This is a genomic window from Arthrobacter sp. KUASC02, assembly GCF_059739395.1.
In genome coordinates this window covers 2,270,905-2,386,247 of sequence record NZ_AP046053.1, presented here as the reverse complement: position 1 = coordinate 2,386,247, position 115,343 = coordinate 2,270,905, and the positions used below count along the sequence as shown (strand labels likewise).

The following is a 115,343-nucleotide window of genomic DNA, read 5'->3' as shown; positions in this document are numbered from 1 at the left end:
GGTGGTCCGGCTGGAAACAGCCCTTGCCTCGCATCACTGGGACAACGTGACCCTGCGCGATCCGCAAAAAACGTACAACCTGAAATCCGCCGAAGAGGCCGGTGAGCTGTTCCCGCTCTTGGACGCGTGGTTCGAAGCCGCCGGAATCGCTGCCGAAAAGCGCGCGGAGATCGTGGTCAGCACCCCTGACTTCTTCGCCGGGGCGGCCGGCCTGCTCGAAACCGAACCCCTGGAGGCGTGGCAGGATTGGCTGGCCATGCGCGTTGTCAGTTCTGCCGCACCGTATCTCGCGGCCGAATTCGTGGACGCGAACTTCGCGTTCTATGGCACCACCATCAGCGGCACGCCGCGTAACAAGGACCGCTGGAAGCGCGGCGTCGCCGTCGTCGAAGCCTCCCTGGGCGAGGCGGTCGGCCAGATCTACGTTGCCCGGCACTTTCCCGAGACCCACAAAGCCCGCATGCAGACCCTCGTGGGCAATCTCATCGAGGCCTACCGCGAGAGCATCACCGGGCTCGCCTGGATGGGTGAGGACACCAAACTCGAAGCCCTCAAAAAGCTCGAGGCGTTCCGTGCCAAGATCGGCTACCCCGATGAGTGGATTGACTACTCCGCCGTGGAGATTGACCCCAGCGACCTTCTGGGCAACGTTGAGCGCGCACACAACGCCGACGTCGACAGGCACCTGGACGAGGTGGGCAAGCCCGTTGACAAGAACAAATGGCTGATGACGCCGCAGACAGTCAATGCGTACTACCACCCGCTCCTGAACGAGATCGTGTTCCCGGCAGCGATCCTGCAGGCCCCGTTCTTCACGGCCGACGCCGACGACGCCGTCAACTACGGCGGCATCGGTGCTGTGATCGGACACGAGATCGGACACGGCTTCGACGACCAGGGCTCGCAGTTCGACGGCGGCGGCGCCCTCCGCAACTGGTGGACCGAGGATGACCGCACGGCGTTCGAGGCCCTGACGTCCAAGCTGGTGGCCCAGTTCGACGCGTTGTCGCCCACCGCAGCCCCTGGCCACCACGTCAACGGCAAGCTCACCCTCGGGGAAAACATCGGCGACCTGGGCGGGCTCACCATCGCCTACAAGGCCTACCTGATCAGCCTCGACGGCGCCGAGCCTCCGGTGCTGGACGGCCTGACCGGACAGCAGCGGTTCTTCGCCTCGTGGGCTGCCGGCTGGCGGCAGGTCATCCGGAATGAGGAAGCCATCCGCAGGCTCGCCACGGACCCGCACTCCCCCAACGAGTTCCGCACCAATGCCATCGCCAAGAACCTTGACGCCTTCCATGAAGCCTTCGGTGTATCGGAGCAGGACGGCATGTGGTTGCCCGTGGAGGACCGGGTCAGCATTTGGTGACCGGGCAATAACGACGAGACCTGCGGGGCCGGCCACTGTTTGTGGCCGGCCCCGCAGGTCTTTGCATGGGGCACGTCGGCAAACCGACGCCGTCCCCTGTGCCGCTGTGCCTCTGTGCCGCGGTGCCTCTACCGAGTGATCAATTCCGGGTTGGCCTGCTGGCAGACCGTGTCCCCGGCAGTCTGATTGACGATGTCGTTGGGGAGCGCCACGGCGCCCAGCTTTGTTCCGGACATGAAGTCGGTGCCAAGGTAGACCTGCACGCCGCTGACCCCGGTGGCGGGGAGGACCTGCGTGGCGGGAATCTCAAGCAGTGCCGCGACGTCAGCGGCCACGTCCTCGAAGCCGGGTCCGTAATACACCGCCGTCTTCTCGACGGACTGCGCCACCAGCGGAGCCACCTGGGTGAAGCCACCGGCGATAATTGCCTGGGTGATCTCCTGGGTCCGCGCCGGAACTCCTGTACCGTTCGCGACGGTCACCGGCTGCAGCGCCTTGTCGTAGGGCGGCAGCGGGGTTGCAGTTGGCGTCGACGGGGACGGTGCGGGTGCTGACTCGGTGGGTGCCGCGGTGGGGCTCGGCGACGCCGTCGGGTCCGTCAGGTCAACGTCCTTGCGCAATGCGGCGAAAAGCTGCGAGGCGGCCGGCTCGGCAACCGTGAGCCGGTTGGGATCGCTGGGCGCCGCCGTGGTGGGAACGGCCACGAACGCCACCTTGCTGATGTCAATGTTTTTGAGGCGGTTGCCGATGGTGAGCAGTGACGGGACGGACGCCAAACCATCGTCCACTGTGAGGTTCTGGGTGACGACGTCTGCGATCTTGAGCATCTTCTGGGGGTCGGACAGCGTGCCGTCATCCTTGATCTTGCGGGTGAGGGAGGACAGGAAGCCCTGCTGTGCCTTGATGCGGCCAAGGTCGCCGCCGTCCGCGAACGCATGCCTGGTCCGCAGGTAGGCCAGTGCCTGCTCGCCCTGCACCTGCGAGGTTCCGGCGGGGAGCCGCAGGCGGGAGTCGGGGTCATACACGGCGTCGCTGATGCAGACTTCCACGCCGCCCACGGCGTTGGAAAGTTCCTTCACGGCGTTGAAATCCGCCATCATGAAGTGGTCGATTTCCAGGCCGGTGATCTTGTTCACCGTATCCACCGCACAGCCGATTCCGGCCTGCTTCATGGCTTCGTTGATCATCACTCCGCTCTGGGCGGGGTACGACTGCTTGGTCTTCTGGTCCGTGCACTCCGGGATGTCCACCAGCAGGTCGCGGGGGAAGCTGATGACGCTGACCCGCTTGTTGTCCGCAGAGATGTCCATCATCATCATGACGTCCGACTGGCCGTAGCCGGTTGAATCCTCGGCGGTGCCGTATTCCGAGTTCTTGCCGTCCCGGGTGTCTGAGCCCAGGATCAGGATCTGCATCCGGTCCTTGGAGTCGTTGACGGGATCCTCGGTGCGGCTGCTGCCGGCACCCAGGGGCGCTTTGTTGATGTTCAGCTGCAGCCTGATGACCCAGAAGGCGGCGAATGCCAGTCCTCCAACGAGGAGCAGGGCCACAATGGCGCTGGCCACTTTGAACCAGGCGGGTTTGCCCCGCATGGCGCCGAGGTGCCGGGCCGGGCCCATGGCCTTGTTGTCAGAGTGCCGGGCGGCGGCGTCGGACGCTGGCGAACCAATGCCTTGTCCGGGAGTGTCTCGGCGTCGCACCACGTGGTGTTACCTTCCTCTATAAAACGGGTTCGGTCCATTTTAGTGGCCGAGACTGGGAAAATGCCCGATGCCCGGAGGCCGCCGTCGTGCGGGCCCGGCCGGGCATGCCTGGCAGCAGCCGGGTAGTGCCCGGGCAGCAGCCGGGTAGCAGCCACTCTCCGGTGGACCCGGTGGCTGCCGCAAACCGTGATGCGGGTTAGAAACCGAGCTTGACCAGCTGCTTCGGATCCCGTTGCCAGTCCTTGGCCACCTTGACGTGCAGGTCAAGGTAGATGCGCGTTCCGAGCAGCGCTTCGATGCCCTTGCGTGCAGTGGTGCCGACTTCCCGCAGCCGGGCGCCGCCCTTGCCGATAATGATGGCTTTCTGGGACGGCCGCTCCACGTAAAGGTTGACCCGGACGTCGAGGAAGGGGCTGTCCTCGGGCCGGCCCTCGCGGGGAACAATCTCCTCGACCACGACGGCGAGGGAGTGCGGAAGTTCGTCGCGGACGCCCTCCAGGGCGGCTTCACGGATCAGTTCGGCCACCATGACGGCTTCGGGCTCGTCAGTAAGGTGGCCGTCCGGATACAGCGGCTGGGACGGCGGCATGTGGCTGATCAGGACGTCCGCCACCGTGCTCACCTGGAAGCCGTCGGTGGCCGACACCGGAACGATGTCCTTCCAGCCGTCCTCGCCGAGGACCTCGCGTCCCAGTGCGGCGACGGCAAGCAGCTGTTCGGTCAGCGCCTGCCGGTCCACGAGGTCGGCCTTGGTCACAATTGCGATGATGGGCTTCTTGCCTACCGCGGCCAGCTGCGCGGCGATGAAGCGGTCGCCGGGGCCGATCTTCTCGTTGGCCGGAAGGCAGAAGCCGATGGCGTCCACTTCGGAAAGGGTGTCCGCCACGAGGTCGTTGAGGCGCTTGCCAAGCAGCGTCCGCGGCCGGTGCAGGCCGGGAGTGTCGACGAGGATCAGCTGGGCGTCGTCCCGGTGCACGATTCCACGGATGGTGTGGCGCGTGGTCTGCGGCTTGGCCGAGGTGATGGCCACCTTCTTGCCCACCAGGGCGTTCGTCAGTGTGGACTTACCGGCGTTCGGCCTGCCCACAAGGATCGAAAATCCGGCACGGAAGCCGCCAAAGGCCTCGCCGTCCGCTTTATTCTGCTTGCTCACGTGGAACTCCCTGTTGCGTTGTTTCGGCCTCGTCGAGTAGGTCTTCAAGGTCAGTTTGTTCTGGAACAGCGCCCTTTGCAACGGGCGCCGCGATGATGTGGCTGACCCGGTTGCGGCGGCCTTCCAGCCGGTCGGCCCGCAGCGAGATCCCGTCCACTTCGACGGTGCTTCCGACGATGGGAACCCTGCCGAGGGCCTTGGCCAGCAGGCCGCCGACGGTGTCCACTTCGTCGTCGTCGAGCTCCACATCAAAAAGCTCACCGAGGTCGTCGATGCCCATCCGGGCACTCACCCGGTAGCTGCCGTCACCCAGCGCGACGGCCTCGGCGCTCTCGGTGTCGTACTCGTCCACGATCTCGCCGACGATCTCCTCAATCAGGTCCTCGAGGGTGACCAGGCCGGCCGTTCCGCCGTACTCGTCGATCACGATCGCGACATGCGTGGATTCCTTCTGCAGTTCGCGGAGCAGGTCGCTGACCTGTTTGGACTCCGGTACGTAGCGGACTTCGCGGGCAAGTTCATCCACGATGGGGGGTTCCTCCCCCGGGCGGAGGCTGTGCAGCGCCGCGGCGACATCCTTGAGGTAGACGATGCCCAGGATCTGGTCGGTGTTGTCCCGGATGACGGGGATCCGCGAGTAGCCCGACCGCAGGAACAGGGACATGGCCCGGTGCAGGCTCGAGCCGGCGTCGATGCTCAGGATGTCCGTCCGGGGCACCATCACGGCACGCACCAGGGTGTCACCGAAGTCGAAGACGGACTGGATCAGTTCGGCCTCGTTGTCCTCGATCATGTCCGATTCGGTGGCCCGGTCCACGAGCTCGCGGAATTCCTCTTCACTGAACGAAGCCTCATCAACGCCGCGCCCGCCCGGTGCCACGGCGCTGCCCAGGGCGACCAGCCAGCCGGGGATGGGACCCAGGACCCAGCACAGGAAACGGATGACCGGCGCAGTTGTCCGTGCGACAGCGGCAGCGTGCGCGCGGCCCAGTTGTCGAGGCGAAACGCCCACAATCACGAAGCCCACGACGGCCATGATGCCGGTGGCAGCCAGTCCGGCGAGCCACACGCTGTCCCACAGGCTGTGCAGGAGGACCGCGACTGCCACGGCCGAGGCCATTTCGAACCAGATGCGCCAGAACCTCAGGGAGCGCATGTGCGCCATCGGCTGGTCCAGGATGCGTTTGAGGGCCTGCCCGTCGCTGCGGAGAACAGCTTCTTCGGCGTCGTGGCGGGGCAGGAAGTTAAAGGCGGACTCCGCCGCTGTCAGCAGGGCGGCGAAACTGAGGAAGACCACCGCCATGCCAACGAGGATCAGTGGGGTCACTGCATCGTCTCTGACGGGGCTTCTTTGCCGGTGAAGCCCTCAAGCAGTTCCCGCTGCAGGCCGAACATCTCTTCTTTTTCTTCCGGGTCGGCGTGGTCGTAGCCCAGGAGGTGCAGGATCCCGTGGGTGGTCAGCAGCAGCATCTCGTCCTGGGTGGAATGTCCGGCGTTGCGTGCCTGGACTTCCGCCACTTGCGGGCACACGGCAATATCGCCGAGCATGCCCTGCGGCGTCGGCTTGTCCGGCGTACCCGGAGTCAGTTCGTCCATGGGAACGGACAGGACGTCGGTGGCGCCGGGCTCATCCATCAGCTCGATATGGAGTTTTTCCATGGCGGGTTCGTCCACGAGGAGGATGGAAAGCTCGGCCTGGGGGTGGATGTACAGGCGTTCGAACACATACCGGGCCAGGGCAACCAGCTGGGCTTCGTCCACCCGGACGCCCGATTCGTTGTTTACTTCGATGCTCATGCGTGTTCTCCCCGCTTCTCCCGGGGCACGGAATGCTTCACCCGGTTCCTTTGTGCCTCATCCCAAATGCCGTAGGCGTTGACAATGTCGCCGACGAGGCGGTGGCGCACTACGTCTGAGGCGTCCAGCACGCTGAAGTTGACGTCGTCAATGCCCTGGAGGATCTCCTCCACGATCCGGAGGCCGGAACGGGTGCCGAACGGCAGGTCCACCTGCGTGACGTCCCCGGTGACCACCATTTTGGAGCCGAACCCGAGGCGGGTCAGGAACATCTTCATCTGCTCCGGCGTGGTGTTCTGGGCTTCGTCGAGGATGATGAACGCGTCGTTGAGCGTTCGGCCGCGCATGTAGGCCAGCGGGGCCACTTCAATGGTGCCCGCCGCCATCAGCCGCGGGATGGACTCCGGGTCCATCATGTCGTGGAGCGCATCGTAGAGCGGCCGCAGGTACGGATCGATCTTGTCGCTGAGCGTCCCGGGCAGGAAGCCCAGCCGTTCGCCGGCCTCCACCGCCGGCCTGGTGAGGATGATGCGGCTGACTTCCTTCTGCTGCAGGGCCTGGACGGCCTTTGCCATGGCGAGGAAGGTCTTGCCGGTGCCGGCCGGTCCGATTCCAAAGATCACCGTGTTCGCGTCGATGGCGTCCACATAATTCTTCTGGTTCAGGGTCTTCGGCCGGATCGTCTTGCCACGGCTCGAGAGGATGTTGTAGGTCAGCACCTCAACGGGGTTCTGGAGCGACTGGCTCCGGAGCAGGGCAGCGAGCTGTTGCAGCACCGCCGGTGTGATGACTGTGCCCCGGTCAACGAGGCCCCTTACTTCATGGAGCAGGCGCATGATCCTGGGAACGTCGGCCGCGGGACCGCTGATGGCCAGTTCATTGCCGCGGACATGGAAATCCACGGCAGGAAACTGTTCCTCGATAAAACGGAGGGCCTCATCGTGACTGCCGAGGGACTGAACCATCTGTTCGGAGTTGTCGAAGATGACCACCTCCGTCCGGACACCGGGAAGACTGTGGGGAAATTCACCTGTGGTGCGCTCACCGGCGCTGAACCGGGGCCTTCCGTTTGTTGCTTCAGTCATGGTGCCGGCCTGCGGGCCTCTGGTCCCCTCCAGTTAGGAAAATTGTTTCTCTGGCCGATCACTTCGCCCCCGCTGCTTCAGCGTCGGACTCCGTGCGCGGCCGAGTCCTTATATCTTACGCCAGTAAGCCGTCCGGGGGCCGCGGGGCGTGCCCGCCAGGCGTTGGGCCGCAACCGCTTCGTTGCAGATTCCCGTCATTAGGTATCAACTTCGTATCGGCCTCGTATCGTTCCCGTTGCAGTTCGGCAATCCGTCCGCAAACGCCGCAGGGCGCCTGGAACTCTATGTAATGCTGGAATCCATCGCGGGCTTTCGCCCGCCACGGACCACTTCATCGGCAACGTTTATAGGACAGGGCAGGTACCGGGATCACCATGGAGAGCAGGAACCCACGACGCCGGCAGGCAGCAGGAGGCAGGCGGAAACGTTCCGCCGTGCTCCTGTTTGTGCTGCCCGCCGCCATGGTGCTGTCCTCCTGCGTCGCCACTCCCCAGCCGTCCACAAACACCGCTGCCAGCACGCCCCAGACCGTCACCGGGTCCGCCACCGCGGGCGTTCCCAGCACGAGTGCTCCACTGGAAACCACGCAGGCTTCCAACAAGGCACCGGTGTACTGGATCGGGCGCAGCAACGAGAACGTCTTCCTGTACCGCGAATTCCGCGATGTCCCGGAGCAGGAAAACCCGGTGACCAGGGCCCTGCGCTCCATGATGTCGGATAAGCCGCTGGATCCCGACTACTTCACGCCGTGGCAGAACCCGAAGAAGCTGGCAACGTCGATTTCCGGCAAGAACGTCATCACGGTGGACGTCTCACCGGATGCCTTCAACAGCAACCTCGACGAGGACATGGCCAAGCGCGCCATCCAGCAGCTGGTCTACACGGCAACGGCCGCGGGAGCGAGCTCAGGGCTGGTGGACTCGGGCCAGCAGATCCAGGTGGTCATCCTGGTTGACGGGCACACGGATTACCTGGCCTTCAACCACGTTCGGCTCGGCAGTCCCACTCCCCGCGGGGCGGGCATGGTGGCTCCGGTATGGATCATCGATCCCCAGGAGGGTGTGGGCGTCCCCGACGGCAGTGTCAAGATCAGCGGACGAAGCACGCTGCCCGGGGGCAAACTCAAGTGGAAAATCCTGAAAGTCGACGGCAGCAGCGATAAGACGGCCTATTTGGGCGGCGATGTCACCGCCTCGGCAGACCAGGCACAGTCCGGACTCTTCTCGCTGAATGTCAACCTGGCACCTGGAAACTATGAGATCCGGGTATTCCAGGCCGACCCCGGGAAACCCGACCGGGAACTGAATGTGGACTCCCGCGGTTTCAAGGTTGCCTAGCGCCTGAGCGCTTCCCCCTGGAGGGGCAACGCCACGTGCCGCCCGTGGACAACCGCTGCCGGCGTGCGGTGGCTACCAGCGGCCCAGGATGTCGCTGGCGAGGACGGTGGCGGCCGGTCCTGCCGTGGACGACCTCAGCACGTGGTGGCCCAGAAGCGCCGTCACGGCGCCGGCCCCGCACAGCCGGGTGACCTCCCGCGGACTGATGCCGCCTTCGGGCCCCACAATCAGCAGGATTTCGCGCGGCCCCGGCACCGGTGCACCGGCGTTGTCTCCGCACCACGCCTCGAGCACGCTCCGTAGCGGACGCACGGCATCCTCATGGAGGATGATGGCCAGGTCCGCGGCGGAGACTGCCGCCTGAAGTCCGGCACCGTCGACGGCGGCCCGGACTTCGGGAATCCAGGCCCGCCGCGCCTGTTTGGCAGCTGCAGTCACCACGGACTGCCATTTGGCATGGGCCTTCGCGGCCCGTTCGCCTTTCCACCGGACGATGGACCGTTCGGACTGCCACGGGATGATGGCGTCGATCCCCAGTTCGGTGGCGGTTTCTGCGGCGAGTTCGTCCCGGTCGCCTTTGGCCAATGCCTGGACCAGGACCAGGCGGAGGTCCGGGCGCTCCTCGGTGTCGAGGACGGAACACTCCACTGTCAGTTCACCCTGGCCAACTGCGGCGACCGTGCCGGTCAGCCTTTTGCCGGCGCCGTCGGCGATGTCAACGGACTCCCCCACGGCAATCCGCTTGACGGTGACCGCATGCCTCGCCTCTGCGCCTTCGAGGACAAAGTGCGAACCGGGAACCTGGTGGTCCAGGGCTCCGGGGGTTGCGAAAAAGACCGGGTTGCTCACCGCTACAGGTTACCGAGCCGGTCCCGCAGCTTGGCGAAGACACCGCCGCTGGCGGAGAGTTTCCCTTCGGTGTACTGCTCGCCACGGAGTTTCGCGAGCTGCCGCAGCAGGTCTTCCTGCGCGGCATCAAGCTTGGCCGGAGTCTCGACCTGGAGGTGGACTTTCAGGTCGCCGCGGCCGTAGCCCCGGAGGTGGGTCACACCGAGGCCGCGAAGGGTGATGACCTCGCCGGACTGGGTGCCCGCCTTGACGTCGATCTCCTGCTGGCCGTCGAAGGTGTCCAGGCTCAGTTCGGTGCCAAGGGCTGCTGCAGTCATCGGGATGTGCAGGGTCGCGTGGAGGTCATCGCCGTCGCGTACGTAGGTGGCGTCATTGTTGACCCGGATCTCCACGTAGAGGTCGCCGGAAGGTCCGCCGGCGGGTCCGGCTTCGCCCTGGCCGCCCAGCTGGATCCGGGTTCCGGTGGCCACGCCGGCAGGGACCTTGACGGTCAGCGAACGCCGGCTGCGGATGCGGCCCTGCCCGTTGCACTCGTTGCAGGGATCCTTGATGACGGTTCCGAAGCCCTCGCAGGAGCCGCAGGGCGCCGCGGTCATGACCTGGCCCAGGATGGAACGGACGGCCCGCTGGACCTGGCCGCTGCCGCCGCAGATGTCACAGCGGACGGGGTGGGTCCCGGGCTGGCAGCAGGAGCCTTCGCAGGTGGGGCACGTTACGGCCGTGTCCACTTCGAGCTTCTTGTTCACGCCGAAGACGGCGTCGCGGAGGTCGATGCGGACGCTGATGAGGGCATCCTGCCCCCGGCGGACGCGCGAGGCAGGTCCGGACGAGCCGCCCGCACCGAAGAAGGTGTCGAAGATGTCCTGGAAGGCGAAACCCTGCCCCGAGTAGCCGGCGCCGCCGAAACCGTTGTCGGTGCCGTTCTCGTTGCCGGTGGTGTCGTAGACGCGGCGCTTCTGCGGATCGGACAGCACTTCATAGGCGTGCGTGACAGCCTTGAAGCGGTCCGAGGCATCCTCACCGGGGTTCACGTCCGGGTGCAACGTCCGCGCAAGCTTTCGGTAGGCCTTCTTGATCTCTTCGCCCGTCGCTTCGGGTGAGACTCCAAGAACGTCGTAGTGGCTGCTCAAAGTTCGTATCTCTTCCTGGTTGTACTGCCTGTAATGCCTTGGGTGGTGCCTATAATGCTGCTGCCGCCCCCGGAAGCCGGGACACGGAGGCCTGGTTGGCTGATGAAGGGCTGGTCAAGGCCCGAGGATCCTGGAAAGGTAGCGTGCCACGGCACGGACCGCGGCCATGGTGGTGGGATAGTCCATCCGGGTGGGCCCAAGTACGCCCACCTTGGCACTGGAACCGGGCCCGTAGCCCGTGGCCACCACCGAGGCTTCCGCGAGGCCGTCGTAGGGATTCTCCCGGCCGATGCTGACGGTCACGCCGCGGGGGTCCTGCGCCATCTCGCTGAGCAGGCGGAGCATGACCACCTGTTCCTCAAGCGCCTCGAGGACCGGGCCGATGCTCAGCGGGAAGTCAACGTTGGACCGCGCGAGGTTGGCGGTGCCGGCCATGACCATCCGCTCTTCGCGGGTACTGCTGGCCAGGGCATCCAGGCCGCGGGCCAGCGCCTGGGCGGCGTGCCGGCGTGCCGGTTCACAGCTTGCGACGACGGCGGGCAGCGCTTGCGGGAGCAGGCTCAGCGGTGTCCCCGCCAGGCTCTTCAGGAACCGTGTGCGGAGGCCGGCGACGGCCTCGTCGCTGAGCTCCTGGCCGACGTCGATGACCCGTTGTTCGACCTTACCGGTGTCCGCAATCAGGACAGCGAGGACCTGGCGCGGCGCCAGCAGCACAAACTCGATGTGCCGCACCATGGCACGGCTGAGGTGCGGATACTGCACCACGGCCACCTGGTTGGTCAGCTGCGACAGCAGCCGCACGGTACGCTCCAGGACGTCGTCCAGGTCGTCCGAACCTTCGAGCAGCGTCTGGATGGCCCGGCGTTCGGCCTGCGACAGCGGCTTGACGGCGGAAATCTGGTCGACAAAGAGCCGGTAGCCCTTGTCGGTGGGGATCCTCCCCGCGCTGGTGTGCGGCGCCGTGATCAGGCCCTCATCTTCCAGGGCCGCCATGTCATTGCGGATGGTGGCGCTGGAGACTCCCAGATGGTGTCTCTCCACCAGGGCCTTGGAGCCCACAGGTTCGCGGGAATGGACGTAGTCCTCCACGATGGCGCGCAGTACTTCAAGCTTGCGTGGTTCGCTCATTCTCCACCTCCGATCGGCTTAACCCGGGCCGCGGACCGGCTTTTTCGCCTGCCAGATCCCGTCTACCGTTAGCACTCGTCATGTCTAAGTGCTAACCAGTCTAATATGAGTCGCCGCGTTGTTAGCATTGGTACCGCTCCGGGCGAAACTCCAGAGCGGGACAGGACAGGCACGTCCGTGAAGCCACGGCGCCCCTGTTTCACTTCTCCTGTTTCACATTTTCTAGCGCAAGGTTGTGTCTACCCGATGTCGTACCAGAACTGGGGCCCGCAGGACATCACGGCTCCCCGGAAAGCCGAGCTTCCCGAAGTGCCGGTTGAACGCGGCATGGTGCTGGAAGACGTGCAGTCCGGCTGGGTGGGCGCTGTCACCAGGGTGGAAAAGTCCGGCGGAATGCACGTTGTGGCATTGGAGGACCGGCGCGGCAAGTCCCGCACGTTCCGCCTCGGCTACGGATTCCTCCTGGAGGGCCTGCCGATCCGGCTGATGCCCCCGGCCCCGCGCGCCCAGGCCGCCTCCGCCGCATCCGGCAGGACCGCCTCCGGATCCGTGCGGGTGGCGGGCCAGCGCGCCCAGGTGGCCAAGGCCAGCCGCATCTGGGTGGAAGGCAAGCACGACGCCGAACTTGTGGAAAAAGTCTGGGGTGACGACCTCAGGGTGGAGGGCATCGTCGTCGAGCCCTTGCACGGCATTGACGATCTCACGGCGGCGGTTGCAGCATTCCGTCCGGGTCCGGGCCGCCGGCTGGGAGTGCTGGTGGACCACCTGGTTGCCAACTCGAAGGAATCACGGATCGCCGATGCCGTGATGGCGTCGCCCGGCGCCGCGGGCAACGTCCTGATCGTGGGCCATCCCTACGTGGACGTGTGGCAGGCAATCCGGCCGGCAGTGCTCGGCATTGACGCCTGGCCGGTCATTCCGCGGGGCGTGGACTGGAAGACCGGGATCCTGGCTGCCTTCGGCTGGCCGCACGAGACCAAGGAAGACATCGGCCTGGGCTGGCAGAAGCTGCTGGGGGCGGTACGCACTTACGCCGACCTGGAACCGTCCCTGCTGGGCCGTGTGGAAGAGGTCATCGACTTCCTCACCGTGCCCTAGGCAGAAGTTAGCAGCGCCCCGGGCGGAAGTCGAACTCTCCGAATGCACCCGTGAACCAGTATTCTTGATACGGCGGTTGTTGCTCCTGTGGCAGCGTCCGCTTTTCCGGGAACCACCGCACCACTGCAATCCGAAGGACGACACCTTGGCAGAAGACGCACGTGAACAACGGGACAACCAGGCCGGCCATGGCCAGCCCCAGTATCATGGTGTCCCCGCCAACGCCCTGCCGCTGACGGCCAACGAGGACCGGCAGTGGGCTACCCTCGCGCACTTCGGCGGCATCCTGGGGTGCGTCCCGTCGCTGTTGATCTACCTGATCTTCAAGGACCGCGGACCGTTCACGGCGCAGGAATCGAAGGAAGCGCTGAACTTCACCCTGCCTCCCACAATCGCTGCAGTCATCTGCAACATCCTGGTGCTGCTGCCGGTGGTGGGCAACATCTTCGCGGTGCTGGCCACACTGATTTGGATCGCCGTGACGTGCTTCTCCGTTGCTGCCGGAATCCACGTGAACCGGGGCCAGCCGCACCGCTACGACTTCAACCTGCGCTGGATCAAGTAGCGGGCGCAACGCGATTAGCGGCGCCGAGCACCGGCGTCGCATCCGGCCGGGACAAACCCGGCCGGTAACTTAGTCGGGCAGGATCCTTCGCACCACGGCGTCGGCAAGCAGCCGGCCTTTCAAGGTGAGCACCAGCCGGCCGCGGAAGGCCGACGCGGGATCCACCAGGCCATCCGCGATCAGCCCGGCCACCGCGTGCTGTCCGGACTTTGCCAGCCAGGACACATCGAGTCCGGAGCTGAGCCTGGCTTCGAGCATGACCCGCTCGACGTTCCGGGTTTCGGCGTCGAGCGTTTCGCGGCCCGCCGCCGGCGATACACCGCCGGAAAGCCGACCCGCATAGGCCGTAGGGTGCTTGACGTTCCACCAGCGGACTCCGCCGACGTGTGAATGCGCACCGGGGCCGATCCCCCACCAGTCGTCACCACGCCAGTACGCCAGGTTGTGCCTGCACGCCTGCTCCGGCGTGCGCGCCCAGTTGCTGACCTCGTACCAGCCAAGGCCGGCGGCACTGATGAGTTCCTCGGCGATTTCGTACTTGTCGGCATGGTCGTCGTCGTCGATTCCTGGGACTTCGCCGCGGCGGATCTGGGCGGCCAATTTAGTGCCGTCCTCCACGATCAGCGCGTAGGCGCTGATATGGTCCGGTTCGTAGGACAGGGCGGTCTCAAGGGAATAGCGCCAGTCCGCCAGCGACTCCCCCGGAGTGCCGTAGATCAGGTCAAGGCTGACGGACAGTCCGGCGTCGCGGGCCCACTGCACCACCTGCGGCACCCTGCTGGGCGTGTGGGTGCGGTCCAGGACCTTCAGGACATGCGGCACGGCCGACTGCATCCCGAAGGACACGCGGGTGAAACCGGCATCAGCCAGCAACGTGAGGGACTCCGGGGTGACGGAATCCGGGTTGGCTTCGGTGGTGACTTCAGCGCCGGGCTCCAGCCCCCATTCGTTGACTGCTGCGGTTAGGATGCGGGCCAGGTCCTCGGCGGGCAGCAGAGTGGGCGTGCCGCCGCCGAAAAAGACGGTGCCCATCCGGCGGTCCGGCAGTCCGCTCGCCTTCAGGGCATGGGCGGCAAATTCAACCTCGGCAATGGCCGTGGACGCATAGGCGTCCTGGGACGCCCCGCCGCCGAGTTCGGTGGCCGTATAGGTGTTGAAGTCGCAGTACCCGCAACGCACGGCACAGAAGGGGATGTGGACGTATAGTCCAAATCCCCGCTGTGCAGCGCCGTCGGCGGCCTGCGCTGGCAGCAGGCCGTCCGACGGCGCGGGGTCACCCAGGGGTAGGACGCTGGGCATCAGCGGGTCCCCCGCTGCGCGTGGCTCACTTCTTCTTGGCCTTGTCCTTAGATTCGTCGGTGGTGAGGGCGGCGATGAACGCTTCCTGCGGCACCTCCACCGTGCCCACCATCTTCATGCGCTTCTTGCCCTCTTTTTGCTTCTCCAACAGCTTGCGCTTACGGGAAATATCGCCGCCGTAGCACTTGGCCAGGACGTCCTTGCGGATGGCACGGATGCTTTCACGGGCGATGATCCGGGAACCAATGGCAGCCTGGATCGGCACCTCGAACTGCTGGCGGGGAATGAGCTCACGCAGCTTGCCGGTCATCATCACACCGTAGGCGTAGGCCTTCTCCCGGTGGGTGATCGCACTGAAGGCGTCCACCTGTTCGCCCTGGAGCATGATGTCGACCTTCACAAGGTCGGCCACCTGGTCGCCGTCGGCCTTCCAGTCCAGCGAGCCGTAGCCGCGGGTCTTGGACTTGAGGATGTCGAAGAAATCGAAGACGATTTCGGCCAGCGGCAGTCGGTAGCGGATTTCCACCCGGTCCTCGGAGAGGTAGTCCATGCCGCCCATCACGCCGCGCCGGCTCTGGCACAGCTCCATGATGGCCCCGACGAACTCGTTCGGCGCCAGGATGGTGGCGGACACCATCGGCTCACGGACCTCCGCAACCTTGCCGGTGGGGTATTCGCTGGGGTTGGTCACGTGGACAACCTTCTTGTCCTCCAGCGTCACCTCGTACTCCACGTTGGGAGCAGTGGAAATCAGATCCAGCTTGTACTCGCGTTCGAGGCGTTCACGGGTAATTTCCAGGTGCAGTAGGCCCAGGAAGCCGACGCGGAAGCCGAAGCCCAGCGCAGCCGACGTTTCCGGCTGGTACACCAGAGCGGCGTCGTTGAGCATGAGCTTCTCCAACGCGTCGCGGAGCACCGGGTAGTCGGTGCCGTCCAGCGGGTACAGGCCGGAGAAAACCATGGGCTTGGCGTCTGCATAGCCCGGGAGGGACTGGGAAGCAGGCTTGGCCAGGTTGGTGACGGTGTCGCCCACCTTGGACAGGCGGACGTCCTTCACGCCGGTGATGAGGTACCCCACTTCGCCGACGCCGAGGCCCTTGGACGGCGTGGGCTCCGGAGAGCTGACACCGATCTCAAGGAGTTCATGGGTGGCGCGGGTGGACATCATCTGGATGCGTTCGCGCGGGTGCAGCATGCCGTCGACCACCCGGACGTAGGTGACAACACCGCGGTAGGTGTCATAGACCGAGTCGAAGATCATGGCGCGGGCAGGGGCGTTCGGGTCACCCACGGGGGCCGGCAGGTCACGGACGATCTTGTCGAGCAGCACTTCGACGCCCATGCCGGTCTTGCCCGAGACACGCAGCACGTCGTCGGGGTCGCCGCCGATCAGGTTGGCGAGTTCCTCCGCGTACTTCTCCGGCTGGGCCGCGGGAAGGTCGATCTTGTTGAGGACCGGAATGATGGTGAGGTTGTTCTCCATCGCCAGGTACAGATTGGCGAGGGTCTGGGCCTCGATGCCCTGGGCCGCGTCCACGAGCAGAACTGCACCTTCACAGGCAGCCAGGGAGCGGGACACCTCGTAGGTGAAGTCGACGTGGCCGGGGGTGTCGATCATGTTCAGGGCATAGCTGGTGCCCTCAACTTCCCACGGCATGCGGACTGCCTGGGACTTGATGGTGATGCCACGTTCACGTTCGATATCCATGCGGTCCAGATACTGGGCCTTCATGTCGCGGGACTGAACGACGCCGGTGTACTGCAACATGCGGTCAGCCAAAGTGGATTTACCGTGGTCAATGTGCGCAATGATGCAGAAGTTCCGGATGATGGCCGGATCTGTTGCGGCGGGCACCGGGGCGGTGCGGGCCATGGGAGACACGCAGGGTCCTTACTGTTGGCATTTCCGCGGCTGTGCTCAGGACAGCCGAAGCCGTCGCAGGACCTGCCGCACGTGAACTTATAGTCTCCCACGTCCTGCCGCCGCTCGGTGCATTGTTTGCGTGATCGGGGCGCGGAACGACGAAAAGTGCCATTCCGGGGCACAGTATCGTTGCAGGATGGCATTCAACCTCCGCTCCCTTGGCAACGCCGTCCGCACCGTGTTCCGCCTCCTGGAGGGGCGGCCGGCCGACGACGGCACGGATCGCCGGCGCAAGCGTCCTGCCGGACCGGTCCGCCCGGCGCCGGCCCGCACCACGAAGCCGCCAGCGCAGCGCGGGACCGCCCCCGGCCTCACAGGAACCTACCCGGGTGATTTCACGGGCACCGCCACTGTCAGGTACGCCCCCTCCCCCAACGGCAAGCCGGAACCGGGTGAAGTGGTGTGGACGTGGGTCCCCTACGAAGAGGACCATTCCCAGGGCAAGGACCGGCCGGTGCTCCTGATCGGAAGCCGAGGACGCTACCTGCTGGGGCTCATGCTCACCAGCAAGGACCACGACCAGGACCGCATTAACGACGAAAGCTACGTGGACATCGGCACAGGCAGCTGGGACCGGCAGCGCCGGCCCAGTGAAGCCAAACTGGACCGCATCATCCAGATCAGCGCAGCGGACATCCGCAGGGAGGGCGCGGTCCTGGACAGGAAGCGTTTCGACGGCGTCGCGTCTGCACTCCGCGAGTTTCACGGCTGGAGCTGATGAAAGCCCCAAGGGGTCGCCGGGTCAGCCGCAGCGGCGCAGGCATCAGCAGGGGGCAGCAGCATTGCAGGGCATCTGCTACTATTGACAGCTGTGTGTCCGTGCAGGTCGACGGCCACTGATGGTTGGCCGCCATAGGTATCCCCACGCCGCTCAGTCAATGGCCAATCTGAAAGCCCTCTAGACCATTTCCGCATTAAAAAGAGAGTTCACACGTGGCTAATATCAAGTCCCAGAAGAAGCGCATCCTCACCAACGAGAAGGCTCGCCTGCGCAACAACGCAGTCAAGTCCGAGCTGAAGACGGCCATCCGCGCCGTCAACACCGCCGTTGAGTCCACCGACAAGGATGCCGCTGCTGCTGCGCTGGTTGCTGCAAGCCGAAAGCTGGATAAGGCTGTCAGCAAGGGCGTTCTTCACAAGAACAACGCTGCAAACCGCAAGTCGGCGATCTCCAAGAAGGTCAACGCACTCTAGGGTTTTCCAGTTCAACTGAACTGATGATCGTGGCCGGCACCCCTCGCGGGTGCCGGCCACATCCATTTAACCTTCCGTAGCTCGCGAACCCGCTCCAGCTCACGCCCATGCACCTCGGCGGCGAGGGGTCCCCCAGGCCTAGCGGCGCACCGACGTCGCAATGACGGTGACCGCGTGTTCCACTGCGTACACCGGGTCCCGGGAAAGGCCTTTGACCTGCGCATCCGCTTCGGCTGTCACCTGGATGGAGCGGACCAGGCCCTCCGGCGTCCAGCGCCGGACGTCCCGCTGCGCCTGCTCCACCAGCCACGGCTGCATGCCGAGCTGCCGCGCAATCTGGGCCGAGGAACCGTGTGCGCCCGCAACCTTGGCTACCGTGCGGAGTTTGGCCGCCAGCGCAGCCACCAGTGGAACAGGGTCCGCACCTGTTGCCAGGGCGTGGCGAAGCGTGGAGAGGGCCAGCGGAGCGTTGCCGGCCAGCGCGGCGTCAGCAACTTTGAAGGCCGTCGCCTCGATCCGGCCGCCGTAGTAACGGTCCACCATGTCTGTATCAACAGCCGTGGCCGCGTCCGCGATGAGCTGGCTGCAGGCGGCGGCGAGTTCCGACAGGTTGGCGCCCACCGCGTTGACGAGGGCGTGAACGGCTTCCGGCTCAATACGGCGCCCGGCCGCCTTGAATTCGGACTGCACGAACGCCGACTTGTCCGCGTCCTTTTTCAGGGGCTGGCAATCGACCACGGGCCAGCCGGCAGACTTGATGGCGTCCAGGAGCTTCTTGCCCCTGACTCCACCGCCGTGGCGGACTACCAGTACAGCGTCAGGTTCCGGGTCCGCCAGGTACTTGAGGGCATCCGCGAGGAAGGCGTCATTCATGGCTTCAGCGGACTCCACCTCAATGAGCTTGGATTCCCCGAACAGCGAAGGGCTGACGTTCATGGCGAGGGCCCCGGGTTCGTAGCTGCCTGCGTTGAGCCTGGTGATTTCGACATCCGGCTGGGCTGCGCGGACCTGCGACCTGACCCGGTCCATGGCACGGATGCCGAGGTATTCCTCGGGTCCGCCGATCAGCACGACACTTGCCGGAGTTACATCGCGCCAGGTGGCCGTCGCTGACGTCGCCGGTTTGGATCGTGCTTTTTGCGCAGCGGCCACTCTTGGTTCCTCCCGGAATTCCGATTAATACCTCTAAGGCTCCCACGGCTGCGTCGCTCATCCAAGCCGGTGAACGCCGGCACCAGCTCCAGCAGGTCGATGGTCCTTCGGTGCGCCGCCAGGACCAGTGTGCCCACGGCCTGCGGGTGCAGAATGAGCCAGAGGAACAGCACGGTGCAGGCGGACAGGGACACCATGGTGGCCGCGCCGAACGGCCCCTCCGGCCATGGCAGGGCAGCGCCGGGCAGGGCAGCGAAGAACCGGGCGACGGCGGCGACTCCGGCCGCACAGCCGCCCGCAACCCCCATGGGAACATTGGCCGCCCATGGCGCGAGGGGCACCAGCGGGACGGCCGCGGTACCGAGGATGGTGACCGGAGCCACGAGCGGCGCGGCCACCATGTTTGCCACTAGGGCGTACGAGGAAAACTGGGGCTGCAGCAGGACGATGACCGGCCCGCAGAAGAGCTGGGCGGAAAGCGGTACCGCCAGGCCGGCGGCGAGCCAGCGCGGGACAGCCGGCGGCAGCCATTCCATGATCCGCGGCCCGGCAAGCACGATGCCGAGCGTGGCCAGCACCGATAGCAGGAAGCTGAAACTGGTCCCGAGTGCCGGATCTGCCATGAGGAGTCCGATCACCGCCAGGCAAAGGAAGCTGAGCCCGCGGCCGGCCCGGCCTCCGGACAGGGAGACGATCCCGATCGCCCCCATCAGTGCGGCCCGGAGGACACTGGCATCCGGACCCACCATCAGGACGAACAAAGCCAGTCCGGTGAGCGCGGCCCCCGCAGCGGGAGCCCGGGGCAGTCGAACACTCCGCGCGGCCAGCAACAGCGCCCCCAGGATGAGGCTGCAGTTGGCCCCGGTGAATGTTAAAACAGGAGGTGGGTCGCCTTAGAACAGCGTTTTCACTGGTCAACGGCGGTTTCGTGCTCTCCAATGAGAGTACTGGCGTAAGGATCAAGCCCATCGTTCGGTCGCCAGTGGACAGCTATCAGGTCTTTGCGGGAGTCCATCTGATGGAAGATCGGCCGACGAAAGTTGAAAAAGGAGATGGGTGGCATTCGCCCCAACACGGACGCCAGGGCCTCTTGTCATGAAGCCGTCTTGAAACATCGCGCGACACCACACCGCGGGCGCGAACCAGGGCTGATCAAGGGGTAGTGCCTCACGGAACACGACTGCAGTCATCGTGAATCACCTAACCGGGCCGTATATGTGTCGAGATCTTATATTGCGATTAGGACGGTGTACATTGCGAAGGCATAAGCAAAGAATTGGTAATGCCGAATAGCGACTGGAGTTTTGGGGGCTTCATGATGCGGGTAATGATTGCAAGCGAGCCGGTACCGATTGACCGATCGGTGTTCGTTGATCTCCTGGAGAACTCTGTGGTGAACGGTCGAGCACCGTACATCAATGCCCTTGAGAAGTCGACGATCCAATATTCCGACCTCTTGGACCTTGCCCGGAAGGCCGAGGTCCCGCACCCGCTCTTCTTCGCTCCCCCGGCTGTAGCCCAAGCACAATTGCGCACCAAGACCGCGAAGCTGCTGCAAGGCGTTGCGCCCGATACGTTCACGGTCAACACCCGGACCACAGTGAAACTGCGAGACGTCGAGCTGATCGTCAAGGACCTCCTCCGTAAGCAGGAACTGGCCCGGAAGCACGACCACACACTCGTGAAAAACAAAATTGTTGGGCTGCTCCGAAAACCCCGCCCGACCATACGAGAAGACGCCGAAGACCTTATCAATGCGATCGGGCTCGACCGTGATGCGATCCGTCTAGCACGCAACAAGGGAATCGCACTGGAACTGATCATAGAAAGCCTCGAAGCCAATCAGGTGCTTGTTTCTCGTAGCGTACGGGGCTTCATGCCCCAGCTCATCGAGGTGCGCTTCAGCGGGATGACCGTGCGCGACTCGAAGGTGCCGTACATCTTCCTGGCTGGCGGCGACCACGGCGACTTTCAGGAGCCGACCGGGCGGCAGATCTTCACCCTCGTACTGATGGCTGTGCTGGTGGCTCGGGGGATCTTCGCGCCGGTCAGCTACGACGCGAACAGCGCCGCGCCTGACGCGGGACGCGAATACGACATCGTAGGCGAGATCCTCATGCCCGCGGTCGAGCTGCAAGGAATCACGCTCGAAGAACTGGACGACGTGAAAGCCGCGGCAGACCTGTTCAAGGTAACCCCTAGCGCCGTGGCGGTCAGGGCACTGCGCCTCGGCAGACTCACCCCCCTGACCGCGAACGGTTACCTGCACGAACTCAAGGAAGAGTTCCTCACCAGGCAAAAGCCGAAACCGCGCCAGCCGAAGCCCGTCAACGCGATAAAGAAGTACAGCGGCCGCGACCTGACCACCCGGATGCTCCGCGCGGTCGACGAGCGCCGGCTCTCCCAGCGCGAATTCTGCAGGGTCGTCTGCCTGAACCGCATCGGTCCTAGTGACCTCGGGGAACTGAAGGCGGCGCTCCGATGAACGAGGAGATGTACCTCATCGATAACAACGTGCTCTCCCACTTGTCGCCGGCACAGCGAGCGAGCGAGTTCTTCCGTACACAGTGCCGGATCCCGGCTGAGGTGCTCCATGAAGCCGTGGGGTACGCCGACGCGGATGCACTCAAGGCTGTTGAGTATCCGACCACGGCGAGTGTTCTGAAATTCCTCCAGACAGTCATGGCCACCGTGCCCGAAGACGACACCGCGCTCGTGAACCTCTACGCAAACAAAGGAGCAGCGGACCCATTGCTCGTCGCCTGTGCGCTGGACGGAATTCAAGAATCCGAGACGTGGCTGTTCGGCCCGGCATGGATCATCGTGTCCAACGACAAGGCTGTCCGCGCGAAGGGCGCAGAATTCGGCGTCGAATCGTGCACCCGGGAGGAGTTCGCCACCCGGACGCAGGGCAAATGGCGCGATTGATTCTGTGTCCGGCCGGGAGTTCCTCCTCTAGGCAACGCGAAGCACGCTGGAGCAGCTTCCCGGACGTCCAAGCGTAAACTCAAGGGATGCCATGGACGTCAAGCTGGGGGAAAAACGCCACATGGGCTTCTCCTGTCTTCGAAGCAACCGGTAGGGCACTGTTCGCAGCACAAGAGTTTGAGCACAGATGCAGAGATCTGCTCCGATTTCTCAATCTTGTCGAGATCTACGACAGCGCGACAGACGACCCGCTTGATTCACTGATTGCCCGGGTGCCAAAAGACAAGCTGCTCGGTCAGACCATTGTTGATCTCAAGAGACACCGGGCGTTCAACGACGAAGACACCACCGAAATCCTTAAGGCCGCGAAGGACGCCAGGAACTTCATCGCGCATGAAAGTGCTCGATTCAACCCGGTCGGCCGCCGCCGGGATGTTGTAGAGAGGATCGAACATGAACTCCGCCCCAAGTTGCGGGACCTCGCAGTCGGCGACCACATAGTCTCAGAAGTACTACTTGCGATCGAAGACAGGGAGTCAGCCTTCGGCATTTCATGGATCAGGGAAAGATACCCTGACATTCTTGAGTCCTGGGTACTTTTTCCGATGAAAGGGCTTCTTAGGTCCGAAGGAATGCCGTCCCTTCCTTACCCGGTCGACGATCCCTGGTTCGCCGCGCGTAGGGCAGCCGACATTGCTTTGGCCGCGAAGTATCGGGCCGAACGCCATCAAGGGTGACGTCCTATATCTTTGCGTTTGTCTCACCAGGGCGGGGCACTCCGCGCCGGCCGGCACGGTCTGCCATGGAGTCTTCTTAACGGCTGAGGTCAAGGCCCCGCACGTTCAAAGCAACAGTGCACGTCATGACAAAGTCGGACACGACATCTCCGGTATGCTGCCGCACGAAAGCTTACGCAGGTTGTATCCCGAGAGGCCTGTTGGCAAATGAACCTCAACCTGCGCAATGGCTTACCAGTAGTCATCCAAACCGTATTGCCTGCTGAGGTAACGGTCTTGGCGCTCCTTCAGAGTCTCCATGGAAACAGGTTCTTCCTTCAGATCGAGAGATAGAAGCGGGAACGTCCACTTCTCGAGAATCAGACGAACGTCACTGGGCAGACTCTCGGACGGAACTGTGTCGGACGGCAGGGCCGCTGCGAGTACATCACGGGCCTTGTCCCGGCAGAACTCCCAACGAGTACCCGAATCGAACACGGCTCCCTTCCACACCGCCGCAGTGGCCCGCGCCCCTTTCTCAGTGAGAAGGCCTGCATGCTTCATGGCGAGAACGAGCAGGGCCGCTGCGGTGTCGACGTAAAACTGGTCCGGGTCACCTCCCGTCCACATGTAGCCGTCATCCGTCTCCTCGTAGTCCACGTAAAGGGCGTTCTCCCGAGTTCTGAGCAGGTTATTGCGCCAGATCCAGTCAACGTCATTGGGTCCATCGAGGTAATGGCTCGGACGAAGCCATGTTAGGTAGCGTTCGATCTCACCGAAGTCTGCAGGGTTGCTCGCGTGGACGTTCGCATAGATCAAGCGCGGCAGGTGCGAGTAGAAATAGTCGCACCCCTTGCGGGCTGTCCGCTGGTCATGCGTGCGTGCGATGTCAAGAAGAATGAGCACCTTGGCACTTTCCTCAAGGCAGATCGCCTGGAGTGTTCCCGCCGCTGACTTCTGACCTCCCTTCAAGAGGTGTTCTATCGACCACATCAGTTGTTCAATATGGGCTCCCAGGTGCTCCAGCCCGTCACCGATGACGGTAAGCCGCTCCTGGCGCTTCAGATCGAATATGTGGTGAAGCCTGCGTGCCTGCTTCACAATGCAAGCCCTTCGGAAGGGACTGAGATATTCGGCACCATGGCAAGTCATGTTATCCGAATCAGCTGGGCCAACTGAGCCTCGCAAAGCAGAAGGAACCTCTTAGCGGGTTTCATCAAAGGAATCGGTTTTCCACATACGCCAGGACTCCCCTACCGATAGTCGGCCGCTGACGGTGCACTGGACCCATGCTTAGCTACGAAGACATCATCCTGCTTGGAGAAGAACGGGTTCTGGTCATCCAGGAGCACGAGGATGGCCGCTGCTGGTGTGGAGAGATCTGGTGCTGACAAGACTATTGCCCCGGGAGTCCGAGTCGTCAGACTCGAATGGTCACCGAGGCGTTACACGAGGACGCAAGGCGAATAGTGGTGCTCAAGTAAGCGGTGCGCATATTTGCTACTGTCCGCCGCTGTGCATGTCTTCTATGGATCAACCATCCATGCAGTTCTATGTGGCTTCGGCTCCTACAGGTCGCGGAGTTCCCGCCAGGTTACGCCATCCCAAAGCCACCCGAATCGTGATTCTTGATGGACCACCCACAGATGTGTGATCGCGGCATCCAACACTGGTGCCTTCGACGGCGTACCGAATCCTTCGCCGCCCCACGCCGGCGCTTCGCGGCTAAGCGGACGTGCGATGTCGAATCGAGTATCGCCATCGAGCCAGACGAACAAATGTCGCTGTTCGGCTCCGGAGGCTTTCAACTTCTTGGGGTTGTCGTTCTTTTGCCGAGTGCATCGGTGAGCAGGCCCAGTGCCTCGTCGCTGCCGCTGGATGACCCGCCGCCATCGGGCACCGGGATCACCCGATGGGCGTGTGGTCGATGTGCGTGGTTCGGCACCGCTGATGCCCTTTCGACACCGGCGGCGAGCAACGGCCGATAAATGGGAGACAACGGTCCCTGCTGGATGACATGCACCGCGGCGGTCTGGCGCTCGAGGAAACATTCACCGTTCAGTTCCAGCTCAACCAAAGACAATGCGTACGAGCTATACCGACACTGCATGAGCGTTGTCCAGCATCACTATTCGTCCACGTCTTGGGTGTCGAGCTCGGATCCGCGCCGTGAATCCGCCGCGCCCGCGAGCACTCGGAGGCCTCAAACGCGTGCTGGGTCCGCCGTGAGGGGCTTAGAGGTACCGGCAGACCTGGTCCGGATCACATCGGTCAGGCTCTGGGTGCGCTGCGTCGTCGCGTAGCGCAATGACCGTGTCGCGCAGCGCGGAGAGCTGCGCGATCTGCCGCTCGATGTCGGTCAGGCGTGCGTCGAGCAGGTCGCGGACGTGCTCGCACGGCGCATGGCCGTGGTCGCGGATCTCCACGATCTGGCGGATCTGGGCGAGGGTGAGGCCCGCCGCCTGGCCTCGGTGGACGAAGCCGATCCGGGAGACGGCGTCGGGCCCGTAGTCGCGGTAGCCGGTCGGCGTGCGGTCGGCCGGAGGCAGCAGGCCCTGCTCCTCGTAGAACCGGAGTGTCTTCGCCGTCGTGCCCGCCGCCTCGGCGAGTTCCCCGATCCGCATCGCGGCCTCCGATCTTCTGGGTGGGTCCTCTTGACCTTCCCCTGCACTGGAAGGTCCAGTATGGCCGAGACAGACGAGAAGACCAAACGTTCAGAGGAGCAGGAATGCAGACGAAGTACGACCTCGCCATCATAGGGTCCGGCGGCGGCGCGTTCGCCGCGGCCATCCGCGCCAATACGCTCGGCAAGTCGGTGGTGATGATCGAGCGGAGCACCTTCGGCGGGACGTGTGTGAACACCGGGTGCGTGCCGTCCAAGGCGCTCATTGCCGCCGCGGAGGCACGCCACGTCGCCGCGGACGCCTCGGCGCGATTCTCGGGAATCGCCACCGCCGCGGACCCGGTGGACATGCCCGCTCTCGTCGGCGGCAAACAGGCCTTGGTCGACTCGCTGCGGGGCGAGAAGTACGTCGACGTTGCCGACTCCTACGGCTGGCAGGTTCGGCGGGGCTGCGCCGCCTTCACGGGAACGCCCGACGCCCCGATCCTCGAGGTCACCGGGGCCGACGGGACGGTCGAAACCATCGAGGCCGATCAGTACCTGGTCGCGACCGGGTCCCGGCCCTGGACACCACCGATCGACGGGTTGGAAGAGACCGGATACCTGACCTCGACCACGGCGATGGAGCTGACCGAGGTCCCCGAGTCTCTGTTGGTCCTCGGCGGCGGCTACGTCGCGCTGGAGCAAGCGCAGCTATTCGCCCGCCTCGGGTCAACGGTGACCGTGCTGGTGCGCTCCCGACTGGCCTCGAAGGAGGAGCCGGAGGTCTCCAAGGCCCTGCAAGAGGTGTTCGCCGACGAGGGCATCCGGGTTGTCCGCCGCGCGGTCCCCGCCCGAGTCGCCCGTGACGCGACGACGGGCCAGACGGTGGTCACGGCGGACGTGTCCGTCGGGGAGCAGGAGTTCCGCGCTGACCAGGTCCTGGTGGCGCTCGGACGGCGTCCGGTCGCCGACGGGCTGAACCTCGACGCGGTAGGAGTGAAGACCGGGGAGTTCGGCGAGGTCGTGGTCACCGATCAGCTGCAGTCGTCCAACCCGCGGATCTGGGCCGCGGGCGACGTAACCGGTCACCCGGAGTTCGTCTACGTCGCGGCCCACCACGGGACTCTGGTCGTCGAGAACGCGTTCGTCGACGCCCAGAAGCCGGTGGACTACACGCGGCTGCCGCGGGTGACGTTCACCGGTCCGGCGATCGGCGCGGTCGGGATGACGGAGAAGGAGGTCATCGCCGCGGGGATCCGCTGCGACTGCCGGGTCCTGCCGCTGCACCACGTGCCCCGTGCGCTGGTCAACCGGGACACCCGCGGCTTCATCAAGATGGTCGCGAACGCCGATACCGGCGAGATCCTCGGCCTGACCGCGGTCGCCAAGGACGCAGGCGAGCTCGCGGCCGCCGGCGTCCACGTGCTCGGCAAGACCATCGCAGAGGTCGCCGATGCCTGGGCCCCCTACCTGACCATGGCCGAGGGCATCCGGATCGTCGCCAAGGCCTTCACCACCGACGTCTCGACGCTGTCCTGCTGCGCGTGAGCACGCACGGGACTCCGCGTCTTCGCATCCATCCGAGACCCGAGGAGTTCGCATGATGAATCGCACCACCAACCCGACCGCTGGTGTGTCCGACCGGATCATCCGGACCGAGGAGACGGGCCTCGAAGCCGTCCGGCTCCTCGACGTGCTCGACCTCCCGCTCTATGGAAAATCTGAACTGACGTCCTCGGGGCATCCCTGCGCCGTCTTCGTAAGCGCTGTGGATCGAGACGCTGTTGAATGCCTTGAGCCAGAGCAAACGTCGGACGCTACGGCAACCGATCCCCGCCTTGTAGTCGCTGTCCAGGGTCTCGAATGAGGCCATGTTCTCAGGAGTGAAGCCGACACCGTTGTCCTCGACACTGAAACCGACGATCGGATTCAGCGCCGCACGGCCGGGGCTGGCGGGGCCGAGGCCAGCCCGTCCTGCGGACTGCGCCGGACCTTGACGGTCAGACGCTCCCGCTCGATGTCGTCGCCGAAGCGCGCATCAAGGGCCTGGACGCCGTTGACGACCGCCTCCAGGAGAGGCACGAGGGCATGGCTCTTCGGCAGGCTCGTATTCCGGGCGCGACCCGCCAGAGACGTAGTCAGCGCCGTGCTGCTCCTCGTGACTCAGATGTGGTCGCTCTATCTGCCAGCTCGGACATTGGTTGGGCACGACGCAGTCCCGAGCTGTGGCCTCCGGAGACCGCGGTGAGGTGGTTGAGCATGCTGGCCATCATCGCAGCGTCTAGGTCCGCGCTCACCGCTCGCACGTCGCCCACGGCGAGTCCGGGCAGCAGCTCTGCCGGGCGCGGGCAGCCGCTGCTTCCGCCCGATGAATGTCGCGCGCATGTTCGACGGCAAGTCGGCCACCGCTCGTATGCCTTCCCCGGCGCATGCACCAGTACGGACAGCGCGGCGTCCATGTTCTTGATGAGGTCGTCGGCGCGCTCCGGCATAGGAGAGAGTATTGGGATGATGGCGTCGATGAGCCGTTGGTTTCCCACGTGTTCCTGGGCCGGGCTTCGAGGCCCGGCCCAGGAACACACCGATGGTGCTAGTTGAGTGCGGTGGTGACTTTCACGGGGTTGGCAAGCGTGTCGCGGATTGGCGAAGTCGCCTCCAGGGCCTTTACGAGGTCTTGAAGATCTTCTCGTGGAGTGCCCGGGCTTTCGAGTTCGACGTTGACCGTGATGTGTTCTGCGCCCTTTCGGACGGATTCGTCGATGCCGAGGAATCCACTCAGATCGATATCGAATCCGAGAGTGAGCCGGATCTGTTCGAGCGTGATGTTGCGAGCTGCGGCGAGTGAGGCGAGGGTAACAATGTAGCAGCCGGCGAGCCCTTTGAGAATGTACTCAGCCGGGCTGACGGCGGTGTCTGTGCCTAGCAGCGAGATGGGCTCGTCACTGTGCAGCGTGTACTTTCCACGTCGTGAGTCATCCGGTACGCCTGCCTGCAGCAGCGGTCCTGTTTCGGTCTTCGCTGTTAGACCGCCTGCGGACTCGCTGTTCAAGGTAAAAGTGACGCGGCCGAGTTCACGCTGGGCGCTGACGGCTTCGACGGTTGCCTCGATAGCAGCGAGGTCGGCGAACGGCTTCGTGGTGGTGGCGGTGTTCATTTTTTCTCCTTTGATTTTTTTGACGATTGTCTGGTTCAGGGAACGTGATTGATCCATGCCCCGACGGTTGCCAGCATGACTTGCTGGGGCTGTGTGACGCTCCAGTGCCTCATTTCGGGCATGACGGGGTAGGGAATTGTTCATGCTGGTGATCCGGCGATGATGAAGGCTTGAGCTCCAGGAACCGGGTAACGCTGGCTTCTGTCGGGGTTTAGGCTGTCTCTTCGACCTCTCCGCCGAGCTCGTTGAGGTAGTTGTAAATGGTGAACCGGGTGACCCCGAGCGCGGTGGCCGCAGTCTCGGCAGCCTGCTTTACGAGGAAGAATCCACGACGTTCGAGCTCCGCCACGACCTGAACTTTGTGTTCCTTGCGCATTTGCTCAACGGGGACCCCAATGGCGGCGATCGCCGCCTCGACGAGCTTGGAGCTGAGTTCCTCCACGCTGTGCGGGAAGTACTCACTCCCCTGGGGGCCGACCGACATCGCTCGGTGCACGGTAGGCGTCGCCAGCATGGAGCTCCCGTCGTGGCCGAGAACGAAGCGGTCCAAGGCTGAGCGGAGCGTGACCCAGGCCGACACGTCAGCGTTCAGACACAGGGCTGCGGCGGCTCGGCCTTCCTTGTCGATGTAAATGATCGTCGTGCTCTGGAGGATTCTCCCGTCAGGCAGTTGCGAGCGGTAGCCGATCTCATGGGAGAAGTCTCCGGCTGCCACGCGTTCGAGCAATTTGTCGGTAGGCGGGTCACCGATCTGACGGCGAGTAACGTCTCCGGCGATAGCACGGACTGTGTTAGGGATTCGCTGCAGGTCGTGCAGGACGACCTCGGTGGGCTGAGGCACCGCGGCCTGAAGGGGTGCCACCAGGAGCTCGAGGACTAGGTTGATGGACTCGGCGTCCATGCCGTGCAGCGCGTCCGGGGACGGAGCTGTTGAGCCGACTGAACCAATCTGGGTCATTGCTGCTGTCCTTCCGATGAGTAGGCGATCCGGATTCCCGGAACCGCCGTAAATTGTGCCTTTTGTTGAAGCGTATCCGCTATTGTCTCTGATCCTTCCCTAGGCCAGTCCTTTCTTCTTCAACATGCTGTTGCAGTGCAAGGATAATGCTGGTTCTCCCTTGCGGGACTCCCACTGGTAGTTGAGCCAAACTTCGAAGCCGTCGGTCCGCTGGAACATCGCCCGCGGCTGCAACCCGCCGCCGGCGATCCAGAGAATCGAGTCGTCCAGGGTGACTGCGTCGACGATGCCTTCGCGCACGATGATGCCTCCGCGGCGCATCTGGACTCTTTGGCCGATGACAGGCTGCCAGGTGTGGTGGATGCGCAAGGCCATCGTGTTCTCCGTGGTCGGCGGTGCCCGGCGGGGTTAGATTGCCAGACCCTCAGGCGCGGGCCGATGAAGTCTGGTTCAATCGGCGTGGGCGGCTCGGCCCATCCTGGTGATGGCCTCGGTGAGATTGGCCTGGGAAGTGGCAAAGTTGAGGCGAACATGTCCCGCCCCGCCCGTGCCGAAGACATGGCCGGAGCTCAGGGCGACCCTCGCCTTGTCGAGGAACATCTTGGCCGGCCCGGCAAGGTCGGCAACGGTGGCGAGGCCTTCGGGGCCACCTGACGAATCGAGGGCGAGATGGCTGCAATCCAGCCAAGCCAGGTATGTCCCCTCGGGAGCGGCGTACCCGACACCGGGAAGATGCTCGGCGAGCAGCTTTCCGAGGAGAGTCCTGTTCGCGTCGAGGCCTCGGAGGAGAGCATCCAGCCACTCTTCACCATCACGGAACGCGGCGGTCTGGGCGATGATGCCCAGGTGGCTCGGTCCGTGGCTGACCTCTTCGGGCATGCGGTCCAGATCATCGGCCGCGTCGGGTCCGGCGATTGCAAGTGCTGCCTTGAGGCCGGCGAGGTTCCAGGCCTTTGACGCGGACGTGAGCGCAAAAGCGTTCTCGGCCCCGGGCACGCTGAGATATGGCGTGAATGTTGCTCCCGGAAGGACGAGCGGGGCGTGGATCTCGTCCGAGACGACCCGGACCCCGTAGTTGCGGGCGAGGGCCGCGACAGCTGCGAGCTCTTCAGGACTGTGGACCACCCCGGTCGGGTTGTGCGGATTGCTGATCAGGTACGCGGCATTCCGTCCCTGCGACCGCGCGTGCTTGAAAGCTTCCTCGAGGATGCCGAGGTTGATCCGGAGATCTTGTCCTAGAGGCGCTTCAATGATCCTGCGCGAATCATGGGTGATGAAAGCGTAAAAAGGCGCATAGACCGGGGAGTTGACGACAACGGCGTCTCCTGGATCTGTGACCAGCCGCAGGATTTCGACGACCCCCATCATCACGTCGGGCACGATGGCGGTGCGCTCGACTACTAGCCCATCCCAGCCCCAGCGCCGGGACGCGAACGCACCTAACGCCTCCGCGAACTCCGTCCCAGCCGGGTATCCGGTGTCACCGGCATCGATGGCCTGGTACAGTGCTTCCGAAACCGGCGGCGCGAGCCGTACATCCATCTCAGCAACCCACAGAGGCAGCACGTCGGAGGGATGAGTGCGCCATTTCATGCTCGTGCGCTGCCGGAGCTGTTCGAGGGAGAGCTCCTCAAGCGGGTTCCCGACTGTCGTGAAGTTTCGGGCTTGAGACTGCTCGGCTGCCCTTAGCACTGGACAGTCATTTCAATCTCGACGCATGCACCCAGCGGCAGCGAGGCTACTCCCACTGCCAACCTCGCATGGTGCCCTTTTTCTTCAAAGACATCGAGGACGAGCCGGGACGCACCATCGATCACGGCGGGCGCATCCACGAATCCTTCCCCCGCTGAGACGTACCCTCCGATCCGGACGATACCCTTGACCGCGTCCAACGACCCGAGTTCGTCGCGGACGACGTCCAGACAACGGCTGGCAGCGAGCATTGCAGCCTCACGCGCCTGCTCGACTGTAACTTCCTGACCCACGCGCCCGGAATAGAGTAACCCACCATCTCCGATAGGGAGTTGGCCGGAGACAAAGAGTAGATCGCCCACCCGGACCGCGCGTTCATAGAGCGGTGTGGACGTAACGGACTCAGCCATGAGAAACCTTCCAGACGTTCGAGAGACGGACGCGGCACAGTAGGTAAGCCACGTCGATCCACTTCCAAGAGTATTCAACATACAGTTTGGATGAAGTGGAACTTTCCACGATTATTACACATTTCGTTTACATGCGGTAGGCCGGACGTCGCCGCATAAACCTCAGTATCTCAACGGCACCCCGCACCTCCCGCTTCGTTGCCACCAAACTTTCTCCAACAAACTGTTGATCTTTTGATGTGATATCCGGCATACTCTCAACTGTGATTTGAATCCCCGACAGGTCGGGGGTTCAGGTCTTGCCATATTCGTCGTTCTGCTCATCACCGCCCGACCGCGGGCGCGCCCAGCACGGCAATCACCTCGAATGCCTGGAAGTCCCGCAAAGGGCGGACATCCGCCCGGGCCCCACACCCCAACTCCGGCGGTTACGCCGTAGACCATCAGGCCTCGCAATTCGAGCTTCACACCCACAGGAAGGCTTCCCATGTCGATTCCACCGCCCGTCACAGACTCCGGGCACGCACACGCACCCGACCAAGTCCTGCACGCCGAGGATGCCGGCTACCAGAAAGGACTCAAATCCCGACAAATCCAGATGATCGCCATCGGGGGCGCGATCGGCACCGGCCTGTTCCTCGGCGCGGGTGGCCGCCTTGCCGCAGCCGGGCCATCCCTCTTCATCGCCTACGCGATCTGCGGAGCCTTCGCCTTCCTCATCCTGCGCGCCCTCGGCGAACTCGTACTGCACCGGCCATCGTCGGGCTCGTTCGTCTCCTACGCCCGGGAATTCTTCGGAGAGAAGGCCGCGTTCACCGTGGGATGGTTCTACTGGCTGGTTTGGGCCGCGACGACGATCGCCGACACGACCGCTGCCGCGCTCTACATGAGCTTCTTCGGCAGATACGTCCCCTGGATCGGCGCGGTCCCGCAATGGACCTGGGCCCTCATCGCCCTGGTGCTCGTCCTCGCCCTCAATCTTGTCTCCGTCAAGGTCTTCGGCGAGATGGAATTCTGGTTCGCCCTCATCAAGGTCGCCGCACTGGTCGTCTTCCTCCTCGTGGGCATCTATTTCGTCGTCTTCGGCACCCCTACCGGTGGCCCGGTCGGCTTCGAGCTCATCTCCGACCACGGCGGGATCTTCCCGAACGGCATCATGCCGATGGTCCTGCTCATGTCGGGAATCATCTTCGCCTACGGCTCAATTGAGCTCGTCGGCACCGCCGCCGGAGAGACCGAGAACCCGGCCAAGGTCATGCCGAAGGCGATCAACGCCGTCATCGCCCGCATCGCGGTCTTCTACGTCGGATCCGTCGTCTTGCTCTCACTGCTGCTGCCCTACACCGCTTACCAAAAGGGCGTGAGCCCGTTCGTGACGTTCTTCAGCTCAATTGGCATCAATGGCATGGATTCCATCATGAACCTCGTCGTGCTCACAGCCGCCCTGTCTTCGCTGAACGCCGGGCTCTACTCAACCGGACGAATCCTGCGCTCGATGGCCGCCGCCGGCTCAGCGCCGAAATTCGCACTGCGAATGAACAAGGCGGGCGTCCCCTACGGCGGCATTGCCATCACCGCAGCAGTCTCCTTCCTCGGCATCCCGCTGAACTACATCGTCCCGGGCGACGCGTTCGAGATCGTCCTCAACATCGCGGCCGTTGGCATCATCGTCGCGTGGGCCGCGATCGTCCTGTGCCAAATCCAGTTTCAGCGGTGGACCAGGAAAGGTTGGGCCCAACGTCCTTCGTTCCGCATGCCCGGAGCCCCGTTTACCGGCTATCTAACCATTGCCTTCCTCGCCGTGGTCCTTGTCATGATCCTTATCGAGTCCCCGTTGACTATAGTCGTAACCGCAATCGCGGTCGCGCTCATGATCGCAGGCTGGTACGCATGCCGCGGGCGGATCCGCCAGATCGCCGCTGCTCGCGCCGGCTACACCGGAGAGGCACCCCTCGTCACCCACCGTCCCACAGCCCGGCAGCCGTAACATAACCGGACAACGGGGCGGACGACCATGACCCGGCAGTGGTCGTCCGCCCCGCCCCGATCGCTCTGCTGTTCGCCCCTCACACCAGAGCCGCGAGAGGGAGCCGATGAGTTCCGCGGAGACACACCACCGTGCACGAACCGATTTTGGTTGTTTCGACACTCCAAGCGCCCGAAGGCGGTAGACATCACTCCCTATCAGCGCAGGTCAGCGCGTAAGCGCACTCGTGGATGAGACGCAGACAGCCGATTCCGGACGCATCAGCGTCTATTTGACGAACGGTCAGCCACTGCTCCTGTGCATACTCAGTTAGGGACATATCCCCGGAGGAGTGTGTATCGGTTAGTGATGTGCTCGTAAACGAGCGAAAAGCGAGCTTCAGATCCGTGCCAGCACGCCAATATCGCCCTCGCCACCACATACTCATGTGTTGGCGATTCTCCGGCACTGCGATGGAGTCGCCGGCCCCGCAAGGTCGCGCTGAATCTGGCCGACCTGCCTAAGCGCGGGCGGCATTCTTTTTCAAGCGCCCATCCGAGACGGCTCATGGGCTGGAAGGCCAGGCGTGGTGTCGGTGACGTTTTGCTGCTTCCTTCGCGGCTATCCTCAAAGTATGCGGGAGGATATGCAGACAGAGGCTGACCCTAGGAAGGTTTTCGTCATTCATGGACGGAACGAACCAGCCAGGAGGGGCTTGTTCGATTTTCTCAGGTCCATCGGCTTGGAACCGATCGAATGGTCCCAGGCGCTGGCAATGACGGGACAGGCCTCCCCCTACATCGGTGACGTCCTTGACGCGGCCTTCAACGCTGCACAGGCCATAGTGGTCCTTCAAACCCCCGACGACATCGCGTACCTTCACGAATCCCTTACTTACGCCGGGGACCCAGAGTGCACCGCGCAGATGCAGCCACGGCCGAACGTCCTGTACGAAGCAGGCATGGCCATGGGGCGCAATCCGGACCGCACCGTCATTGCCGAGCTTGGGCAGATCAAGGTCTTCAGCGACATCCATGGACGCCACACGGTCCGGCTGGATAATTCCGTGGCCAAGCGGCAGGATCTCGCCACCCGTCTAAGGAACGCCGGATGCGCCGTCAACTTAGATGGCGTGGACTGGCACAACGCCGGCGACCTCACCCCGCCGACGCCTCCTGGGAGTGGCCTGCCGCTTGGAAGGAAGCTGCCCTCATCGACGGCATCGGGCCTGCCCCGGCTCTCAGCGCGATTCAGCGATCGCGGTGGCAGCAAGCTTGGCGACATCATCGTGACGAACTACGGCCCGGGCGACGTCTACGAATTGGACGCCCACCCCGCCGACGGGGAAGACAGGCACCTGTATCGTGATGCCGATGAACTCCCCGTGCCCCGACTGCCCTCGGGAAAATCAGTCGTCATCATGAAGCGGATGCCATCGAGCATCGGGGACAGTTCCAAGTCCTACTTCAACGTCAATATCACTGCAAAAACAGCCGATGGGACAGCCATCGAGCTAACCGAATTCGTGAACGCAGCTACGTAATGGACCTATCGAAACCCCTCCCCTTGGACCGCGACGGCTTCCTGCGCCGTGAATGCCCAAGCTGTGAGCAGCAGTTCAAATGGCATCACGGCCCAGCGAACGAAGAAGCAGAACAACACTCAGTTCCTGACTCATACTGGTGTCCGCTCTGCGGACAACCTGCGAGCATGGACTCGTGGTGGACCCAAGATCAACTGGCCTACATTCAAGGTGTCGCCATGCCTGCTGCACTGCGGGAGCTGGACGACGAGCTGGACAAGATATTTAAAGAGACCAGGAGCAAGAACTTTTCAATCAAGAGGACGGGTCGTTTGGACACACCCGACGAACCCATGCCCCTAACGGAACCTGACGACATGGTGATCATCACCTCACCATGCCATGCCTATGAGCCAATCAAAGTGCCAGAGGCCAAACAATCTGGTCCCTTCCACTGCCTGGTTTGCGGCAACGCATTCGCTGGGACTGTCTGAATAACGGTGTGTGGGGTCCGGCCTGATCCGAAAGGAGACGGCCGTGTCAGAGTCCACGTCCGAGATGGCAGGGGTGATGATCGATCCTGTGACGGGAGAGATCATCGATCAGAAGGAGCTTGCGGAGCGGTTGCTCGCGCAGGCCAGGGAGCAGGGCGTGAGCCTGGTAGGCCCGGGCGGGCTGCTGAACCAGCTCACGAGGAATGTGCTGGAGACCGCTCTGGAAGCCGAGCTGACAGAGCACCTCGGCCACGAGCATGGCCAGACACCGATCGCAGCCAACATGCGTAACGGCACCAGGTCAAAGACCGTGTTGACCGAGATCGGTCCGGTCGAGATTGAGGTGCCCCGGGATCGGGACGGCTCGTTCGCGCCGGTGATCGTGCCCAAGCGGAAACGGCGTCTGGACGGGATCGATCAGATCGTGCTCTCCCTCTCTGCCCGAGGGCTGACCACGGGGGAAATCGCCGCGCACTTCGAGGAGGTTTACGGGGCTAAGGTCTCTAAGGACACCATCAGCCGCATCACGGAGAAAGTCGCCTCGGAGCTGGCCGAATGGTCGGCCCGGCCTTTGGATTCGGTCTATCCGGTGCTGTTCGTTGATGCGGTCGTGGTCAAGGTCCGTGACGGGCAGGTGCGCAACACCCCGTTCTATGTCGTTATGGGGGTCACCACCAGTGGGGAGCGGGAGATTCTGGGCATCTGGGCCGGCGACGGTGGCGAGGGTGCCCGGTTCTGGCTGCAGGTCTTCTCGGAGCTGAAGAACCGGGGCGTGGAAGATGTGTTGATCGCCGTCTGCGATGGGCTCAAGGGCCTGCCGGAGGCGATCACGACCACGTGGGAGCGGACGGTGGTGCAGCAGTGCATCGTGCACCTGATCCGCAACAGCTTCCGCTACGCCGGACGCCAGCACCGCGACGGGATCGTTAAGGCGCTTAAGCCCGTTTACACGGCCCCGTCCGAGCAGGCGGCGAAGGACCGGTTCGCCGAATTCACTGCCGAGTGGGGCCAGCGGTATCCGGCCATCGTGCGGCTCTGGGAATCCTCCTGGGCCGAATTCGTGCCCTTCCTGGAGTACGACGTGGAGATCCGACGGGTCATCTGCACGACGAACGCGATCGAGTCGATCAACGCACGCTACCGAAGGGCGGTGAGGGCCCGCGGGCACTTTCCGAACGAGACCGCTGCCCTGAAATGCCTATACCTGGTCACCAGATCTCTTGATCCAACCGGCGGTGGCCGTGCACGCTGGGTGATGAGGTGGAAGCCTGCGCTAAACGCGTTCGCTATTACCTTCGCTGGCCGGTTCGAAAGAACCACTCAATAATGAAAACCGGCCGGACTCCACACACCGTTTATCGGACAGTCCCCATTCGCTGTGTAGGGCAACATCACTAGAAGACCAGGAGTCGTGGAAAGTCCGATCATGTGCGGTGAGGGGACGTGATGCGGCACTGCTGGATCACTGGTTAGCGTCTCAGCCCTTGGTAGCGGGACGTTTCAATTCCTTGGTGATGAGGGAATAATTCAGTGAACAGCTTCATCCCGTGGAGAGAAATGCGACGTAAGGCTGAGGCTGGACTGTTCACTGACAGGTCATCTTCTTGATCGAGACATCATCAGCGTTGGCGTCATACGTCGTTAGGGTTACAAGCGCGTTTTGCCCCGCCAGGAATCCAGAGCTGTAGGCAGCGGCAGAGCCGGTGACAGATCCCGCGGTCAACTCGCTCGCCTGAACAGCGACTCCGTTGGGGCAACCGTTGGGGGTTGTGACCTTGAGCTGAACGCACCGCTGATACGGAGGACACTTCACTTGATCAGCAGGAACCCACTGATAGAACACTCCATCCGGGCCCTCGTACCACCCTTCCGCAACAAGCTTGTCGCGAGCAGCGGCATAGGCTCGCGCAATAGCGTCGGCCGCTTGGCTGGCCGCCGCACTCCGGCTTGCCTCGGCTTCCCTTTGCTCCTGTGCTGCTTTCGCGAGACGGCTTGCCTCGGCCGCCGCCGCAGCTTGACGTGCGGCGTCTGCGCTTGCGGAGGCCGATGCTGCGGCGGCCGCCCTGGATGAAGCTGCGGCGGCGGCACGGCTTGTGTCTGCCTGAACCTCCGCTTCGCGCATCGATGCCTGCGTTGCCGCGAACGATACCGACCCTAGGACTATTGCCAGTGTCGCCACGAGGCAGAATCCAAGGAGCAACGCGCTGCCGCGGCTCTTCGATTCGTGGTCAGGAAGTTCCTGCCGGCCACTCAGACCCGAAGGAACAGCATTAGCCGCAAGTGGCGTGTGGCTGCCTATAGCGGCAGGTTTGTCGGCAGCCGAAGGCTGGCAGAGCAGAACAAGGAACACGACAGCACCCAGGGGGCCGGCCAGCGCAAAGAGCGACATCCAGGGAGAGTAACCACCATCTCGGAGTCGCCGGATGAAGAGAGACAGTCCGGGGACCAATGCAATCAGGGACCAGACGGCGGCCACGGTGGTAAACACTGGGTACGCGCCCGCGTAGTCCAAGGCAAATGCGCTGACTTGGATCATGAGATTGAGCAAAAAGAAGTACCAGTACTCTGACCTCGATGAGCGTCCCCTGAAATCGCCAGCTCGCTTGAATGCTGACCCCACTGCCCCGACGAAATGCACCATTGCCTCCCCGAACCATTGACAGTCATTGTTAATTCGCTTACATGGACAGAACGTCAATCCGCGAAGCACAACGTCCTCGAATAGAGTCTGACCCATTTGAGCAGCACGGACTACCTCCAGATCCCTGCAACGAGCTCCCCTGTCCCGTCTTATGTTCTTCACCAGGGGCGGGGCCGTCGTCGTTCAAGCGTCAGTCGCGTTGAAGATGCGCCAGCATTTCGGGAGTAGTCAGGAGGACGCGTGGGGAAGCGGCTTTGCTCTGGATAATGATGCCGTCCAACTCCTGACCGGCGTCCAGTAGTTTTGCGAGCCATGCGGCCCGCTGCTTGTTCACGTAGCCGATTTTCTTCGCGGGCCGCCCGGCGTAGATGGCGACGGCGTTGGCGTCGTGTTCGTTGTCGGGTTCCCGGACTACTCGAACACGCTGGCCGTTCCGGAACTTGAAGGGCTTGTTTGGGTCTTCGTAAAAGCCCATGCCAACCACGCGGAACGCGAAAATCCGAAAGTGCCGCAGGGCGAGGATCTTGTAGTCAACCAACTCCCCGTCGGGCAAGGCCAAGTCGAGGCCGTTGTTCGAGGGTACCAACCTAAGGGTCGGCATACCGTCGGGACCCGCCACAAGTTGGCTCTTGGCAGCTGCCGGCGGAACATAGCCCGCGCGATAGCTCTTGGCGCTTTGGCCCGCGGCCGTCGCCATGGCCTTCTCCGCCTCGTAGTTGCGCACTTCCGCCGGGCGCTGAGATCGCACCCCGGGTTCGCCACGCACTGGCTCCACAACCACGGCAAGTGCGCGTGCCGGTTCCGGCGTTACGAATGACAGATCCGGCTCCGAAACCGTCACAGGTTCTGTTGTCCCGCCAAAGGCTGCCTTCAGCTTGCCCCATATCCCCATGCATTGACTGTATCTTGTCAGCCGATGGGCGGGTCGTCCTGCACTCTGGTATTGACCGATTGTTCCCCTGCACAGATCGAAATCGAACTGCGGCTACTCACCGCCATGATGGACGGCATCGTCCTGCAATGGCTCCTTGACCATGAAACCGACATACATGTCCACGTCTCGGCTTATGTCGAACGAGCCATCGCTGCCTAACGAGGTCGCCCGAGATCTTTCGCCCAACTCAAATAGCCAAAGTTGTCAGATAGGTATGCAATGCGCCCCTGACGTGCGCTGATACTTTATGCAGAATCTCCCTTGTTTGCAGAGTCCTAGACGTGCGTGGCTCAAGGTAGTGTTCCGCGATGCCAGTATGTGTAATCCTAATTTGATGGGGTATCGTCAACTTTTGCTTCCATTAGGCCGGGCACTGAACGCCGTTCGTCCGGGCGGCGGCAGACAGGAAGAGGCCGCTCAACTCGGCGACGAGTTGGCCGCCCTTCAGCTGCTCTATCTTCTGATCAATTCACGCACATGGGCGCACCGGCGCGTGGACGCATTGAGGCTTGACTTGGAGGGATCCACCCGACGTTTCGTCTCCGTGGATATCACGATGCCCGAGGCTTATGCAATCGCAGCTGCTTCTCGAAACCGGATCATCGTTCCGCTAGGAATGATGCGTAAAGGTGCTATACAGCGGCTTGATGCCAAACAAGATTCAACGGGGCTTGCGGTACTTGGAAAGCGAGAAAATTCTGCCTTGGCATTTAAGTTGCTTCAGGCCGCAGTAAAAGACTTTCCCCGTAAAAGCTCCGCCACGGCTGAGGATGAAGCCCGAGTATTTCAGAGCATTGTGGCAGCCGAACCAGGCAGCGCTCATGCAGTTCACGAGGCATACAAAGCGTGGAAGGAAAGGTCCCTTGATACAGACAGCCTCACAGCTCGGGACAAACGACGCCTAATAGTCCTTGACGTTTTTGCAAGCCGCTTGGTAGGACATTACATATTCTTGGTCGAGATAGATAGTAAGTACGTCGGAACACGGACAACACTCAAGTACTCACTAGACCAGGAAATCAAATACTCACTAGACCAGGAGACGTCGTCCTCTGACATAAAAGAGGTGCCAAGTTGGGGGACGCAAATACGATTCCACTTCAAACTCCCCGACTTCGGGTTTGCTGAAAGCCAGCACATGGAGCTGGAACTCCCTAGTGGTCTGTGTATAAAGCAGTTTCTCTTCCTAGCATTTGACCACAAGCAGGTGTTGCGGCAGGCCGATCGCAGGACATTGCCTCCCGACCGCCGAGTTGCTCATGCGTTTCTCAACCCCGAGAGATCGGATTTCGAGGGTGAAGTTTGGGCGCACACGATGCCTTCCAAGGAAGGCCTGTACAGGTTCGCGAAATGGGCAGCAATCATTTCTTCCATACTCGTTGTCGCCACCATCATTGCTCGTTGCTTCGACAGAGAGGTCCTTCGTCCGGAAGCCATCATTCCGTCTCCTGCAGCTTCCATCATCCTGATCGCTCCAGCGCTCATGCTCTCTTGGATGAGCCGTAAGCCGGAGCATCCCCTTGTGACCGTACTCTTGGCACCACTACGGCGAATCGTTCTGGCCTGCGCGGCTGTTCTCGTCATGATGGCAGTGCTCGCCGCGGTTCCCGTCGCTCCCCTCGTATGGCACGTCATATGGATCTGCATATATATCGGAACAGGCCTAATGGCGGTCTACGCGTGGAGCATATTCAGGGGTTACAAGACTACGCCAAGGTATAGCATGACTATGAAACCAACGTGAGGAGGGTCACAATGAGTACGCTGCATAGACAGCCCCGAACGCCGGCAGGCGATCGAAAAGAGTTCGTTGTGGGAGAGACCAAGCGCGAGGATGTCGCTTCGCCTTCGGATATAGAGATTCGATCTGGCGGTGGCTCTATTCTGGACGAAAGTGTCTACATGGGTTTTGAAGAAATACGGGACTATGTCGTTGAGGATCTACGTCAAGAAATAGCAGCGCTGAGGCGCGCCACCCGCTAGGTGCCTTGGCACGTGCCCCATCAGCGCGCCCCAGTTATTAGCCAAAAGTAGACGGTCCCGTCGAGCTTCAAGGGAGCCTTGCTCCGACCAGTTTGATATGAGCCGCTGAGCAACTGCAGGTTCGTGGAACATCATTATGTGCAGACGGTGGGCTCCTACCCAGGGTGCGCCGTGAACCGGGCGCGCAGCCTTGGGCGGAAGACAATGATGATGCCGTCGACGTCTCCGCCGGGCCGGGCCCTGTCGTGCTCGAGACTTCGGCCGCCGGCTCATTGTCTTCACCGGACCGAACCTCAGCGACGTTGACCCGGCGTACTCCCCCAGGGTGCGGCTCTCAAGGACCCGGCCCGACGCTGGTCAGCAGCCGTTCGCGGCTGATTGAAATCCGTTGGCGCATCGAATACCTCAAATTGAACATTGGTGGCCACAAACTATTAGCCGGAGATGGGTAGAAGAAAATGCTTTGACCTGCGGGAATGAGCGAAATCGCCCGATTCTCGACCCATATAAAATTGCAAATCTTCTTGCCGCTCACGGCGGTCAGGTGGGTCATGCCGACAGTCTTCATGGCACTCTCCAGCTGTTCATCGAGGAAGCCCGTATCACCCGTGACCATTCCGGGCAGTAAGCCGCGGGCATCTCCGCCGATCCATTCCGCGGCGGCGGCAAACCCGCTGCGGAGCGCGACAGGTTCTTCCCGCCATGCCGAGGGGGCAGCAGTGGTGGCCGGGCCGGTAGTGGCGGACAGCGTGCCCGCCTGCGCCTGGCCGGCGTCGGCCGGCTGCAGTTTTCCTGTGGTCCGGACCCGCTGACCGGGGACCACGTGCTGCCAATCGTCACCGCCGACGATCAGCACGTGCGCATCACCCCTGATGAGGCGGCCGTTGGCGATGATCATGAAAACTGTCGCCTGCACAGCCCACCGGCCGGACCCGGCGCGGCCGGGAACCTTGAGTTCGCGCGGCGAGCCTTCTATCTCCGCCTCAACCACTACTGCGGAACGGGCCGTCACCGCGTCGGCGACGGGTCCGTCATGCTTCTGCGACGCTGCTACCGCCGAGTGGGACGCGACGGCTGCCGATAGCACCAGGGCAACGGCAAGGGTGGTCAGGAAGCTGCGCGGCACCAGCCCGGACCCGTGGGTCATCCCCCGGCGCCGGCGGATCACCACCAGCAGCACCATTGCCGCCAGGAGCAGTCCCCCGATCACCGCGCAGAGTCCGGGCAACGGCAACCAGACACCCCCGACGGCGGCCGCCCAGGTGAGGAGGGCCGGAGGTGCCAGGCGCAGGTCAGTCCTGCGCCGTGGTTTGCTGCCGGTTCCGGACGCAGCAGGTTTCCCGGCTCCCCGTGCCCTGTCCTCCGGCCGGGGAAGAAGGCGGGCGGCAACCATGTCCCGCAGTCCGGCCGACGTCCGGGGCACGATGCCGATGATGCCGGCGGAGCGTACGCCCGGCGTACGTGGAAACCCCGAAGTCGGGTCGCGGGGAGGGTCCGGCCGCGGCCGGAAGGCCTCGTCCTGCCGGCCCCGGACGGCTGCGTCGACGAAGCGCTGCCACGGACTGGGGCTGCCCATCTCAGGACACCCGCACGAGAGGCAATAGCGTTTCCAGCATCTTGGGGCCGACGCCGTCCACGGCGTCGAGTTCCTCCACGGCACTGAACCGACCGTGCTCCTTCCGCCAATCAAAGATGCGCTGGGCCAGGACTGGCCCTACCCGGGGCAGTGCCCCCAGCTCCTCCACGGAGGCCGTATTCAGGTCGACTTTGGCAGTGCCTGCTCCCTGTCCACCGGAGCCTGTTCCATCGGACCCCGGTTCGCTGCCCGCCGTTCCGGTGACGTCCGCGGGATCCCCCAACCGGGGAACATGGATCTTCTGGCCATCGGTCAGCACGGCGGCCAGGTTCAGCCGTTCCAGGTCAGCGGTGTCCGTGCTCCCACCCGCGGCAGCGATTGCTTCGTGGATCCGGCTACCGTCCGGCAGTTCCACAACGCCGGCCTTGTTCACAGCCCCCGCGATATGGACCACGATTTTCCTTCCAGAGGAAGGATCGGAAGCCCGCCCTCCTTCTGACGTCCCGCCGGTCTCTCCCGGGTCCTCTGCCCTTGGGCCTGCTTCCGGCTGCCCGCCGGCGTCCGTGCTGCTGATGTCGCTCAGCGGGACCACCTGTGCACGGCTGCCGGCCACGTCCCACCAGAACCAGCCGCCCAGCAGGAGGCTCACGATTCCCAGCAGCACGGCAACGCGGATGCCCGTGCGCCACCTGAACTTCGCGGGTCCGGCGGCCCCGCCACCGGCGGCGGCGTCAGCCGCTTCCGGATCCGGCCGCGCACCGCCGTCGTACGTGAAAGTTCCCTGGCCGGGAGCTCCGTGCTCCAGCAGCCCCTGTCCAATACCCCCGGCTGTTCCTGGCCCGCCCCTGGCATCGCCGGCGGCCGGTCCAAGGGAGGCCGTCAGTCGCCGCCGCGCACGGGTGGCCGCGGCAGGTGCTCCCGCTTCCGCGTTCCGGCGTGACATACCCGCCACGCTAGGAGAACACTGCGGGAACGGACACTGCGGAAGGGCCGTATGTGGAAAGCGGACGCACAGCAGGTCACCGGGACAACGCCCGGTCTTTTCACCATTGAATTTACATATTGACCGGGAGGCACCGCAGCCTTACGATTTTGCCCTGCCCCGAATCCGGGGAATGGTCTGAACTTTGGGGGCGGTCACGATGTCAAAAAAGTCTGTGCTCTTTTCCGGATGCGGGGTGGGCCTGGGGTTACTGCTGGCGTGCGGCGCGGCACCGGCCGGCGCGGCAGGGAGTGAAGGGACCCAGTTCACCGAATACTCGTCGTGTGTCACGGATGAACTTTCCGGCTGGACGTTTTGCCAGACGGGCACTGAACGGCACATCGAGGTTCATACGCCGAGCGGAGTCGCCGTCTTCCAGGGAAGCGGTGAGGTGAGTGCCACCCAGATCTCCCCCGACGGCGAAACCATCACAGTGGACAATACCCACAAGTTCGTCAGCGTGTTTGCCTACTATGAAAGCCCGTGGTCTTTCGACGCGAACGTCATCAAAACCGGCGCGACGAGTGTCTACACGTTCCCCGACGGCGCCTCCTGCACCGTGGTGTCGGACAGCATCAGCGTGCTCGAGAAAAGCCGCTACAACCGTGACACGGTGACCTGCAGCCCCTGACCCGGACCCTCCGGCTGGCTATTTCTGGTACGTGATGTAGGCCTCGTACTGGACCCGCCATGCGTCAGGCGCCTTCGGATCAGGCACCGTCGTGGTGAGGAACTGGACGCTGGTCACCTGGCCCTTGAGGTACTTCAGCCAGTTCGTCACTTCTTCGGACACGTCCTTGTCGAACTGCGCCACGTGGTGCACCTGCATTGTCATCGAAGCCTCCTTGCTCGGTAGGGAGCCTGCTTGGTGGGGAGACTGTACTACCGGCGCCGCTATTGGGCCAGAGCGGGTTCCTTGTGCGGTGTACTGCTCTCCCCCACGATCACGGCGAGGACACCCAGCCCCGCGTGGGCGGCGAGGACGGCGGGCAGCGAACTGATCTGCGCCGGGGGTATGCCCGGGAGCGAGGCCGCCAGCCGTTCCGCAAGCTCAGCGGCTTCCCCGGGATTGCCGAAGTGGTGGACGGCCAGGCGCGCCTGGCCGTCAGGACGCGCGGCGGCATCCGCCACCACAATTTCCTCGAGGCGCGCCACGGCCCGCGCGGCGGACCTGACCTTTTCCAGCGGAACGATCTTCCCGTCGTCCACGGCGAGGATCGGTTTGATGGCCAGCATTGTCCCCCACAGGGATGCCGCCGCTCCGATCCGGCCGCCGCGGCGGAGCTGCTCCAGGCTGGGTACATAGAAATACACCCTGGTACGCGCCAGCCGTTCTTCCGCAAAGGCACGCACGTCAGCGGCTCCCCGGCCGTCTGCCGCCGCGACCACCGCGCTCTGCACACCCATGCCCAGCGCCATGCCCACCGTCTTCGAGTCGAGCACTTCCACGGGGATGCCCACGCGCGATGCCGCGAGCCTGGCAGAGTCCGCCGTGCCGGAAAGTGCTCCCGAGATATGAACGGAGACCACCGCTTCGAAGCCGCGGCGCTGCGCCGCAAGATAGGCCTGCTCAAACTGGCCGGGCGACGGCCGTGACGTCTTGACCGGAGTGCCCGTGGCCAGCGCCACCGCAATGGTCTCGGTGATGTCGTCTTCGCCTTCGCCGTAAATCTCCGGCCCCACCATGACGGGCATGGGAACCACAGTCAGCCGGCCGTCGGCGGCGAAGTCGCCGACCCAGTCGGCCGGAAGCGCCGCTGCGGAATCGGTCACCACCGCAGTGCGCACGACGGCGGCCGCCACCACCTCCGGGGTAGCTCCCGGTCGGGGGGCCGGCCGCAGGCGGACCAGCCGTTCCTTCAGCCACGGCCAGCCGGCCGGTTCCCGGTCGTTCACGGTGTCCCCCTGCTATTCCGGCCAAACGCGATGACCGGCCGCCGGCATTGCCGGCGGCCGGTGCCCCGGCTAAGCCGGGACGATGTTGACCAGTTTAGGGGCTCGCACGATGACCGTGCGGATACCCCGCCCGTCGAGGGCGCGCTGGACATTTTCCGATGCGAGGGCCAGTTCACGCAGCTCGTCCTCGCCGATCTCCGGGGAGACCTCCAGGCGGTCGCGGACCTTGCCCTGGACCTGGACCACCGCGGTGACAGTGTCCTGCACCAGGAGGGCTTCGTCGTGCGATGGCCAGCCGGCGTTCGCCACCGAGGCGGGATGCCCCAGCACGTTCCACATGTCCTCGGCCGTGTAGGGCGCAAAGAGGCTCAGGATGACCGCTACGACTTCCGCCGCTTCGCGGACCGCAGGATCCGCGCCGCCCGCGCCGGCAGCTGCATCTATCGTCTTGCGGGTCGCGTTGACCAGCTCCATCAGCTTGGCCACCACAACGTTGAACTTGTTGCTGTCCAGCAGTGCGGCGGCGTCGGCGATGGTGCGGTGCGTGACGGAGCGCAGCGCACGGTCTCCCTGGGCGGCATCCGTTCCGGGCGCGCTGGTGACGTCCTGCGCCAGGCGCCAGGCCCGGGCCAGGAACTTCGCGGAGCCCGACGGCGACACGTCCGCCCAGTCGACGTCGTCCTCCGGCGGGGAGGCGAAGATCATGGTGAGACGCACGGCGTCCACGCCGTACTTGTCCAGCTGCTCACCGAGGTCAACACCGTTGCCCAGGGACTTGCTCATGGCCTTGCCCCCGTTGAGGACCTGGCCCTGGTTGAGCAGTGCGCTGAACGGCTCGTCGGCGTCGATCATCCCGAGGTCGTGGATGACCTTGGTGAAGAACCGTGCGTACAGCAGGTGCAGGATGGCATGTTCCACGCCGCCCACGTACTGCCCCACCGGCATCCAGTCGTTGATCTTCTCCGGGTCGAAGGGACCCTCGGTGTACTGCGGGGAAACGAACCGCAGGAAGTACCAGGACGAGTCAACGAACGTGTCCATGGTGTCGGTGTCGCGCTTGGCAGGGCCGTGGCAGTTGGGGCACTCAACGTTGACCCAGGCTTCGGCGGCCGCCAGCGGGGACGTGCCCTTCGGGGACAGGTCTTCGCCGCGCAGGTCGGCCGGCAGGGTGACGGGCAGCTGTTCGTCGGGAACAGGAACCTCGCCGCAGGCCGGGCAGTGGATGATCGGGATGGGCGTGCCCCAGAAGCGCTGGCGGCTGAGCAGCCAGTCGCGCAGCCGGAAGTTGACGAACTTTTCGCCGGTGCCCTGCTTCTCCAGGATGTCGATCGCGGCGGGGATGGCCTCCGCCTTGGGCAGGCCGTCGAGAACACCCGAGTTGATCAGGGTTCCCTCCCCCGCCGTCGCCGTCCCGGTGACTGCGGGGTCGTCTTCTCCCGTGTCCAGCACGGCGCGGACGGGCAGGTCGAAGGTCTTGGCGAAGTCCAGGTCGCGCTGGTCATGGGCGGGGACAGCCATGATGGCGCCGGTGCCGTAGTCAGCCAGGACATAGTCCGCTGCCCACACCGGCAGTTTTTCGCCGTTCAGGGGGTTGACGGCGTAACGGCCGGTGAAGACGCCCGTCTTTTCCCGTTCGGTGGACTGCCGCTCGATTTCGGACAGTGCCTTGACCTGTTCGCGGTAGGCGTCCAGGGCTGCGGCGTGCTCGTCCGTGACCAGTTCCACTGCCAGCGGCGCATCTGCCGCGACCACGAAGAACGTGGCTCCGTACAGGGTGTCCGGGCGGGTGGTGAAGACGGTAACGTCCTTGGCCGGCTTGCCGCCGTCGGCTTCGATCACGAAGTTGACGTGCGCACCTTCGGAGCGCCCGATCCAGTTCTTCTGCATGGCCAGGACGCGCTCGGGCCAGTGGCCGCGCAGCTCGTCCATATCGTCCAGCAGGCGGTCGGCATAGTCGGTGATCTTGAAGTACCACTGGTTCAGGGACTTCTTGGTCACGGCGGTGCCACAGCGTTCGCAGGCGCCGTTGACCACCTGTTCGTTTGCCAGCACGGTCTGGTCCTTGGGGCACCAGTTGACCGGGGAGTCCTTCCGGTAGGCCAGGCCGCGCTCATAGAAGCGCTTGAACAGCCACTGGGTCCAGCGGTAGTACCCCGGGTCCGAGGTGTGCAGGCGGCGCGACCAGTCAGCGGAGATCGCGTAGCGCTTGAAAGACGCCGCCTGGGTGTCGATGTTGGCGTACGTCCACTCGCTGGGGTGCGCGTTGCGCTTGATGGCTGCGTTTTCCGCGGGCAGGCCGAAGGAGTCCCAGCCGATCGGGTGCAGGACGTCAAAGCCCTTCTGGCGCAGGTACCGCGCCACGACGTCGCCCATGGCAAACGCTTCAGCGTGGCCCATGTGCAGGTCACCCGACGGGTAAGGGAACATGTCGAGGACATAGCGGCGCTCCCGGGAACCGTCATCGACGGGCGTGAACACCTTGAGGTCTTCCCACACCTGCGGCCATTTGGCCTCCATCGCGGCAAAGCTGTAGGTGCCCTCCTCGGGACCTTCGGTCGCGACTGCTGCTGTTCCGGTCTCTGTCTCCGGCTGAACGCTCACTGCTGCCCTCTTCTGTTCTGTACCGCTTTTCGTACGGCCCTGGCGTCCTGTCCGCCCCGGCCCCTGATCCCCTGCTTGCGGCCGGGAGATAGCCCCAGACACACAAAAGCCCCTCGACATGGAGGGGCGGCCGCTCGGCAATCCGTACTTGGTCGGGATACCGCGCGGCTAGCTAAGCAGAAGGATCGCACGCATAGAACTACTTTAGCGCACCTCCACCATCACCTAAACGTAAGTCGCCACGAGCGGCTGAATCGACCGGCTCGGACATGCCGAGCTGTTAAGGGGGCCCGGGAGCGGCTTCGGGCGTCCGCGAAGCCGACGGGGCCCCCTTAACAGCGAAGGCATAGGCTCGCCGGGTCTACTTCACGTCCTCGTCGACCCAGTCCATGGACTTCGTCACGGCCTTCTTCCAGAGGCGCATCTGGCGGTCCCGCTCCCCTGCGTCCATCTGCGGTTCCCAGCGCTTGTCCTCGGACCAGTTGGCCGAGCACTCTCCCAGGTCCTTCCAGAAGCCGACGGCCAGGCCGGCGGCGTAGGCGGCACCGAGGGCGGTGGTTTCCACGACCTTCGGCCGGATCACCGGAACGCCCAGGATGTCCGCCTGGAACTGCATCAGGGCGTCGTTGGCGACCATGCCGCCGTCGACCTTCAACTCCGTCAGCGGAACACCGGAGTCCGCGTTGACGGCGTCGAGCACCTCACGGGTCTGGAAGGCGGTGGCCTCCAGCGCCGCACGGGCGATGTGGTTCCTGTTGACGAAACGGGTCAGGCCCACGATGGCGCCGCGGGCATCGGACCGCCAGTACGGTGCGAACAGTCCCGAGAACGCCGGAACGATGTACACGCCGCCGTTGTCCTTGACCGAGGCGGCGAGCGTTTCCACTTCCGGGGCACTGCTGATCAACCCGAGGTTGTCCCGCAGCCACTGGATGAGGGATCCGGTGACGGCGATGGAGCCTTCCAGCGCATAGTGCGGAGCAGCGTCCCCCAGCTTGTAGCCCACAGTGGTCAGCAGGCCGTTCTTGGAGTGGACGATTTCCTCCCCGGTGTTGAAGATCAGGAAGCAGCCGGTGCCGTACGTGTTCTTGGCCTCGCCGGCCTCAAACGCCGCCTGGCCGAAGGTGGCCGCCTGCTGGTCGCCAAGGATGCCGGCAACCGGCGTTTCACGGAGGAGCTGTGAAGTGTGGACCGTGCCGTAGACCTCGGAGGATGACTTGATGGCAGGCATCATGGAGGCCGGAACGCCGAAGGCATCCAGGATCTCCTGGTCCCAGGACAGCGTGTCAAGGTCCATGAACATGGTCCGGGAGGCGTTGGTGACGTCGGTGACGTGCACGCCGCCGTCCACTCCGCCCGTGAGGTTCCACAGGACCCAGCAGTCCGTGTTGCCGAAGACCAGGTCGCCGGCTTCGGCCTTGGCGCGGGCGCCCTCCACGTTGTCCAGGATCCACTTGATCTTGGTGCCGGAGAAGTACGTTGCCAGCGGCAGGCCCACCTTCTGCTTGAAACGCTCCGGGCCGCCATCCTTGGCCAGCTCGTCCACGATGTCCTGGGTCCGGGTGTCCTGCCAGACGATCGCGTTGTATACGGCCTCGCCCGTCGTCTTGTCCCAGACAACGGCCGTTTCGCGCTGGTTGGTAATGCCGACGGCTGCGATATCGTGCCGGGTCAGGTTCGCTTTGGACAGGGCGGAGGCGATGACCTCGCGGGTGTTGTTCCAAATTTCGGCGGGGTCGTGTTCCACCCAGCCTGCCTGCGGGAAGATCTGCTCATGTTCCATCTGGCCCGAGGAGACGATGCTGCCGCTGTGGTCGAAGACGATGGCGCGGGTGCTGGTGGTGCCCTGGTCGATGGCGATTACGTACTGGTTCATGTTGACGTCCTTGTCTGTTGTCTGAAGGGCTTGGTGGGGGTGTTGGAACGCGGGACGGGGATCAGGAAGCTGCCGAGGCGATGATCGGCACTACTGCTGCGACGGCGCCGGCGAGTCCGCCGCCTACCAGCGGGCCCACTACCGGGATCCAGGAGTAGCTCCAGTCGCTGGAGCCCTTGCCCTTGATGGGCAGCAGTGCGTGGGCGATGCGGGGACCGAGGTCGCGGGCGGGGTTGATGGCGTAGCCGGTGGGGCCGCCGAGGGACACACCGATACCGACAACCAGCAGGGCCACGGCCAGCGGGCCAAGGCCAGAAGGGGTCCCGCCGAGGGTCAGGATGACGAAGACGAGGACAAAGGTGCCGATGATCTCGGTGATCAGGTTCCACGGGGTGGAGCGGATGGCAGGGCCCGTGGAGAACACGGCGAGCTTGCTGGCGGGTTCCGGTTCGGCGTCGAAGTGCTGCTTGTGGGCCAGCCACATGACCACTGCACCCAGGAACGCGCCCAGGAATTCACCGCCGAAGTAGGTCAGTGTGGATGCGAAGTCGACGCTGACGCCGGGAGCATACTCCGCCTTGCCGTTGAGCAGCAGGCCGAAAGTGACGGCGGGATTCAGGTGTGCGCCGGACTTGGCAGCCACGAAAACACCGCAGAAGACTGCAATGCCCCAGCCCCATGTGACCATCAGGAATCCGCCGTTGTTGCCCTTGGTGCCTTTGAGCGCGACGTTTGCCACAACGCCGCAACCCAGCAGGGTCAGCATTGCGGTTCCGAATACTTCGGAAAGGAAAACAATTCCAAGAGACATCTTTGACTCCTCTATTTTCTGTTGTCAGCCCTTCGCGAGTTTGAAGGGCTGTTGGGCCGGCAACGTTGTTGCGTTGCCGGCCGGCTGCTGCGCCGGCTGTTCCTCCAGCGGAACCGCGCAGCCCTTGCGCCCGGGCACTCCCTCCCCGGGCACGCAAGCTATCTAGGCGACCAGGCTGTGGACCTGGACGCCGTGGAAGCGTTCAAGCACCTCCTGGGCGTAGTGGATTTCGGCTGCCCGGGCGGCGGCGTCCCAGCCCAGCGGAACGGCAAGGACCTCTGCGACCTCGTTGAGCAGTTCGCCGGTCACCAGCCCGCGGAAGGCCAGCGACGTGCGCCGGATCAGCACGTCGATGAGGTGCCCCACCTGTTCGTTGCGGGCCATGAACTCGAGTTCGCGGACACTGAGTTCGCGGGTGGAGTGCAGGAGCCGGTCCGGTCCGGCGTCGAGGTAGCGCAGGACTTCTTCGGCGCGGGTGCCGTAGCGGGTCAGCAATCCGGAGATCCGGTCAGCGTCGCGGCCGGCGGACATGTGTGCCTTGATCCACTGTTCGATGCCGGACGCTGTGTCCGGGAAGCCGGCGCCGCCGCCGATGGCGAGTTTCGCCGTCGAGACTTTCCGTTCCAGTCCCAGTTCCTTGAGCACGTCATTTGTCAGGTGTTCTGCCAGGGCCCGGAACGTGGTCCATTTGCCGCCCACCAGGCTGAGCACGACGGCGCCGCCGGCCGACGTATGCTGTCCGCCGCGCTCGATCCGGTAGTCCCGGCTGACGAAGCCGGGCTGGGTGGCGTCGTGCCGGGGCAGCGGGCGGACACCGGCGAAGGTGTACACGATCTGGTCCCGGCTCACCGGGACGTCCGGGAAGACATGGCCGATCAGGTCGAAGAAGTAGTCGATCTCGGCGTCGGTGCAGACGGCATCCTCTGCCATGTCCGCATCGACATCGGTGGTGCCCACCAGCACGCGGTCGCCCATCGGGTAAATCAGCACGATCCGGCCGTCCGTGTGTTCAAAGAAGATTTCGCGGCCGTTGCAGGCCTCGAGCAGCCCGGGGTGGTCCAGCACGATGTGCGAACCCTTTGTTCCGCCCATGAAGGAGGAGGCAGCACCCATGGCCTGGTTGGTCAGGTCGACCCAGGCCCCCGTGGTGTTGACGATCACGTCCGCCGTGAAGTCGAAGACTTCGCGGGTGAGTTCATCGCGCAGCTGGACAGTGCTGCCGCCCGTGGAACCGGACGAATTTCCGGCCGCCCCGCCCATGGACACGAGCGAAAGGTAGTTGCTGGCCCGGGCGTCACTCGGACCCGCGGCGCCGGCCTTTTCGCCGTCCTGGAGCACGTCAAGGGTGAGCCGCTCGGGGTTGTGGACCGAGGCATCGAAATAGGTGGCCGCGTACTTGATTCCGGGGTGCAGCCGCGGCAGTTCCGCCAGGGCGCGCTTCCGGCCGCGGAACTGGTGGCGCGGAACTGTGCCGCCGTCGCGTGAGAAGAAGTCGTACATGCTCAGGCCGAGCTTGATCAGGAAGGCGCCGCGTTCTTTCGGCTTGCCCTGCTGCTTGTGGGTCAGGAACCGCAGCGGCGCAGACAGCACGCCGGAGAAGGTGCTGAAGATGGGAATAGTGGTCTGGAGCGGCTTGACGTAGTGGGGGGCAATGCGCAGCAGCCTGTTGCGTTCGACAACGGACTCCTGGACCAGGCGGAACTCACCGTTTTCGAGGTACCGGATTCCGCCGTGGATCATGTGCGACGATGCACCGCTGGCCCCCTGGCAGTAGTCTCCGCGTTCGACGAGCGCAACATCGACGCCCTGTAGTGCCAGATCGCGGAACGTGCCCACTCCGTTGATTCCGCCGCCGATGATCAGGACCTGCGCGCGGGGCCGCTTTCGCAGGCTCTGCACTGAGGACCGCTGGCGGCTGGAAGACGGATGGCCGGATGAATCGTTGGTTCCCAAATCTGCTCCTTTGGGTTTGGTTCTGTGCGGCACGCCTCAGCGCGGCGCCGTTCACCACTATTGTTTGGACTAATGGAAAATGGAGTCAAGCACTATGCACAAACGTGCAGAACGGAAGCCCAATGCCGCGTTCACGCCACTCAGAAGCCCTCAGGGCTGCACAACTGTATTACCTCCAGGACCTCACGATGGACGCCATAGCCAGGGAGCTCCGGACCTCGAGATCCACGGTTTCCCGGCTTTTATCGACTGCCCGGGAAACCGGCCTGGTGCAGATCCAGATCCGCAATCCGCTCGACACGGGACCCGAACTGGAGAACATGATCCGCGCCCAATACCGCGTCGATGTGCACGTCGTTCCGGTGGTGGACACCCTGAATGAGGCGGAGACACTTGACAGGGTGGCCATGCAGGCTGCACGGACCATCGGTCCGCTGGTCGACTCAAACGCGATCATCGGCGTCGCGTGGGGATCCACCCTCAGCGCGGTCAGCCGCCACCTGACCCGCAAGATCACCCACGACAGCGTGATCGTCCAGCTCAACGGCGCGGGCAACATGCAGACCACCGGCATTACCTACGCCAGCGACATCATGCGCAGGTTCGGCAGCGCCTACGGGGCGCGTGTTGAACAGTTTCCCGTTCCGGCGTTTTTTGACCACGCCGCCACGAAGACCGCCATGTGGAATGAGCGCAGCGTCCAGCGCATCCTGGATTTGCAGTCACGCATGAGCATTGCCATTTTCGGTGTGGGATCAGTGGACGCCGACTACCCGAGCCACGTCTATGCCGGCGGCTACCTCGACGAGAACGACCTGAACATTCTGGCCAGCTCGGACGTGGTGGGTGACGTTGCCACCGTGTTCTTCCGCGGCGACGGTTCCTCCGACGGCATCACGCTCAACGAACGGTCCACCGGCCCGGCGCTGGCACAGCTGCGGCAGGTCCGGCGGCGGATCTGCGTCGTATCAGGAGCCTCGAAGATCAACGGACTGCGCGGCGCGCTCGCTGCCGGGCTCGCCACCGACCTGATCCTCGATGAAGCCATGGCGCGGCGCCTGGTGAGTTTCGACGGGTTGTCGTGACGCCGGCAGCGGCAGGCTTCACGGCCTGTCCCGGGGAGCCTGCCGCGGGGAGTCGGTAGAGTCAGTGCTATGAAAACCTCGCCCCGGCTAAGCCTCAACAACGGTGTGCTGATCGACCAGCTGGGCTTCGGGCTCTACAAGGTTCCCCCGGCGGACGCTGCCGGCCTGGTGACCATGGCCCTCGAAGCCGGCTACCGGCACTTCGACACTGCGTCCATGTACGGAAATGAAACCGGGGTGGGCAAGGCCATCGGCGCCCTCTCCGGCTTCGGCGGCAGCGGAGCCGGCGGCGGCTCCGGCGAGGCGGCGCCGTCGCTCTCCCGGGAGGACCTCTTCGTCACCACGAAGGTGTGGAATGACGACCACGGCTACGACGCAACGATGCGGGCCTTCCAGACCTCGATGTCCAACCTCGGCCTGGAATACATCGACCTCTACCTCATCCATTGGCCTTGCGCCCGCCGCGGACTCTTCACCGAAAGTTACCGGGCCATGGAAACCCTGTACCGCGAGGGGCGGATCCGGGCCATCGGAGTTTCCAACTTCCAGCCTGCCCACCTGGAGCGCCTGCTCGAGACGGCCGAAGTGGTCCCCGCCGTGAACCAGGTGGAACTTCATCCCTGGCTGCAGCAGGACGAACTCCGGGGCCTGCATGACCGGCTTGGCATCCGCACGGAGGCCTGGAGCCCGCTGGGCCGGGGGCAGGTGCTCGAGGATCCAGTGGTTGTGGAGCTGGCAGCGGCGCACCGCCGGACCGCGGCCCAGATCGTCCTGCGGTGGCACGTGCAGCTGGGCAACGTGGTCATTCCTAAAGCCAGCTCCTACACCCGGATCCGGGAAAACCTTGATGTCTTCGGCTTTACCCTGGACGCCTCGGACATGGCCGCCCTTGCCGCCCTGGAACGCAACCAGCGCACAGGCTCCCACCCGGACAACGTCAACTAGGATTCGACACCATGGAACAAGTGGACACAGGACCGGCACAGGCCCTGCACCTTTTCAGCAGCGCACTGGACGACAGGACGCGGGCCGCCAGCGTGGACCTGGATGGCTGCACTGTGGACTACTGGGTGTACGAGCCGCTTACCGTCACAGCTGAGACCAGGACGATCCTGGTGATCCACGGATTCCGCGGGGACCACCACGGCCTGCTCCGGGTTGCGGACCAGCTCCCCGACATGCGGTTGATCATGCCCGACCTGCCCGGTTTCGGCAGCTCCGGTGCGTTCACCGATGGTGAGCACAGCGTCGCGCGGTACGGGCAGTTCATCCGCGACTTCATGACCGCCATGGGCCTGGGTCCGGAAACGGTGCTGCTGGGACACTCCTTCGGATCCATCATTGCCAGCCATTTCGTGGCGGCCAACCCCGGCGCCGTGTTCCCGCTCATCCTCATCAATCCCATTGCCGCGCCGGCACTGGAGGGGCCCAAGGGCGTCATGACCAAACTGGCAGTCTTCTACTACGAGGCCTCTGCCAGGCTCCCCCGCGCCCTGGGCCTGTACCTGCTCCGCAGCAGGCTCATTGTCAGGGTCATGAGCGTGGCCATGGCAAAGACCAGGGACAAGCAGCTCCGTCGCTTTATCCACGGCCAGCACAGCGCGTACTTCTCGGCCTTTGCCAACCGGGACAGCCTGCTTGAGTCCTTCAAGGCGTCCGTGGGCAGCAACGTCTCCGAAGTTGCTGCGGACCTGGCCCTTCCGGTGCTGCTGGTTGCCGGGGAAAAGGACGAGATTGCGATGCTCCCGGACCAGCACAAGCTGAAGGCCCTCCTGCCGGACGGCACCCTCGAGGTCATTCCGGGTGTGGGGCACCTTATCCACTATGAGACACCCGAACCGGCCGCCGGCTACATCAGACGCTTCCTGAAGGACCATCCCGCGTGAAAATCATTATCGATGCCCGCTTCACCCGCCTGGACCACCACGACGGAATCAGCAGGTACGGGGCCAGCCTGATCGCCGCCACGGCCAAGATCGCCGACGTCTCGATGCTCGTCAGCGATCCCCGGCAGCTGGCCCTGCTCCCGGACGTGCCCTACACGATGATCAACAGCCCGCTCTCCCCCGCGGAGCTCTTCGTGGCCGCCAAGGTCAACAAGCTTGGCGCCGACGTGGTGGTGTGCCCGATGCAGACGATGGGGACGTTGGGCCGGAAGTACGGCCTGGTCCTAACCCTTCACGACCTCATCTACTACGAGCACCCCGCTCCGCCAGGCTTCCTGCCTGCCCCGGTCCGAGTGCTGTGGCGCCTTTACCACAAGGCGTTCTGGCCGCAGCGGCTGCTCCTGAACCGGGCGGATGTGGTGGCCACCATCAGCCGCACCACCGAAGCCCTGATTGCCAAATACCGCCTGACGAAGCGGCCGGTCCGGATTGTGGGCAACGCTCCGCAGCACGGCCACACGCCCCGCGACCCCGGTGCCGGCGCGGACCCCACCCTGCTCTACATGGGTTCGTTCATGCCGTACAAAAACGTGGACACCATGGTGCGGGGAATGGCCGACCTGCCCGGCATGACGCTCCATCTCCTCAGCCGCATCACGCCGCAGCGCCGGGCGGAACTCGAGGCCCTGGTGCCGCCGGGAGCGGAAGTCGTCTTCCATAACGGCGTGACGGATGCCGAGTACGAGGCCCTGCTGGCCCGGACCACTGCCCTGATCAGCCTCTCACGCGCGGAAGGCTACGGACTGCCGCTCGTGGAGGCCATGTCCCACGGCACGCCCGTCATCGCCAGTGACATCCCGATCTTCCGCGAAGTGGGGCAGGACGCCGTGACGTACGTCCACCCGGATTCCCCGTCCGAGTTCGCCGAAGCGGTGCGGCGGCTGGAACAGGCGGAGGTGTGGAAGGCGCTGTCACGCCGTTCCGTGGAACGGGCTGCGGAATTCAGCTGGGACCACTCCGCCCGGCAACTCGTGGACCTGGCCGAAGAGGCCGCCCGGATCAGCAGGCGCTGAGGCCGGCCCCGGCGGAAGCTCCTTAGCCGCAGTTCGCCGTCAGCCGGGACACAACCAGGGCACGTCGGCTGGAGCACATCAGCTAGAGCACGTCCACGCCGTCAAGCCGGAGCTGGACGGGATCGTCGCTGCGCCGTGCCGCCGCCGCGGCCTTGACGGCCCGCATCGCACGCGTTGCTTCCGCCGCCTGTGCATAGGGAATGAACAGCAGCGTCCGGACGTCCTCGCCGGCCTCCTGCCTGGCTGCCCGTGCATTCGACAGCACCACGGGCGCCGGACCAGCCATGCGCAGGGTAATGCCCTGCCGGGCCAGGCTCTGCTCAATGGCCTCGGTGAAGTGCCCGACGGCGGTCCGGCCGCCGGTCACCGAGGCAACCCGCACCGCCGGGGGCAGCTGGAGCTCCTGCCGCAATGACAATTCGCGCTGCGCATACCCGCTGGCGTCCCAGCGAAGCAGCGCGCCCACCCCGGCGACGTCGTCCGCGGTGATCACCACGAGGCCCCCCTCAGCGGCAGGCTTGACGAGGGCCGCGGCGTTGAACCAGCGCCGTACGGCGTCCTCCCCTGCGCGGAGGTTTTCCCGGCGCAGCAAGGAGTCCCCATCCAGCAGCAGTGCGGCGGCATAGCCGCCAGCCGCCACAGGTTCCGCTCCCACGGTGGCCACTACGAGGGCTCTTGTGTCCGGGACGGTGGCTTTGACGTGGTCGCCCGACGACGTGATGACGGGTTTGCCCGGGAACGCCCGGCCCAGCTCCTCCGCGGTCCGCAGCACACCGGTGGCGGAGCGGCGGAGCCTGGGGCTGGTGCAGTGGCTGCAGCGCCAGGCCGGCGCCGGCGCGGAACACCAGCGGCACTGCGGTACGGCGGACGATCCGGCGGCGCCGGCAATAGCCAGGGGCCCGCTGCAGGCCGTGCACCGGGCAGGTTCCCGGCAGGAGTCGCAGACCAGCGAGGGCGCATAGCCGGCGCGGGCCACCTGCACCAGGACGGGGCCGCGTTCCAGGCCTTCCTTGGCGGCGCGCCAGGCCGCCCCCGGCAGCCTGGCGATCCGGGCGAGGGGGTCGCGTTCCTGTTCAAAGCTGTCCGCGGTGTTCAGGACACGCGGTACAGTCCTCCGGACCTCCGGGCGGGCGGCTTCCACGGTCCGGGCCCAGCCTGCGTCCACCAGGCGCTGCAGTTCGGTGCTGCGGGTGTGCGCCGCCAGCAGGCACGCTGCGCCCTCCTGCTCCGCGCGCAGGAGCAAGACCTCCCTGGTGTGGGCGTAGGGCGACCGCTGCTCGATGTGGAGGTCGTCGCCGTCGTCCCAGCACACCACCAGGCCAAGGTTGTGCACGGGGGCATAGGCCGCAGAGCGGGTGCCGACCGCGACGCCCGCGTTCCCGGTCAACACCCGCAGGTAGCTGCGGTAGCGGGGCGTCGGCCCGTCGTCGGCAGTGAGCCGGGCGATGTCTTCCCGGGGAAGCAGCCGCGCCAGGGCGGCCTCGACGCGGTCCAGGTCGCGTTGGTCCGGAACCACCACCACCGCGCCACGGCCCGCGGCACGGACGGCCGCCACGGCTTCGGCAATGAGCTCGGGCCAGCCGGCAGGGCCGAAACCCTGGAGCGCGCTTAGCACCGCGCGCGGCGACTCGCCCGCAGCGAGGTGCCGGAGGAAGGCCGTCCCGTTGACGTAGCGGGACCAGTGCCCGGGTGGGTGTGGAATGCGGGACGCCTCCGGCTCCGCGTCCGCAGCGGCTTCCGTCATTTGAGGGCTTGCGGAGAGCTTTCCCTCGGTGGCCAGCTCCTTCTCAAGCTTGGCAACCCGCGGCGGGATGGCCACGCGCAGGACGTCGCTGACGGTTCCGGCGTAGCGGGCTGCCACAGTGCCGGCCAGCGCGGCCATTTCCGGCGTGAGGACCTGCACGGCAGACACGACTTTATGGAGCGGTACGAGCACGTGCCCGGCGTCGGAATCAGCCACCCTGTCAAGGATGTAGCCGCTGAGCTCCTGGCCGTTGAATTTGACCTTGACCCGCACACCCGGCTGCGCGGCGTCGTCGACCGAGGCCGGCACGCTGTAGTCGAAGGGCCGGTCCAGATGGGGCAGTGAGGATTCGATAAGCACTCTGGCTACGGGCAGCGACGGCGCGAGCGGAGGACCGCCGGAAGACTGCGTCCGGGCGGCCGGGAACCCCTGGAGGAGTGACAGCTGGAAGGGTTCTTCGGCGGCGGCTGCCTCACCCGGAAAGGAAGCGATGGGACCAGTCTCCGTTCAGCATCTGCCAGTTGTGGTGGTCATGGGTCCGGTGCGGTGGAGCAATGCTCCACCAGCCGGAAAGCACAGTAGCAGGGCCGCCCGAATGGGGGCCCTGCTACAGCCAAACACACGGCACCGACATTGACTCCGGTGGCGGCCCTCAGGCGTTGAAGAAAGCCTTGAGGTCATCCACGCGGTCAAGGCGTTCCCAGGTGAAGTCGGGATCGTCGCGGCCGAAGTGTCCGTGCGCAGCAGTCTTTGCGTAGATGGGCCGCTTGAGGTCCAGCGCATCGATGATCGCACGCGGACGGAGGTCGAAGATTTCCGAAATAGCCGCGCTGATGCGCTCGGGATCCACCGTTTCCGTGCCGAAGGTCTCGACATACGTGCCCACGGGCCGTGCCTGGCCGATGGCGTAGGCAATCTGGATCTCGGCCCGCTTGGCAAGTCCGGCAGCGACCACGTTCTTGGCCACCCAGCGCATCGCGTAGGCCGCGGAGCGGTCAACCTTGGAAGGATCCTTGCCGGAGAAGGCACCGCCGCCGTGGCGCGCCATGCCGCCGTAGGTGTCCACGATGATCTTGCGGCCGGTCAGGCCGGCGTCGCCCACGGGGCCGCCGATCACGAACGCTCCGGCGGGGTTGAGGATGTTGCGGGTACGCGAGATGTCCAGGTTGGCTGCCGCCAGCACCGGGTCAATCACATGCGTGGCAAGGTCGGCGCGCAGCTGCTCGAGGCTGGCGCCCTCCGCGTGCTGGCTGGAGATCACGATGGTTTCGACGGAGACCGGCCGGTCGCGGTCGTAGCCGATCGTGGCCTGGGTCTTGCCGTCCGGGCGGAGGTAGGGAAGTTCGCCGTTCTTGCGCACTTCGGTGAGGCGCTCTGAGAGGCGGTGCGCAATCCAGATCGGCACGGGCATGTAGGACGGCGTCTCGTCGCTGGCGTAGCCGAACATGAGGCCCTGGTCGCCGGCGCCTTGGAGGTCGTAGTCGTCTTCCTGGCGGCCTTCGCGGGCTTCCAGGGAGTTGAACACGCCGCCGGCAATGTCGTTGGACTGCTGGCCGATGGAGACGGAGACGCCGCAGCGTGCACCGTCAAACCCGTTGGCCGAGGAGTCGTAGCCGATCCCTAGGATGGTCTCCCGCACGATCTGCGGGATCTCCACGTAGGCGTCTGTGGTGACTTCGCCCGCTACGTGCACCAGTCCGGTGGTGGCCAGCGTCTCCACTGCCACGCGGGACTCGGGGTCCTTCGCCAGCAGGGCATCCAGGATCGCATCGCTGATCTGGTCGCAAATCTTGTCCGGATGGCCTTCAGTCACGGACTCCGACGTGAAGAGACGAAGGGATGGCGGCGTCGCGCCATGGGATGCGGGAATGTGCAGCGGTAAAGTCACTCAACTACCTTACTGGTTGGGAATCGGTCAGGCCTCGGCATGTGTCCCCCTGCTAAGGAGGCCTTGCACACGCCGGCCGTTCAAGCTCGTGGGAATACGCGGCTCAACTCGGAGCTGATGCGGTCAATGACGGCCGCCGCAACTTCGTCCTTCGAGCCGGATGCCGATTGTGGTTCGGAGCCGGTGCGGGAAAGGATGACCACGGAGTTGTTGTCCTGGCCGAACACCAGGCCCTCGCCCACGTGGTTGACCACCAGCAGGTCGCAACCCTTCTTCCGGAGTTTGGCCTCGGCGTGGTCCAGCACGTCCCCCTCGGCGTCGCCGGTTTCCGCGGCAAAACCCACAATCAGCTGACCGGGCCTGCCCGCCGCGCGGACCTCCACGAGTTCGTGCAGGATGTCCGGGTTGCGGAGCAGGTTGATCACTGGATCGGCGGTGTCATCCCGCTTCTTGATCTTGGTGTCCGACACCTCGGCGGGCCGGAAGTCCGCCACGGCGGCAGCCATGATGACGACGTCGGAATCGGCTGCCGCGCGCAGCGCCGCTTCCCGGAGCTGCAGCGCAGTTTCGACCCGGACCACTTCGACGCCGGCGGGAGCCGGTACGTCCATGTGGGCGGCCAGCAGCCGGACGCTCGCGCCCGCGTCGCGGGCTGCCACGGCAAGTGCCACTCCCTGTTTTCCGGACGAGCGGTTGCCGAGGAACCGTACCGGGTCCAGCGGTTCCCGTGTGCCGCCCGCGCTGATGGTGACGGTGCGCCCGGCAAGCGGCAGCTGCCCGGGAACGGCGTTGCCCTGCATCAGGGCCAGCGCGGCGGCAAAGATAGCCTCGGGCTCCGGCAGCCGGCCGGGGCCTGAGTCGGAGCCGGTGAGCCGGCCGCTGGCGGGTTCAAGGACCGTTACGCCCCGGCTGCGCAGCGTTTCCACATTGGCCTGGGTGGCAGCGTGCAGCCACATTTCGGTGTGCATGGCAGGGGCCATCAGCACCGGGCCGCTGGCCATCAGGAGAGTGTTGGTGAGGAGGTCGTTGGCGTGGCCTCCGGCGGCACGCGCCAGGAGGTCCGCCGTGGCCGGGGCCACCACGATGAGGTCGGCCTCATGCCCCAGGCGTACATGGTTGACCGACGGAACGTCGTCGAAGACGCTGTTGCTGACCGGGTTCCCGGACAGGGCTTCCCAGGTGGCCACGCCAACAAAGCGGTTGGCCGCCTCCGTGGGGATCACCGTGACGTTGTGTCCGGCTTCAGTAAAAAGCCGGAGGAGCGATGCCACCTTGTAGGCGGCAATCCCTCCCCCGACTCCGAGGACTATGCGCACGTGACCTCCGTCAACAGGCAGTCTTTTTGTGTAAGGAGATCTACTCTGCGGGTTCGATCGGCGTGGAAACGAGCTTGCCTTCGTTGATTTCGCGCAGGGCGATGGACAGCGACTTCTCGTTCAGCTTGGTGTCGACCAGCGGGCCAACGTATTCGAACAGGCCCTCGTGCAGCTGGGCGTAGTATGCGTTGATCTGACGTGCACGCTTGGCACCGAAGATCACCAGGCCGTACTTGGAATCAGCTGCCTTCAGCAGCTCGTCGATCGGCGGGTTGATGATGCCTTCAAGGTTCGTGGACACGAATTCTCCAAATTCTAACGGGCCGATCCGACCCTGCGGCTAGTGCGGGTGCGGGGTCAGCCCCATGAGTGAAACAAGCTCGTCCGCTGCGCGTCGAACGTCATCATTGATGACGGTGTGATCGAACTCCGGCTCAGCGGCAAGTTCTAGTTTAGCGGTTTCCAGTCTCTGCTGCTGTTCCTCGGCTGATTCCGTGCCGCGGCCCACCAGGCGGCGGACCATTTCCTCCCAGGTAGGCGGGGCGAGGAACACGAATTGGGCTTCCGGGACGGCCTGCTTGACCTGGCGCGCGCCCTGCAGATCAATCTCCAGCAGCACCGAACGGCCATCGGCGATGGCCGCGTCCACGGTGCTGCGCAGCGTGCCGTACCGGTTGCGGCCGTGGACCACGGCCCATTCGAGCAGTTCGCCGTCGGCCACCAGGGCGTCGAATTCCTCGGCCGACTTGAAGAAGTAGTGAACGCCGTCCTGCTCCCCCGGGCGCGGAGCCCGGGTGGTGGCCGAGACGGAAAGCCAGACTTCGGGATAGTTGTCCCGGATGTAGGTGGACACGGTGCCTTTACCAACAGCCGTCGGACCGGCGAGGACTGTCAGTCCCGGTTTCTTGCTCACATATTCCTTTGGGCGTTATTCGGATGGACGTGATTCTCGTTCATAAAATCTACCAGCGCCCGGCGCTGGTGAATGCCGAGCCCCCGCAGCCTCCGGGATACGGCAATGCCCAGCTCGTCCATGATGGCAGCGGCCGTGACACGGCCCACACCGGGGAACGCCTCCAGCATCTCGGAAACCTTCATCCGCGCGATGGCGGAATCACCGTCCCCGGAGGCGAGGAGCTCAGCCACCGTGAGCGTTCCAAGCTTTAGCTGTTCCTTGGCTTCCGCCCGGGCCGCCCGGGCGGCCGCCGCCTTACCCAGCGCTTCCGCGCGTTCCTGGTCTGTCAGGGGCCGCAGGCTCACTCAAGTCACCCCGATATCGTCGGTCGGATCCAAGGCAAAGGTCCCGGGAGTCCTCCGAACCTACCCTTTGCCTGGCGCAGAAATCAATGGACGCGAAAATCGATGGATCAGCTGGTCAGCAGGGGCTCCAAGGTGCGCAGGGCGGCCTCCCGGAGTCCGCCAACGGAGGGCCCTCCGGAGAGGATGTCCCGGCTTGAGGTGCCCAGGACCTGCGAATAGGCGGCACCGAACGTTGCCCGCAGATCCGCGGCCGTGGCGCCCTGGGCTCCGAGCCCCGGCGCGAGGATGATTCCGCGTACCGCCGCCAGGTCCAGTTGCAGGTCCGCCAGCGCTCCACCCACAGTGGCGCCAACCACCAGGCCCACAGAGCCCAGCGCGCCCGTGTACCGGAGATTTTCAGCAGCCGCCGCCTCGGTGATCCGGCGGGCCACGGAATCCGCGCCGCCGACGTGCTGGACGGAGGCGCCTTCCGGGTTGGACGTCAGGGCCAGGACAAAGACGCCGCGGCCGTATTCGGCCGCAAGGTCCAGGGCCGGGCGCAGCGACTCGAAGCCCAGGTAGGGGCTCAGGGTCACCGAATCCGCGGCCAGCGAAGAGCCGTCCCGGAGCCAGGCGTCGGCGTAGGCAGCCATGGTGGAGCCGATGTCCCCGCGCTTGGCGTCGGCGATGGTCAGCACGCCCGCATCGGCAGACGCTGCGAGGGTGCGTTCCAGCACGGCCATGCCGGCCGAGCCGTGGCGTTCGTAGAGGGCCACCTGCGGCTTCACGGCGGCAGCGAGCGAACCCACTGCCTCCACGACCGTGAGCGAGAAGCGCTCCAGGCCGGCGGTGTCGTCGTTCAGTCCCCAGGCCTTCAGCAGCGCCGGGTGCGGATCGATCCCCACGCACAGCGGACCGCGGTCCGCCATGGCCCGGCCGAGCCGGGAGCCGAAGGACTCCCGGCCGGCCGTCATTGCTGCCGCTTGCTCAGCCATTCTGCAGGGCCTTCAGGTTCTCAGCGTGCTCCTGCAGGCTGGTCACCGACCATTCGTAGGTGCGCAATGCTTCGATCGCCTGGACGGCCGCGTTGAACTCGGCCACCGTGGTGATGCACGGAATGCCGATGGACGTTGCCGCCGCGCGCAGCTCGTAGCCGTCGATGCGGGCTTCCCCGCCGGAAGGCGTGTTGAAGACCATGTCGATCTCGCCGGCGATGATGAGGTCGGCGATGGTGCCTTCCCCTTCGGCGCTGCTGCCTTCGGCGACCTTGCGGACCGGGGTGGCCTGGATGCCGTTGCGGCGCAGGACGTCCGCGGTGCCGCCGGTGGAGACGATCTCGAAGCCGAGGTCGGAGAGGCGCTTGACGCCCATGATCACCGAGCGCTTGTCCCGGTTGGCCACGGAGACGAAGATCTTCCCTTCGGTGGGCAGCGCGTTGTTGGCGGCTGCCTGGCTCTTGGCGAAAGCCGTGTCGAAGTGCTTGTCGATGCCCATGACTTCGCCGGTGGAGCGCATTTCCGGGCCGAGGAGGGAGTCCACAACCTTGCCCTCCGGGGTACGGAAGCGGCTGAAGGGCAGCACGGCTTCCTTGACCGAGACGGGTGCGTCGAACGGCAGGGTGGAGCCGTCACCGGTTTCCGGCAGCATCTTGTAGGCGCTGCGGAGCTGGTTGATGGTCACGCCGGTGCCGATCAGCGCGGCAGCCTTGGCCATCTGCACGCCCGTGGCCTTGGAGACGAAGGGCACCGTGCGGGAGGCCCGCGGGTTGGCTTCGAGGACGTACAGGACGTCGGAGGCCAGGGCGAACTGGATGTTGATGAGGCCGCGGACGCCCACGCCCTCGGCGATGGCCAGGGTGGCGGTGCGTACGCGCTCGATCACGTTGTTGCCGAGCGTGATCGGAGGCAGCACACAGGCGGAGTCGCCGGAGTGGATGCCGGCCTCTTCGATGTGCTCCATGATGCCGCCGAGGTACATTTCGGTTCCGTCGTAGAGGGCGTCGACGTCGATTTCGACGGCGTCTTCCAGGAACCGGTCGATCAGCACCGGGTGTTCGGTGGTGATCTCGGTGGCGTTGGCGATGTAGCGGGAGAGGTTGGGCTCGTCGTAGACGATCTCCATGCCGCGTCCGCCCAGCACGTAGGACGGGCGGACCAGGACCGGGTAGCCGATTTCGTCGGCGATCTTTTTGGCGTCCTCGAAGGACACTGCGGTGCCGTTCTTGGGCGAGATGAGCCCGGCCTCGTCCAGCACGCGGGAGAATGCGCCGCGGTGTTCGGCGAGGTCGATCGCTTCCGGTGACGTGCCGAGGATCGGCACGCCCGCGTCGGCCAGCTGCTGGGCGAGCTTGAGCGGGGTCTGGCCGCCGAGCTGGACGAACACGCCCATGACGCCGCCGGTGCGCTCCTCCGCCGCGATGACTTCAAGGACGTCCTCGAGGGTCAGCGGTTCGAAGTAAAGGCGCGTGGAGACGTCGTAGTCGGTGGAGACGGTTTCCGGGTTGCAGTTGACCATGACGGTCTCGTAGCCGGCTTTGCGGAGCGCCATGGAGGCATGCACGCAGGAGTAGTCGAACTCGATGCCCTGGCCGATGCGGTTGGGGCCCGAACCCAGGATGATGATGGACGGCTTGGAGTGCAGCGCCACCTCGTCCTCCTCGTCGTAGGACGAGTAGTGGTACGGGGTGTAGGCGGCGAACTCGGCGGCGCAGGTGTCCACGGTCTTGTAGACCGGGCGGATGCCCAGCGCCTGGCGGACGCCGCGGACCACGGCCTCCTGGTTGTTGGTGAGGGCGCCGATCTGCTCGTCGGAGAAGCCGTGGCGCTTGGCGCGCTGCAGCATCTCCTGGGTCAGGGCGGTGGACTTGCGGATTTCCTGCGAGATCTCGTTCAGCAGCTGGAGCTGGTCCAGGTACCACGGGTCGATCTTGGTGGCTTCGAAGAGTTGCTCCACCGTGGCGCCGCCCAGCAGGGCGCGCTGCACCTGGTGCAGGCGTTCGGTGGTGGGCCGCTTGGACTTTTCGATCAGCTCCGGGACTTCCCATTCGGGAACGTGGCTGAAGTCCAGCTGCGAGCCCTTCTGCTCGAGGGAGCGGAGCGCCTTCTGCAGTGCCTCGGTGAAGTTGCGGCCCATGGCCATGGCCTCGCCCACCGACTTCATGGTGGTGGTGAGGGTCGGGTCCGCTGCCGGGAACTTCTCAAACGCGAACCGCGGAACCTTGACCACGACGTAGTCGAGCGTCGGTTCGAACGACGCCGGGGTCTTCTGCGTGATGTCGTTCGGGATCTCATCCAGGGTGTAGCCCAGGGACAGTTTGGTGGCGATCTTGGCAATCGCAAACCCCGTGGCCTTCGAGGCCAGCGCCGAGGACCGGGAGACGCGCGGGTTCATTTCGATGACGACGACGCGTCCGGTGTCCGGTTCGACGGCGAACTGGATGTTGCAGCCGCCGGTGTCCACGCCCACTTCACGGATGACCGCGATGGAGATGTCGCGCAGGCGCTGGTATTCGCGGTCCGTGAGGGTCAGGGCGGGAGCCACCGTGATGGAGTCTCCGGTGTGCACGCCCACGGGGTCGAAGTTCTCGATGGAACAGACAACCACCACGTTGTCGTTCTTGTCCCGCATCATCTCGAGCTCGTATTCCTTCCAGCCGAGGATGCTCTCTTCGAGCAGCACCTCGCTGGTGGGGCTGTACTGCAGGCCCTGGCCGACGATCCGGCGGAGGTCGCCCTCGTCGTAGGCCAGGCCGGAGCCAAGGCCGCCCATGGTGAAGGAGGGCCGGACGACCATCGGGTAGCCGAGGTCTTCAGCGGCCTTCAGGGCCTCGTCGATGGTGTGGATGATGTGGCTGCGGGCTGACTCCGCACCGCAGCGTTCCACAACGCCCTTGAACTTTTCGCGGTCTTCGCCGAGTTCGATCGCGGCGATGTTCGCGCCGATCAGTTCCACGTTGTACTTTTCGAGCACGCCGTTCTTGTCCAGCGCGATGGCGGTGTTGAGGGCCGTCTGGCCGCCCAGGGTGGGCAGGACCGCATCCGGCCGTTCCTTGGCGATGATCTTTTCCACCACCTCGGGGGTGATGGGCTCCACGTAGGTGGCATCGGCGAACTCGGGGTCCGTCATGATGGTGGCCGGGTTGGAGTTGACCAGGATAACGCGCAGGCCTTCCTCCTTGAGGACGCGGAGAGCCTGGGTGCCGGAATAGTCGAACTCGGCGGCCTGGCCGATCACGATCGGACCGGAACCGATGACCAGGACGCTCTTAAGGTCAGTTCTCTTGGGCATTACTTCTTGTCCTCAGTCTTGGATTCGGTGGAAGTTTTGGAGTCGGCGCCAGCGGAGGGGGCGGCAGCCTTCTTGGTGTCCGCCATCAGCTCGATGAAGCGGTCAAAAAGGTAGGCGGCATCGTGCGGCCCGGCGGCGGCCTCGGGGTGGTACTGAACCGAGAAGGCGGGGATGTCCAGGCAGGAAAGGCCTTCCACGACGTCGTCGTTGAGGCTCACATGGCTGACCTCGACGCGGCCGAACCGTTCCTCGGGGGCCTGGGTGGCGCCGTCGAGCGGGGCGTCCACGGCAAAGCCGTGGTTCTGCGAGGTGATCTCCACCTTGCCGGTGCGGCGGTCCATCACGGGCTGGTTGATGCCGCGGTGGCCGTAGCGGAGCTTGTACGTGCCGAAGCCGAGGGCCCGGCCCAGGATCTGGTTGCCGAAGCAGATGCCGAAGTACGGAAGTTTCTCGTCCAGCACCGAGCGGAGCAGCTTGACCTGGTTGTCGGCCGTGGCGGGGTCGCCCGGACCGTTGGACATGAAGAATCCGTCCGGGTTGACCGCTTTCACGTCGGCCAGGGTGGCCGTCGCCGGCAGGACGTGGACGCGGACGCCGCGCTCGGCGAAGCGGATGGGGGTCATGCGCTTGATGCCGAGGTCGATTGCGGCGATGCTGAAGCGCGGCTCGCCGTCCCAGCCCCAGTCCTTCGGTTCCACGATGTAGGCCTCGTCAACACTGACTTCCTCGGCGAGGCGGGCGCCTTCCATCGGCGCGCTGGCCAGTACGGCGTCGAGCAGTTCCTTGTCCGTGGCCCGGGCCGCGTCGCCGGAGAAGATCCCGGCGCGCATGGTCTTGTGTTCGCGCAGGTGCCGGGTGATGGCCCGGGTGTCGACGCCCTGGATACCCACAATGCCCTGTTCCACGAGTTCGTCGTCGAGGGACCGCTCGGAGCGCCAGTTGGAGGGCCGGCGCGCAGCGTCGCGGACAATGTAGCCGGCCACCCAGATGCGGCGGGACTCGGCGTCGTCGGCGTTGACGCCGGTGTTGCCGATGTGCGGTGCCGTCTGGACCACCAGCTGGCGGGCGTAGGAGGGATCGGTGATGGTCTCCTGGTAGCCGGTCATGCCGGTGGCGAAGACCGCCTCGCCCAGGGCGGTGCCGGTGGCGCCGTAGCTGCTGCCGCGGAAGAAGCGGCCGTCCTCGAGCACCAGCACGGCGGGCGCCGACGTTCCCTGTTCAGGTGCAGTATCTGCGTTTGCTGTTACTTGGGTTTCTGTCACGTTGTTACTTTCCACTATCGGCATCTGCCTGAGGGGCTGCGGAGATCAATTCTTGAAAGGCGTCGAGGATGGCCGGTTTGTCGGCGGCGCGCCGGGTCCGGAATCCGGTGTCCAGTTCACGGCCGCCCAGTGTCCAGCTGAGCACCAGGAGTCCGTCTTTCTCGACGAACTTGCCGGCCATGCCGCTGTCCTGCCGGACTCCGGTGAGCCTGCCGGCCGGGATGAAGACCGGTCCGGCACCTGACCGCTCGAACAGCACGCCTTCGGGGTGGACGGTCAGTTCGGCGTTGGTGCGGATTCCCAGGCCTTGAACGGCAATGCGGTCCAGCCAATCCCCCGCCGTGGTGGTGGCGACGTACTGGCCGTCGGCCGCGGCAAGCGGCAGGCTCAGTTCCGCCGGCACCGCGGGCAACTGTTCGACGTCGGACTGGCGCCGCAGGCGGCTCCGCCAGCCGGCGCCGATCATGGCCAGCACGAGCGCGATGAGCGGCAGCGTGATGACCAGGGTGAGGGCTTTGTTGTCCATCAGTTGGCGCCCGCCGGACCGGTTGTTTCCGGGTGGGATCCGTGACGGTACGGGGTATTGAGCTCGCCGTTCAGGACGGTGGGATGACCCTTGAAGAACGTCGCCACAACCTTGCCCGGGAGTTCCCTTCCGGCGAACGGAGAGTTACGGCCCATGGTTGCCATCTTAGAAGGGTCCACGGTCCAGCGCGCAGCCGGGTCCACCAGTGTGACGTTCGCGGGTTCGCCCACCTCCAGCGGACGTCCCTGGTCGGCCACCCGTCCGATGACGGCGGGAGCGGTGGAGGTGACCCGGGCGAAGTCCTCCCAGCCCATGAGGCCGGTCTCGATCATGGTCGCCTGCACCACGGACAGTGCGGTTTCCAGGCCGGTCATGCCCATGGCCGCCTGCGCCCATTCGCATTCCTTGTGTTCGCTCGGGTGCGGGGCGTGGTCCGTGCCGACGACGTCGATGGTGCCGTCTGCCAGGGCCGCGCGGAGCGCCTGGACGTCGGAGTCCGTGCGCAGCGGCGGGTTCACCTTGTAGACGGGATCGTAGCTGCGGACAAGTTCGTCGGTCAGGAGGAGGTGGTGCGGGGTCACTTCGGCGGTGACGTTGATGCCGCGGCCCTTGGCCCAGCGGATGATCTCGACCGAACCTGCCGTGGAGACGTGGCAGACGTGCAGCCTGGACCCGACGTGCTGGGCCAGCAGGACGTCACGGGCGATGATGCTTTCCTCGGCCACAGCGGGCCAGCCCGTCAGTCCGAGGACTGCCGAGACGTCGCCTTCGTTCATCTGGGCGCCGGCGGTGAGCCGGGGTTCCTGGGCGTGCTGGGCCACCACGCCGTCGAACGCCTTGACGTATTCGAGGGCCCGGCGCATCAGCACGGGGTCGTGGACGCAGATGCCGTCATCGGAGAACACCCGCACCTTGGCGCGGGAATCGGCCATGGCGCCGAGCTCGGCCAGCTGTTCGCCGGCGAGGCCGACGGTGACCGCGCCCACGGGACGGACGTCCACCCAGCCGGCGGCGCGTCCCAGGGTGTGCACCTGTTCCACCACGCCTGCGGTGTCCGCGACGGGGTTGCTGTTGGCCATGGCGTGCACGGCCGTGTAGCCGCCGAGGGCGGCGGCGCGGGTGCCGGTCTCCACCGTTTCGGCGTCTTCCCGTCCGGGTTCGCGGAGGTGCGTGTGGATGTCCACCATGCCGGGCAGGGCCACCAGGCCGGCGGCTTCGATGACGGTGGCGCCGTCAGCCGCGTCGCTGCCGGCCAAGTCGGTGCCGCGTCCGGTGATGATGCCGTCGCGGATCAGGAGGTCCTGGGCTGCGCCGCCGAGAATCGCCGCGCCGCGGATGAGGTATGACCCGGTGCGGGCTGCATCCTGTTGTTCGTGTGCCATCAGTGGCTCTCCTTGGTGGAATGGGCGGCGTTGGAATATGCGGTGCTGGAAGAGGCTGTGCCGGAAGAGGCGGTGGCTGCCGGTTCCCGGGTGTCCCCGGACAGCAGCAGGTACAGGGCGGCCATCCGGACGGATACGCCGTTGCGGACCTGTGCCAGCACGGTGGAACGGGGAGAGTCCGCGGCGGCGGACGATATTTCAAGGCCCCGGTTCATGGGGCCGGGGTGCATGATGATGGTGTCCTTCAGTCCCAGGGTGTCCAGGGCCCGGAGGCGGTTGTCGTCGAAGCCCCAGCGGCGGGAGTATTCACGCGTTGTGGGGAAGAACGAGGCGTTCATCCGTTCGCCCTGGACGCGCAGCATCATCACGGCGTCCACGCCCTTCGCCAGGGTTTCGTCCATGTCGTAGCTGACGCTGCAGGGCCACTGCCCGACGCCGATGGGCAGCAGCGTGGGCGGCGCCACCAGCGTGACCTCCGCGCCGAGCGTACGGAGCAGCCAGACGTTCGACCGGGCCACCCGGGAGTGCAGGACGTCACCGGCGATGGCCACCCGCATGCCCTTCAGGTCAGCCCCCGCGGACGGCGTCCCGTGGAGCTGTGCCCAGTGCCGCCGCATGGTGAAGGCATCCAGCAGCGCCTGGGTGGGGTGTTCGTGGGTGCCGTCACCGGCGTTGATGACGGCGGCGTCGATCCAGTCCGTGGCGGCCAGCCGGTGCGGCGCACCGGAGGCCCAGTGGCGGATGACGACGGCGTCTGCCCCCATGGCGGCCAGCGTCTGCGCCGTGTCTTTGAGGGATTCGCCCTTAGAGACGGAGGATCCCTTGGCGGCAAAGTTGATGACGTCCGCCGACAGCCGCTTCGCGGCGGCCTCGAAGGAGATGCGCGTGCGGGTGGAGTCCTCGAAGAACAGGTTCACCACGGTGCGGCCCCGCAGGGCCGGGAGCTTCTTGACCTCGCGTTCCCCCACCGCGGCCATCTCCTCGGCCGTGTCGAGGATGCGGATGGCGTTGGCCAGGCTGAGGTCTTCGGTGGAAAGCAGGTGCTTCATGCGCCTGCCTCGATGACCACTTCGTTGACCGGTGTGCCGTCAACGGAATCGGTCTCTTCAAGCCGGACCCGGACTTTTTCGGAGGAGGACGTGGGGAGGTTCTTTCCGACGTGGTCGGCCCGGATCGGAAGTTCACGGTGTCCGCGGTCGATCATGACCGCGAGCCGGACGATGCGCGGGCGGCCCAGGTCGACGATGGCATCCAGTGCCGCGCGGATGGTCCGGCCGGAGTAGAGGACGTCATCGATCAGCACGACGACCTTGTTGTCGATGCCGGTTCGGGGCAGTTGCGTGGGATAGGGCGGCCGCGTGGGCTGGTGGGAGAGGTCGTCCCGGAACATGGTGACGTCCAGCTGGCCCACGATGGCGGCGGCATCCACGGTGGGATCGGCGGCGGCGATTTTCTTGGCCAGGCGCACGGCCAGCGGATAGCCGCGGCGCGGAATGCCCAGCAGCACCAGATCCTGGGAACCCTTGTTGGCCTCGAGGATCTCATGGGCGATACGAGTGAGTGCACGGTCAATGTCCGCAGAGTTGAGTACAACCCTGGCCGGAACCGGTGCTTCTGTGACTGATGTCAACGCTCGTCTCCCCTTTCCCCGCCTCACGGGACGGAATTAAAAAAGGAACATTTGCCCTTCAAAATTACCACACGCGCCATCCCGGCCCGGCTGCCCGCCGGGCGCGCGGAGAGCGTTTAACATCACATCCGCCGGGCCGTGAGGCTGCCCCGGGCTGGTCGCCGGCACGGTGTTGCCTATGGTTGCCTCCAGTCCGCCGCCGCCGCACCAAAGCCTGCCTTGGATGCGGCGGTTGGCGGGACATAGGCTCGGACCCATGACATCGAACGCGCCTTGGCCGCAGCACGATCCGTCCGGCGGCCGTGGAAACGGGCAGCAGCCCCCATGGCCCGGGCGGGACCTGCCGCAGCAGACCAACCCCACCTGGATGGGCCAGGTCCGTCCCGGCCTCTACCGTGCGGCACCCGCGAACAACAACGCGCCTGCGGTGACCACGGTCATGCCGCCGGCCGCCGTGCGCAAACGTTCGAGTGCGGGGGTGGTAGGCCTTGTGGGCGGCGGCGGTTTCCTGGCCTTCGCAAGCCTCTTCCTGGTTCTCCCGTACCTGGTGGGCAACACCGGCGTCACCGGGTTCGTGATCGGCTTCATCGCCTCCCTGATTCCACTGGGCGCCGTTCTTCTGGCCGTCTACCTTATTGACCGCTGGGAACCCGAGCCGAAACGCCTGCTGCTGTTCGCCTTCCTCTGGGGCGCTGTGGTGTCCATTTCCGTCACGCTGCTGATCCAGCCGTTCTTTGCACTGGCCGCGGCGCCGCCCGCCGGCATGGACTACAGGACGTTTGCCGTCACGGTCCAGGCCCCGGTGGTGGAGGAATTCGCGAAGTCCCTGGGCCTGCTTCTGCTCCTGCTGCTGGCGCGGAAGCACTTCGACGGACCAGTGGACGGTGTGGTGTTCGCTTTCACGATCGCCGGCGGCTTTGCCTTCACGGAAAACATCCTCTATTTCGGCCGGGCCATCGCCGAGTCCAGCACTCCGGGCGCGGACCTCGCGGTTGTCTTCTTCCTGCGGGGCGTGATGTCCCCCTTCGCCCACGCCATCTTTACCGGGACCACGGGGCTGATCCTCGGCTTTGCGGCGCGCCGCTGGCACACCGGGATGTCTGTCGTGGCGTTCTTCGCCGGCCTGGTCCCGGCCATGTTGCTGCACAGCATGTGGAACAGCATGGGCCAGGACTTCCTGCTCCAGTACATCGTGGTCCAGGTGCCCATCTTCGTCCTGGCTGTCATCGTGATAGTCCTGCTGCGCGTGGCGGAGAACCGGCTGACGCGCCAGCGGCTCCTGGAATATGCGGCCGCGGGGTGGTTCACGCCGCCGGAAGTGGACATGCTCGCGACCGCCGGCGGCCGCCGTGCAGCGGTCCGCTGGGCCAAGCAGTTCGGCCGGGGGCAACAGATGAAGGCCTTCCTGCACGCGGCCACGCAGCTTGCCTTCATCCGGCAGCGGATCCTCAGCGGCCGGGACGTTCCCGCACACCAGCTCGACGAGCACCGCCAGCTCGCGGAAATCTCGGCACGGCGGGACGCCGTGCTTCGCTGAGCGGTAGCCAGCTGGGCGGAAACAGGCTGAGCTGAAACAGGCTGCGCGGAAACGAAAAAGACCGGCCCCCCGCCTTTTGGCGGGGACCGGTCCTTTCCATTGGTGAAACGCTGCGGTTACGACCGCAGCCAGGCACCGGGCGACTACGCCAGCAGCGAAGGCTTCAGCTGCTGCAGCCGGCCCAGGAGGCCGTTGATGAACGACGGCGACTCGTCCGTGGACAGCGTCTTGGCCAGGGCCACAGCTTCACTGACAGCCACGCCGTCGGGAACGTCGTCGTTATAGAGCAGTTCCCACGTACCGATGCGCAGGATGATGCGGTCCACGGACGGCATGCGTTCCAGCGTCCAGCCCTGGGAGTAGGTCTCCAGGAATTCGTCGATGGCGGTCTGGTGGGAGACCACGCCTTCAACGATTTCAAGGGTGTAGGGGTTGACGATCTGGTCGGTTATTTCACGCCGCGACCGCAGCACATCAAAAGCCGAGAGGGAGCGCTGCTCCGCCTCGAAAAGAACATCCAGGGCCCGGTTACGGGCCTTACCGCGGGCGCTCACTAGTCGTTGACCCGGCCGAGGTAGCTGCCGTCGCGGGTGTCGACCTTGACCTTGGTGTTGTTCTCAACGAACAGCGGCACCTGGATCTCGTAGCCGGTCTCGAGGGTGGCAGGCTTGGTGCCGGCCGAGGAGCGGTCGCCCTGCAGGCCCGGCTCGGTGTAGGTGATTTCGAGAACGACGCTCGGCGGCAGTTCGATGTATAGCGGAGTGCCTTCGTGGATGGCAATGTTCACCATCTGGTTCTCGAGCATGAAGTTGGTGGCGTCGCCAACGGTCTCGGCGGACACGGTGAGCTGGTCGAAGTCCGAGGTGTCCATGAACACGAAGTCGGCACCGTCCTGGTACAGGTACTGGTAGTCGCGGCGGTCAACCGTGGCAGTCTCGATCTTGAGGCCGGCGTTGAAGGTCTTGTCGACCACCTTGCCCGACATGACGTTGCGCATCTTGGTGCGGACGAACGCGCCGCCCTTGCCCGGCTTGACGTGCTGGAACTCGATGATGTTCCAGAGCTGGCCCTCAAGCTTCAGCACGGTTCCGTTCTTGATGTCGTTTGTGGTTGCCACTGGTATCCTCTGGTTTGTATCTGACCGCTTCAAGCCGCCAGCCGGTTATGTCACGCAGGCACGCCAAAAGGCTGCCAGCGAGTGTTTGTCAAAAATCCAAGAACCATTCTACCGGTAATGCGGGCGGGCTGCTGCGAGGGCCCCTAGGACGACATTTCCAGGACGTTCCGCGCCCGTTGCAGTGCGACGGTGGATGAGTAGATCAGCGCGGCATCGGCAGATCCCGCGACGCGCAGGTCAAGGGCCTTGGCGAACTCGTCGACGGCCGCTGCGGTGTTGCCGCCGGCATAGTAGGCCCGCCCCAGGTGCTGGTGCGCCAGGGCCTCCAGCTCGGTTCCCTGGACTTCGCCCAAGAGCTGGCGGAAAAGGTCCACAGCCCGGTCAAAACGCTTGGACACGCGAAGGACTTCGGCTTCAAACGTGCGCAGCCTGAAGGATTCGGGGTCGTTGTAGCGTGCCTCGGCGAGGAGCTCCGCGGCGTCTGCGGCATGGCCTTCCGCGAGCAGGACCATGATGCGGTCCGCCGGGTCGGTCGATGCCTGCAGCGCCAGGTTACATACTTCTTCGTTGACAATTCCCGGCATCAGCGTGTCCGGGTTGATTTTGATACCCGGGAACCCCGCATCCGGCCACTCGCTCGTGCCGCCCATGGAATCAATCATGACGTCGGTCGTCATCAAGAGGCAATCTCCTGGTAGGCGGCAAACAGCAGGGACGTGTCCGGAACGTCGAGGATTCCGGGCCGCGCAACGCCGTCGAGGACGACGAACCGCAGCAGGTCGCCACGGGACTTCTTGTCCCGGCGCATGCCGTCCAACAGCCCCTGCCACCGGTCGCGGCGGTAGGTGATCGGCAGTCCGAGAGATTCCAGGATGGCGCGGTGGCGGTCGGCATCAGCGTCGCTGAGGCGCCCCACACTGCGGGCGAGTTCAGCGGCGAACATCATGCCCACAGACACGGCAGCGCCGTGCCGCCACGAGTACCGTTCCACGAGCTCGATCGCGTGTCCGAGCGTGTGCCCGTAGTTGAGGAACTCCCGCCGGCCGGTCTCCTTCAGATCCTCCGACACCACGTCGGCTTTGACTGCGATGGCCCGTTCGATCAGCTCGCGGAGGATCGCCGACTGCGGATCGGTGACGGCGGACGGGTCCTTTTCCACCAGGTCCAGGATGGCGGGGTCTGCGATGAAGCCGCATTTGATGACCTCGGCCATCCCCGAAATCAGCTCGTTCCTGGGCAGCGTGCTGAGGGTGTCAAGGTCGGCGAGTACGGCCGCGGGCGGGTGGAAGGCGCCCACCAGGTTCTTGCCCTCGGCCGTGTTGATGCCGGTCTTGCCGCCAACGGCTGCGTCCACCATGCCGAGCAGGCTGGTGGGCATGTGGATGACCTTGACCCCGCGGAGCCAGGTCGCGGCCACGAACCCGGCGAGGTCCGTGACTGCGCCGCCGCCGACAGCCACCACGGCGTCGGAGCGGGTGAAGTCGTTCTGTCCGAGGACCTGCCAGCAGAAGGCGGCCACCTGGATGTGCTTGCCCTCTTCGGCGTCCGGGATTTCGGCTGTCAGCGCGGTGAATCCGGCCGAGGCCAGTTCGTCGCGGACGGTATCCCCGGTGAGCCGCAGGGCCCGCGGGTGGATGACCAGGACGCGTTTGACCCGCTCCCCCAGCAGTTCCGGAAGGCGTTCGAGCAGGCCGCGGCCCACAACGACGTCGTAGTTGTCAGCGGCAGACTTGCCGGTGACTTTGATGACGGTTGATTCGCTACTCACTTTTCAACTTCCTTTGTTGCGGCCACTGGCTCCGCCGCCGCGGTCTGTGCCGCCGCGTACTCACGCAGCGCCTCTTCCAGCCGATGCCCGAGATCCGCGACGGTTCCGTGGCGGACATCGAAAACGAGATCGGCAAGCCGTTCGTACACGGGCTGCCGGGTGGCAAACAGTGCACGCCAGCGGCCCATGGCGTCACCTGCCAGGAGCGGCCGGCCCGAATTCCGGGCAATCCGCTCGGAAACCGTGTCGGCGTCGCATTCGAGGTACACCACGGTGCAGCGGCGGAGCAGCTGCTGGGTGCCGGAGTCAAGCACGGCTCCCCCGCCGAGCGAAATGACAGTGCTGGCGTTCCCGGCGTCTTCGATGACCCGCGCCACGGTCCGGGCTTCGATCTCCCGGAACGCGGTCTCGCCGCGGGCGGCGAAGATGTCCGCGATGGTGCCGTGGTTTTCCACGATGACGACGTCGGTGTCGACGAACGCCGCACCGAGCTGCTGCGCAAGCTGGTGGCCGATCGCCGACTTTCCCACCGCCATGGGTCCGATGAGGGCGATGGGCCGTCGTGGCACAGCGCCGTGCCTGATGCTGCCCGGCACTACTGGCCGATCGAGTCCAGGGACGCCGGAATGTTGTCCAGGTAACCCTTGATGTTGCGGGCGGTCTCCGCGACCGAATCTCCGCCGAACTTTTCTGCCACTGCCTCGGCGAGCACCAGGGCCACCATTGCCTCGGCCACGACGCCCGCGGCCGGGACGGCACAGACGTCAGAGCGCTGGTGGTGGGCCTTGGCGGCCTCGCCGGTGCTCACGTCGATGGTCTTCAGGGCGCGCGGAACGGTGGCAATGGGCTTCATCGCGGCACGGACGCGCAGGACGTCGCCGATGCTCATGCCGCCCTCGATGCCGCCCGCCCGGTTGCTGGTGCGGATGATCCGCCCGTCGGAGTCCTTGACGATTTCGTCGTGCGCGGCGGAGCCGCGGCGCGAGGCGGTAAGGAACCCGTCGCCCACCTCCACACCCTTGATGGCCTGGATGCCCATGAGGGCAGCGGCAAGCCGGGAGTCCAGGCGGCGGTCCCAGTGGACGTAGCTGCCGAGTCCGGGGGGAAGGCCGTAGGCCAGCACCTCGACCACGCCGCCCAGGGTTTCGCCTTCCTTGTGCGCGGCGTCGACCTCGGCCACCATGGCGTCCGAGGTTTCCCGGTCGAAGCAGCGGAGCGGATCCGCATCAAGGGCAATGACGTTGTCCGGAACCGGCAACGGCCGTCCTTCGGGTACGGTCACGCTGGCGATCGAGACGGTGTGGCTGACAAGCTCAATGCCCAGCTGCTTGAGGAACTGCGCGGCCACGGTTCCGAGTGCTACGCGGGTGGCGGTTTCGCGGGCGCTGGCCCGTTCCAGAACAGGGCGGGCCTCGTCGAAGCCGTACTTCTGCATTCCCGTGAAGTCCGCGTGTCCGGGGCGGGGCCTGGTCAGTGGTGCGTTGCGCGCCTGGTCGGCGAGGATTTCCGGCGCCACCGGGTCCGCGGCCATGATCTGCTCCCATTTGGGCCATTCGGTGTTGCCCACCTGGATGGCCACGGGACCGCCCTGCGTGATGCCGTGGCGGACGCCGCCAAGCACGGTCACGACGTCCTGCTCGAACTTCATCCGGGCACCGCGGCCGTAGCCGAGGCGCCGACGGGCCAGGGCATCGGCGATCTGGCTGCTGGTGAGTTCTACACCGGCAGGCACGCCTTCAATTATTCCGACCAGTGCCGGGCCATGGGATTCACCGGCAGTCAACCAACGCAACATAAAATCCATCCTGCCACGTAGGGCGGTTAGAACACTCGTCGGGGTGCCCCGACTGCGTCACACATCACATCTATGACATCGGCCGTGACGTCGTCGCCGAGGCCGCTGAAAAACCGCACCTGCTCCACCGCCTGGTACAGCAGCATCTCCAGGCCGGGAACCACGGATCCTCCCCCGTGCTGCCAGACGGAGGCAATCCGGCTGGGCCAGGGATCGTAGGCGACATCGAGCAGGACCCCGGGAGTCGGGGTCCTGAGGCCCGCGAGCTGCTCCGCCAGGGCGTCTGCCCCGTGGGGAGGGAGGGTGGAAATTACGACGTCGGCGGCGGCCATTGCGTCGGCCGCGCCGGTCAGTGGAAGGATACGGACCGGAAGGCCCACGCCGTCGGACGCGGCCCGGGCTTCCGCCGCCCGCCGCACGTCGCGTACGTAAATGTCCGCAGACGGTGCGCCGAGGTCCTTGAGCGCGGCGACTGCAGCCGCAGCTGTGCCGCCGCCGCCCAGGACCACCGCGGACGGCGCGGCGGCCACGCCGGCATGCCGCACGGCGTTCACGATGCCGGCGACGTCGGTGTTGTAGCCGACCCGGCGCACGGAACCGCCTTCGGCTTCAAACACCACGGTGTTCACCACGCCCAGGATGCCTGCCACTCCGCGGACTTCGTCAACCTCGGAAACCATGGCGGTCTTGAGCGGCATGGTGACGGACAGTCCGCGCCAGCCTGGCTCGTTGCGCACGGCCGCCATGAATGCCGGAAGCTCAGGAACGGTCACGTCGATGGCGGAATACGCCACGTCAACGCCCAGGCGGGCGTACGCGGCCCGATGCAGTGCCGGGGACTTCGAGTGGCCGATCGGATGCCCTAGGACGGCAGCCTTCAGGGTCACGTGCAGCGTCCCGCATTGGCGGCGCACCAGGTGTTGTATTGCTCCACATACACATTGTGCTCAGCCAGCGTCTTGGAGAACTTCGTCTCCTTGGTGTCCAGGTTGATGGTCACCCAGTACATGTACTCGTTGGCCTTTGGCTTCGCTGCCGCGTCGATGGCGTTCTTGCCCGGTGAACCGATGGGTCCCACCGGAAGACCCTGGTTGGCATACGTGTTGTAGGGGTTCGACTTGTCGGCCTTCTGAGCCTCGTCGATGTGGAAGCTCTTGATTCCCAGCCCGTAGGTCACCGTGGCGTCGGACTGGATCAGGCCGGCCGTCTCGGTGTTGTTCGGCTTGAGCCGGTTGTAGATGGCGCCGGCAACATCCCCGTACTCGGCCTGCCCGCCTTCGGCCTGGACGATGCTGGCGACCGTGACGACGTCGTACTGTTTTGCGGGGTCGGTGACCCCCTGCGCCTTCAGCTCGTCAGTCGTAACGGTGACGAGCTTCTGGAGGATCTCCTTGGCCGGCGTACCCACCGGGAAACGGTGCTCACCAGGGGCCAGGTAGCCTTCCAGGTTCTTGGCCTTCTCCGGCAGCCCGAACTGCGCCGGGGAGTCGCTCAGGGCCTTGAGCTCCGCGACGGGGATTCCGGATCCCTGGGAAATTGCCTGCAGCGACTCGCCAATCCGGAGTCCCGCGCTCAGGGCGAAGTACATGACTTTGCCCTCGCCCTTGCCCAGCAGGACAGCCACCGCGTCGGAGTTCTTCATTTCCTGGCGGAACTGGAATTGCCCCGGAGCAATGGTCCCGCCGGAAGCGGTGAGCTCCCGCAGGAAGGTATCCGCGTTGGCCACGACCTTCTGGTCCTGGAGCTTGGTGGCAACCGACCTGGTGCCTTCGCCGGGCTCCACGGACACGTTCACTTCTCCTGCACCGGGTCCGGGGTAATCGGCGATGGTGTCCGCGCCGAGCAGCGGTTTCAGGAACTGGGCGCCCACCACGAGGGCCGTGACGAAGACCGCAAGCGTCAGCAGGAGCGCCAGCCAGCGGCGGCGGCGGCGCACCTTCTTGGACTTGGCCGGGGCGACGCCAACGGAAGAGGCACCGGCCATCAGCGGGTGGCCGGGTTCGTCAGCGTGATGTTCGTGGTGCTCCGCGGGCGGATAGACGTCGGCGTCGTCGTAGACATGGTGTGCCTCGTCCTCGTGGTGCCCTGCGTAAGCGGCGTTGTCAGCGTAGCCGTGCTCTGCGTAGCCGTGCTCCACATACTCGTGGTGCCCGGCGTCGTGGTGCCCGGCTTCCGGGTGCAGCTCAGTGTGCGGGTCGTAGGCATGTGCATCGAACTCCGCGGAGCCTTCGGGGTGCACAGCCTCTTCGTGGTGGAGCGGCGCAGCGGGCGCGGCTTCCTCGGGGTGCACAGCCTCTTCGTGGTGGAGCGGCGCAGCGGGCGCGGCTTCCTCGGGGTGCACTGCTTCCGGAGGGTGCACAGGACGTTCGTCGTGGAGCGGGACCGCCTGCTGCTGCACCGTCGGCGGCTCCGCCGGCATGGCGGGCGGCACCTGCGCCTCGTCACCGGGTGTCTCGAACGCCTGCGGTGGGACGACGTCATTGCCTTCGGTTGTCAGGAATTTCTCCCTGGCACGAATTTCCTTGCGCGTCAGTTGACGTCCGGAGTCACTGAATTCCTCACCTGAGGACTCGCCGCTGTTGACCGGGCTCACTGTAGCCTTCCATTTTCTGAAGATTGCACATTGTTTCCGGAGACTGCCTGCTCAGCGTTTCCCGCTGCGGCGTCCCCCGAAAGCCCCGTCTGCGAAACCGCGAACACGCGGCTTCCAACATCCGTTCCCCTGGCTTTTTGCATGTCGATCGCGTGCTGCAGAATTCCTGCGGCGGCAACCTGATCCACCACCTTACGGTGATTCCGGCTGCTCATGCCAGCTTCGTGCAGGTTGCGGTGGGCTGTCACCGTGCTCAAACGCTCATCAACAAGCTGCACCGGAATGTCTGACCCGAGTCCCGCAAGGGCTCCGGCCAGAAGTTCCGCGTAGTCCGTAGCCATCCTGGCCGAAGCGTGCTCTTCGCCCTTGAGCGTGCGCGGCAGGCCAACGAAGATCTGGACGGCGCCCAGCTCGGTCGCCAGGGCAGCCAGCACCCGGACGTCCGTGTTCTTCTTGGCATTCCGTTCGAGCGTCTTCAAGGGTGTGGCAAGGATGCCGTCGCGGTCGCAGACGGCAACGCCCACACGGACGGTGCCCACGTCCACCCCCAGTTTGATGCCCCGGGGGTAGGCGTCGGGTGCAGCAGATTCATTCACGGTTCGGTTATCGCCTCGTGATGGCGTCCACGACGGCGGCAAGAGCCGCCGGCACCTTCGAAGCGTCGGTGCCGCCGCCCTGGGCGACGTCGTCCTTGCCTCCGCCGCCGCCGCCGAGGATCCCGGCCGCGAGCCGGACAAGGGCCCCTGCCTTGACACCCGCTGCGCGGGCTTCCTCGTTGGTGGCGACCAGGATGACGGGACGGTCGTTGCTCACGCCGGCCACTGCAACGGCGGCTGCCTCGGACCCCAGCCGGCTGCGCAGGTCAAGGGCCAGTCCGCGGAGGTCGTCAGCGCCGCTGACCTGTCCGGCGTCGTGCGCGATGACCTTTACTCCGGAAGCGTCCTTGGCCGTACCGACCAGCTGCGCCGCGGCAGCGGTCAGCTGCTCCTTGCGCAGGCGCTCCAGTTCCTTCTCAACCGTCTTGAGCTTGGTCAGCGTGGTGGCGATGCGGTCCGCCAGCAGGCCGGAGGGTACCTTCAGCATTTCGGTGAGCTCCGTGACGAGGGCGCGCTCAGCGGCAAGGTGCCGGAACGCCTCCATTCCCACGAAAGCCTCCACGCGGCGGTTTCCGGACCCTACCGACTGATCGCCCAGCAGGGACAGGCTGCCGATGAGCGAGGTGTTGGCCACGTGGGTGCCGCCGCAAAGCTCACGGGACCAGGCGCCGTCGATCTCCACCACGCGGACTTCATTGCCGTAGTTCTCGCCGAAGAGCGCCATGGCGCCGAGGGCCTTGGCCTCTGCCAGTTGCATGACCTTGGTCTCAACGGTGAAGTTGTTACGGATGGCGAGGTTGGAAACTTCCTCGATCTCGGAGCGCGTGGCGGCGCTGAGCCCCTCGCCCCAGGCGAAGTCGAAGCGGAGGTAGCCGGCCTTGTTGTAGGAACCGCGCTGCAGGGCCTCCGGGCCGAGGATCTGGTGCAGGGCGGCGTGCACGATGTGCGTTCCGGTGTGGGCCTGCTCCGCGGAGTGGCGGCGTTCCCGGTCCACTGCGGCCTGCACGAGCGAGTCCGCACCGATTTCGCCCTCGCGGACAATCGCCTTGTGCACGCTCAGGCCCTTGACTGGACGCTGGACGTCCAGGACCTCGACGACGAATCCGTCGCCCGTGATCAGTCCGGTGTCGGCGGCCTGGCCGCCGGCCTCGGCATAGAACGGGGTCTCCGCGAGGACGAGCTCGATCTCGTCGCCCGTGGAGGCCTGGGAAACCTTGCGGCCGCCGGACAGGATGCCGCGGACCTTCGATTCGCCGGCCAGTTCCGTGTAGCCGGTAAAGACCGTCTCACCCTCGGCCAGCAGCTCCTGGAAGGCGCTGAGGTCGGCGTGGGACCCCTTCTTGCCCTTGGCGTCGGCCTGGGCGCGCTGGCGCTGCTCGAGCATCAGCTTGCGGAACTCGGGCTCGTCAACCTTGAGGCCGGCTTCTTCCGCCATTTCCAGGGTCAGGTCGATGGGGAAGCCGTAGGTGTCGTGCAGGGCAAAGGCATCGGCGCCGGACAGCGGCCGGCCGGCTTCCTTGGAATCCTTGACGGCGTCCTCGAGGCGCGCGGTGCCGGAGGCGATGGTGCGCAGGAACGCCTTCTCTTCGGCGTAGGCGATGCGGCTGATGCGCTCGAAGTCCGTCTCCACTACGGGGTAGACGCCCTTCATGGCGTCCCGCGAGGCCGGCAGCAGTTCGGGCAGGCAGGCCTTTTCGACGCCGAGGAGGCGCATGGAGCGCACGGCACGGCGGATGAGGCGGCGCAGCACGTAGCCGCGGCCCTCGTTGGAGGGCGTCACGCCGTCAGCGATCAGCATGAGCGAGGAGCGGATGTGGTCGGCAACAACACGCATCCGGACGTCGTCGGTGTGGTGCGGGTCGTCTGCCGACTCCGCCGAGGTGTACTCCCGGCCGGAGAGCGCCGCGGCCCGGTCGATCACGGGACGGACCTGGTCGGTCTCGTACATGTTCTCGACATCCTGCAGGATCATCGCGAGGCGCTCCATGCCGAGGCCGGTGTCGATGTTCTTCTTGGGCAGTTCGCCGGTGATGTCGAAGTCCACCTTCGAGCGGACGTTGTCGATCTGGTATTGCATGAACACCAGGTTCCAGATTTCCACGTAGCGGTTTTCGTCGGCGATGGGGCCGCCCTCGACGCCATAGGACGGGCCGCGGTCGTAGTAGATCTCGGAGCAGGGGCCGGCCGGGCCGGGCTGGCCGGTGGACCAGTAGTTGTCCGCTTTGCCCATCCGCTGGATCCGCTCGGCCGGCATGCCGGTGTTCTTGAGCCACAGCTGCTCGGCTTCGTCATCCTCTTCGTAGACGGTGACCCACAGCTTCTCCGGCGGCAGGCCGTAGCCGCCGTCGGCAACGCTCGTGGTGAGCAGTTCCCAGGCGAACTTGATGGCGTCTTCCTTGAAGTAGTCGCCGAAGGAGAAGTTTCCGCACATCTGGAAGAACGTGCCGTGGCGTGCCGTCTTGCCGACTTCCTCGATGTCGCCGGTGCGGATGCACTTTTGCACGCTGGTGGCGCGGTTGTAAGGCGCCTCTTCGCGGGCCGTCAGGTACGGAATGAACGGGACCATGCCGGCCACCGTGAACAGCAGGGAGGGGTCGCTGGAAACCAGGGACGCCGAAGGCACCGCCGTGTGGCCTTTGCTGACAAAAAAGTCGATCCAGCGCTTGGTGATCTCCTGCGACTTCATAACCTGGTTACTTACCCTTCTTGGTTCACGCGTTCTGCCGCGCGACAGTTTGATTCTGATGGCCAGTACCGGAACAACGGATACTGCCCGTTTAATTCTCCCGCAGCGGCGGCTAGCGCCGCACCATGTCCTGGGATTCGATGCCCAGGGCTGCCCTCAGGTCGGTTTCCCGTTCCTGCATGCCTTCACGGACGGCGTCGGCGAAATCGTAGATGCCGTCGGCCAGCCGGCCCACGGCCCGGTTGAGGCCTTCGGGCCCCAGGGTGGTCTGCGCCTCGGTGATCTTGCGGAAGGCGATCACGCCAATGGCGACGCCGATTCCCATCCAGAGGATTCTTTTCATTGAGTGCTCCGTCGGAATTAGCGGCTGCGGCGGCCGGTGGCGGGTTTCTTGCGGGCGGAGAGGGCGGAGCGGACTCCGTAGCTGAACGCTGCCACCTTGATCAGCGGCGATCCGACAGTGGCCGCCACCAGGGACGACAACGCGGAAATATTGGCCGACGCGTCCGAGACGTTGGACGAGATGCCGTCAACCTTCTTGAGCTGCTGGTTGGTGGTGGAAACCGTGGCCGTGACTTCGTCCATGAGCGGGGTGGCGCCGTCGCTGATTGCACGGATGGACGTCCGGACTTCGTCGAAAACCCGTCCGAGCTTCAGGATGGGCACGGCGAGTATCAGCACGAGGAGCGCAAACACCCCTGCCGCGATCAGGCCGGCAATATCGCCACCAGACATAGACGTTCATCTCCTTGTGTTTCCGTGGGCTGCTGCGGGTCCCGCAGCAGCCTGATGGCCGCCCTTGCGGAACTCCCCCCAGTACCTTACATACAAAGAAGCCCGCGGCGCTTGCCACGGGCTTCTTTGTATACGCTGCTGGTATTTAGCGTGCGTAGAATTCGACGACGAGCTGCTCTTCGCAGGTTACGGGAACCTCGGAGCGCTTCGGGCGACGAACCAGGCGTGCCTGCAGGGCGTCGAGCTTGACGTCCAGGTAAGCCGGAACCTGGGGCAGGACGTCGCGGTGCGCGCCGGCTGCTGCAACCTGGAACGGAGGCATGGTTTCGCTGCGGCTGTGAACGTGGACCAGCTGGCCCTCGCCGACGCGGAAGGACGGGCGGTCAACGCGGATGCCGTCAACCAGGATGTGGCGGTGCACAACCAGCTGGCGGGCCTGGGCGATGGTGCGGGCGAAGCCGGCACGCAGCACGAGGGCGTCGAGACGCATTTCGAGCAGTTCGATCAGGTTTTCACCGGTCAGGCCCTTGGTGCGGCGTGCTTCTTCGAAGGCACGGGTCATCTGGGCTTCGCGGATGCCGTACTGGGCGCGCAGACGCTGCTTTTCGCGCAGACGTACGGCGTAGTCGGAGTCCTGCTTCTTGCGGGCACGGCCATGCTCACCGGGGCCGTACGGGCGGCGCTCCATGTACTTGGCGGCCTTGGGGGTCAGAGCAATGCCGAGTGCACGCGAGAGGCGTGCGGTACGGCGAGCACGAGTGTTGTTAGCCACTTGTGTCCTTCCAATATCTGCGGTGTGTCAGTGTTACTGGCCTCCACGATGGAGAGCATCGGCCAACCGCTGCCTTTTGCTACTGGGCACAGGCGTAACCTCATCAAAAGAAATTTTGGTGGGATTGCGCGTCCGTGCCTTGCCAGACAACGAACAATCCTACCACGATGCACACCCGGGCTCCCCCGCGGTTCCTGTCAGGTCCGTGCGTGAACTCCGCGGCTTGCCTGCCGGCCGAAGGAAGCGGCGCCCAGGAACTCGACGGCGATGAACGGCTTGTCGCCCACCACCCACTCATCGTGGCCGGGAGGCAGCGTGTAGGTGTCGTTGGCATGGATCGTCGAACGGACACCGTCGGAGGTTTCCACCTCCATCACACCGGACACGCAGAATCCGAGGTGGTTGTGCTGGCAGAAGTCGGTTTTCTCGAACGGTTTGATGCTTTCGGACCACCGCCAGCCGGGGTTGAGGATCAGCCGGGCCACTGAGTAGTCGTTGACGGTGACAAGGTCGAATTCCGCCTTGTCCGGGCACCGTTTCTTGTCCGGGAGATCGAAGGACTTAACGGATACTGCTGTGACGAAATTTACGGACATGGGACACTACCTGAAGACTGGGACGGAGACGCATAAAGGTTGTGCCAAGCAAATTCTGTGCCGGCCGCCGACCTGGGGCCTGAGGATGCGAGTAACCGGCATTTGTGCGATGTCCCCCTCAAGGCACGCACGTCCAACAGATCTGTGCTGGCGTAATTCAACGTTAGCCCTCCCCCGCCGGAAGTCAACGGGGCGGACGCCGGCGGCTGTCCGCCGCGGCAGTCCGGGTCCCGGCGCCATCCCTCAGCCGCCGCGGATGATCTTCCGGAGCCGCTCCAGCCGGGTGGAAATATCGCGTTCGGCGCCATTCGCGGTGGGCTGGTAGTAGTCCCGGCCTACGAGGTCGTCCGGCGGATACTGCTGTGTGGCCACGCCGTGCGGGGCGTCGTGCGCGTATTTGTAGCCCTGGCCGTGCCCGAGTTGTTTGGATCCCGGATAGTGCGCGTCCCGCAGGTGCGCCGGGATGCCGTTGCCCAGGCCCGCCCGGACGTCGGCGGTGGCTTTGTTGATGCCCATGTACGCGGCGTTGGACTTCGGGGCCGTTGCCAGGTGGACGACCGCCTCGGCAAGCACAATCCGCCCCTCGGGCATGCCGATCAGCTGCACGGCCTGCGCCGCGGCAACGGCGGTCTGCAGCGCGGTGGGATCCGCCATGCCGACATCCTCCGCGGCCGAGATCACGATCCGCCGGGCGATGAATCTCGCGTCCTCCCCCGCTTCCAGCATGCGTGCCAGGTAGTGCAGTGCGGCATCCACGTCAGAGCCGCGAATGGATTTGATGAAGGCGCTCGCGACGTCGTAGTGCTGGTCACCCGCGCGGTCGTACCTGACGGCGGCAACATCAAGGGCGCGTTCGGTGTGCCGCAGTTCCACGGCCACCGGGCCCTCGTCGGCGTCGTCTGCGTCACCGAACGCCACACCGGCAGCCGCCTCCAGCGCTGTCAGCGCGCGGCGCGCGTCCCCGCCGGACAACCTGACCAGGTGGGCCAGTGCCTCTTCGCTGAGCTTGACCGCGCTGTTCAGCCCGCGGGGATCAGCCACGGCGCGCTGGACCAGCCCCTCGACGTCGGCATCCGTCAGGGGGCGGAGCGTGAGCAGCAGCGAACGGGACAGCAACGGGGAGACCACCGAGAAGGACGGATTCTCGGTGGTTGCAGCCACGAGCACCACCCAGCGGTTTTCTACGCCAGGCAGCAGCGCGTCCTGCTGGGCTTTGTTGAAGCGGTGGATCTCGTCGAGGAAAAGCACGGTGGTGGTCTTGTAAAGGTCCCGGGCCGTGAGCGCCTCGTCCATCACGCGGCGTACGTCCTTGACGCCCGCGGTGATTGCGGAAAGTTCGACGAACTTCCGGCCCGGACCCTTGGCGATCACATGGGCGAGAGTGGTCTTTCCTGTTCCCGGGGGTCCCCACAGGATGAGAGATGTCGGTCCGGCGGGTCCGGAGGAATCGGCTCCTGCGCCGGCGGCCAGCTGGCGCAGCGGCGATCCCTGCCCCAGCAGGTGCTGCTGGCCCACGACGTCGTCAAGGGTCCTCGGCCGCATCCGCACGGCCAGCGGGCTCCGGGGCTGCGTCCGCCCGGCGGCCGGCCCGGAAACTGCCGACCCGGACGGCGCCGCCGTTCCGTCGTCGTCGTTGTCCGGCCCTTGGCCAAAGAGATCATCCACATAGATAGGCTACTTCTAGTTCATCACCCCACTAACAACGGAGACCCGCGCAATGCCCACCCCAGACTCCCGTGTGGCGTTCGTCTCCGGTGAGCGCCTGCCCGGCTGGGTGGAGCGTTTCGCTGCCAGCCACGGCAGCGTCGCCGCGGAAGAGGTCGACGGCGGCCTGCAACTGTCCGCGGCGGACGGTGCCGTGGCGCTGCTGCAGCCGCCGTGGCCTGCGGACGGACGGCCCGGCAGCGGCCGCGATGCCGTGCCTCGCATGGCATCGCTGGCCGCCCAGTCCCGGACGCTCGGGCTGGTGCTGGTCCGCCGTGGCGGATACTCCGTGGCCGTGGTCCGTGACGGTGCCGCCCTGGCCGCGAAGACCGGCACCCGCCACATCCCGTCCAGGACCGCTGCCGGCGGCTGGTCCCAGCAGCGCTTCGCCCGGCGGCGGGCCAACCAGGCGGATGCGCTGGTGGAGGCAGTCGCAGAGCACGCCGGCCGGATCTTCAGCGAGCACCGGATCGAATATCTGGTGCCGGGCGGCGACCGGGCCCTGGCGGAACAGGTACTCGGCGAACCGGCGTTGAAACGCTACGCGGCGCTGACCCGGCTGCCGTTCCTGGACGTACCTGATCCGCGTGCCCCCGTGCTGAAGCGGGCCGCGGCAGACGCCTGTTCGGTCCGGATTGTGGTGACCGACCCGCCGGCCTAGCCCCCGCGGCTGCCCCGCCTAGTCCTCGGGTGCCAGGGTGACGGTTATTCCGTTGAGTTCCCGACTGAAGTCGAGCTGGCAGGAGAGCCTGGAGCCGCACGCCTGGTAGCCCTCGGCCTCCACGAGCAGCTCCAGTTCATCCTCGCTGCGCTCACCCAGCGTGTCGAAGGCCTCCCGCTCGAGGAACACGTGGCAGGTGGCGCAAGACGCTGTGCCGCCACAGGACGCCAGGACGGGCAGGTCGTTGTCACGGAGGGCTTCCATCAGTGTCTGGTCCGGTTCCCATTCCAGGCGGTGCGTGGAGCCTTCGCGGTCGATGACGGTGAGTTTGTTGTTGCTCATGGGTGGTTCCTTTAGCTTCGGGCTGTTGCAGGATCAGCGTGGATGGGGGCGGGCGCGTTGAGTACCGCGCCGGTGAGCGTGGCCTCGGTGAGGGGAACCCGGGGATCCGCGGCCAGCGCCGGGTCCATCCGGTCTCCCCGGGCGATCAGTTTCCGGGCCGGCCGGAAGTCGGCCAGGCCGCCGATAGTGTCCACCGCGGCGACGCGGCCGTCCCGGAGATATACCACCGAGAAACTGCCGCCGGCGGGGTTGCCGCGCACGATCACATCGTCGTCCGGGCGGCGCACTCCGGCGGTCTGGAGCCTGACGCCATGCTGGACGGTCCAGAACCAGGGGATCTCCGGAACTGCTGCCGGCTGTCCGGTGATGTGGGCGGCAACCCTGTCTGCCTGCGCCTGCGCGTTCTGGATGCATTCCAGGCGCTGGCTGGCGCCGTCGATCGGGCTGGTGAACCGCGTGACGTCACCGGTGGCGTAAATGGCTGGATCAGACGTCACGCCGTGGCCGTCCACGAGGATGCCGTCACGGCACTCCAGACCGGCTTCCGCGGCCAGTTCCTGGTTGGGGACAACGCCGATTCCGGCCAGTACGACGTCGGCCTGGAAAACGTGGCCGTCGGCCGTGACCACCCGCTCGGCGCGGTGGTCCCCTTCAATGTCAGTCACCGCCGCACTAAAGACAAACCGGACGCCGTGCCGCTGGTGGAGCTGTTCGAAGTGGTGCGATACCGGCGCTGACGTGACCCGGCTCATCACGCGGTCCTGGAACTCCAGTACCGTCACCTCGCAGCCCTTCGCGGCGGCCGCAGCAGCCACTTCCAAGCCGATGTACCCGGCACCGATGATGGCAACCCGGGCGCCGGCCACCAGGAGCCGCTTGAGCTCGAGGGCGTCGTCCCGTGTTCTCAGCGCCTGCACCCCGGGAAGGGCAGCGCCCGGCACGGTCAGGGCCCTCGCCCGCGAACCTGTGGCGATGACGAGCCGGTGGTAGTCGCGGCGGCTGCCGTCGGACAGCAGGACCGTCCGCCCCGCCCTGTCCACAGAGTCGACGGCGATGCCCGCAACACGGTCGATGCGCTTGTCCTGGTAGAACTTCTCCTTGCGCAGGACAGCGGACTCGTCCGGTGCACCGTCCTTCAGGAGTTCCTTGGACAGCGGCGGGCGTTCGTAGGGCGTCCCCTTCTCTGCTTCGAGCAGCAGGATGCCGCCTTCCCAGCCGCGGGCCCGGAGCCCAGCGGCCACTGCGACACCGGAGTGTCCGGCGCCTACGATTACCACGGGCGCAGCGGGCCCGGCCATCAGTTCATGTTTCATTGCTTCCCGGTTCATTGGTTTGCGCGTGTTCGCTTCCGGATCATGCATTGGTCTTCTCCACCAGCACATGGAGGTGTTCGGGGCCCGAGTTTGTCAGGTTATTGCCGCGCACGTATTCGATCGGTTTGTCGGGGTCCAGGTTGAGGGATCCCAGCTTTTCGGCGAGGAGCTTTACGGTCACCAGGACCTCAAGCCGAGCAAGGGGCGCGCCGAGGCAGCTGTGGACGCCGTGGCCGAAGCCCAGATGGCCGTCGGTGTTCCGGTCGATATCGAAGCGTTCGCCGTCGGGGTATTTGTTGCTGTCCCGGTTCGCTGCGGCGGGCAGCAGCCGGACGATGGCACCGGCCGGAATCGTCACCCCGGCAACCTCCACCTCCTCCGTAGTGATCCGGCTGGCCCGCTGCACCGTGCCGCGGTAGCGGGCAAGTTCTTCGACAAAGAGGCTCGCGTCGTCCGGGTTCCGGCGGATCCGCTCCAGCAGTCCGGGCTGCTCGCTAAAGACGCGGAACGCGTTGGCCAGCAGGATGGTGGTGGTGTCGTGTCCGGCGACGAAGACAAAGGCACAGAGTTCCTTGGCTTCCTTTTCGCTGAGCAGGCCGTCCTTCCACATCCGGGCAATGTGGCCGCCGACGGAGTCGCTCTCCTCCCTGTGCAGGCGCTCCATGGTGTCCTTCAGATAGGCGAAGAACTCAAAGGTGCTCTGTTCGTCGGTTCCGGTGCCCTGGGCGTTGCGGGCCAGCCGGCCGAAATAGCTGAAGGTCTCATCGGACCAGAACTTCATCTTCTCGAAGTCCTCGGCCGGAACGTCGAGCAGGGCGCTGATGGTGGACATGCTGAGCGGGATCGCATAGTCGTCCACGGCGTCCCCGCCGCCGGCGGCGAGCATCGGGGCCAGGTACTTTTCGGCGTTTTCGCGAACCCGTTCCTCGAAGCGGGCTATGGCCTTCGGGATGAAGGCCTGCGCCACCACCTGCCGCAGCCTGGTGTGGTTGGGGGCGTCGAAGAGGGTCAGGAAGGTCAGCGGAACCGGGTCCACCACCTGGGAGGAGAAGACCTTGGGGGCGCGCATCGCCTTGCGTACGTCGTCGTAGCGGGAAATGAACCACACGTCCGATACGGGGGAATGGGCACGGAGCACGGGGGCGTGCTCCCGCATCCATTCATAGTGGGCATAGGGGTCCCCCTGCGTACCGTCGTCGACCACCTTGAACGGGGCCATGCCCTCCGGCCAGCCCAGTTCATGCGAATACGGGGGCAGGTCCGGGGCCCCGACGAACGGGGCCACCGGAGCAGGTGCTGCTGAAATCTCTGTCGTGGCGGAAGACATCGTTGTCCTTCTTTCGGAGTTTTCAGACGTGATTTACGTCTCAGGCAACAATGCCGACCTGGCCCACGCCTGCCCCATAGGACTTCCGTTCATCGGTTGTGAAAGGCTAGCGCCGGGGCGCCCGGGAGGCCTTCAACGCCCGCGAAATCCCGTGCGCGGCAGTCAGCAGCGCAGGAACCGTCAGGGGAACGGCCGCTTCCTGCCGCGGAACAATGGCATTCAGCGCCGCGGCGATGCCGTTGTCCGGGCCGAAGACGGGCACGGCGATGCCGGTCCACTCCGTGACGCCAATTCCCGGCAGTGCCACATAGCCGCGCTGCCTGATTTCGGCCAGATGCTTCCGGATGAGGGCCGGGTCGGTGATGGTCTCGGCGGTCACCGCCGGCAGCGGGCGCGCGAGGACCTCGTCTTGGAATGCAGGCGGAGAGTAGGCCAGCAGCACCAGCCCGGACGAGGCTGCGTGAACCGGCATCCGCTGGGCAATGTGGGCCGCGTCCAGGCTGGATTCCGGCGAGGACAGGCGCTCCACGTAGAGCACCGTCCCGTGGTCCAGGACGGCAAGGGTGGTGTGCTGATGCACGGCCGCCTGGACATCGTCCATGAACGGCAGTGCCAGCTCGCGGAGGTTCAGCGCACGCGACCCCCGCGCTGCCAGCTCCCACATCCGCATCCCGGAGCGCAGGTTCCCGTCCGGCAACCGCTCAATGAGGCCGTGCAGGACGAGGTCGTCCACGAGCCGGTGGGCTGTGGTCAGGGGCAGGCCCGCGCGGCGGGCGAGGCCGGAGAGCGTCATGGTGGGCAGGTCCCGGTCGAACGCACTCATGAGCCGCACGACGCGGCTGATGACGGATTCACCCGACGGTGAGTTAGCCATGGACGCCTCCGGCCGCTGCCCTAGACTGCTGCGACGCTGGCGGCGCGGTCCGCGTCCCGGCCGGCCGCAAGCCTGGCGATGTCACGGCCCGCCCGGTAGCCGAACACGAGGGCCGGCCCGATATGCGAGCCGTATCCCGGGTAGCCGCCGCCAAAGACGCTGACAGCGGCCGCGCCGACGGCAAGGAGGCCGGGGACTGCCGCCCCGTCGGCGGTGACGACTTCCGAATGCTCGTTGACGCCGACGCCCGCGAAAGTACCGAGGTCACCCATCTGGATCTTTGCGGCGAAATACGGGCCCTTGCCGACCGGGGCCAGGTTCGGATTCGGCTGGTGTTCAAGGTCGCCGCGGAAGTGGTTGTACAGGGTGGAACCCCGGCCGAACGCCGGATCCTCACCGCGCACGGCCGCCGGGTTGAATTCAGCCACGGTGGCCGCAAGGCCTCCGGCGTCGATGCCGAGCTTTCCGGCCAGCTCCGCCAGCGTGTTCCCCTTGACCAGGTATCCGGTCCGGTAGAAATAGCCGCGGGGCATCGGCCAGGGCTTGGCGTAGCCGATGCCGTATTTGTGCATCGTCTTCGCGTCGCCGATCACGTAGCCAAACGTCTTGTCCTCGTCCTTGTTGTGCCCGATCATCGCGCCGCCGAAGTCGTGGTAGCTCAGCGCCTCGTTGCCGAAGCGCTTGCCGTGACGGTCGACGGCGATCAGGCCCGGCAGGCCGATGGCCCGGAGGTGCGGGAAGAGCCGCTCCTTGCCGCTGAGGTACTTGAACACCGTTACCGGGGCCCAGGAGCCCACACTGGACACGGAGTCATCAATCTGTCCGCCGGCACTGATCGCCAGGGTGGCGGCGTCCCCGCCGTGGCCCAGTGTCGGGGTGAAGTGGTCATCGCCGTCGGCGTCGTGCGGGAAGTACTGCTGACGCAGTTCCTTGTTGCCCGAGAAGCCGCCGGCGGCGAGGATCACACCGAGCCGTGCCGTCACCAGGCCGGCATGCTCTCCCCCGAGCACCGCTCCGGTGACGGTCCCGGCATCGTCACGGGTCAGTGACAGGGCGGGCGAAGACTTCCACAGCCGCACGCCCAGTTGGTCGGCGCTCATGACCATGCGGGTCATCAGCGCGTTGCCGTTCGAACGCAGGACGGGACGCTTGTAGCGGGCGGCGTCGGCCCACGTGCGCAGCAGCTTCTTCGCCACATAAACGAACGATTTCACCGACTGGTTCACGTGGAAGAACTCGTTGATGTCGGGGCCCACCTGCGGCATGTAGCCGAACACCGTGTAGGAGCTCATGTACGGCTGCATCAGGAGCCGCTTGTCGCCCAGCACACGTGCGTCAACATCCTGCGGCAGGATCGCGCGGCCCGAGAGTTTCGCCCCGGGCAGGTCCATCTGGTAGTCCGGCGACTTTTCCGGGTAGGTGAACTTCACCTCGGTTTCGTCCTCGAAGAAAGCGATCGCCTCGGGCACCGTATCCAGGAAATCCCGGACGCCCGCCTCGTTGAACGTCTCCGGGGCCAGGTTCCTCAGGTACGTTTCGGCGTCCTCCCGGGTATCACCCTGCGCCACGCCCTGCTTATTGCCGGGGACCCACGCCCAGCCGGCGGAAATGGCCGTGGTTCCGCCAAAGTACTGCTCCTTTTCCGCAACAATTACCGTCAGGCCCTGCGACGCGGCCTTCAATGCGGCGGCCATCCCGGCCACGCCGGAGCCGATGACGAGGACGTCACAGACGGTGGTGCCCGCGGCCGGTGTCTTGTTCATGGTGCTTGCGGTGCTCATAAATCCTGCTCCATTCAGTCGGCCGTCCGCATCCTTGCGGCAGCCGGGTGGAAGGCTAAAGCCCCAGTAGACCCGGCGGTTCCGGCTGTTGGCAGGAGGATTACCATTGAGCGGGAATCCTGAGGAGGAACAGTGGCCAATTCCGCGTCCGGCGAGTCGATTATCGGCCGCTTCGTGAAAATCGTGAGTGCGTTCGACGACCGCCACACGTCCATGACCGTCGCAGAACTGGGCCGCCGCACCGGACTGCCCGTCACCACCACCTACCGGCTGGTCAACGACCTCCTCGCGGAACGGCTCCTCGAACGCGAACCCGGCGGAGACGTCCACATCGGAACCAGGATGTGGGAGCTCGTCTCCCGCGGGTCCAAAATGCTTGGACTGCGGGAGGCTGCGCTGCCGTTCATGGAGGACGTGCAGGCCGTGGTGCAGCACTCCACCACCCTCGGCATCCTGGATTCGGACGAGGTGCTGTACATCGAGCGGCTGGGCTCCGACAAGACCATCGTGGACATCACCAAAATTGCCGGCAGGCTGCCGCTGCACGCCACGTCCTCCGGCCTGGTCCTGCTGGCGCACGCTCCGGCCGCCTACCAGGACAGTTTCCTGGCCCGGCCCCTGACGAAGTTCACCGAGACCACCCTCACCGAACCTTCCCTGCTGCGCCGCCACCTGGCCGAGATCAGGCAGCGCGGCTTTGCCGCCATGCCGGGCGTGATCGTGCCCGAATCCAGCGGGATCGCCGTCCCCGTCTTCGGACCGGACAACAGCGTCCGCGCCGCGCTCAGCGTGGTGGTCCCGCGCAACGAGGAGAACACGCCCGCCAGGGTCCCCGTCCTCATGGCCGCTGCCCGGGGCATCTCCAGGGCCCTCGGTTGGCGCGGCGAGCTTAAAGGCACTCTTCGCCAGAGCCATTGAGCAGGGCCAGTTAGGAGAGCCATTGAGCAGGGCAACTCAACAGGGCAACTTAACAGAGCCACTCAACGGCGCTTTTGCCGTTCATCGGTAATCCTGTGGTTCCAGTCACACCTCCCCTGCAACTCTGGCTAGGACGCAGCAATGAGGCTGCAGGAGTTACGAGGAGCACACCACATGAACACCACAGCGAACCGCGTGGCCGGCAAGACTGCCATCGTTACCGGCGGCCGCGGCGACCTGGGCAGCGCCACAGCCGCCCTGCTGGCTACGCACGGCGCCGTCGTCGCCAGCCTCGACGTTGCCGGCATCCCGGCCGGCGCGGCCCATGCGAATATCAGCGAGTTCGACGTCGATGTCACCAGCGAGGACAGCGTCGCCGCTGCCATCCGCCGGGTCCGCGACGAACTGGGCACACCGGACATCCTGGTCAACGCCGCCGGAATCATCGGCCCCGCCGGAGCCTCCCACACCGCCTCGGTGACCGACTTCGACACGATCTTCAACGTCAACGTCAAGGGTGTCTGGCTGATGACCAAGCACGTGGTCCCCGGCATGATCGACAAGGGCGCCGGTAGCATCATCAATTTCTCCTCCATCCACGGCATCACGGGCGGGCGGAACGTGCCTCTGTACCACGCCACCAAGGGCGCCGTTCGGCTCCTGAGCAAGTCCGATGCCGCGGCCTACGGGGTTCACGGCATCCGGGTGAACTCCATCCACCCGGGCTCCATGGACACCCGGATGAGCCGCCGCTCCGCCGAGCAGTCGGAGATCGGCCCCGAGGCCTACTACAAGCAGCTCGTGGGCTCGAACCCCCTTCCCCGGCAGGGCAAGCCGGACGAAATCGCCTATGGCGTGCTGTACCTGGCCTCCGACGAATCCCGCTTCACCACAGGTTCCGAGCTCGTGATCGACGGCGGCTACACCGCCGTCTGAGGCACACCGGTTGCAGCACCCTCATCTTCTTTTCTTGAAAGGCAACACCCATGAAATTCGTTAATGGAACCGCAGCGGATAAGTACGACGTCGTCGTCGTCGGTTCCGGTGCCGGCGCCCTCACCGCCGCGGCCACCGCTGCCCGGGCCGGCAAATCGGTCGTCGTCCTGGAAAAGAGCGCCCTGCTGGGCGGGACGTCGGCCGTCTCCGGCGGCATGCTCTGGGTGGCGGACAACCACCACGCCCGCGAGGCCGGTATTGCCGACTCCAAGGAAGCGGCCGCAGAGTACGTTCGCGCCGTGGCCCGGGGACGCGGCCGCGACGAGTTGCTGGATGCAGCACTCACTTACGGCGACCGGATGCTCCGCTTCGTCGAAGACGAGTGCGGGCTCCGCTTCATATTTCTCAACAACTTCCCCGACTACCGCCAGGACCTCCCCGGCGCAGTGGAAGGGGGCCGCACGGTGGAACCGGAGTTGTTCAACAGCCGGGAGGCCCTGGGCGCCCTCAAGGAACATATCCGCAGCGACGGCCGGGCCCCGTTCACCATGCAGGAATACGAGAATTGGGGCGCCTTCACCAAGTTCCCCTGGGACGCCCTCAGCCAGCGCCAGGAAAACGGGCTGGTCGCCAAAGGCCAGGCTCTCGTGTCCATGCTGCTCGCCAGCCTGGTCCGCGACGGGGCAGCGCTCGTCACTGGTGCCCGGGGGCACCGCCTGCTCACCGCCGGCGGCCGGGTGACCGGCGTCGAGCTTGAATCCGGTGAGCTGTTCCACGCGAACGACGGCGTGGTGCTGGCCACCGGCGGCTTCGAATGGGACAAGGCACTGGCCGACTCGATGCTCGCCTCGCGGCTCTACACGATGTGCTCGCCGCCTTCGAACACCGGCGACGGCCTGCGGATGGCCCAGCGGATCGGCGGCCAGACCCGCGGCACCAGGGAAGCCTGGTGGGCACCCATGTCGGTCACCGGCGACACCCGCGACGGGCAGCCGATCGGCACCCTGCTGCGCTTCGAACGCCAGGGCCCGGGGTCGATCATGGTGAACCGCCACGGCCGCCGCTTCGCCAACGAGTCGCAGAACTACAACGACCTCGCCCGGAGCCTGCAGTCCTGGGACTCCGCCGCGAACCGGACCCTCAACACTCCGGCCCACGTGATCGTGGACCACGCCTACATGGAGCGCTACGGCATCCTGGCCCACCGCGCCGGCCAGCCCGCCCCCGCCTACCTGACCGAAGCCGCAACGCTGGACGAACTGGCGGAGAAGATCCACGTACCGGCAGAAAACCTCAGCGCCACAGTGGCCCGGTTCAACGAGTATGCCGTCAAGGGCGAAGACCCGGACTTCGGCCGCGGCGAAAGCGCGTACGACAAGTACTGGGGCGACGAGGACAACCTGTACCCGAACCCGTCCCTCGGACCGCTGCAGACCGGGCCCTTCTACGCCATGGAAGTGGTCAACGGCGCCTTCGGCACCAACGGCGGCGTGGCAACCGACGGCCTGGCCCGCGTGCTCGACGTCGACAACCACCCCATCGAGGGCCTGTTCGCCGCAGGCAACACCACCGAAAACGCCTACGCCGCGGGCTACCCGGGCGCCGGCGCCACCCTTGGACCAATCATGACCATGGGGTACCTCGCAGGGCGCACCATCGCCGGCCAATCCCCGGAGTACCGCCCTGCTGAACAGGCCGCCGAACAGGCCGGGCAAGCCATGGACCTGGTGGGAGCCTGAGATGATCCGCCACACCGTACTCTTCAAGTTCAAACCGGACTTCCCGCCCGCCGACAAGCAGGCCTGGATCGCCGGGCTCGGCCGGATGGCCGGGAACATCCCCGGCATGCTCAGCCTGACCCACGGCCCGGACGTGCTCAACACGGAGCGCTCCTTCGACTACGCCATTGTGGCCGATTTCGAAACCGTCGAGGACATCGCGGTGTACAACACCCATCCGCTGCACGAGCCACTGAAGGCCTACTCATTCCCCAACAGCCAGCAGATCCTGTCGGTGGACTTCCACCTCGGGGATTCCACACCGGCTGCCACTAAGACACCGACGTCTTAAGGAGATCCCCATGCACACCTCACCCGCAACACCGGGCGCAGCCCGGACAACACCGGGCCAGACCCGGCACGAGACCGCAGGCACTATCCCCCGTACTGCCCCACGGAAAACGCCAGCCAAGGCAGCCCTGGCATCATTCCTCGGCAGCACCCTGGAGTACTACGACTTCTTCATCTACGGGACCGCGGCAGCACTCGTGTTCCCGCACCTGTTCTTCCCCTCGGCGGACCCCGCCATCGGGCTGATCGGCGCCTTCGCCACCTTCGGCGTGGCCTACGTGGCCCGGCCGGTGGGCGGCCTGGTCATGGGCCATTTCGGTGACAAGCTGGGCCGGAAGAAGATCCTGCTGCTTACTCTCGGCATCATGGGCCTGGCCTCGCTCGGCATCGGCTTCCTGCCCACCTACGAACAGGTGGGCGTCTGGGCCCCGATCCTCCTCGTGGCCGGCCGGCTGGCACAGGGCTTCTCGGCCGGCGCGGAATCGGCCGGCGCCTCCACGCTCACGCTCGAACACTCGCCCGAAGGACGGCGCGGCTTCTTCACCAGCTTCGTGATGACCGGCTATGCCTCCGGCATGGTGCTGGCCACCCTGGTCTTCATTCCGGTCACCGCGCTCCCCCAGGATGCGATGCTGAGCTGGGGCTGGCGCATCCCCTTCTGGCTCTCCATCGTGGTGCTGGCCATCGCCTACTGGGTCCGGACCCACCTGGACGAAACACCGGTTTTCGAGGAAGCCCAGGAGAGCCGCCAGGTCGCCCCGATGCCCGTCAAGGAAGTACTCAGGTTCCAAGGCGCGGACGTGCTGCGTGTTGTGGGAATGTCGATCATGTCCGTCATGCAGACCATCTTCACGGTCTTCGGCCTGGCATACGCCACCTCCACGGCAGGTTTTGACCGGGGCTCCATCCTGACCGTCAACGCCGTCGCCATCGGCCTGTCCATGTTCGCCATGCCGCTGGCGGCCAGGCTGTCGGACCGGATCGGCCGCCGGCCGCTGCTGCTCACTGCCGCCTTCGGGTGCTCAGCCACGATCTTCCTGTATTTCCTGGCACTGTCCTCCGGGAACATCGTCCTGGTCTTCCTGGCGGCCTTCCTGAACATGACCGTGCTGTATTCGGGCTTCAACGGCATCTGGCCTTCGTTCTTCGCCGAACAGTTCGCCGCCCCGGTGCGCTACACCGGCATGGCGATGGGAAACCAGCTGGGACTCGTCCTGGCCGGCTTCGCGCCCATGATCGCCGGCATGCTCCTGACCCCGGGCGCCACCGGCTGGGTTCCCGTGGCGGTGTTCGGCACAGCCTGCATGCTCGTCGCAGCCGCCTCGGTGTACTACTCCCGCGAGACGTTCAAGACGCCGATCGAGGAACTGGGTGCTCCCTACCTGGCCGGTACCGCCCGCCGCACGGCGGCCGGGGGTTCCTAGCAGCCGGTCAGGTGCCGCTTCGGCCGCTCCTGCCGGTAGTAATAGCGGCCGGCTTCCGTGAAGCCCGAACGGGCATACAGCTCCCGGGCACCGGCGTTGGCCGCGGTCACCAGCAGCCAGTAGCTGCTGACGCCCCGGGCGTCACCCTCACGCAGCAGGGACGCGAGGACCCGGGAGCCGAAACCCCTCCGGCGGGCATCCGGACGCGTGGCCATGCAGTACAGGCCACCCTCCCCGCCGACCGAAGGAACGGCAAGGCGTCCGACGGCGGCCGGCACGCCGTCGTCGTCCCTCACCAAAGCGTAGGCCGACCGGCAGCCCTCCAGAATGGTGCGGGCGGTGGCGAGGGACTCCTCGCCACCGCGGCCGTCCACGCTCCACCAGAGCCGCAGCCATTCCTCAGACGGTTCCGTTGACATCTCGACGCCTGAAATCTCGACGCCTGCGTCTGGTGCCGCCACTGGGGCTGCGGTAGCCGCGCCGGCGTCGCGCACCAGGATCAAGGTCTCGGACTGCCTCGTGAAGCCTTCCTCGTCGAGGACAGCGTTCAGGGCGGCACTGCGGGAGTCGTCGAAGACCTGGAAGATGACGGGAAGACGGCGGCTGCGGTACCAGGCCCGCGCATCCCGCAGCATCACCATCCGGTGGTGCAGGCTTCCCGCCGGCTCGGACCGCGGCCAGACCGAGTTGGCCCGCTGGGTCACGCCGCCCGCAGCGCGAAGCACCCAGCCGCCGGATTCCTCCCGGTCGGGAGCGGGCCAGGCCGCATCCATCAATTCCTCCAGGGCAGGCATCGTCTGCCGTTCCATCGGACTCCTCATTCACTTGCTGGCGGGACAGCAAAGGCTCCCCGGTTTCCCGGAGAGCCTTTGCTGCTGATCATGCGGTGCTACTTGGCGCTGTCGTCCTTCTTGGCTTCCGGCTTGAAGTCGACGCCGGCTTCCTTGCGCTGCTGCGCGGTGATCGGCGCGGGAGCCTGGGTCAGGGGGTCGTAGCCGCCGCCGGACTTCGGGAAGGCGATGACGTCGCGGATCGACTCCACGCCGGCCAGGAGTGCGACAACGCGGTCCCAGCCGAAGGCGATGCCGCCATGCGGCGGAGCGCCGAACTTGAAGCCTTCCAGCAGGAACCCGAACTTGGTCTCGGCGTCCGCCTTGTCCAGGCCCATGAGCTCGAACACGCGTTCCTGCACGTCACGCTCGTGGATACGGATGGAACCGCCGCCGATTTCGTTGCCGTTACAGACAATGTCATAGGCGTAGGACAGGGCGGACTCCGGATCCTGGTCGAAGGAATCCATGAATTCGGGCTTGGGCGACGTGAAGGCGTGGTGGACCGCGGTCCACTGGCCGGCACCGACAGCAACGTCGCCCGAGGCCACCGCGGCAGCGGCGGGCTCGAACATCGGGGCATCAACCACCCAGCAGAACGCCCAGTCCGAGGGGTTGATCAGGCCGGTGCGGTGCCCGATTTCAACGCGCGCGGCTCCGAGGAGTGCACGGGAGGGCGTCTTCTCGCCGGCAGCGAAGAAGATGCAGTCGCCCGGCTTGGCACCGACGGCGTCGGCCAGGCCGGCCCGCTCGGTGTCCGTGAGGTTCTTGGCCACGGGACCGGTCAGCTCGCCGTCTTCCTTGAACAGGACGTAGGCAAGGCCCTTGGCGCCGCGCTGCTTGGCCCATTCCTGCCAGGCATCCAGGGCGCGGCGTGCCTGCGAGGCGCCGCCCGGCATGACCACGGCACCGACGTAGGGCGCCTTGAACACGCCGAAGTTGGTGTCCTTGAAGAATTCCGTCAGTTCGGTCAGTTCCTGGCCGAAGCGGAGGTCCGGCTTGTCCGAGCCGTAGCGTGCCATGGCGTCGGCGTAGGTGATGCGCTGGATGGGCGTCGGGATTTCGACGTCGATCAGCTGCCACAAGGCTTTGACGATGTTTTCGCCGAGCGAAATGATGTCGTCCTGCTCCACGAAGCTCGCTTCGATGTCCAGCTGGGTGAATTCCGGCTGGCGGTCCGCGCGGAAGTCCTCATCGCGGTAGCAGCGCGCGATCTGGTAGTACTTCTCGAAGCCGCCCACCTGCAGGAGCTGCTTGAAAAGCTGCGGCGACTGCGGCAGCGCGTACCAGGAACCCGGTGCGAGGCGTGCGGGGACCACGAAGTCGCGGGCGCCTTCCGGCGTCGAGCGCGTCAGGGTGGGGGTTTCAATCTCCACGTAACCGTCGCGGTGGAGCAGCTCGCGGGCCACGCGGTTTGCCTCTGAACGCAGGCGCATGTTGCGGGCGGGGCCCGGGCGGCGCAGGTCAAGGTAACGGTGCTTGAGCCGGGCTTCCTCGCCCACCTCGACGTGCTCGTCGATCTGGAAGGGCAGCGGATCCGAGGTGTTGAGGATGGTCACCTTCTCCGCGATGACCTCGATCTGGCCGGTGGCCAGGGCCGGGTTTTCGTTGCCCTCCGGACGCTGCGAAACCGTCCCGATGACCTGGAGCACGTACTCATTGCGGAGGCCGTGGAAAACCTCTTCTTCCCGGACTACCACCTGGGCGACGCCGGAGGCATCGCGAAGGTCAACGAATGCCACACCACCGTGATCACGACGCCGGCCCACCCAGCCGGCAAGGGTTACGGTTTGTCCAATGTGCTCGGAGCGAAGGGATCCGAGGTCATGTGTGCGCAGCACAGCACGCCTTTCTGAAGGAGACAGCAGGAATACAGAGATGATGTTGAATAGGACCGTTACGGGAACAGCCCCGTTCGAGTTTACCCGTTGGAGAGGCTTTCCTTCCGCCATGCAGACCCATCAACGGCTTCAGCGCCGGCTCGGAGTGCTTGACGCCACCGCAATCGGGCTTGGCTCCATGCTCGGTGCCGGCGTGTTCGTCGTCTTCTCCCCGGCCACCGCCCTGGCCGGCCCGCTCATGATTGTCTCCGTGCTGGTCGCCGGCGCGATTGCCTACTGCAATGCCGTTGCGTCAGCCCAGCTGGCTGCCAAATACCCGGCCAGCGGAGGGACGTATGTTTACGGCCGCAAACAGCTGGGCGAATGGCCGGGCTTCATCGCCGGCTGGGGTTTTGTCACCGGAAAAACCGCATCCTGCGCGGCCATGGCCCTGACCTTCGGCCATTACGCGGCACCGGGCTATGCCACGCCCGTGGCCATCGCCGCCGTCGCAGTACTCACGGTGGTCAACCTCATGGGCATCACCCGCACCGCGCTGCTGACCCGGATCCTGCTCGGGATCGTGCTGGCCACCCTGGTGTTTGTTGCCGTTGCCGGCCTATCCGGCCCCCACCCGGAACCCGGCGCCCTGGCGGCAAATGCCGGCAGCGCCTGGGGAATCCTGCCGGCCGCCGGGCTGATGTTCTTCGCCTTTGCCGGCTACGCCCGGATCGCCACGCTGGGCGAGGAAGTCAAGGATCCCGCGCGGACCATACCGCGGGCGATATTGGCGGCCCTGGCCGCGGCTTTCGTGATCTACCTTGGCCTTGCCGTGCTTCTGCTCTGGCACCTCTCCCCGGCCCGGCTGGCGGAATCCGTGTCACCGCTGCTGGACGCGGTGCTCCTCTCGGGATTCAGCGCCGGGGGACCTTTCGTCCAGGCCGGAGCAGCAGCCGCCTGCCTGGGAGCCCTGCTGGCCCTCATTACCGGAGTGGGCCGCACGGCACTGGCTATGGCCCGGGAACGGGACCTCCCGTCTCCCCTGGCCCGGGTGGGCGGCCGCCACACCGTGCCTGTCGTCGCCGAGCTGTCAGTGGCTGCCGCAGTGGTGGCACTGCTCGTCACCACGGATGTGCTCACCGTGGTGGGCTTCTCGAGTTTCGGCGTGCTGATCTACTACTCGGTGACGAATGCTGCCGCTTTCACCATGGCCGAGCGGCCGGGCACCGCACCCCGCTGGCTGAATGCCGCCGGTTTTGTCGGATGCCTGGTCCTGGCCTTCACGTTGCCGCTGGCTTCGGTGGCCGGCATGGCGGCCGTACTGGCCGCCGGAGTAGCCGGCCGCTTCCTGGTGCTGCGCCTCCGGAAGCGGCGGCTGCGTCCGTGACGGCCGCTTAGGCGTTAACCACCCGGACGTACAGGTCCTCGTCCGACGGAGTCCACGTGGCGGGGTCGGCGTCCGTCTGCTCGCCCGAACGGATGTCCTTGACCTGGTGCTTGCCGTCGTCGTCCGTGAACCAGACGAACGGGATGCCGCGCCGGTCCGCGAACTTGATCTGCTTGCCGAACTTCTCAGCCTTCGCCGCCACCTCGGTGGAGATCCCGCGGGAGCGGAGCTGCGCGGCGACATCCTGGGCCGCGCCCCAGCTGTCGTCGTTGTTCAGCGCGACGAGCACTGCCGTGGGTACCTTGCGGGTGGCCTGGGCCAGTTCCTGGCTCAGGATCCTGGAGACGAGGCGGGTGACGCCGATGGAGAGGCCGACACCCGGGAACTTACGGTTTCCCTTGCTGGCCAGGGCGTCGTAGCGCCCGCCGGAGCAGATGGAGCCGAGTTGTTCATGGCCCACCAGGACGGTTTCCACCACGGTTCCGGTGTAGTAGTCGAGGCCGCGGGCGATGCTCAGGTCCGCCACCACCTTGCCGGGAGCACGGTGCACGGCGGCTGCGATGACCTGCTCCAGCTCGTTCAGCCCTTCCTCCAGCAGCTCGTCCTTCACGCCCAGGGCACGGACCTTTTCAACGAAGGAGGTGTCCTCGGTCCGGATGCCGGCCAGGCTCAGGGCGGCCTGCGCCTGTTCCTCAGTGGCTCCCAGCTCCGTCTTCAGCAGCTCGGCCACCTTGGCAGGGCCGATCTTCTCCAGCTTGTCGATGCTCCGCAGGACTCCGGCAGTGTCCGTCAGGCCGATCCCGCGGTAGAAGCCCTCGGCCAGCTTGCGGTTGTTGATGCGCAGGCGGAAGTCGGGAATCGGGAGGGCGCCGAGGGCTTCGGCGATGACCAGCGCGATTTCGACGTCGTAGCGGAACGGCAGCACGCCGTCGCCCACAATGTCGATATCCGCCTGGGCGAATTCGCGGGCGCGGCCCTCCTGCGGACGCTCGCCGCGCCACACCTTCTGGATCTGGTAGCGGCGGAACGGAAATGCGAGGTAGCCGGCGTTCTCCACGACGTAACGGGCGAACGGCACGGTCAGGTCGAAGTGCAGGGCGAGGGCGTGGTGGTCACCCTTGGCGGCCCTGGACTCCTCTTCATCCTCCTGCAGGCGGCTGAGTCCATAAACTTCTTTGTCGATCTCGCCCTTGCGGAGCAGCTGTCCCACGGTTTCCACTGCGCGGGTCTCGATCGAGGAGAAGCCGTGCAGTTCGAAGACACGCCGCAAGGTGTCCAGCACATGCAGCTCCACCAGCCGCTCCTCGGGAAGCCACTCGGGGAATCCGGACAGGGAGGCGGTGCGTGCCATGGTGGATTTTCTCCTCAGGTAACAGAAGGCCGGAGTACCCTGCCCGGTGATCCGATTCCGCCATGTGATCAAAAAGCGGCGGTAAGGGCGGGAGTCCAGCCAGTCATGCATAAACTATGTGCGGCAGTCAGTTTATGCTTTCGGCGCCTGCAACTTCTAATGGAGGTGCCCGGAGCACCGCCTGCCGCTTGCTGCCGGACACCGGACGTCGCCCTTGGCCCGTCCGGCGGGCCGGCCCGACACCCAGGAGGACTTTTGGCGGCCAGTTCACGGAGCGCCCGCGAGGCTAAGCGGCGCATCCTGCAGATGGAAGCGAAGCGCGAGTTGCGGCGGCAGCAGGAAAAACGCCGTAAGCGCGACAACCTCCTTGCTGTCGGGGCGGGCGCCGGGGCGCTGGTCCTCGCCGTCGTCCTTCAACTCACCGTCTTCGCCAGCAACCCCTCAGAGGACGAGTACGCGGCAGCGCAGGCCGGGCTGACCAGCCCTTCGGCGTCACCGACGCCGGCGGCCACAAACGGCACCAATATCCCTAAGCCGGAGACCGCGGCGGGCAAGGTCTTTACCGGCGAGCTCAAGCTGAACAGCGGGGCTTTGGCCGTTGAACTGGACGGAACCAAGGCACCGCAGGCGGCCGCGGTCTTCAAATCCCTGGCCGACGAGAACTACTACAGCGGCATCAGCTGCCACCGGCTGACCACGGGCGAGACGTTCGGCGTCCTGCAGTGCGGGTCGAAAACCGGTGACGGACAGGGCGACCCCGCGTACACCTGGGGTCCGCTGGAAAACACGCCGGCAGACAACAAGTATCCGGCCGGAACCATTGCAGTGGCGCGGACCGGAGGCAACGCCTACGGAAACGGCACCCAGTTCTTCATCGTCTATAAGGACACGGTCATTCCGGCCGATGAGGCCGGCGGCTACACGGTAGTGGGCAAGGTGACATCCGGCCTTGATGTGGTGGCAAATATCGCCGCAGGCGGTATTAAGACAGGCGGAAGCGCAACAGACGGCGCTCCTGCGGAACCAGTCACGATAGACTCGTTCTCTCTGAAGTAACCAGCCCCGGCCTCCACGCTGCGGGTGCAGGTATTTCCCTCCAAGCGAAAGACTTTTAGCGGTGACAGACAGTCAGAAATCCGACGAAACAGTAACAGCAGCCTCCGACGAAGCCGAGACCGGCGCTCAGGTGGTTGACGACGCACAGGCGGCCGGCAACGACGCAGCCCCCGAAGCTACGGCAGATGCGCAGTCAGCGGACCAGGAAACTTCCGCACCTGAGGCTGAGGTTGAGGCCCCGGCCGAGGTTCCGGCTACGGAGGCCGAGGTGCCCGCCGAGGTTCCGGCTGCGGAGGCTGAGGTGCCCGCCGAGGCCGAGGTTCCGGCTGCGGAGGCTGACGTGCCTGCTGAGGCTCCGGCGGCAGAGACTCCGTCCGCAGAGGCTGACGTGCCTGCTGAGGCTCCGGCCTCAGAGACTCCGGCTGCGGAGGCTGACGCTCCCGCCGCGCCAGCGCCGGCTCCGCGTCCGGCAGCCCGCCCGGCGCCTTCACCGGCTGCCTTCGCGGCACGGCCGAAGGCTGCGTCCTCCCCTGCCGTTCCCGTCCCCGCTCCGGTCTCCTCGGCTGCATCCCTGGCCGAAGCCGCACGCTGGGGCCGCGTCGAAGGCGACGGCCACGTCTTCCTGACCATCGACGGCGAAGAACACCCCGTCGGTCAGTACCCGGACGTCAGCGACGAGGAAGCCCTTGGCTACTTCGCCCGGAAGTACGACGACGTGGTGGCCCAGATTGTCCTGCTTGAACAGCGGGTGAGCTCCAAGGCCCCGACCACCGACATGCAGAAAACCGTGACGCACCTGCGCGAGCAGCTCGCTGAACGGAACATGGTGGGCGATCTCCGCTCGGCCGAGGCCCGTCTCGACACGCTGTCCACCCAGATTGCGGAACTGGAAAAGGCCGAAAAGGCCGAACACGACGCCGTGCGCGCCGCCGAACTGGCCGCCCGCGAAGCGATCGTTGCGGAGGCTGAAGAAATTTCCGGTCATGATCCCGCGCAGATCCAGTGGAAGACCTCCAGCGCCCGGATGAACGAACTCTTCGAAAGCTGGAAGACGGCGCAGAAGAACGGCGTCCGGCTGGGCCGCAGCAACGAGGACGCTCTCTGGAAGCGGTTCCGGGCAGCGCGGACGGTCTTCGACCGCCACCGCCGGGCGTACTTCTCGCAGCTGGACAGCAACAACTCCGCAGCCAAGGCCGCGAAGGAAAAGCTGATCGCTGAAGCTGAGGCACTGTCTTCCTCCACCGACTGGGGTTTCGCCGCCGGTGAATACCGCCGCCTGATGGACGAATGGAAGGCCTCACCGCGGGCAAGCCGCAAGGACGACGACGCACTGTGGGCGCGCTTCCGCGCCGCTCAGGACGTCTTCTTCACCTCGCGGCAGGCAGCCAACGACGAGATCGACCAGGAATACGGCGCGAACCTGACCGTGAAGGAAGCCCTTCTGGTCGAAGCGAACGCCCTGCTGCCGATCAAGGATCTCGGCACGGCCAAGAAGGCGCTCCAGTCCATCCGTGACCGCTGGGAGGAGGCCGGCAAGGTTCCTCGTGCGGACATGGGCCGGATCGAAGCCGGGCTCCGGAAGGTGGAGGACGCTGTCCGCCACGCCGAGGACGAAAACTGGAAGCGGTCCAACCCGGAGACGAAGGCGCGGACCAATAGCGCCCTGTCGCAGCTGGAAGCCGCCATCGCCGGGCTGAAGGAAGACCTCGCGAAGGCGGAGAAGGCCGGGGACCAGCGCAAGATCAAGGCCGCCCAGGAAGCCCTGGAGGCACGCCAGGCGTGGCTTGACCAGATCTCCCGCTCGGCCAGCGAACTGTCATAAGCACACAGGCGCCAAGTACAGGCCCCGTTCCGTTTATCCACATATCCGGAACGGGGCCTGTACCCGTTTAAGCCGGCAGGAAAAGATGGCTGAATGGCTACCTCGTCTCCGCTCACCCCACGCACCGTGCCGGCGCACCATGTGCCCGCAGTCCCCGGGCCCACGGAACTCTATTCGCCCGGCCGTGTATTCTCGTGGCCGGAATTGCAGGCGATGGCCGCGGACGGCCTCCTGAGCCAGTTGTACCAGCGCGGGTACATGCTGCCTGGTACTGCGGCCACTCCGCAGCTGCGGGCCCGCGCGGCCTCCTTTGCCGTCCCGCCGGGTATCCGGCAGCGGGTCGTGGCGGGCAGGATGACGGCGGCATGGATCTACGGCTGCGCCGGGGAACCGGACCGCCTTGCGCTCCTCGTGGATGCCACCCGCCGGGTTTCCAGCTTGAGGTCCACCCGCGGTTGCACCCTGCACGAAGTCAGGCTTGGCCCGTTCGACGTCGTCAGCCTGGGCGGGCTGATGGTTTCCAGTCCGCTGCGTACAGCCCTGGACATCGCCCTGCACGTGGACGCGGAACGGGCGTTGCCGGCCCTGCGGAAGATGCTGGCACGCCCTGAGCTGGATGTCAGGCTGCGGCTGCTCACGCTGGCCGTCGAGGCCACGCCCCGGGTTCCGCACAAGAAGGCGGCCCTGGAGATACTCTCGGCCCTAAAGCCCGAGCCCGGATAGCCGCGGCTAGTTCCCCCGACAGGTTTAGCCGCGGCCGGTTCCCCCGACGGGTTGTTAGCTGCGCCGCCGGTTTCCTGTGGTCCGGTAAACATCAAACACACCGTCGATCCGGCGCACCGCACTGAGCACGTGGCTGAGGTATTTGGGGTCCCCCATCTCGAATGCGAACTTCGAGATGGCCACCCTGTCCGTTGACGTGTGCACGCTGGCGGCAAGGATGTTGACGTGATTTTCGGAGAGGATCCTGGTGACGTCGGACAGCAGCGACTTCCGGTCCAGGGCCTCCACCTGAATCTCCACGAGGAACACGCTGGACTGGGTGGGAGCCCAGTCAACTTCCACGATGCGGTCCGGCTGGTCCTTCAGGTCGGAGACATTGGTGCAGTCCGTGCGGTGCACAGACACTCCTGATCCCCGGGTCACGAACCCCAGGATGGGATCCGGAGGCACCGGCGTACAGCAGCGGGCGAGCTTGACCCAGACGTCCCCCACACCGCGGACGATCACGCCGGAGTCGGAGTACTTCGTCTTGCTCACCTGGGTGGGGATGCTGACCTCGGTCAGGTCATCCTCCGGGCCCTCGTTCCCGCCGAGGGTCTCCACAAGGCGCTCCATGACGGACTGGGCCGACGTGTGCCCGTCACCCACCCCGGCGTAGAGGCCGGAGATGTCCACATACTTGAAGTGCTCGGCGACTTCGGCCAGGGCGTCATGGGTCATCAGGCGCTGCAGGGGAAGGTTCTGCTTCCGCATCGCTTTGGTCAGGAGTTCCTTGCCGCGGTCAATTGCCTCTTCGCGGCGTTCCTTGCTGAACCATTGCCGGATCTTGTTGCGGGCTCGGGCGCTCTTGACGAAGTGCTGCCAGTCCTGGCTGGGGCCGGCGCCCTCCGCCTTGGAGGTAAAGATCTCAACCCAGTCACCGTGGTTGAGCTCGCTGTTGAGGGGAACCAGCTTGCCGTTGACCCTGGCTCCGATGGTCCGGTGGCCCACTTCGGTGTGGACGGCATAGGCGAAGTCCACGGGCGTTGATCCGGCAGGCAGTGCCATCACTTCACCCTTGGGCGTGAACACGAACACTTCACGGGCATTGATTTCAAACCGCAGGGAGTCCAGGAACTCGCCGGGGTCGGATGTTTCCTGCTGCCAGTCGACCAGGGACCGGAGCCAGCCCATGTCGCCGTCGCGGGGGCTGCCGGGGCCGGCGGCCGTCCTGTTCGGCTGATCCTTGTACTTCCAGTGCGCTGCGACGCCGTACTCGGCGCGGCGGTGCATTTCGTGGGTGCGGATCTGGATTTCCACCGGTTTGCCGCCCGGCCCGATGACCGTGGTGTGTAGGGACTGGTACATGTTGAACTTCGGCATCGCGATGTAGTCCTTGAACCGGCCCGGAAGCGGGTTCCAGCGCGAATGCAGCGTGCCCAGGGCGGCGTAACAGTCCCGGACGGAATCCACCAGGACGCGAACACCCATCAGGTCGTTGATGTCGTCGAAGTCCTTGTCGCGGACAATCATCTTCTGGTAAATCGAGTAGTAATGCTTGGGCCGGCCCGTGATGGTGGCCTTGATCTTGGCGGTCCGGAGATCGTCGGTGATCTGGTTCCGGATGACGCTCAGGCTCTTTTCGCGCTCCGGGGTCCGGTCCCCCACCATGCGCACGATTTCCTCGTATACCTTCGGGTACAGCGCCGCGAAGGACAGGTCTTCAAGTTCCCACTTGATGGTGTTCATTCCGAGGCGGTGTGCCAGCGGTGCGAAGATTTCCAGCGTTTCGCGGGCTTTGCGGGCCGATGACTCCGCGGACACGAACCGCCAGGTGCGCGCATTGTGCAGCCGGTCCGCGAGTTTGATCATCAGCACGCGGATGTCCTTGGCCATCGCGACCACCATCTTGCGGACGGTTTCGGACTGTGCGGCTTCGCCGAAGCTCACCTTGTCCAGCTTGGTCACGCCGTCAACCAGCATGGCGACCTCGGGGCCGAAGTCCCTCTTGAGGTCCGCAAGCGTGTAGGGGGTGTCTTCAACGGTGTCGTGCAGGAGGGCGGCTGCCAGGGTGGTGCCGCTCAGTCCGAGTTCGGCCAGGATGGTGGCCACCGCGACGGGGTGGGTAATGTACGGATCGCCGCTCTTGCGTTTCTGCCCCCGGTGGCTCTGTTCGGCCACCACGAAGGCCCGCTGGATGAGGTCGAAATCCTCTTTCGGGTTGTTGGCCCGAACGGTGCGGAGTAGCGGTTCCAGGATGGGCGAGTACGTTGCCGTACCGCGGCCGGTCAGCCGCGCCAGTCTGGACCTGGTGCGTTCGCGGCGTCCGGGGAAGGTGGGACGGAACCCTGAACTGTCAACCGGCACGCCTGCATCCGGGTGCCCGGGCGCGACCAAACCGGTCTGCGGACCCTGGCCCGGACCTTCACCACCGTCGGCCGTTGGCGCCGACGTCGAACGTTCTTCCAATGAAGCACCCCTCACGACCCGTTAATTATCCCAGTCTATTCCCGCGGCAGGACACATCCGTAACCGGGACGCAGATGCGAAGGGCCGGACCCCGTCACGAATGACGGAGTCCGGCCCTCGGCAGCCGAACAGATTAGGCTGTTGCAGTCTCCGGCGCAGCGGCTGCCTTCGCAGCCGACTCGCTACGGCGGCGTTCAACGCGCTCTGCCTGCTTGACCAGCGCGGGTTCGCTCTGCCTCAGCCAGGCATACAGCGGGGCCGCGATGAAGATGGTTGCTGCCGTGCCGATCAGGATTCCAACGAACAGGGCCAGCGACAGATCGCGCAGGGTGCCCGCGCCCAGGAGGCCGGCACCGATGAACAGGATGGCGCCCACGGGAAGAATGGCCACCATCATCGTGTTGATGGACCGGACCAGCGTCTGGTTGACGGCAAGGTTGACCTCTTCGGCAAACGTGCGGCGGGTGGAGGCGTCAAGGTCTGCGGTGTTCTCGCGGATCTTGTCGAAGACCACCACCGTGTCATACAGCGAGTAGCTGAGCACCGTAAGGAACCCGATAATGGCGGACGGCGTCACTTCGAAGTCGCTGAGGGCGTACACACCCGCAGTGACAAACATGGTCACGAGCATGCCTACCAGCGCCGAAAGCGACATCTTCCAGGTCCGGAAGTAGAGCGCCATCAGGACGGCCGCGATGACGACAAAAATCACCAGGCCCAGGAGCGCCTGCTTGGTGACGTCAGCACCCCAGGTGGGACCCACGAAGGTGGAGGTCACCTCGTTGTCCGTGACACCGTAGGCGGTGGTCAGCCCTTCCTTGATGCGGAGGGTTTCGTCATCGGTGAGCTTGTCCGTCTGGATCCGCATCGTGCTGCCGGCGACGTTGGCCACGCGTGGAATGCTGCCCTCCACGACGTCCTGGACGGCTTTCTCGCCGAGGGACGCTTCCGTGGTCTTCACGTTGGAGACGGTGAATTCGGACCCGCCCCGGAACTCGATGCCGAGGTTGAATCCGCCCTTGGCCACCGGGAGGAGGATGGACAGCGCCACGGCGACGGCCGCGATGATGAACCAGATCTTCTTGGAACCGACGAAGTTGTACGAGCGCTTGCCCGTGTAGAGCTCATTGCCGAACGTGGCAAAATTCGTGGTCATTTACTTGCCCTCCTTGGACGTGCTCTTGGAGGAACCGGCAAGCTGCTCCTGCTTTTCCGCCAGGCGGCGTTCTGCAATGGTCATCCGGCGCTCGGCTTCAGCTGCGGCGCCGGTGTTCTTGGCGCGCACCACACCCGGCTTTTCTTCCGGTGTGCGGAGCCTGCCTGCACCGCGGTAGAGCGGCACGGCGCCGAGGCGCTTGGGGTCAAGGCCGGAGAAGCGGTGGCCCTCGCCGAAGAACTTGGTGCGGGCCAGGAGCTGCAGGGTCGGGTGGGTGAACATGAACACGACGATGAGGTCGGCGATGGCGGTCAGGCCCAGGGTGAACGCAAAGCCGCGCACGTTGCCCACAGCGACGAAGTAGAGGACCAGCGCTGCCAGCAGGTTCACTGCCTTGGAGGCCAGGACGGTGCGCTTGGCACGCTTCCAGCCGTTTTCCACGGCGGAGACGAGCCCGCGGCCTTCGCGCAGTTCATCACGGATTCGTTCGAAGTAGACGATGAACGAGTCAGCCGTCTGGCCGATGGCCACGATGAGGCCGGCGACGCCGGCGAGTGACAAGCGGTAGTTCTCGGTCCAGCCCAGGATGGCAATCGCCAGATAGGTCAGGGCTCCGGCCACCACAAGGGAGAAAATGGTGACGAATCCGAGCGCCCGGTACTGGAAGAGGGAGTAGACCACCACGAGCAGCAGGCCGATCACACCGGCGAGCAGGCCCATCTTGAGCTGCTCACCGCCCAGGGTTGCGGAAATCTGCTGCTCGCTCTGGATCTCGAAGCTGATGGGGAGTGCACCGAAGCGCAGCTGGTCCGACAATGCCTTTGCGGACTGCTCGGTGAATCCGCCGGTGATCTGGGGACGGCCGTCGGTGATCACAGCAAGGGAGCGCGGAGCGGAGATGACCTGGTCATCGAGGACAATGGCGAACTGGGCCTTGGGGTCGTTGCCCGATTCGCCGCCGGCGGCCACGAAGAACTGGTACAGCCGTTCAGTGACTTCCTTGAACTTGGCGGTTCCCTGCTCGTCGAACTGGATGTTCACGGCCCATTCGTTGGTGACAGCGCCCTGTGCTCCCTGCTGCAGCTGGAAGGACGAGGACTTGATGTTCGAGCCCTTCACTTCCACCGGACCCAGGATGTACTTGATGGCCGGGGACGTGGCCGTCGCCGGCTCACAGGTCACCAGCGGCTTGGCGGGGTCCGAGCGTTCCTGCTTGTCCTGCGAGGGGTTGTCGCAGTCCAGCGTCTCGAACTTCTTGTACACCTCGGGCGTGACCCAGTTGACGTCGCTGCTGTTGGCCGGCTCAGCCGTCGGCTTGGGCAGCTTGTCGTCCGGAGTCAGGGATTCCGTAGGCACGGCGGCGCCGGCTCCGGCCTGGAGCACCGGGCGGAAGTTCATGTCGGCCGAAGCCTGGATGAGGGCGCGGGTCTCCTTGGACGGGGTACCCGGAAGGCTGACCACCACGTTGCGGCCGGACTGCGTGCTGATTTCCGCTTCCGCGACGCCCGAGCCGTCCACGCGCTGGCGAATGATCGCAACGGCCTGGTTGAGCTGATCCTCGTTGATGTCCGAACCGCCCTCGACCTTGGGCGCCAGGATCATCTGGGTTCCGCCCTCAAGGTCAAGTGCAAGCTTTGGTGCCCAGCTGGCCTGGCCGGAAATGGAGCCGCCGGCGAGCACGGCAGTCATGACGGCGAGGATAACGCCGAGCCAGACCAGCACCCTGAGTGCTGAGTTTTTGGGGCCAGTACGTGCCATTGTCGATCTTTCTATTGTTTACGGAGGAGCCGCCGGGGCGAGCTCCGCTCACACTCCGGCGGCAGCCCGCTACCGTCGTTAATTCTACTTAGCGGGACTTGGCGGAAACGCCAGACTAGCTGTCCTTCTTGCCTTCGTCGTTAAGACGCTTCAGCGATTCTTCCGGCGTCTCGTTAGCAACGTCGGTGCGGACGGCCTCGGGGCGGTTAACGGCATCGGCGCGGTCGGCGTCGTGTCCGGTCAGGGAGGAGGCGTCGTCCGGAACGACGGTGGGCTCTTCGGCAGCAACAACCGGCTCAACGATCTTGGTGACGGCCTGGCGGTGCACGGTGGCCAGGTTGCCCGGGGACAGTTCGATGACGACCTTGTTTTCGTCCTCGTTGATGGAGACGATGCGTCCGAAGAGTCCGAAGCTGGTCATGACCTCGACGCCCGGGGCGAACTGCGACTGAAGCGTTGCCTGCTGCTGCTGGGTCTTCTTGTTGCGGCGGAACATCATGAAGATGAAGACTCCGAGCATCACGAAGAGCAGGATGGTCATGATGTCGATGCCGCCGCCGGCCTGCGGCTGGGCCTGGGCAGTAATATGTCCGAACACAGGAAGTTTCCGTTCTGTACTTGCGTAGCTGATTTACAGCAACGTCGGCTTCGTTTCGGCCCACCCGGCAGAAAAACCATGCCCAGCCAACGGCGGCCGGAGCCGCCCACAGAAACAAAGACCCGAACGTGCCGAGCGTCATACCAGTCTAAAGGGAAAGTAAGCCGGACGCTGCTATTGGCCGTTCGGCAGCCACCCTGCCACCGGCTCGACGCTGAGGTCGTCCGTTTCGAACAGGGCCAGCGTTTCCTGGCCGAACACTCCGTCCGGAACCGCGTAGCCCAGGTGGGTCCAGGCCGGTGCCATCGCGATCCGGCCGCGCGGCGTCCGCCCGAGGAGCCCCTCGCGGACCAGGTAGGGCTCGGCAACGGTCTCCACCGTTTCCGGCTCTTCACCCACGGCAATGGCCAGTGTTGAAAGGCCCACCGGCCCGCCGCCGAACTTGGTGATCAGGGCTTCGAGGACGGAGCGGTCCAGCCGGTCAAGGCCCCTCTTGTCCACCTCGTACATGTCAAGCGCGGCAGAGGCCGCGCGCGCATCGATCTGCTCAATGCCGTGGACGAGCGCCCAGTCGCGGACGCGGCGGAGCAGGCGGTTCGCAATTCGGGGAGTGCCCCTGGACCTGCCCGCGATTTCGCTGAAGCCCGCCGAGTTGACCTTCAGGTCCAGCAGGCCGGCCGAACGCCTCAGGACGAGCTCCAGTTCCTCAACGGAATAGAACTCCAGGTGGCCGGTGAAGCCGAACCTGTCGCGCAACGGCCCCGGCAGGAGGCCGGCACGCGTGGTGGCGCCCACCAGGGTAAACGGAGGCAGCTCGAGGGGAATTGCCGTGGCTCCGGCGCCCTTTCCCACCACGATGTCCACGCGGAAGTCCTCCATGGCCATGTACAGCATTTCTTCCGCGGGCCGGGACATGCGGTGGATCTCATCGAGGAAGAGGACCTCTCCTTCCGAGAGGGAGGAAAGGATGGCGGCCAGGTCTCCGGCGTGCTGGATGGCCGGACCGCTGCTGATCCGCAGCGGGGCGTTCATCTCGGCCGCGATGATCATG

At 65.3% G+C, this 115,343-nt stretch carries 106 protein-coding genes and 1 pseudogene (2 of these 107 only partly in view); 34 read left to right on the top strand and 73 right to left on the bottom strand.

Features of this window, described 5'->3' with window-relative positions:
- Positions 1–1,369, top strand: the 3' portion of a protein-coding gene (locus AC6JAC_RS10980; protein ID WP_347894526.1) for a M13 family metallopeptidase. It extends 584 nt beyond the left edge of the window; only the last 1,369 of its 1,953 coding nucleotides appear in the window; its start codon lies off the left edge, out of view; it ends in the stop codon at positions 1,367–1,369.
- Between the two features lie 128 nt (positions 1,370–1,497).
- On the opposite strand, the gene AC6JAC_RS10975 is transcribed toward AC6JAC_RS10980, so the two are convergent.
- The 5 genes from AC6JAC_RS10975 to AC6JAC_RS10955 form a co-directional block, all read right to left on the bottom strand.
- Positions 1,498–3,072, bottom strand: coding sequence for an LCP family protein (locus AC6JAC_RS10975; RefSeq protein ID WP_454698686.1), 1,575 nt, complete (start codon positions 3,070–3,072; stop codon positions 1,498–1,500).
- Between the two features lie 196 nt (positions 3,073–3,268).
- Positions 3,269–4,225 carry a GTPase Era gene (era, locus tag AC6JAC_RS10970; RefSeq protein WP_028269159.1) on the bottom strand — a complete coding sequence of 319 codons (957 nt, stop codon included), beginning with the start codon at positions 4,223–4,225 and terminating at the stop codon, positions 3,269–3,271.
- Positions 4,209–5,552, bottom strand: coding sequence for a hemolysin family protein (locus AC6JAC_RS10965; RefSeq protein ID WP_028269158.1), 1,344 nt, complete (start codon positions 5,550–5,552; stop codon positions 4,209–4,211). The genes era and AC6JAC_RS10965 overlap by 17 nt, the downstream gene beginning before the upstream one ends.
- Entirely contained in the window at positions 5,549–6,022 is a 474-nt protein-coding gene (ybeY, locus tag AC6JAC_RS10960) for an rRNA maturation RNase YbeY (RefSeq protein WP_028269157.1), read from the bottom strand. Before ybeY ends, AC6JAC_RS10965 begins: the two co-directional genes overlap by 4 nt.
- Positions 6,019–7,107 (bottom strand): PhoH family protein, encoded by a 1,089-nt coding sequence (locus AC6JAC_RS10955; RefSeq protein ID WP_043437338.1) that lies wholly within the window; start codon positions 7,105–7,107, stop codon positions 6,019–6,021. Before AC6JAC_RS10955 ends, ybeY begins: the two co-directional genes overlap by 4 nt.
- Positions 7,108–7,481: 374 nt before the next feature.
- On the opposite strand from AC6JAC_RS10955, the gene AC6JAC_RS10950 reads away from it, so the two are divergent.
- Entirely contained in the window at positions 7,482–8,444 is a 963-nt protein-coding gene (locus tag AC6JAC_RS10950) for a GerMN domain-containing protein (RefSeq protein WP_347894534.1), read from the top strand.
- Positions 8,445–8,516: 72 nt separating this feature from the next.
- Here AC6JAC_RS10950 and AC6JAC_RS10945 read toward each other — a convergent pair whose 3' ends face one another.
- The 3 genes from AC6JAC_RS10945 to hrcA all read right to left on the bottom strand — a co-directional run bounded on the left by AC6JAC_RS10945 (position 8,517) and on the right by hrcA (position 11,551).
- Entirely contained in the window at positions 8,517–9,293 is a 777-nt protein-coding gene (locus tag AC6JAC_RS10945) for a 16S rRNA (uracil(1498)-N(3))-methyltransferase (protein ID WP_497964682.1), read from the bottom strand.
- Between the two features lie 2 nt (positions 9,294–9,295).
- Entirely contained in the window at positions 9,296–10,423 is a 1,128-nt protein-coding gene (dnaJ, locus tag AC6JAC_RS10940; RefSeq protein ID WP_028269153.1) for a molecular chaperone DnaJ, read from the bottom strand.
- 114 nt (positions 10,424–10,537) lie between these two features.
- Positions 10,538–11,551, bottom strand: a complete 1,014-nt coding sequence (hrcA, locus tag AC6JAC_RS10935; protein ID WP_028269152.1) for a heat-inducible transcriptional repressor HrcA — start codon at positions 11,549–11,551, stop codon at positions 10,538–10,540.
- 246 nt (positions 11,552–11,797) lie between these two features.
- On the opposite strand from hrcA, the gene AC6JAC_RS10930 reads away from it, so the two are divergent.
- On the top strand, positions 11,798–12,649 hold the full coding sequence (locus AC6JAC_RS10930) for a DUF3097 domain-containing protein (protein ID WP_497964680.1): 852 nt from the start codon (positions 11,798–11,800) through the stop codon (positions 12,647–12,649).
- Between the two features lie 145 nt (positions 12,650–12,794).
- Positions 12,795–13,214 carry a DUF4870 domain-containing protein gene (locus AC6JAC_RS10925; RefSeq protein ID WP_028269150.1) on the top strand — a complete coding sequence of 140 codons (420 nt, stop codon included), beginning with the start codon at positions 12,795–12,797 and terminating at the stop codon, positions 13,212–13,214.
- Between the two features lie 69 nt (positions 13,215–13,283).
- Here AC6JAC_RS10925 and hemW read toward each other — a convergent pair whose 3' ends face one another.
- Together hemW and lepA are read right to left on the bottom strand one after the other, a co-directional pair.
- Positions 13,284–14,513 carry a radical SAM family heme chaperone HemW gene (gene hemW / locus AC6JAC_RS10920; RefSeq protein WP_347894541.1) on the bottom strand — a complete coding sequence of 410 codons (1,230 nt, stop codon included), beginning with the start codon at positions 14,511–14,513 and terminating at the stop codon, positions 13,284–13,286.
- A 25-nt stretch (positions 14,514–14,538) separates the two neighbouring features.
- Complete coding sequence (gene lepA, locus AC6JAC_RS10915) at positions 14,539–16,395, bottom strand: translation elongation factor 4 (RefSeq protein WP_347894543.1); 1,857 nt, start codon at positions 16,393–16,395, stop codon at positions 14,539–14,541.
- A gap of 178 nt (positions 16,396–16,573) precedes the next feature.
- Here lepA and AC6JAC_RS10910 point away from each other — a divergent pair, with 178 nt between their 5' ends.
- Positions 16,574–17,155: a type II toxin-antitoxin system PemK/MazF family toxin gene (locus AC6JAC_RS10910; protein WP_028269147.1), complete on the top strand. Its 582-nt coding sequence runs from the start codon at positions 16,574–16,576 to the stop codon at positions 17,153–17,155.
- A 215-nt stretch (positions 17,156–17,370) separates the two neighbouring features.
- Positions 17,371–17,631 carry a 30S ribosomal protein S20 gene (gene rpsT, locus AC6JAC_RS10905; RefSeq protein ID WP_011692086.1) on the top strand — a complete coding sequence of 87 codons (261 nt, stop codon included), beginning with the start codon at positions 17,371–17,373 and terminating at the stop codon, positions 17,629–17,631.
- 138 nt (positions 17,632–17,769) lie between these two features.
- Here rpsT and holA read toward each other — a convergent pair whose 3' ends face one another.
- Together holA and AC6JAC_RS10895 are read right to left on the bottom strand one after the other, a co-directional pair.
- Positions 17,770–18,783 (bottom strand): DNA polymerase III subunit delta, encoded by a 1,014-nt coding sequence (holA, locus tag AC6JAC_RS10900; protein ID WP_028269146.1) that lies wholly within the window; start codon positions 18,781–18,783, stop codon positions 17,770–17,772.
- Positions 18,717–19,634 (bottom strand): annotated as a pseudogene (locus AC6JAC_RS10895) (ComEC/Rec2 family competence protein); the annotation flags it as partial. The pseudogene AC6JAC_RS10895 and the gene holA, both read right to left, overlap by 67 nt.
- A gap of 431 nt (positions 19,635–20,065) precedes the next feature.
- On the opposite strand from AC6JAC_RS10895, the gene AC6JAC_RS10890 reads away from it, so the two are divergent.
- The 3 genes from AC6JAC_RS10890 to AC6JAC_RS10880 all read left to right on the top strand — a co-directional run bounded on the left by AC6JAC_RS10890 (position 20,066) and on the right by AC6JAC_RS10880 (position 22,448).
- Positions 20,066–21,268, top strand: coding sequence for a hypothetical protein (locus AC6JAC_RS10890; RefSeq protein WP_497964676.1), 1,203 nt, complete (start codon positions 20,066–20,068; stop codon positions 21,266–21,268).
- A complete protein-coding gene (locus AC6JAC_RS10885) occupies positions 21,265–21,711 on the top strand; it encodes a hypothetical protein (protein WP_497964674.1) in 447 nt (148 codons plus the stop codon). Before AC6JAC_RS10890 ends, AC6JAC_RS10885 begins: the two co-directional genes overlap by 4 nt.
- 86 nt (positions 21,712–21,797) lie before the next feature.
- Positions 21,798–22,448, top strand: a complete 651-nt coding sequence (locus AC6JAC_RS10880; RefSeq protein WP_497964672.1) for a hypothetical protein — start codon at positions 21,798–21,800, stop codon at positions 22,446–22,448.
- Positions 22,449–22,679: 231 nt separating this feature from the next.
- Here AC6JAC_RS10880 and AC6JAC_RS10875 read toward each other — a convergent pair whose 3' ends face one another.
- The 4 genes from AC6JAC_RS10875 to AC6JAC_RS10860 form a co-directional block, all read right to left on the bottom strand.
- Positions 22,680–23,528 carry an AbiV family abortive infection protein gene (locus AC6JAC_RS10875; RefSeq protein WP_497964670.1) on the bottom strand — a complete coding sequence of 283 codons (849 nt, stop codon included), beginning with the start codon at positions 23,526–23,528 and terminating at the stop codon, positions 22,680–22,682.
- 152 nt (positions 23,529–23,680) lie between these two features.
- A complete protein-coding gene (locus AC6JAC_RS10870; RefSeq protein ID WP_497964668.1) occupies positions 23,681–23,821 on the bottom strand; it encodes a hypothetical protein in 141 nt (46 codons plus the stop codon).
- Positions 23,822–24,231: 410 nt separating this feature from the next.
- Positions 24,232–24,504, bottom strand: a complete 273-nt coding sequence (locus AC6JAC_RS10865; RefSeq protein WP_497964666.1) for a hypothetical protein — start codon at positions 24,502–24,504, stop codon at positions 24,232–24,234.
- 157 nt (positions 24,505–24,661) lie between these two features.
- Positions 24,662–25,051 carry a heavy metal-responsive transcriptional regulator gene (locus tag AC6JAC_RS10860; RefSeq protein WP_497964664.1) on the bottom strand — a complete coding sequence of 130 codons (390 nt, stop codon included), beginning with the start codon at positions 25,049–25,051 and terminating at the stop codon, positions 24,662–24,664.
- Between the two features lie 104 nt (positions 25,052–25,155).
- Here AC6JAC_RS10860 and merA point away from each other — a divergent pair, with 104 nt between their 5' ends.
- Positions 25,156–26,580 (top strand): mercury(II) reductase, encoded by a 1,425-nt coding sequence (gene merA, locus AC6JAC_RS10855; protein ID WP_497964662.1) that lies wholly within the window; start codon positions 25,156–25,158, stop codon positions 26,578–26,580.
- A gap of 52 nt (positions 26,581–26,632) precedes the next feature.
- Complete coding sequence (locus AC6JAC_RS10850; RefSeq protein WP_497964660.1) at positions 26,633–26,899, top strand: hypothetical protein; 267 nt, start codon at positions 26,633–26,635, stop codon at positions 26,897–26,899.
- Positions 26,900–26,961: 62 nt separating this feature from the next.
- On the opposite strand, the gene AC6JAC_RS10845 is transcribed toward AC6JAC_RS10850, so the two are convergent.
- From AC6JAC_RS10845 to AC6JAC_RS10820, 6 genes are all read right to left on the bottom strand, one after another.
- Entirely contained in the window at positions 26,962–27,114 is a 153-nt protein-coding gene (locus AC6JAC_RS10845) for a hypothetical protein (RefSeq protein ID WP_497964658.1), read from the bottom strand.
- Between the two features lie 508 nt (positions 27,115–27,622).
- The gene (locus tag AC6JAC_RS10840; RefSeq protein ID WP_497964656.1) at positions 27,623–28,243 is read right to left on the bottom strand and encodes an OsmC family protein; all 621 of its coding nucleotides are present in this window, start codon (positions 28,241–28,243) and stop codon (positions 27,623–27,625) included.
- A gap of 154 nt (positions 28,244–28,397) precedes the next feature.
- Positions 28,398–29,144 carry a helix-turn-helix transcriptional regulator gene (locus AC6JAC_RS10835; RefSeq protein ID WP_497964654.1) on the bottom strand — a complete coding sequence of 249 codons (747 nt, stop codon included), beginning with the start codon at positions 29,142–29,144 and terminating at the stop codon, positions 28,398–28,400.
- Positions 29,145–29,243: 99 nt separating this feature from the next.
- Positions 29,244–29,519: a hypothetical protein gene (locus AC6JAC_RS10830; protein WP_497964652.1), complete on the bottom strand. Its 276-nt coding sequence runs from the start codon at positions 29,517–29,519 to the stop codon at positions 29,244–29,246.
- Between the two features lie 75 nt (positions 29,520–29,594).
- A complete protein-coding gene (locus AC6JAC_RS10825; protein ID WP_497964650.1) occupies positions 29,595–30,737 on the bottom strand; it encodes a MalY/PatB family protein in 1,143 nt (380 codons plus the stop codon).
- Positions 30,738–30,829: 92 nt separating this feature from the next.
- The gene (locus tag AC6JAC_RS10820; protein ID WP_497964648.1) at positions 30,830–31,246 is read right to left on the bottom strand and encodes a RidA family protein; all 417 of its coding nucleotides are present in this window, start codon (positions 31,244–31,246) and stop codon (positions 30,830–30,832) included.
- A gap of 487 nt (positions 31,247–31,733) precedes the next feature.
- Between AC6JAC_RS10820 and AC6JAC_RS10815 the strand changes: the two genes are divergently transcribed.
- From AC6JAC_RS10815 to AC6JAC_RS10800, 4 genes are all read left to right on the top strand, one after another.
- A complete protein-coding gene (locus AC6JAC_RS10815; RefSeq protein WP_497964646.1) occupies positions 31,734–33,233 on the top strand; it encodes an amino acid permease in 1,500 nt (499 codons plus the stop codon).
- Between the two features lie 613 nt (positions 33,234–33,846).
- Positions 33,847–34,755 carry a TIR domain-containing protein gene (locus AC6JAC_RS10810; RefSeq protein WP_497964644.1) on the top strand — a complete coding sequence of 303 codons (909 nt, stop codon included), beginning with the start codon at positions 33,847–33,849 and terminating at the stop codon, positions 34,753–34,755.
- A 23-nt stretch (positions 34,756–34,778) separates the two neighbouring features.
- Positions 34,779–35,228, top strand: a complete 450-nt coding sequence (locus AC6JAC_RS10805) for a hypothetical protein (RefSeq protein WP_497964642.1) — start codon at positions 34,779–34,781, stop codon at positions 35,226–35,228.
- 76 nt (positions 35,229–35,304) lie between these two features.
- Positions 35,305–36,555: an IS256 family transposase gene (locus AC6JAC_RS10800; protein WP_497966804.1), complete on the top strand. Its 1,251-nt coding sequence runs from the start codon at positions 35,305–35,307 to the stop codon at positions 36,553–36,555.
- 258 nt (positions 36,556–36,813) lie between these two features.
- On the opposite strand, the gene AC6JAC_RS10795 is transcribed toward AC6JAC_RS10800, so the two are convergent.
- Together AC6JAC_RS10795 and AC6JAC_RS10790 are read right to left on the bottom strand one after the other, a co-directional pair.
- Entirely contained in the window at positions 36,814–37,869 is a 1,056-nt protein-coding gene (locus AC6JAC_RS10795; protein ID WP_497964640.1) for a DUF805 domain-containing protein, read from the bottom strand.
- 190 nt (positions 37,870–38,059) lie between these two features.
- The gene (locus AC6JAC_RS10790; protein ID WP_497964638.1) at positions 38,060–38,761 is read right to left on the bottom strand and encodes an HIRAN domain-containing protein; all 702 of its coding nucleotides are present in this window, start codon (positions 38,759–38,761) and stop codon (positions 38,060–38,062) included.
- 51 nt (positions 38,762–38,812) lie between these two features.
- On the opposite strand from AC6JAC_RS10790, the gene AC6JAC_RS10785 reads away from it, so the two are divergent.
- From AC6JAC_RS10785 to AC6JAC_RS10775, 3 genes are all read left to right on the top strand, one after another.
- The gene (locus AC6JAC_RS10785; protein WP_497964636.1) at positions 38,813–38,962 is read left to right on the top strand and encodes a hypothetical protein; all 150 of its coding nucleotides are present in this window, start codon (positions 38,813–38,815) and stop codon (positions 38,960–38,962) included.
- Between the two features lie 175 nt (positions 38,963–39,137).
- On the top strand, positions 39,138–40,547 hold the full coding sequence (locus AC6JAC_RS10780; protein WP_497964634.1) for a hypothetical protein: 1,410 nt from the start codon (positions 39,138–39,140) through the stop codon (positions 40,545–40,547).
- A gap of 11 nt (positions 40,548–40,558) precedes the next feature.
- Positions 40,559–40,786, top strand: coding sequence for a hypothetical protein (locus tag AC6JAC_RS10775; RefSeq protein WP_307312472.1), 228 nt, complete (start codon positions 40,559–40,561; stop codon positions 40,784–40,786).
- Positions 40,787–41,120: 334 nt separating this feature from the next.
- Here AC6JAC_RS10775 and AC6JAC_RS10770 read toward each other — a convergent pair whose 3' ends face one another.
- Positions 41,121–42,362, bottom strand: coding sequence for a hypothetical protein (locus tag AC6JAC_RS10770; RefSeq protein WP_497964632.1), 1,242 nt, complete (start codon positions 42,360–42,362; stop codon positions 41,121–41,123).
- A gap of 1 nt (position 42,363) precedes the next feature.
- Positions 42,364–43,305: a helix-hairpin-helix domain-containing protein gene (locus tag AC6JAC_RS10765; RefSeq protein WP_497964630.1), complete on the bottom strand. Its 942-nt coding sequence runs from the start codon at positions 43,303–43,305 to the stop codon at positions 42,364–42,366.
- Positions 43,306–43,504: 199 nt separating this feature from the next.
- Here AC6JAC_RS10765 and AC6JAC_RS10760 point away from each other — a divergent pair, with 199 nt between their 5' ends.
- Complete coding sequence (locus AC6JAC_RS10760) at positions 43,505–43,975, top strand: hypothetical protein (RefSeq protein WP_156037034.1); 471 nt, start codon at positions 43,505–43,507, stop codon at positions 43,973–43,975.
- A gap of 18 nt (positions 43,976–43,993) precedes the next feature.
- Here the strand turns inward: AC6JAC_RS10760 and AC6JAC_RS10755 are convergent, their stop codons facing one another.
- From AC6JAC_RS10755 to AC6JAC_RS10730, 6 genes are all read right to left on the bottom strand, one after another.
- Positions 43,994–44,179, bottom strand: coding sequence for a hypothetical protein (locus AC6JAC_RS10755; RefSeq protein ID WP_028269142.1), 186 nt, complete (start codon positions 44,177–44,179; stop codon positions 43,994–43,996).
- A 59-nt stretch (positions 44,180–44,238) separates the two neighbouring features.
- Positions 44,239–45,240: a DegV family protein gene (locus AC6JAC_RS10750; RefSeq protein ID WP_497964628.1), complete on the bottom strand. Its 1,002-nt coding sequence runs from the start codon at positions 45,238–45,240 to the stop codon at positions 44,239–44,241.
- A gap of 69 nt (positions 45,241–45,309) precedes the next feature.
- Positions 45,310–47,841, bottom strand: coding sequence for a leucine--tRNA ligase (gene leuS, locus AC6JAC_RS10745; protein WP_497964626.1), 2,532 nt, complete (start codon positions 47,839–47,841; stop codon positions 45,310–45,312).
- Between the two features lie 361 nt (positions 47,842–48,202).
- Positions 48,203–49,717 carry a glycerol kinase GlpK gene (gene glpK, locus AC6JAC_RS10740; RefSeq protein ID WP_028269139.1) on the bottom strand — a complete coding sequence of 505 codons (1,515 nt, stop codon included), beginning with the start codon at positions 49,715–49,717 and terminating at the stop codon, positions 48,203–48,205.
- 61 nt (positions 49,718–49,778) lie between these two features.
- Complete coding sequence (locus tag AC6JAC_RS10735; protein ID WP_028269138.1) at positions 49,779–50,528, bottom strand: MIP/aquaporin family protein; 750 nt, start codon at positions 50,526–50,528, stop codon at positions 49,779–49,781.
- A 162-nt stretch (positions 50,529–50,690) separates the two neighbouring features.
- Positions 50,691–52,481 (bottom strand): glycerol-3-phosphate dehydrogenase/oxidase, encoded by a 1,791-nt coding sequence (locus AC6JAC_RS10730; RefSeq protein WP_497964623.1) that lies wholly within the window; start codon positions 52,479–52,481, stop codon positions 50,691–50,693.
- 122 nt (positions 52,482–52,603) lie between these two features.
- Here AC6JAC_RS10730 and AC6JAC_RS10725 point away from each other — a divergent pair, with 122 nt between their 5' ends.
- The 4 genes from AC6JAC_RS10725 (at position 52,604) to AC6JAC_RS10710 (ending at position 56,525) form a co-directional block, all read left to right on the top strand.
- Entirely contained in the window at positions 52,604–53,566 is a 963-nt protein-coding gene (locus AC6JAC_RS10725; RefSeq protein WP_028269136.1) for a sugar-binding transcriptional regulator, read from the top strand.
- A gap of 69 nt (positions 53,567–53,635) precedes the next feature.
- Positions 53,636–54,511, top strand: a complete 876-nt coding sequence (locus tag AC6JAC_RS10720; protein WP_028269135.1) for an aldo/keto reductase — start codon at positions 53,636–53,638, stop codon at positions 54,509–54,511.
- Between the two features lie 11 nt (positions 54,512–54,522).
- Positions 54,523–55,452: an alpha/beta fold hydrolase gene (locus tag AC6JAC_RS10715; protein ID WP_497964621.1), complete on the top strand. Its 930-nt coding sequence runs from the start codon at positions 54,523–54,525 to the stop codon at positions 55,450–55,452.
- Positions 55,449–56,525, top strand: coding sequence for a glycosyltransferase family 4 protein (locus AC6JAC_RS10710; protein WP_028269133.1), 1,077 nt, complete (start codon positions 55,449–55,451; stop codon positions 56,523–56,525). Before AC6JAC_RS10715 ends, AC6JAC_RS10710 begins: the two co-directional genes overlap by 4 nt.
- 82 nt (positions 56,526–56,607) lie before the next feature.
- On the opposite strand, the gene AC6JAC_RS10705 is transcribed toward AC6JAC_RS10710, so the two are convergent.
- The 13 genes from AC6JAC_RS10705 to pyrR form a co-directional block, all read right to left on the bottom strand.
- Positions 56,608–58,761, bottom strand: coding sequence for a primosomal protein N' family DNA-binding protein (locus tag AC6JAC_RS10705; protein ID WP_497966802.1), 2,154 nt, complete (start codon positions 58,759–58,761; stop codon positions 56,608–56,610).
- A gap of 160 nt (positions 58,762–58,921) precedes the next feature.
- The gene (metK, locus tag AC6JAC_RS10700; RefSeq protein ID WP_028269131.1) at positions 58,922–60,157 is read right to left on the bottom strand and encodes a methionine adenosyltransferase; all 1,236 of its coding nucleotides are present in this window, start codon (positions 60,155–60,157) and stop codon (positions 58,922–58,924) included.
- A gap of 80 nt (positions 60,158–60,237) precedes the next feature.
- Positions 60,238–61,473, bottom strand: a complete 1,236-nt coding sequence (coaBC, locus tag AC6JAC_RS10695) for a bifunctional phosphopantothenoylcysteine decarboxylase/phosphopantothenate--cysteine ligase CoaBC (RefSeq protein ID WP_028269130.1) — start codon at positions 61,471–61,473, stop codon at positions 60,238–60,240.
- Positions 61,474–61,513: 40 nt separating this feature from the next.
- Positions 61,514–61,774 carry a DNA-directed RNA polymerase subunit omega gene (rpoZ, locus tag AC6JAC_RS10690; protein ID WP_011692102.1) on the bottom strand — a complete coding sequence of 87 codons (261 nt, stop codon included), beginning with the start codon at positions 61,772–61,774 and terminating at the stop codon, positions 61,514–61,516.
- Positions 61,775–61,813: 39 nt separating this feature from the next.
- On the bottom strand, positions 61,814–62,386 hold the full coding sequence (gene gmk / locus AC6JAC_RS10685; protein ID WP_028269129.1) for a guanylate kinase: 573 nt from the start codon (positions 62,384–62,386) through the stop codon (positions 61,814–61,816).
- A complete protein-coding gene (mihF, locus tag AC6JAC_RS10680) occupies positions 62,383–62,733 on the bottom strand; it encodes an integration host factor, actinobacterial type (RefSeq protein WP_055803235.1) in 351 nt (116 codons plus the stop codon). Before mihF ends, gmk begins: the two co-directional genes overlap by 4 nt.
- A 107-nt stretch (positions 62,734–62,840) precedes the next feature.
- Positions 62,841–63,707 carry an orotidine-5'-phosphate decarboxylase gene (gene pyrF / locus AC6JAC_RS10675; RefSeq protein ID WP_497964617.1) on the bottom strand — a complete coding sequence of 289 codons (867 nt, stop codon included), beginning with the start codon at positions 63,705–63,707 and terminating at the stop codon, positions 62,841–62,843.
- On the bottom strand, positions 63,700–66,999 hold the full coding sequence (carB, locus tag AC6JAC_RS10670) for a carbamoyl-phosphate synthase large subunit (RefSeq protein ID WP_028269126.1): 3,300 nt from the start codon (positions 66,997–66,999) through the stop codon (positions 63,700–63,702). The genes pyrF and carB overlap by 8 nt, the downstream gene beginning before the upstream one ends.
- Positions 66,999–68,285: a glutamine-hydrolyzing carbamoyl-phosphate synthase small subunit gene (gene carA / locus AC6JAC_RS10665; RefSeq protein ID WP_028269125.1), complete on the bottom strand. Its 1,287-nt coding sequence runs from the start codon at positions 68,283–68,285 to the stop codon at positions 66,999–67,001. Before carA ends, carB begins: the two co-directional genes overlap by 1 nt.
- Positions 68,266–68,787, bottom strand: a complete 522-nt coding sequence (locus AC6JAC_RS10660) for a PH-like domain-containing protein (protein WP_028269124.1) — start codon at positions 68,785–68,787, stop codon at positions 68,266–68,268. The genes carA and AC6JAC_RS10660 overlap by 20 nt, the downstream gene beginning before the upstream one ends.
- Entirely contained in the window at positions 68,787–70,169 is a 1,383-nt protein-coding gene (locus AC6JAC_RS10655; RefSeq protein ID WP_028269123.1) for a dihydroorotase, read from the bottom strand. Before AC6JAC_RS10655 ends, AC6JAC_RS10660 begins: the two co-directional genes overlap by 1 nt.
- Positions 70,169–71,218: an aspartate carbamoyltransferase catalytic subunit gene (locus tag AC6JAC_RS10650; protein WP_028269122.1), complete on the bottom strand. Its 1,050-nt coding sequence runs from the start codon at positions 71,216–71,218 to the stop codon at positions 70,169–70,171. Before AC6JAC_RS10650 ends, AC6JAC_RS10655 begins: the two co-directional genes overlap by 1 nt.
- Entirely contained in the window at positions 71,215–71,799 is a 585-nt protein-coding gene (gene pyrR / locus AC6JAC_RS10645; RefSeq protein WP_028269121.1) for a bifunctional pyr operon transcriptional regulator/uracil phosphoribosyltransferase PyrR, read from the bottom strand. Before pyrR ends, AC6JAC_RS10650 begins: the two co-directional genes overlap by 4 nt.
- A 256-nt stretch (positions 71,800–72,055) precedes the next feature.
- On the opposite strand from pyrR, the gene AC6JAC_RS10640 reads away from it, so the two are divergent.
- Positions 72,056–73,336: a PrsW family intramembrane metalloprotease gene (locus tag AC6JAC_RS10640; RefSeq protein WP_028269120.1), complete on the top strand. Its 1,281-nt coding sequence runs from the start codon at positions 72,056–72,058 to the stop codon at positions 73,334–73,336.
- A gap of 143 nt (positions 73,337–73,479) precedes the next feature.
- On the opposite strand, the gene nusB is transcribed toward AC6JAC_RS10640, so the two are convergent.
- The 15 genes from nusB to AC6JAC_RS10565 all read right to left on the bottom strand — a co-directional run bounded on the left by nusB (position 73,480) and on the right by AC6JAC_RS10565 (position 87,659).
- On the bottom strand, positions 73,480–73,890 hold the full coding sequence (gene nusB, locus AC6JAC_RS10635; RefSeq protein ID WP_028269119.1) for a transcription antitermination factor NusB: 411 nt from the start codon (positions 73,888–73,890) through the stop codon (positions 73,480–73,482).
- The gene (efp, locus tag AC6JAC_RS10630; protein ID WP_028269118.1) at positions 73,890–74,453 is read right to left on the bottom strand and encodes an elongation factor P; all 564 of its coding nucleotides are present in this window, start codon (positions 74,451–74,453) and stop codon (positions 73,890–73,892) included. The genes nusB and efp overlap by 1 nt, the downstream gene beginning before the upstream one ends.
- A 143-nt stretch (positions 74,454–74,596) precedes the next feature.
- Complete coding sequence (locus AC6JAC_RS10625) at positions 74,597–75,115, bottom strand: tetratricopeptide repeat protein (protein ID WP_028269117.1); 519 nt, start codon at positions 75,113–75,115, stop codon at positions 74,597–74,599.
- A 14-nt stretch (positions 75,116–75,129) separates the two neighbouring features.
- Complete coding sequence (gene aroB / locus AC6JAC_RS10620; protein WP_497964613.1) at positions 75,130–76,221, bottom strand: 3-dehydroquinate synthase; 1,092 nt, start codon at positions 76,219–76,221, stop codon at positions 75,130–75,132.
- Positions 76,218–76,757, bottom strand: a complete 540-nt coding sequence (locus AC6JAC_RS10615) for a shikimate kinase (protein WP_051628686.1) — start codon at positions 76,755–76,757, stop codon at positions 76,218–76,220. The genes aroB and AC6JAC_RS10615 overlap by 4 nt, the downstream gene beginning before the upstream one ends.
- 59 nt (positions 76,758–76,816) lie before the next feature.
- A complete protein-coding gene (gene aroC, locus AC6JAC_RS10610; RefSeq protein WP_028269114.1) occupies positions 76,817–78,016 on the bottom strand; it encodes a chorismate synthase in 1,200 nt (399 codons plus the stop codon).
- Between the two features lie 26 nt (positions 78,017–78,042).
- Positions 78,043–78,903, bottom strand: a complete 861-nt coding sequence (locus AC6JAC_RS10605) for a shikimate dehydrogenase (protein ID WP_055803254.1) — start codon at positions 78,901–78,903, stop codon at positions 78,043–78,045.
- Positions 78,900–80,609 carry an endolytic transglycosylase MltG gene (mltG, locus tag AC6JAC_RS10600; protein WP_028269112.1) on the bottom strand — a complete coding sequence of 570 codons (1,710 nt, stop codon included), beginning with the start codon at positions 80,607–80,609 and terminating at the stop codon, positions 78,900–78,902. The genes AC6JAC_RS10605 and mltG overlap by 4 nt, the downstream gene beginning before the upstream one ends.
- Positions 80,606–81,205, bottom strand: coding sequence for a Holliday junction resolvase RuvX (gene ruvX / locus AC6JAC_RS10595; protein ID WP_028269111.1), 600 nt, complete (start codon positions 81,203–81,205; stop codon positions 80,606–80,608). The genes mltG and ruvX overlap by 4 nt, the downstream gene beginning before the upstream one ends.
- A gap of 7 nt (positions 81,206–81,212) precedes the next feature.
- A complete protein-coding gene (gene alaS, locus AC6JAC_RS10590; protein ID WP_028269110.1) occupies positions 81,213–83,891 on the bottom strand; it encodes an alanine--tRNA ligase in 2,679 nt (892 codons plus the stop codon).
- A gap of 112 nt (positions 83,892–84,003) precedes the next feature.
- Positions 84,004–84,234, bottom strand: a complete 231-nt coding sequence (locus tag AC6JAC_RS10585) for a DUF6167 family protein (RefSeq protein ID WP_028269109.1) — start codon at positions 84,232–84,234, stop codon at positions 84,004–84,006.
- A gap of 17 nt (positions 84,235–84,251) precedes the next feature.
- Entirely contained in the window at positions 84,252–84,626 is a 375-nt protein-coding gene (locus AC6JAC_RS10580; protein WP_028269108.1) for a DUF948 domain-containing protein, read from the bottom strand.
- Between the two features lie 145 nt (positions 84,627–84,771).
- Positions 84,772–85,398, bottom strand: a complete 627-nt coding sequence (gene rpsD / locus AC6JAC_RS10575) for a 30S ribosomal protein S4 (protein ID WP_011692125.1) — start codon at positions 85,396–85,398, stop codon at positions 84,772–84,774.
- A 197-nt stretch (positions 85,399–85,595) separates the two neighbouring features.
- Positions 85,596–85,994, bottom strand: a complete 399-nt coding sequence (locus tag AC6JAC_RS10570; RefSeq protein ID WP_028269107.1) for a cupin domain-containing protein — start codon at positions 85,992–85,994, stop codon at positions 85,596–85,598.
- A gap of 243 nt (positions 85,995–86,237) precedes the next feature.
- The gene (locus AC6JAC_RS10565) at positions 86,238–87,659 is read right to left on the bottom strand and encodes a replication-associated recombination protein A (RefSeq protein ID WP_028269106.1); all 1,422 of its coding nucleotides are present in this window, start codon (positions 87,657–87,659) and stop codon (positions 86,238–86,240) included.
- A gap of 52 nt (positions 87,660–87,711) precedes the next feature.
- On the opposite strand from AC6JAC_RS10565, the gene AC6JAC_RS10560 reads away from it, so the two are divergent.
- Positions 87,712–88,359: an acVLRF1 family peptidyl-tRNA hydrolase gene (locus AC6JAC_RS10560; RefSeq protein ID WP_028269105.1), complete on the top strand. Its 648-nt coding sequence runs from the start codon at positions 87,712–87,714 to the stop codon at positions 88,357–88,359.
- Positions 88,360–88,377: 18 nt separating this feature from the next.
- Here AC6JAC_RS10560 and AC6JAC_RS10555 read toward each other — a convergent pair whose 3' ends face one another.
- The 5 genes from AC6JAC_RS10555 to chcC2 form a co-directional block, all read right to left on the bottom strand.
- Positions 88,378–88,701, bottom strand: coding sequence for a 2Fe-2S iron-sulfur cluster-binding protein (locus AC6JAC_RS10555; protein WP_028269104.1), 324 nt, complete (start codon positions 88,699–88,701; stop codon positions 88,378–88,380).
- A gap of 11 nt (positions 88,702–88,712) precedes the next feature.
- Entirely contained in the window at positions 88,713–90,014 is a 1,302-nt protein-coding gene (locus tag AC6JAC_RS10550; protein WP_051628657.1) for an NAD(P)/FAD-dependent oxidoreductase, read from the bottom strand.
- Positions 90,015–90,054: 40 nt separating this feature from the next.
- A complete protein-coding gene (locus AC6JAC_RS10545; RefSeq protein ID WP_081818770.1) occupies positions 90,055–91,341 on the bottom strand; it encodes a cytochrome P450 in 1,287 nt (428 codons plus the stop codon).
- Positions 91,342–91,447: 106 nt separating this feature from the next.
- A complete protein-coding gene (locus AC6JAC_RS10540) occupies positions 91,448–92,215 on the bottom strand; it encodes an IclR family transcriptional regulator (protein WP_028269103.1) in 768 nt (255 codons plus the stop codon).
- A gap of 20 nt (positions 92,216–92,235) precedes the next feature.
- Complete coding sequence (gene chcC2, locus AC6JAC_RS10535) at positions 92,236–93,996, bottom strand: 4-oxocyclohex-2-ene-1-carboxylate 5-dehydrogenase (protein ID WP_043437331.1); 1,761 nt, start codon at positions 93,994–93,996, stop codon at positions 92,236–92,238.
- Between the two features lie 132 nt (positions 93,997–94,128).
- Here chcC2 and AC6JAC_RS10530 point away from each other — a divergent pair, with 132 nt between their 5' ends.
- From AC6JAC_RS10530 to AC6JAC_RS10510, 5 genes are all read left to right on the top strand, one after another.
- Positions 94,129–94,914: an IclR family transcriptional regulator gene (locus AC6JAC_RS10530; RefSeq protein ID WP_028269101.1), complete on the top strand. Its 786-nt coding sequence runs from the start codon at positions 94,129–94,131 to the stop codon at positions 94,912–94,914.
- Positions 94,915–95,088: 174 nt separating this feature from the next.
- The gene (locus AC6JAC_RS10525) at positions 95,089–95,850 is read left to right on the top strand and encodes an SDR family NAD(P)-dependent oxidoreductase (protein WP_497964606.1); all 762 of its coding nucleotides are present in this window, start codon (positions 95,089–95,091) and stop codon (positions 95,848–95,850) included.
- A gap of 50 nt (positions 95,851–95,900) precedes the next feature.
- Entirely contained in the window at positions 95,901–97,589 is a 1,689-nt protein-coding gene (chcC1, locus tag AC6JAC_RS10520; protein WP_497964604.1) for a 4-oxocyclohexanecarboxylate 2-dehydrogenase, read from the top strand.
- 1 nt (position 97,590) lies between these two features.
- On the top strand, positions 97,591–97,920 hold the full coding sequence (locus tag AC6JAC_RS10515; RefSeq protein WP_028269098.1) for a Dabb family protein: 330 nt from the start codon (positions 97,591–97,593) through the stop codon (positions 97,918–97,920).
- Between the two features lie 10 nt (positions 97,921–97,930).
- Positions 97,931–99,343: an MFS transporter gene (locus tag AC6JAC_RS10510; RefSeq protein ID WP_347899959.1), complete on the top strand. Its 1,413-nt coding sequence runs from the start codon at positions 97,931–97,933 to the stop codon at positions 99,341–99,343.
- Here the strand turns inward: AC6JAC_RS10510 and AC6JAC_RS10505 are convergent.
- Both AC6JAC_RS10505 and aspS read right to left on the bottom strand, forming a co-directional pair.
- Positions 99,340–100,152 (bottom strand): GNAT family N-acetyltransferase, encoded by an 813-nt coding sequence (locus AC6JAC_RS10505; protein WP_497964601.1) that lies wholly within the window; start codon positions 100,150–100,152, stop codon positions 99,340–99,342. The two genes, AC6JAC_RS10510 and AC6JAC_RS10505, sit on opposite strands and share 4 nt — an antisense overlap.
- Before the next feature lie 80 nt (positions 100,153–100,232).
- On the bottom strand, positions 100,233–102,014 hold the full coding sequence (gene aspS, locus AC6JAC_RS10500; RefSeq protein ID WP_028269096.1) for an aspartate--tRNA ligase: 1,782 nt from the start codon (positions 102,012–102,014) through the stop codon (positions 100,233–100,235).
- Positions 102,015–102,123: 109 nt separating this feature from the next.
- Between aspS and AC6JAC_RS10495 the strand changes: the two genes are divergently transcribed.
- Positions 102,124–103,380: an APC family permease gene (locus tag AC6JAC_RS10495; protein WP_028269095.1), complete on the top strand. Its 1,257-nt coding sequence runs from the start codon at positions 102,124–102,126 to the stop codon at positions 103,378–103,380.
- 7 nt (positions 103,381–103,387) lie between these two features.
- Here the strand turns inward: AC6JAC_RS10495 and hisS are convergent, their stop codons facing one another.
- On the bottom strand, positions 103,388–104,731 hold the full coding sequence (hisS, locus tag AC6JAC_RS10490) for a histidine--tRNA ligase (RefSeq protein ID WP_497964598.1): 1,344 nt from the start codon (positions 104,729–104,731) through the stop codon (positions 103,388–103,390).
- 255 nt (positions 104,732–104,986) lie between these two features.
- Between hisS and AC6JAC_RS10485 the strand changes: the two genes are divergently transcribed.
- The 3 genes from AC6JAC_RS10485 to AC6JAC_RS10475 all read left to right on the top strand — a co-directional run bounded on the left by AC6JAC_RS10485 (position 104,987) and on the right by AC6JAC_RS10475 (position 108,332).
- A complete protein-coding gene (locus tag AC6JAC_RS10485; RefSeq protein ID WP_028269093.1) occupies positions 104,987–105,787 on the top strand; it encodes a peptidylprolyl isomerase in 801 nt (266 codons plus the stop codon).
- Between the two features lie 61 nt (positions 105,788–105,848).
- Entirely contained in the window at positions 105,849–107,609 is a 1,761-nt protein-coding gene (locus tag AC6JAC_RS10480; RefSeq protein WP_028269092.1) for a DUF349 domain-containing protein, read from the top strand.
- A gap of 93 nt (positions 107,610–107,702) precedes the next feature.
- Positions 107,703–108,332, top strand: a complete 630-nt coding sequence (locus tag AC6JAC_RS10475) for a type IV toxin-antitoxin system AbiEi family antitoxin (protein WP_028269091.1) — start codon at positions 107,703–107,705, stop codon at positions 108,330–108,332.
- 54 nt (positions 108,333–108,386) lie between these two features.
- On the opposite strand, the gene AC6JAC_RS10470 is transcribed toward AC6JAC_RS10475, so the two are convergent.
- The 5 genes from AC6JAC_RS10470 to ruvB form a co-directional block, all read right to left on the bottom strand.
- Positions 108,387–110,780 (bottom strand): RelA/SpoT family protein, encoded by a 2,394-nt coding sequence (locus tag AC6JAC_RS10470; protein WP_028269090.1) that lies wholly within the window; start codon positions 110,778–110,780, stop codon positions 108,387–108,389.
- Positions 110,781–110,913: 133 nt separating this feature from the next.
- The gene (gene secF, locus AC6JAC_RS10465) at positions 110,914–111,936 is read right to left on the bottom strand and encodes a protein translocase subunit SecF (protein ID WP_028269089.1); all 1,023 of its coding nucleotides are present in this window, start codon (positions 111,934–111,936) and stop codon (positions 110,914–110,916) included.
- On the bottom strand, positions 111,937–113,694 hold the full coding sequence (secD, locus tag AC6JAC_RS10460; RefSeq protein ID WP_028269088.1) for a protein translocase subunit SecD: 1,758 nt from the start codon (positions 113,692–113,694) through the stop codon (positions 111,937–111,939).
- A 115-nt stretch (positions 113,695–113,809) separates the two neighbouring features.
- Positions 113,810–114,235 (bottom strand): preprotein translocase subunit YajC, encoded by a 426-nt coding sequence (gene yajC / locus AC6JAC_RS10455; protein WP_028269087.1) that lies wholly within the window; start codon positions 114,233–114,235, stop codon positions 113,810–113,812.
- Between the two features lie 231 nt (positions 114,236–114,466).
- Positions 114,467–115,343: the 3' portion of a Holliday junction branch migration DNA helicase RuvB gene (ruvB, locus tag AC6JAC_RS10450; RefSeq protein WP_028269086.1), read on the bottom strand. 212 nt of this gene lie beyond the right edge of the window; the window shows 877 of its 1,089 coding nt (coding positions 213–1,089); the start codon falls outside the window, past its right edge; its stop codon occupies positions 114,467–114,469.

Coding starts and splice junctions, on each gene's coding strand:
- ybeY (WP_028269157.1), bottom strand. CDS start 6,022: ATGAGCATCGAAGTAAACAACGAATCGGGCGTCCGGGTGGACGAAGCC.
- AC6JAC_RS10955 (WP_043437338.1), bottom strand. CDS start 7,107: ATGACTGAAGCAACAAACGGAAGGCCCCGGTTCAGCGCCGGTGAGCGC.
- AC6JAC_RS10950 (WP_347894534.1), top strand. CDS start 7,482: ATGGAGAGCAGGAACCCACGACGCCGGCAGGCAGCAGGAGGCAGGCGG.
- hrcA (WP_028269152.1), bottom strand. CDS start 11,551: ATGAGCGAACCACGCAAGCTTGAAGTACTGCGCGCCATCGTGGAGGAC.
- AC6JAC_RS10930 (WP_497964680.1), top strand. CDS start 11,798: ATGTCGTACCAGAACTGGGGCCCGCAGGACATCACGGCTCCCCGGAAA.
- hemW (WP_347894541.1), bottom strand. CDS start 14,513: ATGCCCAGCGTCCTACCCCTGGGTGACCCCGCGCCGTCGGACGGCCTG.
- AC6JAC_RS10910 (WP_028269147.1), top strand. CDS start 16,574: ATGGCATTCAACCTCCGCTCCCTTGGCAACGCCGTCCGCACCGTGTTC.
- AC6JAC_RS10890 (WP_497964676.1), top strand. CDS start 20,066: ATGCCGAATAGCGACTGGAGTTTTGGGGGCTTCATGATGCGGGTAATG.
- AC6JAC_RS10885 (WP_497964674.1), top strand. CDS start 21,265: ATGAACGAGGAGATGTACCTCATCGATAACAACGTGCTCTCCCACTTG.
- AC6JAC_RS10880 (WP_497964672.1), top strand. CDS start 21,798: ATGCCATGGACGTCAAGCTGGGGGAAAAACGCCACATGGGCTTCTCCT.
- AC6JAC_RS10860 (WP_497964664.1), bottom strand. CDS start 25,051: ATGCGGATCGGGGAACTCGCCGAGGCGGCGGGCACGACGGCGAAGACA.
- merA (WP_497964662.1), top strand. CDS start 25,156: ATGCAGACGAAGTACGACCTCGCCATCATAGGGTCCGGCGGCGGCGCG.
- AC6JAC_RS10850 (WP_497964660.1), top strand. CDS start 26,633: ATGATGAATCGCACCACCAACCCGACCGCTGGTGTGTCCGACCGGATC.
- AC6JAC_RS10840 (WP_497964656.1), bottom strand. CDS start 28,243: ATGGATCAATCACGTTCCCTGAACCAGACAATCGTCAAAAAAATCAAA.
- AC6JAC_RS10835 (WP_497964654.1), bottom strand. CDS start 29,144: ATGACCCAGATTGGTTCAGTCGGCTCAACAGCTCCGTCCCCGGACGCG.
- AC6JAC_RS10830 (WP_497964652.1), bottom strand. CDS start 29,519: ATGGCCTTGCGCATCCACCACACCTGGCAGCCTGTCATCGGCCAAAGA.
- AC6JAC_RS10825 (WP_497964650.1), bottom strand. CDS start 30,737: ATGAAATGGCGCACTCATCCCTCCGACGTGCTGCCTCTGTGGGTTGCT.
- AC6JAC_RS10820 (WP_497964648.1), bottom strand. CDS start 31,246: ATGGCTGAGTCCGTTACGTCCACACCGCTCTATGAACGCGCGGTCCGG.
- AC6JAC_RS10815 (WP_497964646.1), top strand. CDS start 31,734: ATGTCGATTCCACCGCCCGTCACAGACTCCGGGCACGCACACGCACCC.
- AC6JAC_RS10810 (WP_497964644.1), top strand. CDS start 33,847: ATGCGGGAGGATATGCAGACAGAGGCTGACCCTAGGAAGGTTTTCGTC.
- AC6JAC_RS10800 (WP_497966804.1), top strand. CDS start 35,305: ATGATCGATCCTGTGACGGGAGAGATCATCGATCAGAAGGAGCTTGCG.
- AC6JAC_RS10795 (WP_497964640.1), bottom strand. CDS start 37,869: ATGGTGCATTTCGTCGGGGCAGTGGGGTCAGCATTCAAGCGAGCTGGC.
- AC6JAC_RS10790 (WP_497964638.1), bottom strand. CDS start 38,761: ATGGGGATATGGGGCAAGCTGAAGGCAGCCTTTGGCGGGACAACAGAA.
- AC6JAC_RS10780 (WP_497964634.1), top strand. CDS start 39,138: ATGGGGTATCGTCAACTTTTGCTTCCATTAGGCCGGGCACTGAACGCC.
- AC6JAC_RS10775 (WP_307312472.1), top strand. CDS start 40,559: ATGAGTACGCTGCATAGACAGCCCCGAACGCCGGCAGGCGATCGAAAA.
- AC6JAC_RS10770 (WP_497964632.1), bottom strand. CDS start 42,362: ATGGGCAGCCCCAGTCCGTGGCAGCGCTTCGTCGACGCAGCCGTCCGG.
- AC6JAC_RS10765 (WP_497964630.1), bottom strand. CDS start 43,305: ATGTCACGCCGGAACGCGGAAGCGGGAGCACCTGCCGCGGCCACCCGT.
- AC6JAC_RS10760 (WP_156037034.1), top strand. CDS start 43,505: ATGTCAAAAAAGTCTGTGCTCTTTTCCGGATGCGGGGTGGGCCTGGGG.
- AC6JAC_RS10755 (WP_028269142.1), bottom strand. CDS start 44,179: ATGACAATGCAGGTGCACCACGTGGCGCAGTTCGACAAGGACGTGTCC.
- glpK (WP_028269139.1), bottom strand. CDS start 49,717: ATGAACCAGTACGTAATCGCCATCGACCAGGGCACCACCAGCACCCGC.
- AC6JAC_RS10735 (WP_028269138.1), bottom strand. CDS start 50,528: ATGTCTCTTGGAATTGTTTTCCTTTCCGAAGTATTCGGAACCGCAATG.
- AC6JAC_RS10725 (WP_028269136.1), top strand. CDS start 52,604: ATGCCGCGTTCACGCCACTCAGAAGCCCTCAGGGCTGCACAACTGTAT.
- AC6JAC_RS10720 (WP_028269135.1), top strand. CDS start 53,636: ATGAAAACCTCGCCCCGGCTAAGCCTCAACAACGGTGTGCTGATCGAC.
- AC6JAC_RS10715 (WP_497964621.1), top strand. CDS start 54,523: ATGGAACAAGTGGACACAGGACCGGCACAGGCCCTGCACCTTTTCAGC.
- pyrF (WP_497964617.1), bottom strand. CDS start 63,707: ATGGCTGAGCAAGCGGCAGCAATGACGGCCGGCCGGGAGTCCTTCGGC.
- carB (WP_028269126.1), bottom strand. CDS start 66,999: ATGCCCAAGAGAACTGACCTTAAGAGCGTCCTGGTCATCGGTTCCGGT.
- carA (WP_028269125.1), bottom strand. CDS start 68,285: ATGCCGATAGTGGAAAGTAACAACGTGACAGAAACCCAAGTAACAGCA.
- AC6JAC_RS10660 (WP_028269124.1), bottom strand. CDS start 68,787: ATGGACAACAAAGCCCTCACCCTGGTCATCACGCTGCCGCTCATCGCG.
- AC6JAC_RS10655 (WP_028269123.1), bottom strand. CDS start 70,169: ATGGCACACGAACAACAGGATGCAGCCCGCACCGGGTCATACCTCATC.
- AC6JAC_RS10650 (WP_028269122.1), bottom strand. CDS start 71,218: ATGAAGCACCTGCTTTCCACCGAAGACCTCAGCCTGGCCAACGCCATC.
- AC6JAC_RS10640 (WP_028269120.1), top strand. CDS start 72,056: ATGACATCGAACGCGCCTTGGCCGCAGCACGATCCGTCCGGCGGCCGT.
- AC6JAC_RS10625 (WP_028269117.1), bottom strand. CDS start 75,115: ATGATTGATTCCATGGGCGGCACGAGCGAGTGGCCGGATGCGGGGTTC.
- AC6JAC_RS10615 (WP_051628686.1), bottom strand. CDS start 76,757: ATGGCGGTGGGAAAGTCGGCGATCGGCCACCAGCTTGCGCAGCAGCTC.
- aroC (WP_028269114.1), bottom strand. CDS start 78,016: ATGTTGCGTTGGTTGACTGCCGGTGAATCCCATGGCCCGGCACTGGTC.
- alaS (WP_028269110.1), bottom strand. CDS start 83,891: ATGAAGTCGCAGGAGATCACCAAGCGCTGGATCGACTTTTTTGTCAGC.
- AC6JAC_RS10585 (WP_028269109.1), bottom strand. CDS start 84,234: ATGAAAAGAATCCTCTGGATGGGAATCGGCGTCGCCATTGGCGTGATC.
- AC6JAC_RS10580 (WP_028269108.1), bottom strand. CDS start 84,626: ATGTCTGGTGGCGATATTGCCGGCCTGATCGCGGCAGGGGTGTTTGCG.
- AC6JAC_RS10570 (WP_028269107.1), bottom strand. CDS start 85,994: ATGTCCGTAAATTTCGTCACAGCAGTATCCGTTAAGTCCTTCGATCTC.
- AC6JAC_RS10560 (WP_028269105.1), top strand. CDS start 87,712: ATGCCCACCCCAGACTCCCGTGTGGCGTTCGTCTCCGGTGAGCGCCTG.
- AC6JAC_RS10555 (WP_028269104.1), bottom strand. CDS start 88,701: ATGAGCAACAACAAACTCACCGTCATCGACCGCGAAGGCTCCACGCAC.
- AC6JAC_RS10550 (WP_051628657.1), bottom strand. CDS start 90,014: ATGAAACATGAACTGATGGCCGGGCCCGCTGCGCCCGTGGTAATCGTA.
- AC6JAC_RS10545 (WP_081818770.1), bottom strand. CDS start 91,341: ATGTCTTCCGCCACGACAGAGATTTCAGCAGCACCTGCTCCGGTGGCC.
- AC6JAC_RS10540 (WP_028269103.1), bottom strand. CDS start 92,215: ATGGCTAACTCACCGTCGGGTGAATCCGTCATCAGCCGCGTCGTGCGG.
- chcC2 (WP_043437331.1), bottom strand. CDS start 93,996: ATGAGCACCGCAAGCACCATGAACAAGACACCGGCCGCGGGCACCACC.
- AC6JAC_RS10525 (WP_497964606.1), top strand. CDS start 95,089: ATGAACACCACAGCGAACCGCGTGGCCGGCAAGACTGCCATCGTTACC.
- chcC1 (WP_497964604.1), top strand. CDS start 95,901: ATGAAATTCGTTAATGGAACCGCAGCGGATAAGTACGACGTCGTCGTC.
- AC6JAC_RS10515 (WP_028269098.1), top strand. CDS start 97,591: ATGATCCGCCACACCGTACTCTTCAAGTTCAAACCGGACTTCCCGCCC.
- AC6JAC_RS10510 (WP_347899959.1), top strand. CDS start 97,931: ATGCACACCTCACCCGCAACACCGGGCGCAGCCCGGACAACACCGGGC.
- AC6JAC_RS10505 (WP_497964601.1), bottom strand. CDS start 100,152: ATGGAACGGCAGACGATGCCTGCCCTGGAGGAATTGATGGATGCGGCC.
- AC6JAC_RS10495 (WP_028269095.1), top strand. CDS start 102,124: ATGCAGACCCATCAACGGCTTCAGCGCCGGCTCGGAGTGCTTGACGCC.
- hisS (WP_497964598.1), bottom strand. CDS start 104,731: ATGGCACGCACCGCCTCCCTGTCCGGATTCCCCGAGTGGCTTCCCGAG.
- AC6JAC_RS10475 (WP_028269091.1), top strand. CDS start 107,703: ATGGCTACCTCGTCTCCGCTCACCCCACGCACCGTGCCGGCGCACCAT.
- secF (WP_028269089.1), bottom strand. CDS start 111,936: ATGACCACGAATTTTGCCACGTTCGGCAATGAGCTCTACACGGGCAAG.
- secD (WP_028269088.1), bottom strand. CDS start 113,694: ATGGCACGTACTGGCCCCAAAAACTCAGCACTCAGGGTGCTGGTCTGG.
- yajC (WP_028269087.1), bottom strand. CDS start 114,235: ATGACCATCCTGCTCTTCGTGATGCTCGGAGTCTTCATCTTCATGATG.